Source organism: Pseudomonas sp. 22072 (assembly GCF_052046095.1).
GTDB classification, from domain to species: domain Bacteria; phylum Pseudomonadota; class Gammaproteobacteria; order Pseudomonadales; family Pseudomonadaceae; genus Aquipseudomonas; species Aquipseudomonas paracarnis.
The window spans coordinates 1-91,793 of the sequence record NZ_JBQEQE010000023.1; the positions used below are offsets into that span (position 1 = coordinate 1).

Genomic DNA, 91,793 nt, shown 5'->3' on the forward strand with positions numbered 1-91,793 from the left:
CGGGAGCAAGCTCCCTCGCCACAGGTTACAGCCCGTACAAAAAAACCGCTTCGGCGGTTTTTTTGTGCCTGCTTCATTGAACGCACGCGCCTGCATTGTCTAAGGTGCAAGCATTGCCGATGGAGCGTGCTGGATGACTGCTGTTGATTTACCCGCTGTACCCCGAGTGTTAATCGCCGAAGCAGACCCTTGGTCGCGGGACCTGCTCAAGCAAGTGCTGTTGAATGTGCGCTGTGACGCACGGCTGGATGTGTGCGCCGATGGGCAGCACGCCGCCACGCTGTTGGGCGAAAAAACCTATGACCTGATCCTGGCGGATTGGGAGTTGCCGGGCGTGGATGGCCTGAGCCTGCTGCGCAGCGTGCGCCAGAAGCGCCGTTCGCTGCCGTTTATCTTGCTGAGCAGTCGCAACGACAGCGCCAGCGTGCGCGAAGCCTTGCCCCTGGCGCCCACCGCCTACCTGACCCGCCCGCTGAACATGGAAAGCCTGACCCAGCGCTTGCAAGACCTGCTGCTCAACGAAGGCGAAAGCGTGTACTGCGAAATCCCACCCCTGGCGCCGGGCATGACCTTGCCCGCTTTCCTCGAGCGGCGCCGGGAGGTCTGCGATGGGGCGCCGTTGCGTGTGGATGTGAAAACCGCCGTGCAACGCAGCCTGGGGCCCGAAGGCCTGGACCTCAAGCAGTTGGAAGACCAGGTGCACAGCGACCCGCAAATCACCGCCGTACTGATCGCCGCCGCCAACAGCGCCGGCTACCACGGCACGCCAGTGCAGACCCTGTCAGAGGCCCTGCATAAGTTGGTGCCCGGCCAGAGCATGAACCTCATCCTGGGCCTGGCGCTCAAGCACAACGTGGTGTTGGGCGACCCTGGGCTGGTGGCCTACGCCGAGCGGCACTGGCAATTGTCCCAGGACAGCGCCGACTACGCCCGGCGCCTGGCGCGCATGCTGGAGCTCGACCACCAGCGCTGCTACAGCGCCTGCATCCTGCATCGCTTGGGCGACCTGGCCTTGTTGCGCTGCCTGGAAGACTGGCGCCAGGGCGGCGGCGCCCTGGATGATGAAGCCATCGGCGAATCCCTCGACGCCTTTGGCGCCGCCTACGGTTCGGCGTTGCGCACGCGTTGGCGCTTGCCGCTGGAGTTGCGGCAGTTGATCGCAGGGATCTATTCACTGGAAGGCGGGGTGTATTCGCGCGAAGCCCTGGTGGTGAACCTGGCGGTGCAAATGGCGCGGCTGACCGAGCACGAAGGGCTTGAAGAACTAGCCGCCAGCAAGACCGCGCGGCTGCTCAAGGTCGGCTTGTCGGAACTGACCCGAGTGCGCAAAACCTGAAACACACACCGAACGTATGTAGGAGCGAGCTTGCTCGCGAAAAACGTCAACGATGACGCGGGCTTCCTGNTAAACGCGGCGCCTGTGAGTTTTTCGCGAGCAAGCTCGCTCCTACAAAAAGGCATAAATGCCAAGCGGTGTTAACCGGCTATAACGCGGTTCTTGCCTTGGCGCTTGGCCTCGTACATCGCCGCATCTGCTCGCGCAAACAGGCTGTCGAGGGTGGAGTCATCTTCGCGCAGGCCGGCCAGGCCCTGGCTGACGGTCACATTGAATTCATGCCCTTCGTAGCTGAACACCAACGCCTGGATTTCCTTGCCCAACCGCTCGGCCACCTGCAGGGCCATCTCCGGTGGGCAACCCGGCAGGACGGCGGCGAATTCTTCGCCGCCAATGCGCCCGAACAGGTCGCCACGGCGCAGTACCCCGCGACCGCTTTCCGCGATGCGCCGCAGCACCTGGTCGCCCTCCAAGTGGCCGTAGGTATCGTTGATGTCTTTGAAATCATCAATGTCCAGCAACAGGAACGCCAGCGGGGTGCCCTGCACGCAGGCGTTGTCGAAGGCCTGGTTGGCGAGTTCGAAGAAGTGTCGGCGGTTGCTGCTTTGGGTCAGTACGTCGGTGGTGGCGAGGCGATGGAGTTCCAGCTCAAGTTGCTTCTTTTCGGTGATGTCTTCGGCGATGCCCACCACGATCAGCGCTTCACCGGGCACCACCTGCTGGTTGATGTAGCACTTGTCACTCAACCAGCGGATCTGCCCGTCAGCGGTGATGATGCGGTACTCGCGGTCCTCCACGGCGCCCTGTTCCAGCACACGGGCCAGGCTGTGTTCGGCGTAGTCGAGGTCTTCGGGGTGGACGCTGTTGCGCCATTCACGGTGGTCGGCCAGCAGCAGGCCGGCGGAGCGGCCAAACAGGCGCTCGTACGCCGGGCTTACATACAGCACGCGGCGTGTTTCCCAATCGATGGCCCACAGCACGGCGTTCACGCTGACCAGCAGGGAACTGAGCAGTTGCTCACGCTCACTCAGCCGCTCGACTTCACCTTGAGCATGCATAAGCGCCAACAGGGTCGCCGCCNGCTCTGCGGTGGGCACATCGGGCAGGCTGGGCTTTTCGTGAACCATCGGTACAACTCTCTCTGGGCGCGCCGCAGGGTGCAAAAGCGGTCACTACAAGGGGTCACCATGATGGCGAAGTGTTCTTTGAGAGAGGGGAATTGCGGTGAAGTTCCGTGATCAGCATGCATTGTCGGTGCCCGGAAAATGGCGCCAAAAAGCCAGTGCGTGGGAGGGCGAACCCTCCCACGGCGCCCTCACACCGCTGTAGGACGCAACGAGTAAGTCTTCAACTGGTGGGCAAAATCGCGCAGGGATTGGATGCCACTGGCCTCGGCTTCATGCACCCATTCCTTGATCGCTGCCAGCATGTCGTGGCCGTTGGAACTGGTCTTGAGCCAGATCTGCTGCAGCGCCAGGCGCTTCTCGTAGATCACCGTGAGGGCATGGCTGTGTTCCAGCATGCTCTGGATGCGCAAGTGGTGGCGGTCTTCCAGCAAGCTGGTTTCCCGCGACAGCAGGCGCTTGGCGCGGTGGAACTGGTGGCGCACCGAATGATCGACCTTCTCCAGCTCCTGCTTGACCAGCGGGCCAATCACCAACTTGCGGTATTGGGCCATGATCTGGAAGCGGTTGTTGAGGATCGCCATGGCGGTGTCCATGTCCAGGCTGCCCTTGCCTTCGACGCGGTGGGCGATGGGGGCCACGCGCTGCACCTTGGCCAGGCGCAGGAAGCTGAACACTTTTATCCAGGCCCAACCCAGGTCGAACTCCCACTTCTTCACCGACAGCTTGGCGGAGTTGGGGTAAGTGTGGTGGTTGTTGTGCAGCTCTTCGCCGCCGACGATGATGCCCCACGGCACCAGGTTGGTGGCGGCGTCACGGCATTCGAAGTTGCGATAGCCCACGGCATGCCCCAGGCCATTGATCACGCCTGCGGCCCAGAACGGAATCCACATCATCTGGATCGCCCAGATGGTGATACCGATGGTGCCGAACAGCAGCAGGTCGATTACGCCCATGAGCGCCACGCCCAGCAGCGGGTAGCGCGTGTAAAGCTTGCGTTCGATCCAGTCGTCCGGGCAGTTTTTGCCGTAGATACGCAGGGTCTCGGGGTTTTCCGCCTCGGCGCGGTACAGCTCGGCACCTTTGCGCAGCACGGTGGACAAGCCCTTGATCACCGGGCTGTGCGGGTCATCGACGGTTTCGCACTTGGCGTGGTGCTTGCGGTGGATGGCGGTCCATTCGCGGGTGTTCTGCGCCGTGGTCAGCCACAGCCAGAAGCGGAAGAAGTGTTTAAGGCCGGCATTGAGCTCGAGCGAGCGATGGGCCGAATAACGGTGCAGATAGACAGTGACCCCAATAATGGTCACGTGGGTCATCAACAGCGTGACTGCCACCAGTTGCCAGGCGGACAGATCAAGAAAACCGTTGTACCACATAGGCTGTATGGCCCTCAGATAAAGAAAAAAACAGCACCCGCATTATCACTTCCTTTGCAGATAAAACCAGTCACCGTTTCAGATAAGACTTACAAAGTGTTTCCTACTCTATAATCCTGATCCTTTGTAGGGCGATTCTGGTTATTTAGTAAGGATTACTAAGCATATGCTGTTTTCATACCGAGGTGCCCTACGTGCGGGGTTGGTGTACCTGCTGGTTTCTATCGTTTGGCTCCAGCTCAGCAATTACCTATTAATCAACTTTATCGATGAACCTTGGGCGCTGGGGCGCTGGCTGCAGGCGCGCGGTTATGTGTGGGTCAGCCTCAGCGCCTTGGTCATCTACTGGATAGGCCGGCGTTTTGCCCGTGCCCATGCGTTGCAACAACCCCTGAAAGAGAACCGCGAGCGCCTGCGCCAGGCCGCTGCGGTGTTCGATTGCACCCGCGAAGGGGTGCTGGTCACCGATACCCAAGGGCTGATCGTGCACGTTAACCGCGCTTTCATGGAGATCACCGGCTACCAGTGCGAGGACGTCATGGGCCAACGGCCAAGCCTGTTCAAGTCCGGGCGCCACTCGGCGCATTTCTACCAGCAAATGTTCCAGGCCCTGGAAAGCACCGGCGAATGGAGCGGCGAAATCTGGAACCGCCGTAAAAGCGGCGAGGTTTACCCCCAGTGGCAAACCATACGGGTGATTCACGACGACCAGGGCCAGGTCAGCCACTACGTGGCGGTGTTTTCGGACATCAGCGCCATGAAGAACTCCGAGCACGAATTGGCGCACCTGGCCCATCACGACCCGCTCACCGACCTGCCCAACCGCCTGCTGTTCACCGATCGCGCCGAGCAGGCCCTGGCTTCCGCGCAGGTGCATAAGCGTGGCTGCGCTCTGCTGTTGATGGACCTGGACCACTTCAAGATCATCAACGACAGCCTCGGCCATAACGTTGGCGATCAGTTGCTCAAACTGGTGGCCGAACGCCTCAGCGGCCTGTTTGGGCCGGGGGTTACCCTGGCGCGCCTGGGGGGCGACGAATTTGCCGTGCTGGCAGAAAGCTGCCCGCAGGTGGTGCAAGCGGCGGCCTTGGCGCAGCGCATGCTCAACGCCATGAAGGATCCGTTCATTTTTGACGGCAACCAGCTGTTTATCAGCGCCAGTATCGGTATCAGCCTGTTCCCCAGTGACGCCCTGAGCGCCGAGCAACTGCTGCGCAACGCCGATTCCGCGTTGTTCAAGGCCAAGAGCGCCGGGCGCGAAGGCTACGCGTTGTACACCGAAGAACTGACCGCCCACGCCCAGCATCGGGTGGAAATCGCTGGCGAGCTGCGTCGCGCCCTCGACCAACATGAGCTGCGCGTCTATTACCAGCCGGTGCACGACCTGCATGATAGCCGTTTGGTCGGCGTTGAAGCACTGGTGCGCTGGCAGCACCCGGAGCGCGGCCTGGTACCCCCGGGCGAGTTCATCCCCATCGCCGAGCGCACCGGGTTGATTGCCGAGATCGATGCGTGGGTGATGGACCAGGCCTGCCGCCAAATGTGCCAGTGGCTGGCCGACGGCGCGCCGCTGAGCTTTATCGCAATCAATGTCTCCAGCCGCCTGTTTGCCCGGCGCGAGCTGTATGAGCAAGTGGCCCAAGTGCTGCACGCCACTGGGCTGGACCCAGCCTTCCTGGAGCTGGAGGTCACCGAGAGCGCAGTGATGGACGACCCGGAAGTCGCACTGGAGCAACTGCACCGCCTGCGCGAACTGGGCCTGCGTCTGGCGATCGACGACTTTGGCACCGGCTATTCCTCGTTGTTGCGCCTCAAACGCCTGCCGGTGCAGAAGCTCAAGATCGACCAGGGCTTTGTGGCGGGCTTGCCGTGGGACGAAGACGACGCCGCGATTGTGCGCGTGGTGATCGCCCTGGCCAAAAGCATGGGCATGCAGGTGCACGCCGAAGGGATCGAGCAGGTGGAACAGGCGCGGTTCCTGCTGGATCAGGAATGCGACATGGGCCAGGGGTACTGGTTTGGACGGCCGATGCCGGCGCATGAAATCGACTGGACCCGAGCCCCTCTGATTCGTCAGGACTGACGCGGTCAATGTGGGAGCCGGGCTTGCCCGCGAAGGCGGTGTGTCAGTCGCTGCATGTGTTACTGCACCACCGCTTTCGCAGGCAAGCCAGCTCCCACAGGGGTTCTGCGGCGCCTGTGTGTGAGCGTTTTTTCTGCCGAAACCCTTGCAACCCCATGCCCTATCAGAAAATTCTTTCTGGTTATATAAACATTCTTAAATAGTATTTTTAAGAATATCCGCGCTTATCTACTATCGCCCTCACGCCGCAAGCAGTGCCGCCACTGCCAGGCACTACTCATTTTCAGGAGCGAGACCATGAGCGCATCTCTACGTAGCGTTGACGGCCAGGACGAAGCAGCCATTTTGCGTGAAATCCAGAGCGCCCTGCGCGATCTGCGGTTTGGCGCGGTGGAAATCACCGTACACAACGCCCAAGTGGTACAGATCGAACGCAAGGAAAAATTCCGTCTGCAGAACCCCGGTAACAAACCGAGCTGAGCAAGAACGGCGATAGACCCGCAATTACAAGAAAAGCCAACACTCAAGAATTTCAGGAGCTTCTATGTCGTCGATTCGCCGTTATGCCTTGGCCGCATTGGCCAGTGCCGTGTTTGCCGGTTCCGCCGTTGCCAAGGACTACGAGTTGCTCAACGTCTCGTACGACCCCACCCGTGAGCTGTACCAGGATTACAACGCTGAGTTCACCAGCTTCTGGAAACAGTCCCACCCCGGCGACAACGTGAAGATCCAGCAGTCCCACGGTGGCTCGGGCAAGCAAGCACGCGCAGTTATTGACGGCCTGCGCGCCGACGTAGTGACCCTGGCCCTGGCCGGTGACATTGATGAAGTCGCCAAGCTGGGCAAGACCCTGCCGGAGAACTGGCAGACCCGCCTGCCGGACGCCAGCACGCCCTACACCTCCACCATTGTGTTCCTGGTGCGCAAGGGCAATCCCAAGGGCATCAAGGACTGGGGCGACCTGATCAAGAAAGACGTTTCAGTGATCACGCCCAACCCGAAAACCTCCGGCGGTGCACGCTGGAACTTCCTCGCCGCCTGGGCCTACGGCCTCAAGGCAGGCGGCAGCGAAGCCAAGGCCCAGGAATACGTCAAAGAGCTGTTCAAGCACGTCCCGATACTGGACACCGGCGCACGCGGTTCTACCATTACCTTCGTCAACAACGGCCAGGGTGACGTGCTGCTGGCGTGGGAAAACGAGGCGTTCCTGGCGTTGAAAGAAGACGGCGGCGCCGACAAGTTCGACATCGTCGTGCCGTCCCTGTCGATCCTGGCGGAACCGCCGGTGGCTGTGGTCGACAAGAACGCCGAGAAAAAGGGCAACACCGAGATCGCCACGGCGTACCTCAACCACCTGTACAGCCCGGCGGGCCAGGAGATTGCGGCGAAGAACTTCTACCGTCCACGGGATGAAAAAGTCGCCGCCAAATACGCCCAGCAGTTCCCGAAACTGGACCTGGTGACTATCGACAAAGACTTCGGCGGCTGGAAAACTGCCCAGCCGAAATTCTTCAATGATGGTGGTGTGTTCGACCAGATCTACACGGCGCAATAATCAACACCGACTATTGCGCGGGGCTTGTTGTGGCGAGGGAGCTTGCTCCCGCTGGAGTGCGAAGCACTCCCAAAACCGGTACTCACGGTACATCGTGGTTGCCTGGTTCTGGGGCCGCTTCGCAGCCCAGCGGGAGCAAGCTCCCTCGCCACAGTGGGCCGCACGCATATCCGTTCCGCTAACCAAGGACTCTTATGTCGCGTCGTATCTCCCCCGTCATACCCGGCTTCGGGCTGACGCTGGGCTACACCGTCGTGTACCTCAGCCTGATCGTGCTCATCCCGCTGGCGGCGATGTTTGTACACGCCGCTCAACTCACCTGGGATCAGTTCTGGAACATCATTTCCGCACCTCGGGTACTGGCGGCCTTGAAGCTGAGCTTCAGCACCGCGCTGTACGCCGCACTCATCAACGGTGTGATTGGCACTTTGCTGGCCTGGGTGCTGGTGCGCTACACCTTCCCCGGGCGCAAGGTCATCGACGCGATGATCGACCTGCCGTTCGCCCTGCCCACCGCCGTCGCCGGTATCGCGCTGACGGCGCTGTACGCGCCCAACGGCCTGGTCGGCCAGTTCGCCACGGACCTGGGCTTCAAGATCGCCTACACCCCCCTGGGTATCACCCTGGCGCTGACCTTCGTCACGTTGCCCTTCGTGGTGCGCACGGTGCAGCCGGTACTGGCCGATATCCCCCGGGAAATCGAAGAGGCCGCCGCCTGCCTCGGCGCCAAGCCGTTGCAAGTGTTCCGCTACATCCTAGTGCCGGCATTGCTGCCCGCCTGGCTGACCGGCTTCGCCCTGGCCTTTGCCCGAGGCGTGGGTGAGTACGGTTCGGTGATCTTCATCGCCGGCAATATGCCGATGAAAACCGAAATCCTGCCATTGCTGATCATGGTCAAGCTCGACCAATACGACTACCGCGGCGCCACCTCCATTGGTGTGCTGATGCTGGTGGTGTCCTTCGTCTTGCTGCTGCTGATCAACCTGTTGCAGCGGCGCATCGAACGTCCATAAGGAGGCGCGGAACATGTCCCAATCGTCTATTTCTGCCGCGTCCTCGGCCAACGCCGCCCGCCGTGGCAGCGCGACCTCGCGACGTATCCTGATCGGCCTTGGCTGGCTGGTATTCGCGCTGTTCCTGCTGCTGCCGTTGCTGGTGGTGGTGTCCCAGGGCTTGAAAAACGGCCTCGGCACGTTCTTCAGCGCAATCCTTGAACCCGACGCGCTGTCGGCGCTGAAACTCACGGTGATCGCCGTGGTGATTTCGGTGCCGCTCAACCTGGTGTTCGGCGTCAGCGCCGCCTGGTGCGTGAGCAAGTACTCGTTCCGTGGCAAGAGCATCCTGGTCACGCTGATCGACCTGCCGTTCTCGGTGTCGCCGGTGATCGCAGGCCTGGTGTACGTGTTGATGTTCGGCGCCCAGGGCTTCTTCGGGCCGTGGCTGCAAGACCACGACATCCAGATCGTGTTCGCCCTGCCGGGCATCGTGCTGGCGACCATCTTCGTCACCGTGCCGTTCGTGGCCCGTGAGCTGATCCCGCTGATGCAGGAGCAGGGCACCCAGGAAGAAGAAGCCGCACGCCTGCTGGGCGCCAATGGCTGGCAGATGTTCTGGCATGTCACCGTGCCGAACATCAAGTGGGGTCTGATCTACGGCGTGGTGCTGTGTACGGCGCGAGCCATGGGTGAGTTCGGCGCAGTGTCGGTGGTGTCCGGCCACATTCGCGGCGTCACCAACACGCTGCCGCTGCATGTCGAGATTCTCTACAACGAATACAACCACGTTGCCGCGTTTGCGGTGGCCAGCCTGTTGCTGATCCTGGCGCTCTTCATCCTGCTGCTCAAGCAGTGGAGCGAGAACCGAATCAACCGCCTGCGCAACAGCGCGGGTGAGGAATAAGTCATGTCGATCGAAGTCCGTAATGTCAGCAAGAACTTCAACGCCTTCAAGGCCCTGGACAGCATCAACCTGGATATCCAGAGTGGCGAGCTGGTGGCGTTGCTGGGCCCGTCCGGCTGCGGCAAGACCACGCTGCTGCGCATCATTGCCGGCCTGGAAACCCCGGATACCGGCAGTATTGTGTTCCATGGCGAAGACGTCTCCGGGCACGATGTGCGTGATCGCAACGTGGGCTTTGTGTTCCAGCACTACGCGCTGTTCCGCCACATGACCGTGTTCGACAACGTCGCTTTCGGCCTGCGCATGAAGCCGAAAAACCAACGCCCCACCGAAAGCCAGATCGCCAGCAAGGTTCACGAGCTGCTGAACATGGTGCAGCTTGATTGGTTGTCGGACCGTTACCCGGAACAACTCTCCGGTGGCCAGCGCCAGCGTATCGCCCTGGCCCGCGCCTTGGCGGTGGAGCCCAAGGTGTTGCTGCTCGACGAACCCTTCGGCGCCCTCGACGCCAAGGTGCGTAAAGAACTGCGCCGCTGGCTGGCGCGCCTGCACGAAGACATCAACCTGACCTCGGTCTTCGTGACCCACGACCAGGAGGAGGCCATGGAAGTCGCCGACCGTATCGTGGTGATGAACAAGGGCGTGATCGAGCAGATCGGTTCACCGGGCGACGTCTACGAAAACCCGGCCAGCGATTTTGTGTACCACTTCCTGGGTGACTCCAACCGCCTGCATTTGGGCGAAGACAAGCACCTGCTGTTCCGCCCCCACGAAGTGTCGTTGTCACGCCATGAACTGGAAGATCACCATGCGGCGCAAGTGCGGGATATTCGGCCGTTGGGCGCGACCACTCGCGTGACCTTGAAGGTTGAAGGCCAGAGTGAATTGATCGAGGCCGAAGTGGTGAAAGACCATGACAGCCTCACCGGCCTGGCGCGGGGCGAGACCCTGTTCTTCAAACCCAAAACCTGAGCCTCACGTGATCGTTCCCACGCTCTGCGTGGGAACGCCTCTGGTGACGCTCTGCGTCACGCTTTTGGACGCGGAGCGTCCTGGCCTGCATTCCCACGCAGAGCATGGGAACGATCAAGACCGCGGCGCGCCACCGGCCCAGAGCGCTCTTCAATCTGGCGCTTGAGGTCCTGCCGCAACCCCAGCAAAAACGCCAACTCCGCCACCACAAACAACGGCCCCACGATCAGCCCCGACACATCATCCACAAACGCAGGCTTCCTGCCTTCGTAGTAATGCCCGACGAACTGAATCACCCAGCCCACCACAAACATGCCCACGCCGCTGCTCAGCCACACCGCCGTGCTTTGCGCCGCCAGCACATGCCCGGCCCACACCGACAAGCCCATCAGCACCGTCATCAACACGCCCAAGGCCAGTTCCAGGCGCAGATAAAACCACGCCGAAAACAGCGCCAACAGCACCGCAGGTGATAGCCACAGCCCGCCCACCGACCATTCGGGGCGCGACAGCAGCACGGCCACCGCCACCACAATCAACGGGATACCGATGAAGTGGCTGGCGATGTTGCGTGGGTCGCGGTGGTACGCGGCGTATTGACTGAGGTGGTCGACGAGGCTTTTCATTGTTGTTCCTCCTGTAGGATGTTTGATCATGCCCTGTCAGTCGGTGCCTAACTGTCAACTGGGCGACAATCTTCGGAGTTCGCATGGACACAGGGACATGGCACGCGCAATTGGCTCGCGGTCATTGGTTCAGCCATTTGCCGCCAGACTTGCAGCGTAGCCTGCTGGGGGCGGCGCGGTTGCGTGTGCTGACGGCGGGGCAGTACCTGTTCAAGCGCGGTGACCCGCCGTGCGGCGTGTATGCGGTGCTGGAAGGCACGGTGCGCATCAGTGCGGTCAGTGCTCAGGGCAAGGAAGCGGTGTTGAGCCTGGTGGAAACGCCCTACTGGTTCGGCGAGATCTGCCTGTTCGACAACTTGCCGCGCACCCACGATGCCCTGGCCACCGGCGCATGCAGGCTGTTGCAGGTGCCGCAGGCGGCGATGCTCGGCATTCTCGAACAGCATCCGCTGTTCTGGCGGGAGATGGCGCTGTTGATGAGCCATAAACTGCGGCTGTCGTTGATCAATATCGAACAGATAAGCCTGATGCCCGCCTCAGAGCGGCTGGCCCATCGGTTGTTGATGATTGCCCAAGGCTACGGCGAAGTGGATCAGGCGCGCCGCGTGCTGCAACTGCCCCAGGAGGATCTGGCGGCGATGCTGGGCCTGTCGCGCCAGACCATCAACAGTCTGCTCAAGGCGCTGGAGCAACAGGGCATTATCGGCTTGAGTTACGGTGCCATCGAGATACGCGACCTCAATGGGCTGCGGCTGGCCGCGGGCCTATGAACCGCGATAGGTAGAGAAACCGTAAGGGCTGAGCAACAGCGGGATGTGGTAGTGCTGGTCGGCCTGCTTGACCTGGAATATCACCGGTACCTCAGGGAAGAACGTCTCGCGATTAGCCTTCTTGTAGTAATCGCCGGTCTTGAACACCACGCGGTACTCGCCCGGCTGCATGCTGCGGTTGGCCGGGAACAGCTCGGCGATGCGGCCTTGCTGGTTGGTCACACCTTCAGACAGCGACTGCCATTTATCGCCCACATGCTGTTCAAGGGTGACATTGACCCCGGCGCTTGGCAGGCCGTTTTCCAGGTTGAGTACGTGCACGCTCAGGGGGTTGCCGTCGGCCAGGGCCAGGTTGCACAGGCCGCTCAGGCTCAGTACGGCGAGGGTCATGCTCAAGGTTTTCATCGCGAAGTCCTTTTGAGGGAAGTGGAATCAAGGGGTGATTTTCAGGCCCAGTTGCTCGGCGGCCTGTACGGCGCAGGCTTCATCCTGCGCGGCGCCACCGGCACCGGCGATGCCTAGGGCACCGACCAGTTCGGCGTCGGCAAACAGCGGCACGCCACCGCCGAGCAACAGCAGCTCGGGCAAGCTGTTGAGGTTGGCGGCTTCGGGGTTATTACGCGCCCGTTCGGCAAACAGCCGGGTCGGGGTTTTTGTCGACAGCGCCGTGTACGCCTTGCGTTGGCTGGCGAGGCTGTTGTGCGGGCCGACACCGTCAGCGCGCAGGCCCAGCAACAGGTTGCCACCGCGGTCGAGTACGGTCAGCGCAGCGGTGCAGTGGGCCAGGCTGGCGTCGGCCAGTTGGCGAGCGGTGTGCAGATCCAGCTCGGCATGGCGTGGTAATTGTGGCGCCGCCTGGGCGACGGTGGCCACGGCGAGGCTCAGGAACAAGGCAGTGCGGTACATAGTGAGGGCTCCAGAAAGCAGGCCGTCACGGTAACCAGCGGACGCGGACAAAAGCCGCACAATTGGATGACAGGTTTGTAATCAAACTCAGGGATTTGTGGTGGTTGTACTGGCCTCATCGCAGGCAAGCCAGCTCCCACATGATGTGAACCCCATGCCCCAGTGGGAGCTGGTTTGCCCGCGATGAGGCCCTTCCTACTGCAACCCGTCGCGAAACTGCCCCGGCGTCATCCCTGTCCAGCGCTTGAACGCACGATTGAAACTGCTGGTATCGGCAAACCCCAGCAAATGGCTGATCTCGGCCAATGAGCACTGCGGGTCGCGCAGGTGCAGTAACGCCAGGTTTTGCCGACACTCATTGAGCAGGGCGTCAAACCGACACCCTTCATCGGCCAGATGCCGCTGCAAGCTGCGCAGGCTCAAATGCAGCGCTTGAGCAATGTGTTCGGCGCTTGGCTCGCCGTCTGGCAATTGCGCCTCGATGGCGGCGCGCACCTTGCGTTCCCAGGTCAGCGGTTGCAGTTGGGCGAGGGTGCGCTTGAGCACGGTTTCGTTGTGTTCGGCCAGCTCCGGGTTGGCGTCGTCCAGATGGCTGTCGAAGTCGCTGGCGGCGAATTCCAGGCGGTCTTCGTCGGCGGCAAACCATACCGGTGCGCGAAATACCCTGTGCCACGGCTCGGGGTCGGCGGGTTCCGGGCGCCGCAGGTAAACGGCCAACGGCGCATAGTCGCGACCCAGGCGGTTGCGACACGTGCGCACGTAGATCGCCGCAAAGGCATCAATCGCTTCTGGCGCGGGCGCAGGGCTGCCTGGGGGTTGGAGCAGGCGAAAACGGTAGACGTCGCCGTGGCGGCTCAGCTCCAGGTCCAGGGCATCACTGACCACCTGGTGATAGCGCACGATGCGCTCAAACACCTCGCGCAAGCTGCCGCTGGCCACCAATGCGTAACCCAGCGCATGAAAGGTGGTGGGGCTGACAAACCGCGACACCCGCAGCCCAATCGCCGGGTCGCCACTGGCCTGTACCGCCAGCGCCCATAGGCGCGTGGTGGCCGACAACCGGTAGCGGGCGTTGGGGTCGTCCATCTGCTGCGGGTCGAGCCCGGCCTCGGCGCACAGCGCGGCGCTGTCGAGGCCCAGGGCGTCGAGCTGCTTGCGCAGGGCACGGGTCCAGCTGGCGAGGGAAGTGGGTTCGGTCATGGCAATTGGCGCTTGTGGTCAACAGATTGGCGTGCGCGGCTAGCGCCCTGCGCTAGGGTTAAGTGCAGGATGCAGGCATCACTTCACAAGAGAATGGAAGCATGGACGGTACTTCTGCAAGCCCCCAGCCGTTGAACGCACAACAGCGTTCGGCGCATATCCGCGAGGTGGTGATGGCCGAAGGCGTGCGCTTGCGCCAGCGGCACCCCTGGTTGTTGCATCAGGACGCGCTGGGCGCAGGCATCCTGGCCTTTGCCCTGCTGGGCATGTTCGGCTCGGCAGCGCTCTATATCAGCGGTCATATGGCCTGGTGGGTGTGTCTGCTGCTCAATGCCTTCCTCGCCTCGCTCACCCACGAGCTGGAACACGACCTGATCCACAGCATGTACTTTCGCAAGCAACGCGTGCCCCACAACCTGATGATGGGCCTGGTATGGCTGGCGCGGCCAAGCACCATCAACCCATGGATACGCCGGCACCTGCACCTCAACCATCACAAGGTCTCGGGCACCGAAGCCGACATGGAAGAGCGCGCGATCACCAATGGCGAACCCTGGGGCATCGCACGGTTGCTGATGGTGGGGGACAACATGATGTCGGCCTTGATCCGCCTGTTGCGCGCCAAGACCTGGCCGCACAGGTTCAGCATCCTCAAGCGCGTGCTGCTGGTGTACGCACCGCTGGCCTTGCTGCATTGGGGCGCGTGGTACGTCTTCCTGGGCTTTCATGCCGCCAATGGGATTGCCAGTTTGATGGGCGCGCCCATTCAGTGGTCAGCCGGTACCTTGCAGGTGATGCAGGTGATCGATATCGCTGCGGTGGTGATCATCGGCCCGAACGTGTTGCGCACCTTCTGCCTGCACTTTGTCAGCTCCAACATGCATTACTACGGCGATGTGGAACTGGGCAATGTGATGCAGCAAACCCAAGTGCTGAACCCTTGGTGGCTGTGGCCGTTGCAGGCGTTCTGCTTCAACTTCGGCAGCACCCACGGCATCCATCACTTTGTGGTGAAAGAACCGTTCTACATCCGCCAGATGACCGCCAAGGTGGCGCACAAGGTCATGGCCGAGATGGGGGTGCGCTTCAATGATTTGGGCACGTTTGCGCGAGCCAATCGCCTGGAGCCCCAGGAACACCCGCGCACTGAGCTCTCTCTCAGCAAGCAATGAACGCCAATGGCAGGTCGCGGATCTGTTCGCGCACCGGCGGTTGGTAATGGCCGTCGCTGGTTAATTCGTGCAACAGCTCTTCGCGTAGCTGGTGGAATTCAAAACTGCTGCGCTGGCGCGGATGAGGCAGGGCGATCTCGACTACCTGCTTGATTCGCCCCGGACGCGGCTCCATCACCACCACGCGATCGGCGAGGAAAATCGCCTCTTCCACATCGTGGGTCACCAGTACCGTGGTGATCCTGGCGCGGGCACGAATCGCCAGCAGTTCGTCCTGCATCTGCTGACGCGTCAGTGCATCCAGGGCGCCGAAGGGTTCGTCCAGCAACAGGATGCGCGGGCTGGCCACCAGGCCGCGGGCAATCGCCACCCGTTGCGCCATGCCGCCGGAGAGTTGGTGGGGGTAGGCGCGAGTGAAGTCGGTGAGGCCCACCAGTTCGATAAAGTCGCTGATGCGACGGTTGCGCTCGGCCTCGTTCAGGGGCTCGTTGACCAGGCCCAGGCCGATGTTTTGCGCCACAGTCAGCCACGGGAACAGGCGGTGCTCCTGGAACACAATGCCGCGTTCGCCGCCGATCCCGCTGACGGCTTTGCCATCGACCTGGATCTCGCCGCGAAACTGCGTATCCAAGCCCACCAGCAAGCGCAGCAGTGTGGATTTCCCGCATCCACTGGAGCCGACAATCGCAACAAATTCCCCTTCGGCCACCTCCAGGTTGAATTCACGGATGGCTTCCAGTTCGAAGCCATCGACGTCGAAGGACTTACCCACGTGGTTGAAGCTGACAATCGGTGCGTTCATGCGTGTCTCCAGCGGGTGGCACGGGTTTCGATGCGTTGGCCGATCAGGTTCAGAGCGGCGCCGGTAAGGCCGACCAGCAGCATGCCGCTCATGATCAAATCCATGCGCAGCAACTGTTGGGCGCCGATCATCAGGCTGCCGATGCCGCCATCTGAGGGCATGAAATATTCGGCGCCGAGGGTGCCCATCCAGGCGTAGATCAGGCTCAGGCGCAGGCCGGCGAAAATCCCCGACGCGGCGCCCGGCAGTACCAGGCGGCGCAAGCGTTGCCAGAGGTTCAGGCGCAGCACCTGCGCGGCTTCGCGCAGCTGGGGCGACAAGTTGAGCACGCTGCGCTGGGTGGCAATAAACAACGGGAAGAAGGCGGCGAGGGCGATAAACACCCACTTGGCCAGTTCACCCAGGCCGAACCAGGCGGTGAGCAGCGGCACCCAGGCGAAAATCGCGATCTGGCGCAGCGCGGACAAAGTGGGGCCAAGTAGCCGCTCACTGCGCCGCGACAGCCCCAGCCACAGGCCCATGGCAAAGCCCAGGCTACCGCCCAGCAGCAACCCGGCCAGGGCCCGGCCAAGGCTTTTGCCCAGCGCCGTAGTCAGGCTGCCATCCAGCACGCCCGCCACGCTGGTTTGCAGCACCGCCCAGGGGCTGATCAGAATGTTTGGATCGACCCAATCCTGCTGAGTCGCTACTTGCCATAACGCCAATAGCAGCAGCGGCAACAGCCAGGGTTGCAAGCGCTGCCAGCCTTCGTAGCGTGGCCCGCGTCGAATCTGCGCAGTGGCCGGATGGGGCCAGTGCACCCACTTGCGGTCCAGCCAGCCGATGCCGCGGTCCATCACCACACCCAGCACGCCAATGACCACGATGCACACGAAGACGATATCGAGCATGAACAACTGGCGCGCCCACACCATCAGGTAACCGATGCCTTCGCTGGAGGCCAGCAGCTCCACGGCCAGCAGGGAGGTCCAGCCCGCCGCCAGGGCCAGGCGTACACCGGCCATGAACGCAGGCAGTGCGGCGGGCAGGACCAGACGGCGGATCAGCAAGTGGCCAGGCAGGCGCAGTACACGGGCGGCTTCGCGCAGGTTGGGCTGGGCGTCGCGAACGCCTACCAGGGTATGCAGGGTCACGGGCACCACGATGGCCTTGACCAGCACCACCAGCTTGAGGGTTTCGCCAATCCCGAAAAACACCATGAACAGCGGGATCCAGGCGAGGGTCGGCACTTGCGCCAGCGCGCTGAACGTCGGGAACACCAAGCGCTCGGCGCGCGCACTGAAACCCAGGAACGCGCCCAGTATCGCGCCGCCACTGACACCGGCCAGCAGGCCCCAGAACAAGCGCTGCAAGCTGATGGCCAGATGGCTCCATAACTCGCCGCCGGCCAATTCCACCGCGCTGCTCCACACCAGGGCGGGAGTGGGCAGAATCTGCTCGCTCATCCAATGATTGCGGCTGGCCAGCCACCATAAAGCAAACAGCGTGAGCGGCAGCAGCCACGGCAATAAACGCTGGCCCAACTGCGGCCAGCGCGGCGTGATGCCTTTGGGCGGGGCCGCCAGCGGCAGGCTCAGAAGTGAAATCCGGGCCATGGAAGACCTCCGAATGCGTTATGTGATTTCGATCTTACAAAAGCGCGATCAAGATGATTGTGAGATAAGAAAAGTCATTTAAAGCCTCACGCCGCCACGCATCCAATGCATTCGAAGAATATTTTCGATGCTGTTTATGCATATGCCTCTGGAGGCTGCGGGTTAGCTTGCATATTTCTAAAAGCTATTAAATTGTGAATTTATAGTATTTAAAGTTTTGTTCAGTCTGTGCCTACTTTTTGCTCCCCAGGCGACCGTCGCCCACCAGGAGCTGCGCTATGAAACTGCCCTTTAAACGTCTGATCAGCCTGTTCGCCGGCACCGCCCTGGCCGGGTTGGTGCATGCCGCCGACCTCAAGGAAATCCGCATCGCAGTGCCCGACCTCAGTGCCGGCAGCCAGCACAGCGGCGGTGGCATCACCGACGTGTTGCGTGAACAGCAGATCTTTGAAAAAGCCTTTGCCGACCAAGGCATCAAGATCCAATGGAATTACTTCAAGGGCGCCGGCCCGGTGATCAATGAAGCGTTCGCCAACGGCCAGGTGGACCTGGCCTATCTGGGCGACCTGGCAGCGATCATCGGCCGCTCCAATGGCCTTGACACGCGGCTGCTCAGCGCCTCTGCACGGGGAGTGAAACACTACCTCGGCGTGGTGCCGGGCTCCGGCATCAAGACCCTGCAAGACCTCAAGGGCAAGCGCGTGGCGGTGTTCCGTGGCACGGCCAGCCAGTTGTCGTTCGACAGCGCTTTGGCCAGCCAGGGCTTGAGCGAGAAGGACCTTAAGGTGATCAACCTGGACTTCAACGCGGCCGCTGCCGCCCTGGCGGCCAAGCAGATTGACGCCACCTGGGGCGGGTCCACCCTGACGGCGTTGCAGGCCAAAGGTTTGGCAGAAATACCGCTGACCACCAAAGACCTGGGCGATGCCGGCAGCATCCAGGCCGTGCTGGTGGGCAGCGCCAAGTTTGTCGATGAACATCCCGATGCGGTGGCCAAGCTGCTCAAGGCCCAGCAGCAAGCGGTGCAGTGGTTGACCGATGACAACAACAAACAGGCGTACATAGCGCTGGTATCAGGGCTGGCCAGTTACCCCCCGGTGATCCTCACCAATGATTTGAAAGACCAGAAACTCAGCGAAGTTTTCCCCTCGACCCTAGACCCGGTGTTCCTGGGCAAATTGCAGGATGCGGTGGACCTGGCGTCCAGGGAGAAGTTGATTCGCAAGTCGTTTCAGGTGAGTGATTGGGTGGCGCCTGGGTTGGTGGCGGCGGGGCTCTGAGCTTGTCGGTGCCTGGGCTATCGCTATCGCAGGCAAGCCAGCTCCCACACTTGAACGTGTTCACCGCTCAATGTGGGAGCTGGCTTGCCTGCGATGAGGCCCTTCAAACCGCCACACTGACCTGCTGGCTATCCACCTCCACCAACATCTCGATCATCGCCTTCGCCGCCGGCGACAACCGCGACCCCGTGCGGCTGACGATCCCGCAGCGTGCGCTCAGGGTATCCATGTGCTGCGGCAAGTTGCGCCAGTGCAGCAGCACCAGCGCCCCCCTGGCAATGTCCTCGGCAAAGGCTTCTTCAGTGCCGACGCCGATGGCATTGGTTTGCAGCACGATGCTCACCAGTGCCGGGAAGTGCTCGGTCTGGATACTCGGGGAGAAATCCATACGCCCACTCAGGTTCGCCAGCAGTTTGCGAATGCCTTGGGAGATCAGCGGCGCCGCCAGCGGGTAGTCGAACATATCGTTGGTGGACAGGCTGTCCTTGGCCAGCAAGGGATGCCCAGGGCGGCAGAAAAACACTCCGCGTTTGGGGGTGAGTGCGCGGGTCTGGAAATTCGGGTCGGCTTCGAACTGGCGGATGTCGGCGATAAAGAATTCGATCTCTTCACGGCTCAGGCGGCGGCTGAGGGTTTCCCAGTTATCCACCTGAAACGTGGTGCGGATTTTCGGGTGGGCGTTGATAAACCGCGCCACCGCATCCGGCACCAGTTTCACGGCTGGCGCCGGGCCGCAGCCGAAGCGCAGGTCACCGGCGTCGAGCTTGGTCATGCGCGTCACTTCACTGCTCAGCAGCGCTGCGCCATGCACCAGGCTCAGGGCGTGCTGCAACACCACCTGGCCTTCCGGCGTGGGGCGCAAGTCCTTGTGGCCACGGTCTACCAACACGCAACCGAACTCCTGTTCCAGCCCCTGGATGCTGCGGCTGAACGCTGGTTGGGTGATGCCCATGGCGTCCGCGGCACGCACGAAACTGCGGTGTTCGTTGAGGGCGATGAAGTAGCGCAGTTGGCGAAGATCCATATGCTTTCCCGGCATTTTAAAAATAGGTCGAAGGCATTTGCGACCGAGCAAGCTGAGGTTTTAAATGCAAGCTCTTATTCCGTCAACGAAGTATTCATTCATTTGCTAGACCTAAATTGCATATGGATAGAGCGTTGCTGGAAGCGTCCCCCCACCGTTTCGCAGGCACATGAGGGTCATCACAATGAGCAACGCCGCATTAGCCGTTCAACCCATCGCCCAACCACTTGATATTCACCCGGTAGCCGGGCGGATCGGCGCCGAAATCCGTGGCATCAAACTGTCCGGTGAGCTGGATGCCGCCACCGTCGAGGCCATCCAGCAGGCGCTGGTGCTGTACAAGGTGATCTTCTTCCGCGAACAAACCCATCTCGATGACCAGAGCCAGGAAGCCTTTGCTCACCTGCTCGGCGAGCCGATCGCCCACCCCACCGTACCGGTACGAGACGGCACGCGGTTCCTGATGGAGTTGGATGGCACCCGTGGTCAGCGCGCCAATTCCTGGCACACCGACGTGACGTTCGTCGATGCCTACCCTAAGGCCTCGATCCTGCGTTCGGTGCTGGCGCCTGTGTCCGGCGGCGACACCGTATGGGCCAACACAGCCGCTGCCTACAATGACCTCAGCGTGGAACTGCGCGCACTGGCTGATCACCTGTGGGCGGTGCACAGCAACGAATACGACTACGCCGCACGCAAGCCGGATGTGGCGGTGGAGAAGCTGGAGGAATACCGCAAAGTATTCACTTCCACGGTGTATGAAACCGAACACCCGGTGGTGCGCGTGCACCCGGTCAGCGGTGAGAAAACCCTGCTGTTGGGGCACTTCGTCAAACGCCTGAAAGGCTACTCCCAGGCAGAGTCGGCGCAGTTGTTCAACCTGCTGCAAGGCCACGTCACCCGCCTGGAAAACACCGTGCGCTGGCGCTGGAACACCGGTGACGTGGCGATCTGGGATAACCGCGCCACCCAGCATTACGCGGTGGACGACTACGGCACCCAGGAGCGCATCGTACGCCGGGTTACGCTCAAGGGGGATGTGCCGGTGGGGGGGCAGGGGCAATCAAGCAAAACCACTAAAGGTCTTTAAGCCGGGTGAGGATTAAAAGTGTGGGAGCGGGCTTGCTCCCACATTTGGATTTGTGGTGTTTACCAGACTCCGATCTTCACCACTTTCTCTGCCTCTGGCTCACCATAACGAAACCATTGCCCGCGCACCTCAACCTCCGTGTGGCTGATGGTGGTGCGCCGCTTCAACCCGCGCAGCCAGTCGAACAGATAACCCAGGTGCGTCTCGCGTACCTCGGCATAGCCGGGATCGCTGCCCAGGTCGTGCAGTTCTTGCGGGTCGTTTTCCAGGTCGAACAGTTGCGGGCGAAAGCCGTCGTAGGCCAGGTACTTCCAGCGCTCGCTGCGCACCATGGTCATGCGGCAACGGTCGATGGGTTGCTCCAGACGCTCGCGAGCCGGGGCCTGGAAGGCGTAGTCGTATTCGGCAATGGCATAGCGGCGCCAAGTGGGTTGCTCGCCCTGCAGCAATGGAATCAATGAGCGGCCTTCCAGGCGATGGTCGGCGGCGGGCAAGCCCAAGGCGTCGAGGAAGGTGGGCAGGGCGTCGATGGTTTCCACCAGGCGCTCGTCTACGGTGCCGCGGCTGACATCGGCGCTGGCACGTGGGTCGCGCACGATCAACGGAATGCCCACCGCAGGCTCCAGCAAAAACTCTTTTTCGCCAAGGAAGTGATCGCCGAGGAAGTCGCCGTGGTCGCTGGTGAACACGATCAGCGTGTCATCCCAACGGCCAGTGCTTTGCAGAAAATCAAACAGCCGCCCGAGTTGATCGTCAATCTGTTTGATCAGGCCCATGTAGGTCGGAATCACCGTGAGGCGCACCTCGTCACGGGAGAAATTCTGGCTCTCCTGGTGTTGGCGAAATGCCTGGTACACCGGGTGATCGCTGGTGTGCTCAGGTTGAATCGGCGCCTGCACATGCTCGGTACCGTACAGCGCGTGATAAGGCGCCGACGCGATGTAGGGCCAGTGCGGCTTGATATACGACAGGTGCAGGCACCAGGGCTGTTCACCTTGTTCGTCGATAAAGTCGATGGCGCGGTCGGTGGTGTAGACGGTCTCCGAATGTTCTTCGGCCACCCGTGCGGGTTTGCCGGCGTTGCGCATATGCCAGCCGCTGAGCACTTCGCCGTTCTCACCTTCGGCGGCGTTGGCCCATTCGTGCCAAGGGTTGCTGCCGTGGTAGCCGTGATCACGCAAGTATTGGGTGTAGGGCGCGGACTCGCGCTTATCCTCGAACAGCGGGCTGTCGGGGTAGATGCCGTCGTGACGCAGATACGCATCGAAACCGACCTCATTGAGTGGCTCGGCCTGGGCACTGTCGGGGTCGATCTGCAGGCGCTGCAAGGCCTCAAGGTTCGGCGTGGCGTGGGTCTTGCCCACCAGTGCGGTGCGGATGCCGTGGGGGCGCAGGTAGTCGCCGATCGTTAGCTCTTCGAGCGGCAGCGGCACTGCATTCCACGCCACCTGATGGCTGCTGACATAGCGCCCGGTGTAGGCCGACATGCGCGACGGGCCGCAGATGGTGCCTTGTGTATAGGCCCGACTGAAGCGCACGCCAGCGTCGGCCAGGCGGTCGATATTCGGGGTGTGCAAATGGGCATGGCCGTAGCAGGACAGGTAGTCGCGGCGCAGTTGGTCGCACATGATGTAGAGCACGTTGCGCACGGGTTTTGGTTCAGACATAGGAATTTACCGAACGGAGGACAGGTGGGTTTTTTCGCCGTTCGAGGGGCGCTCTGGCAAGTGCATTTGGGGACTGGGTTCTATGCATTGAGTGCATGGGTGTGGCTGCTGACGTCATCGCAGGCAGCAGGACACATATCTACCTGGTACCCCGCGATCAGATTGTGGGAGCAGGCTTACCCGGCGAAGGACCTGATGTGAGCGGCCAGTTCTGCCAGCGCTTTATCATCTGCCCTCGCCGCGTCATGGGAGGAGACATAGCCTTCATAACGCTCAAAATATTTGTCCTGGGTCGAGCTGATTTTTTTGAAGGCGCTATCTTCCCCGGTCCCGTGCATCGGGAATAATTTGGCGTGCAGATGATCGACGCCATAACCCTCCAGAATCATGCCCGTTCTAGCCACACCTTTTAGCGCTTTGTCCAAAAGCTTTGCCGTCTTCTTGGCTGCGATGACCAAGTCACACAGCACGGTGTCCGGTTCGGCAAACGCATAGCTGCCGTGATGGGCTTTGGGGATAACGACACTGAACCCCGGGGTGTTGGGAAATATGGAGAGAAAGGCCATGTGGGTCTGGTCTTCCCATAGGAGGTGGCAGGGTGCAGTACCGCGGGCAATGCTGCAAAAAATACAGTCCATCAAACGCGCTTCCTCGTGCGAGTCAAAAGGTAGACCCTCTTGTATGTGATCTTTGTTATCTAACGATGACTTCACTGACGTTGCGGGCCGCTGTTCACTGCTTAGTCAGACCGCAATATTTTCCAACGCATAAGCATCCTCGTCCCTCTCGTCAATCTCCTTGATCTGCTCAATCATCGCCTGCGCCAGCGGCGACAACCGATACCCTGCACGGCTGACGATCCCGTAGCGGGTGTAGCGCTCCTCCAGGTTTTCATCCAATCCCTCAATCTGCAAACACACCAGTTCGCCGCGGGCCATGTGCAGCACGTCACTGTTGGCGCTGACGATGCCAATGGCGTCCGAGCGCAGTACCACGCCCATCAGGCTGTAGCCGTTTTCGCACTCCACATTGGGCTGGTAATCGGGCCGGCCGCTAAGGTCGACGATGACTTTGCGCAGGTTCGGCGGGCGGATGGTCACTGCCAGGGGGTAGCTCATCAGTTCGGCGGCGCTGACGCTGTTACGCGCGGCTAGGGGGTGCCCGGCGCGGCAGCAGAAGTGCCAACGGCGCGGGCGCAGGCGGTGGGTGTGGTAGTCGGGGTTGGCTTCGAAGTGGCGGGTGTCGGCGACGAAGAATTCGAACTCTTCGCTGAGCAGGCGCTTGCCCAGGCTTTGCCAGTCATCCACCTGGAACTGCACGCGGGCCTTGGGGTAGCGCCCGATAAAACTGCCGATGGCACGTGGTACTAACCCAGCTGCCGGCGCGGGGCCGCAACCGAAGCGCAGTTCACCGGCTTCCAGGCCATTGAACTGGCTGATTTCGTTGGCCAGTTGTTGTGCGCCACTGACCAGGCGCCGTGCATGTTCGAGCAGCACCAGGCCTTGTTTGGTGGGGGCCAGGTCTTTGCGGCCACGGTCCACCAGTTGGCAGCCGGCGCTGTGTTCCAGGGCCTGGATGCTACGGCTGAACGCCGACTGCGACAGGTTCACCGCTGCGGCTGCCGCGACGAAACTGCGCTGTTCGGCGAGGGCGATGAAGTGGCGAAGCTGGCGCAAGTCGATATGCATTTTTCACATCAAAAATATCCGGGAAATGCATTGGCTATGCATTACGTCGACTCCTTATAAAGGCTATCTCTTATGCAGTAAATGTTGTTAAAAACATAAATAAATAACCTTTGGGAATATGAGGCGACGAGTATTCCGGGGTTCTGGAGCCGCTTATGAGTTTGTTCAAGTCCTTGCCCCTGGCTGTTCTAGTGGCCGGTAGCAGCAGTTGGTCGCCGGCCCAGGCCGCTGAAACACCCGCGCCTGCCGGCAAGGGCGAAAGCGCCAGTGGCCAACTGGAAACTGTCACGGTCACTGCCCGGCGGCGTACCGAAAGTGCCCAGGCCGTGCCGACGCCCATGAGCGTGGTCGGCGGCCAGGCCCTGGAAACCCAGCGGGTGTACCGCATCCAGGATTTGCAGCAACTGGTGCCCAGCGTCAACGTCGCCTATATGCATGCGCGCCAGTCCAGCGTGTCGATCCGCGGCCTGGGCAACAACCCGGCCAGCGATGGCCTGGAAGGCAGCGTGGGGCTGTATATCGACAATGTCTACCTCGGGCGCCCGGGCATGGCGGTGTTCGACCTGATGGACATTGAGCAGCTTGAAGTTTTGCGCGGCCCCCAGGGCACGTTGTTCGGCAAGAACACCACTGCCGGGGTCATCAACATCAGCACCCGCGCACCGAGCTTTACCCCGGAGCGCAGCATCGAAACCTCCTTGGGCGAGGACGGTTATTTCCAGACCAAGGGCACGATTTCCGGCCCCCTGACCGATGACCTGGCAGGGCGTTTCTCGGCCTATCGCACCCGCAGCGACGGCGACATCAAGAATGAACACGATGGCCATGATCTGAACGGCGGTTCACGCCAGGGCTTTCGCGGGCAACTGCTGTACAAGCCCAACGAAGCGTTCAACCTGCGCTGGATCGGCGACTACAACGAAGAAGACTCCAGCGCCGGCACCCGCGTGCTGTACAGCACCGGGCCGACCATCAATGGCACCAACCTGTATCAATCCCGGGCCAACGCGGCAGGCGCCACCCTGGTGGACGGCACCCATCGCAAGGTCAACCTGGACAACGACCAGCACGTCACGGTGTTCCAGGGCGGTACCTCGCTGGAAGCCAATTGGACGCTGCCCAGCGACTTCACCCTGACCTCGGTGAGTGCTTACCGCTGGTGGAATTTCACCCCGCGCAACGATGATGGCCTCAACGTACCGGCGTCGTATAACGCTGGGGTTTCGGTGGAAGATAAGCAGTGGTCCCAGGAATTCCGCTTGGCGTCGCCCAGCGGTGGTTTCTTCGATTACGTGCTCGGCGCCTACTACTTCGGCTCCGACCTGGATAACAAATCCTTTGCCTACTACGGGCCCAAGGCCGATATCTGGAACGGCACGCCCGCCGGTGCGTTGAGCAATGTGAGCAGTGTGGGCAACGGGCATATCCGCACCGACAGTTTCGCGCTGTTCGCCCAAGGCACCTGGCACCTGACCGAGCGCCTGGATTTCACCGCCGGTGTACGCGGCACCTACGAAGAAAAAAGCGCCTGGGTCACGCGCAATGCGCCCTTCGGTGGCGCGGCGGTCAGCGGGGCCGCCGCCATGGCGCGGCGTGGGCGTACCGGGGCCTATGACTCGGGCGACCTGTCGCAATACAGCGCCACGCCGTCGGGGCTGCTCAATCTCAGTTATCACTTCAATGAAAACCTGCTGGGCTACGCGACACTGTCCCATGGCGAGAAGTCCGGCGGTGTGAACCTGGCGGTGGGGTCTGCGCCGACGGCCGGTGCCGACTCGTTGCTGATCGGCACCGAGCGCGCCAACAACGCCGAGCTAGGCTTCAAGAGCACGTTGTGGGACCGCCGCCTGCAGCTCAATGCCAACCTGTTCTGGACCCAGGTCAACGGCTACCAGACCAACGCCTACGACCAGGACAACCGCGTTCAGTACCTGACCAACGCCGGCTCGGTACGCTCGCGGGGCGTGGAAGTGGAAAGCACCCTGGTGCCGATCAAGGGCCTGACCCTGAACATCAACGGTTCCTTCAATGACGTGACGTACCTGTCTTACAAGGATGCGCCATGCCCGCCGGAAACCAGCCTGCGTCCCGGTGCGCCGGCGTCCTGCGACTTGAGCGGCCACCAAGTGGTGGGCGCGTCCAAGTGGATTGCCAACGCCAACGGCGAGTACAAGTGGAACCTGGCGAACGGCTTCGAACCCTACGTCACCGCCAGCTACGCGTTCCGTTCCAAGGCGGTGGGCACCGTGGAAGATTCCGACTACGGGCAGATCCCGGCGTATGCGGTGGTCAACCTGTCTACCGGTTTGCGCGGCGACTATGACCAGGGGCAGTGGGATGTGTCGCTGTGGCTGAAAAACGCCTTCGACAAAACCTACTACACCACCCTGTGGACCGGTGGTAACGGCGGTTACGAGGGCCTGCTGGGCACGCCGCGCACTCTAGGCGTGACTGGGCGCTACGACTTCTAGGTCGGTGCGATAGGTGGCCGGGCTGAACACCCGCGTCACCAGCAGCATCGCCACCACGGTCACCGTCAGCACCACCCAGGCGCTGACGAAATTGCCGGTAAGCTCACGCAGCCAGCCGGTCAGCCACGGCGAAATCGCATTGATCAAAAAGCCTACGCCTTGCACGAACGCCGCCAGTTGCCCCGCTTGGCGTGGGTCGCGATGGTGGTCGAGGGTCAGCAGCAGGCTCAGGGCAAAGCACGCCCCTAACCCGAAGCCGCACAAGGCCACCCACAGGTGGGGATATTCCTGCGGCGCAATGATCAGGCCGAGGTAGCCGATGGTTTGGGCCAGCAGGCTGATGCTGAGCAATGGGCGGCGGTCGATACCGCGTTGCGCCAGCACCGGCATCAGCAGGGCGGCCGCCACCTGAAAAATCGTCATGAATGCCAGCAACGACCCGCTGGGCAGCACGCCCCAGCCCAGTTGCTGATAGTAGGCCGGCAGCCACGCGACCATGCTCATGTAGCCGCAATTGACCAGGCCGAAATACAGCGCCAGCAGCCAGGCGCGGCGGTTGCGCAACCCTTTGAACGCAGGCGCCTGCAGTGGATTGCGCGCGGCGCCCAGCGGTAGCCAGGCCCACAGCAGCAATGCCCCCAGCGCCGGCAATAACCACACACCCAGGCCTGCCTGCCATTGCTGGAAATGCGTGGCTATCACCGGGCTGAGCAGCGCCGCCAGCCCACCGCCGGCCATCAGCGACGCCGAGTACACCCCCATCGCTACGGGCACACGGTGATGGAATTCACGCTTGATCATTGCCGGCACCAGCGCCTGGATCAGCGCAACACCCGCACCGCCAAGCAGCGCGGTAACCAGCAGTGCCGAGGCTTCGCCTATCAACCAGCGCGCCAGGCACGCCAGCAGAATCATCAACAAGCCCAGGGCGATGCCGCGACGCTCGCCCAAGCGAGCCTCCACGCGCACGCCCACCAGTGCCACCAACCCCATGCAGATCACCGGCAGGCTGGTGAGCAGGGCACTGCTCTGAAAGCTCAGGCCGGTGGCCTGGCGAATCTCGCCGAGCAGTGGGCTGATGGAACTGAGGATCGGGCGCAGGTTCAGGCCGAGCACCACCAGCAGGCCCCAGCCGGCGAGGGATTTATTCAGGGTCATGCAGGGTTTTCCACTGGTGATACAGCGCAGTCATTGCGGCATCGGGCAGGTGCTGAATGGGCAGGCGTTGCGCGTCGATGGGCAAGCCAACCTGTTGGCTGATGGCTGCGGTCGACAGGCCGAACGGCTCGGCCATTTCGTTGCTGGCGGCAAACACTACGCGCTCGACGCCGCACAGGTACATGGCGCTCAGGCACATCGGGCAAGGCTGGCCGCTGGCGTAGATCACGCACCCCTCCAGGCGTGCACCCAACTGCCGGCTCGCTGCGCGAATTGCCAGCAGCTCGGCGTGGGCGGTGGGGTCCTGGGTCAGGTGGATCTCATTCACGGCTTCCACCAACATCTCATCGTTGCGCGTCAGCACCGCGCCGAAGGGGCGGCCACCTTGGGCGACGTTGGCGCGGGCCAAGGCAATAGCGCGTTGCAGGTGTGGTTGATCGTTGGTCATACAAGGCCCCGGGGTGCGATGAAAGGTGAAGTATGGTCAGCCAGCAAGGTATGCTGAAATTAAATATAAACATGCCAATCAGTGGCAAACGAAATGGTGATGACGTTGTTCGATCCCGTGTTGTTGCGCAGCTTTGTCGCCGTGGTGGACTGCGGTAATTTCACCCGGGCGGCCGAGCGCCTGCATTTGACTCAATCCACCGTCAGCCAGCAGATCCGCCGTCTGGAAGACGCAGTGGCCTGTCAGTTATTGGACCGCGATCAGCGCCGGGTAGTGGCCACCGCCGAGGGTGAGCGTCTGCTCGCGTATGCGCGCCGTATTCTCGCGTTGCACGAAGAAGCCGCCGACGTGCTGATCAACCAGCAAAGCGACGGTGTGTTGCGCCTCGGCGTGCCGGAGGATTTCGCCGCCGAGCGCCTGATGCCGCTGCTTTCGGCGTTTGTGGTGGCGTACCCACGGGTGCGGCTGGAAGTCACCAGCGGTCTGGGCCCCGAATTGCAGCGCCAGTACCGGGGCGGTGAGTTCGATGTGTTGCTGGTCAAGCAGATGGGCGACAGCGACGACTGTGTGGCGTCGTGGCCGGAGCCCTTGTATTGGGTCGACAGCCTGAGCACCCCGGCCCTGGGCCGCGACCCGCTGCCGCTGGTGGCTTTCCCCGTAGGTGGCCTGTATCGCAACGACATGCTGCACCATCTGGAACGGGCCGGCTGGCGTTGGCGCATCGGCTATTCCAGCGCCAGCCTGGCCAGTGTGTGCTCGGCGGTGGCGGCAGGCTTGGGCATCAGTTTATTGCCAGAACGGGTGTTGCAACCGGGCCATCGCATACTCGGCCCAGAGAGTGGCTTGCCACCTGTTCATGGCGTGCGGTTGGCCCTGTATGGCCGCAGTGGTTTGGGCGCAGCGGGCCAGAGTTTGCTGGGTGAATTGCTGGCCTTGTGCAGTGGAAACCCGCACTGAGCTCATACCTTTGCCGAATATTTTGTATGCCTTTAAGGCATTGAAAAACAACGGCTTGAAGCCAGGCCACGGACCCCGTGGCTTTGGTGTGATCGGCTGTTTTGTTTATGCGTTTTTGTTCTATCTATAACTTTAAAGATTACTTTAAGAGATAAGTGTCTGGCACCGATGATTCAGCCCTCGACGGGCCTTCACGCTGGCCCGTCGGTTTTTCAAAACCGCAGGGAGTGAATCAATGGGCAATGTCCAGACCGCCGCCAGTGCACCTGAGGCGCAGTGGCGTCAGGCACCGAGTGGTGAGTTGGTCGACCTTGGCCGGCCGCATCGCGCGCCGTTGGGTCAATTGCGCCTGCAGAAAACCCCGAAGCGTTTTTCCAGCCGCCGCGAAGGGGTTTTGCTCGGGTTGCTGGTGTTGGCGCTGCACGGTGCAGTGATCTATTGGGTGAGCCAGAAACCCACGCCGGTGCTGCCGATTGTGCCGCCGGAAATTCCACCGATGACCATCGAATTTTCCCAGCCGGCGCCGCCGGTGGTTGAGCCGCCACCGCCTGTACCGCCACCACCGCCTCCGCCTGTGGTCGAGCCCCCGCCGCCGCTGGTGGATGAGTTGGCGGCCAAGCCGGCGCCGCCCAAACCCATTGCGAAACCCAAGCCCAAGCCCGTGCCTAAACCTGAGCCCAAGCCGGCCCCCAAGGCCGTCGAGCAGCCACCTGCACCACCGACGCCAGCGCCACCTGCACCGCCCGCACCTGCGGCGCCAGCGCCGGTGACGCCTGCTTCGGCCAACGCCGCGTACCTGAAAAACCCGGCGCCGGAATACCCGTCACTGGCTCAGCGTCGCGGTTGGGAAGGCACGGTGTTGCTGCGGGTGCAGGTGCTGGCCAGCGGTAAACCGGGTGAGATCCAGGTGCAAAAAAGCAGTGGTCGCCAGCAGTTGGATGACGCGGCATTGGCGGCGGTGAAGCGCTGGAGTTTCGTGCCTGCCAAGCAGGGCGATGTGGCCCAGAACGGCTGGGTGAGCGTGCCCATCGATTTCAAGATTCATTAATTATTCAGCGGCGCAGAGGGAAAACATCATGGCATTGGCATCTCCACTTGAATCCATCGAAAGCACGGTGATCTGGCTGCTGGTGGCCTTTTCGGTCGCCACTTGGGGCCTGGCCTTGCTCAAGGGCGTGCAGTTCGGTCGCCTCAAGGCCCAGGATCGCAAGTTTCACAAAGAGTTCTGGGCGGCATCGAGCCTCGACTCGGCCGCCGAACTCGCCGAAACCCAGCCTGGCGCCGCCGCCCGTGTAGCCCAGGCCGGCTATGCCGCGATCCAGGTGGGCGATACCACCCACGCTGCAGATTTGAGCCAGGCGATCAATCACCAGGACCGCCTCGAACGCGCTCTGCGCCAGCAAATTGTGCGTGAGCGCCGCTCCCTGGAAACCGGTCTGGCTGTAGTCGCCAGTATCGGCAGCACCTCGCCGTTTATCGGCCTGTTTGGCACCGTGTGGGGGATCATGGAAGCGCTGAAGGGGATCAGTGCTGCCGGGTCCGCCAGCCTGGAAACCGTGGCCGGGCCCATCGGCGCGGCACTGGTGGCGACCGGCGTGGGGATCGCCGTCGCGGTGCCTGCGGTGCTGGTCTACAACTACTTTTTGCGCCGCCTGAAGCTGACGGCGGCAGACCTGGATGACTTTGCCCACGACTTCTACAGCCTGGCGCAGAAAAACGCGTTTCGCGTGCTGCTGCACCCGGCGCTGACCAAGGCCGGCGCCGGTAGCCCGCAGAAAGTGAAGGAGGCGTCCTGACATGGCCTTCTCCACGCAAGACAGTGATGAGGTGCTGAGCGAGATCAACGTCACGCCGCTGGTGGACGTGATGCTGGTGCTGCTGGTGGTGTTTATCGTCACCGCGCCGCTGTTGACCAACTCGATCCCGATCAACCTGCCCAAGACCCAGGCCGTGGCGCCGGTTGAGCAAAAGGACCCGCTGGTGGTGAGCATCGACGGCGCCGGCAAATTGTTTATCAACAAGGACGAAATCCAGCCGGATCTGCTGGAGTTCAACCTGCAGGCGGCGAAGGCCAAGGACCCCGATGTGCGGGTGCAACTGCAGGCTGACGATGGAGTGAACTACGGCGAAGTGGCACGAGCCATGGCGTCGATTGAGCGTGCGGGCATCACCAAGTTGTCGGTGATCACTGCACGTTAGTTTCAAAAAGTCTCGACAGTTTTTGGGCCGCTTTCCTTGGCAGGGTGCGGCCCTTTTTTTATCTAAGCATTGCATGTTTACAGATGTTGCACAGGAAAAGAATTTACATGTATCCGAGCGTGCAATTCTCGGCTGCATGCTTATTCTGGTCGGCGCATAGAGTGATTTAATTAATGGAGTAATTGCATGTCTATACGCGTTCCTGTCCAAGTCGTGAATACCTTCGTTAATCCCCATTTAACGGTTGAAAAGCCTGAAGAAAAGCCTGCGGTAATGGCATCTTCGAACGATCGTATGGCCGGCCTGAGACATCCATCAGCCTGTATTTTGCCCACGCTGGCTGACTATAAGAGAAAACAGAGTTTACTGCAGGGCGCTGAAGCAAGCCCTACGCCAGGAGGTGGGAGCAACTCGGCATTCAAAAAAAATACTCGTTTAGAATCTTATATCAGCAAGCAAACCGCCGACTTTGTAACGCCCGAAAAAGAAATTTCCACTATTTTATCTGCAAAGATAAAGCAGCAATGGGGTGTGGATATTGATCCAGATAAAACCTATCTGGTGACATTTAAAGATGACAGTGAGGATGAAAAAGAGGTGGTAGAAAAAATCACCCTGACACAAGCGGCATTGAAAAACAGGCAAGATGTAACAATTAAGAAAGATGAAAGCTGGTTCGTAAAGATTGGCAAGTACTTTTCGCCAGCGATATATATTTACAACCAGATTGACGGTTGGGTGCAGGAAGCAAACACTCGACAAGGTATTTATCGGGAGCCCAGTGCGCCGGGCGATGCCCCCTATAACGACGACACCCGCGTTTCCATACCGGTGGATGACTTCAAGGCATTAGTCTGGGATACAGACCGGACCCAACTGTATAAGAAGACCCTTGATGGGTTTTGGGACAAGCACAGCGAATCTTATACGGCATTGAGTAAAATCTCGTTTGTCAAAGCCATCAATCTGCAGCGCCTGGAAGGGAGCCTTGGCCCTGCCGAGACGGCACTCGCTCAGCGAGCGTTGGGGCCTGTTGCGCAAAAGGATTGGTCCAAGCTGACGGTCCAGGATTTTGAAGGGCCTGCCGTGAAGGACCCGGATCTGGACATCGGGCTGCTGAGCATCAATGGGTTTGAGTCGACCGACTTGATGTGTGTGACCGATCGGAAAACCCAGTTGACGTTGCTTTACATCCCTGGCAATTCCTCGCCAATACATCGCTTCGATAATCCGCAGCAAATGACAACGTGGCTGGCCGGGCAAGCCTCGGACCCCGTAAAGCGCGCGTCCTTGTTGACGCACTTTTCCCTCAAGGATCAAGCTGACAGAACGTTTTCAGACGGCGTACGTCAGACCCTGCAGGGGATGGGAAACTGGTCCGATGCGCAGGCATCAGGCAATGCTTTCCTTGCGAGCCTCAACGGTTGGGTGCCGGATCGTTTCATCGCTGTTGAGCAGTTGCACGGTGATCCTTTCGAAGCGGTCAAGGTTCGGCAAAAAGCACGGTCCTATTCGGACGCCGACAATGCGATTGTCAGTGACGGGGACTACACCAAGAACCAGGTGCTGCATGTCGTGGAAGAGGCTACCAAGGTCGCCATGTTCATGACGCCGCTGGCGCTGGTGATGCCCGAAGTCGCTATAGGGCTGGATGTTTTCTTCCTGGCCGCCGGGGCTGCCCAGACAGGTATCGGTATTGATGATGCCGTCCAGGGAAAAGCAACGGCTTCCGACCGCATTGTGTTTGGCGTGTTGAACGCCGTACCGCCGTTGGCCACTCACGCGGGGGCACCACTGGCGAAAGCGCTGACAGAGAGGATGTCTGGCGGTGGCGTTGCAGCAGGGGTTGATGCTGCAACCCGCACACCCACCCAAGTGACTGAACAAGCGCGCCCATTCTTCAGGCCACCACAACGTGTCAATGGGCATATCGGATACCCGATGGGGCCCGTCTCACCTCCAGTGATCCTTGAGGAGGTCAGGGTTCCCATGGATGACGTGAGGCGCATGATCGGGAAAGACTATATGGTTTATGTCGGTCAATACGGTACCAAAGTTACGTATGACGTCGAAGCGGGTCTTTGGCGCGGGCTCCAGGCCAATGGTCAGGTGAACGACATCTTTTATTGGCGTAAAGGTCAAGGACGGTGGCTGGGTGGCACTCAAGCCGAAGCGATTGAGGCCAGTAAAAATGCGCCTGCTTCGATGACAACCAAAGTACTGAAACTACCGAGAATGCCGGTACTGCCGTCCGGTGCTACAGACGTGCCGAAAGTGATCCACTATTTTTGGGCCGGCAATGAAATGCCGGAAAATCTACTCAATAATATTATGGAAAATTCCCGGAAAAGCCCCGGGTATAAATCGATTGTTCACGTTGATGCCAATGACGCGGATACTTTTCAGAAAATACATTCAGCGTTGGATCATAAAGTGGGCGGGCTTGAAGTTCATGATTTAAAGGCCGATGAAAGTTTTCAGGCTCTGAATGCAGGTCAATACGGCGATATGTATCAGTTTTTCCGTTCAGGGCGCGGGCAGAATTTAGCGGCCTCATCGGACGTCATGCGCGCGGTGCTAATGAAAAAGTACGGTGGCATCTATCTGGATACGGATGATGCACTGACCTTTAATGTGGGCGAGGTCACATTGAAAGCCACGCCCAATGACATCTTGATGAACGTGCCGGTTACTTACGAACCTGCGGACTTCAATGGGTTCAACACCAGTAATTTTGCCAGCCACCCAGACAACCCTGTATTTGACGAGATTCTGGAGACGGCGTATGAGCGATACAAGGCAAACGAAGAATGGTTGAACGCTAATCGTCCCTTTCTGAAGGAAAACTCGACAGCCGCAGAGCGGCAAATTTATAACGAGTATGTAAAGAAAATTTTCGAGATCACTGGGCCGAGAATGTTTGGTGATGTATTGGCGCAAAAAGAATATGGGTTTTTTTCAGAAGTTGAGGAACTGACGGAACTGTTGGAAGCGCGTATTTTACTTCCGCAAGCGTATGCGGAAAAACTTACACAAGTGCGTGATTATTATATGGCGATGAACCATAAGTTCGGAGTTGCTATCGGCTCGGAACACTCTATGCATCATTCTCGCTGAGGTTGGCCCGGTCATTGCGCCGCGGTGGCAGGGACGCAATGGCCGGTTTTAATGAAGGGCTTGGTAAAAGCAAGTTCTGAAAAGGGCGTAAATTCCTTTTGGTTATTAATAAATTCTTTTTTATTCCTTATTGGTGCGTGAGCCTCACCCTATACTGACCAGCAACGTTAAACGCTGCAGGAGGGCACACCCATGCACAGCGAGTCGATTCGTTATCTGATCGTGCCGGGCTGGCAAGGATCGCCAGAAGATCATTGGCAAACCCATTGGCAAAACAGCTTGCCCAACAGCGCACGGGTGGAACAGGCCGATTGGCTGACGCCGCGTCGCGAGGATTGGGTCGCCGCACTGGCCGAGGCCATCGCTGCCGACAGCACGCCGGTCATCCTGATCGCTCATAGCCTGGGTTGCATCACCGTGGCCCACTGGGCCGCCACTGCCCCCGTGCAGTTCTTGCGGCAGGTACGCGGCGCATTGCTGGTGGCACCGGCGGATGTCGAGCGTCCTGCGTGTGCCCCTGCACTGCGCAATTTCGCCCCTATTCCAACTGACCTGCTGCCATTTCCCAGCCAGGTGGTCAGCTCCGACAACGACAGTGCCGTAAGCGCCCCCAGGGCTCTGGAACTGGCGCGTCAGTGGGGCGCCGAAGCCGGCATCTTGTCGGGCGCCGGGCATATCAATGTGAAGTCCGGCCACCGGCGCTGGGAGCAAGGGTTTGCTTACCTCTATCGCCTGCAACATCGCCTCGAGCACCACGCTCGGCGCAGCGCCTAATATTTTTTCAACGCCCCGTCCCTGAGTGGATTGGGGCGGGAGCCTGCCATGAGTCTGCATGAAACCTTCGGCCAGCCGCTGCTGACCTTTCCCGATGCTGAAAAAAGCCCGTTGAGCATCCGCGCCAAGGCGCTGGTGTTCGTCGACCCACGCTCACGCCAACTGCGTGAAGAGTTGGAAAGCCTTGCGCCGCGCGCCTTACCCGTATTGATTCGAGGAGAAACCGGCAGCGGTAAAGAGTTGCTGGCGCGGCACATCCACCGTGGTAGTGACCGTACTGGCCTGTTTGTCTCGGTCAACTGTGGCGCCATCAGCCCCACCTATGCGGATGCCGAGTTGTTCGGCTATGCCGCCGGCAGTCACAGTGGCGCGGCGAGCAGCCGGGCGGGTTGGTTCGGCTCGGCCAATGGCGGCACCTTGTACCTGGATGAGATCGGCGACTTGCCGCTGCCGATCCAGGTGAAATTGCTCGCGGCTTTGGAAAACCACGAAGTCACCCGTGTGGGTGCCCACCAGCCCAGCCCGGTGGATGTGCGCCTGGTGGCCGCCACCAGTATCGACCTGGCCCAGGCCGTGGCCGTGGGCAAGTTTCACGAGCGTCTGTTCCATTATTTGAGTGAGGGCCGGTTGGACCTGCCGGCGTTGCGCGAGCGGGTGGGGGATATCTTGTCCCTGGCCGAATATTTCCTCGGCATCTACAGCCAGCGCCTGGACCTGCCGGTGCCACTGATCAGCGACGCCGCCCAGCAGGTGCTGGAACACCACACTTGGCCGGGTAATACCCGCGAACTGGAAAACGTCATTCACTTTGCCTTGCTGGTGAGCAGCGGCGATGAAATCTTGCCCGAGCATTTGAACTTGCCAGCGGCGGGTTCGCCGCTGGAGCAAGTGCGACGAATTTTGGCCAGCGCCAGCCCGGCCGAGCAGGAATCGGTGCGTAAATTCCTGTATGAGCAAAATGGAATATCAACGTGAATAAAAGATATTGTTCGGGAATAAAAAATCTAGGTATTGTCCTTTCCACGCCGCGATAGCACTTCGCTGGCACCTCACATAAAAACGGTCGTTAGAAGGACATTGCATGAAAAAGGTTCTGTTGTTTACCGCTCTGGCGGCTGCCCTGACTGCTGGCTTTGCCCAGGCCAACGAGAAACTGGTGGTGGCTGCTACGCCGATTCCCCACGCCGAAATCCTCGAGCTGATCAAGCCGACCCTGGCCAAGGAAGGTGTGGACCTGCAGATCAAAGTCTTTACCGACTACGTACAGCCGAACGTGCAAGTCGCTGAGAAACGCCTGGACGCCAACTATTTCCAGACCCTGCCGTACCTGGAAAACTTCAACAAGGGTAAAGGCACCAATCTGATTACCGTGGTGGGCGTGCACGTTGAACCCTTCGGCGGCTACTCGAAAAAGATCAAGAAAATCGAAGATCTGAAAGACGGCGCCACCGTGGCGATTCCGAACGAAGGCTCCAACAGCGGCCGCGCCCTGTTGCTGCTGCAAAAGGCCGGTGTTATCACCCTCAAAGACCCGACCAACGCCCTGGCCACGCCGAAAGACATCGCCAGCAACCCGAAGAACCTGAAGTTCAAAGAGCTGGAATCGGCCCTGCTGCCACGGGTGCTGGACCAGGTTGACCTCGACCTGATCAACACCAACTACGCCCTGGAAGCTGGCCTGAACCCGGCCAAGGACGCGTTGATCATCGAAGACGCCAAATCACCTTACGTAAACTTCCTGGTGGCCCGCCCGGACAACAAGGACAGCGATGCTATCCAGAAGTTGGCCAAGGCCCTGACCAGCCCGGAAGTCAAAGCTTTCATCGCGAAGAAGTACAACGGCGCGGTGGTGCCAGCGTTCTGATGTAAGCCAAAACCCCCTTCAAGGTTTCAACGCCGACGGCTACTACAGCGTCGGCGTTTTTTTATCTGAAATACAGTCAAAACTGTGCGATTGCTCGTTCCCACGCTCCGCGTGGGAACGTCTCCTGTGACGCTCTGCGTCACGACTTTAGAGCGGACGCAGAGCGTCCTGGGCTGCATTCCCACGCAGAGCGTGGGAATGATCGACAGCTCCCGCAGGGGTTAGGTTTTTGGGTGATATCAATATGCTATTTTGGTATTTAAATTTTGATTTTTATACCTTTAAAGTTCGCGCTAGCTGAAGTTATCCACGTCAGCACGGACTGCGCTCGCGGCATTACCCATGCGGCGATATGGACTGCACATGACCTTCGATTTCGCTTTTATCCTCAGCACGCTGCCGGCGTTTCTCAAGGCCGTGGGTGTGACGCTGCAAGTCGGCCTGATCGCCATTGCCACGTCCTTGCTGGTGGCGCTGATCAACGCTGCGCTGCTGGTGTTTCGCACGCCTTACCTGTCGCGCCTGGTGGCGCTCTATGTGGAGCTGGCGCGTAACACGCCGCTGTTGATCCAACTGTTCTTCGTCTACTTCGCGCTGCCTGCCCTGGGTTTCAATATTTCCGGGTTCTGGGCGGCGATCATCACCATGACCTTTCTGGGCGGCGCCTATCTCACCGAGGTGCTGCGCGCTGGTGTGGAAGCGGTGCCGCTGGCGCAAATCGAGTCGGGCAAGTCCATTGGCCTGTCCGATTGGCAGCTGTTGCGCCATGTGATCCTGCCCCAGGCCGGCATCCTCAGCCTGCCGGCGCTGTTCGCCAATTTCATCTTTCTGCTCAAGGAAACCACGGTGGTTTCCGCCGTGGCGGTGCCGGAAATTCTCTACACCACCAAGAGCTACATCGCCCTCTACTACAAAACCTACGAAATGCTCGCTGTGCTGACGCTGATTTGCGTGCTGTTGTTCTTGCCGTTGTCGCTGTTGCTCAGCCGCCTGGAAAGGAGGCTCCAACATGGCCAGTTCGGGTCTTGAGTTGCTCTGGGTGTCGTTGCCGCAACTGGGCAAGGGCGCTGCGCAAACCCTGTCGATTTCGTTTTTGAGCATCGCCTTCAGTACGGTTGGCGGCGTGCTCTACGGCGTGCTGCGCACTTTGAATAACAAAGCGATCAACGGCGTGCTGCGGGTCTACCTGGAACTGTTCCGCGCCATTCCGGTACTGGTGTGGTTGTACCTGCTGTTTTTTGGCGTGCCGATCTTCTTCGGCCTGAGCATCCCCAGTTTCTGGTGCGCGGTGCTGGTGCTGTCGTTGTGGGGCGCCAGCGAGGTGGGCGAAGTGGTGCGTGGCGCGTTGCATTCGCTGCCCCGTGGCCAGCGCGAAGCGGGCTTGTCGATTGGCCTGTCCGGCCCACAGTTGTACGGCTATGTACTGCTGCCCCAGGCCCTCAAGCGCATGACGCCGCCGACCATCAATGTGTACACGCGCATCATCAAGACCAGCTCCCTGGCGGTGCTGATCGGCGTGGTGGATGTGATCAAGGTCGGCCAGCAAATCATCGAGCGCACCTATGAGTCGGTATTGATCTACGGTGCGCTGTTCCTGTTTTTCTTCTTTATCTGCTACCCGTTGTCAGCCGCCTCCAAGGTGCTGGAACGGCGCTGGGCCCAAGCATGAGCGCATTGATCGAGTTCCAGGGTTTCAACAAATTCTTCGGCGAGGCGCAGGTGCTCAAGGGTATCGACCTGAGCGTGCAACGCGGCGAAGTGGTGGTGATCCTCGGCCCCAGCGGCTGTGGCAAAAGCACCTTGCTGCGTTGTTTGAACGGGTTGGAAGTGGCACACAGCGGCAGTCTGCGGTTCGCCGGCAAAGAGCTGCTGGATAAAACCACCGACTGGCGCCAGGTACGCCAGGACATCGGCATGGTGTTCCAGAGCTACCACCTGTTCCCGCACATGAGCGTGCTCGACAACATCCTGCTCGGCCCGCTCAAAGTGCAAAAGCGCGACCCCCGGGAGGCCCGTGAGCAGGCGGAAAAATTGCTGGAGCGCGTGGGCCTTGCCGACAAGCGCGACGCCTTCCCACGCCAGCTTTCCGGCGGCCAGCAGCAACGCATCGCCATCGTCCGCTCGTTGTGCATGAACCCCCAGGTCATGCTGTTTGACGAAGTCACCGCGGCCCTCGACCCGGAGATGGTCAAGGAAGTGCTGGAAGTGATCCAGGACCTGGCCCGCGATGGCATGACCCTGCTGATCGTTACCCACGAAATGGCCTTCGCCCGCGCCGTCGCCGACCGCGTGGTGTTCATGGAGGCCGGTCGCATCCTCGAACACAACACCCCCGAGGCATTCTTTACGAACCCGCAGACCGCGCGCGCGCAGCAGTTCCTGGAGAAGTTCTCCTTTGTTTCAACACTGCCCAAAAAGATCAAGGAACTGGAGCTAATATGAAAAAGTTACTGCTGCCACTGTTTGCCGTCGCCTTGCTGGCCGGCTGCGATAAAAAGGCCGAAGAGCCGGTAAAACCCGCGGCTGTGAGCTACATCGACAAAATCAAAGCGCGGGACAAGCTGATTGTCGGCGTGTTTACCGACAAGCCGCCATTCGGTTTTGTGGACGAAGCGGGTCGTTATGTCGGCTTCGATACCGACATCGGCCGTCAATTCGCCAAGGACCTGTTGGGCGACGAAAACAAGGTGGAATTTGTCGCCGTGGAACCGGCCAGCCGCATTCCCTTCCTGCAAAGCGACAAGGTCGACCTGATTCTCGCCAACATGACCGTGACGCCTGAACGCAAGGACGCGGTGGACTTCACCAACCCCAACCTGAAAGTCGCGGTGCAGGCTCTGGTGCCGAATGACAGCACCGTCAAAAGCCTGGCTGACCTGGCAACCCGCACGACCATCGTCACCACCGGCACCACGGCGGATATCTGGCTGACCAAGAACCATCCGGACTGGAAGCTGCTCAAGTTCGAGAAGAACTCCGAGTCGCTGCAGGCGCTGTCGGCCGGCCGTGGGGATGCCTATGCGCAAGACAACCTGGTGCTGTTCAGTTGGGCCAAGCAGAACCCTGGCTACCGCGTGCTGGAAGAGAAGCTGGGTGATGAAGCGCCGATTGCCCCGGCGGTGAAGAAGGGCAATATCGAGTTGCGCGACTGGGTGAATGCCGAGCTGGCGAAGTTGGGGGAGGAGAAGTTTCTGCTCAAGCTTTATGACCAATATGTGCGAAAAGAACTGAGCGATGACACCAAGCCTGAGAGTGTGATTGTCGAAGGCGGTAAGTGGCAGGGCTGATTGATCACCCCGTCCTTGTAGGAGCGAGCTTGCTCGCGAAGAACGCACAGGCAACGCGGGCTAGCAGATAGCGCTGCGTTATCGTTGACGTTTTTCGCGAGCAAGCTCGCTCCTACTCCGGCCAATGCCACGCCGGCGCATCCAAAATGCCCTGCCCTACAATTCGCGTTTCCCCCATCACCTTCTCCAACACAATCGAGTTACACCCCTCATCCTGCTGCAACGCTGCAATCAAGCGGCTGGCATGGCTCACCACCCACACCTGGCACTGCTTCGACGCCTGGATAATCAAGCGCGCCAGTGCCGGCAACAGGTCGGGATGCAGGCTGGTCTCCGGCTCGTTCAGCACCATCATGGTCGGCGGGCGTGGGGTCAGCAGTGCTGCGATCAGCAGCAGGTAACGCAGGGTGCCGTCCGACAGCTCCGCCGCCGACAACGGGCGCAGTAAGCCTTCCTGATAGAACTCAATGGCAAAGCGTCCGCCCTGCAACGGTTCGATATGCAACCGTGCGCCGGGGAAGGCATCACTGACCGCGTGCTGCAACGCCTCGACATCGCCCACTTCGCGAATCGTCTGTAACGCGGCCGCCAAATCCCGACCGTCGTGATGCAGCACCGGCGTGCGCGTGCCTAATTGCGGCTGGCGTATCGGCGCATCCACATCGCTGCGAAAGTGATCATAAAAGCGCCAGCCACGGATGCTTTCGCGCAGCAGCAACACTTCCGGCGAACCGCGCAGGCTGCCGACCTGATCGAACAGGCTGTGATAGTTGGGCGTGTGTTGGGCCAACACGTCCCAGGCGCGGCCATCACGGGCGCGTACCATCGGCCCCGAGCGCTGAACCAGCAGGCTGGCCGGACGATAGAGGGGGCCGGCCCAGATACATTCCTTTTTAATCTCCGGGTCCAGTTTGAACTCGCTGCCGGGAACCGGGATGGGCATGCCCAGGGAGATGGCGTAGCTGAAGTCCTCCCCGGCAAAGCCCAGGCGCAAGCGTTTGACGCCTTGGGCGACCACGGCCTCCACCGGTACTTCGCCATTGCGCATGCGCCGGCTGATGTTTTCCGGCCCGGCCCAGAATGTGGAATCCAGCCCGCCTTCGCGGGCCAGCGCATTGATCACCCCGCCCTGGGCAGTTTCGGCCAGCAGGCGCAGGGCGCGATACAGGTTGGACTTGCCGCTGCCATTGGGCCCTGTCACCAGGTTCAGCCGGTCCAGGGGCACCACCAATTTGTTGATCGAGCGGTAATTGGCCACCGCGAGGGTTTTAAGCATGTGTATTTAGTCAGCATGGGAACCATTGGAGTATGGGATCCTCCATGCAGATAAGGAACCCTGATCTAAGCTCACAGTCGCATACACACTTGAACGTCGGCATCACGCAAAAGGAGCCTGCATGGGCGGTCGCACCTCGACATTTATTTTCAGCCTTGGCCTCCTGGCGCTGCTCAGCGGCTGTGGCCAGGACAAAGCCGAGCCCAAGCAGCATTCGCGGGTGTTCGTGCAAACCGTGCAGTCGGCGGATTTTGCCGCGGCGGTGACGCTGACCGGTGATATCCAGGCGCGGGTGCAAACCGATCTGTCCTTTCGCGTGGGCGGCAAGATCATCCAGCGCATGGTCGACGTGGGCGACCGCGTCACGGCCAGGCAAGTACTGGCCAAGCTCGACCCCAAGGACCTGCAAACCAACGTCGATTCGGCCCAGGCCCAGGTCGTGGCCGAACAGGCGCGGGTCAAGCAGACCGCCGCCGCCTTTGTGCGCCAGGAAAAACTCCTGCCCAAAGGCTATACCAGCCGCAGCGAATATGACGCCGCCCAGGCCGCGCTGCGCAGCAGCCAAAGTGCCCTGGCCGCCGCCCAGGCGCAGTTGGCCAATGCCCGCGAACAATTGGGCTACACCGCGTTGATCGCCGATGCCCCGGGGATCATCACGGCGCGCCAGGCCGAAGTCGGCCAAGTGGTACAGGCCACCGTGCCGATCTTCAGCCTCGCCCGCGATGGCGAACGTGACGCCGTGTTCAACGTGTATGAGTCCTTGCTGGTGGAGCCGCCGCCCGACGCGCCGATTACGGTGAGCCTGCTGGACAATCCGAGCATCAAGGCCGTGGGCAAAGTCCGCGAAGTCACGCCCGCCGTGGCCGCCAATACCGGCACCGTCCAAGTGAAGATCGCCCTGCAAAGCCTGCCCAAGGGCATGGAACTGGGGTCGGTGGTCAGCGCCACCGCCAATGGCCCGGCCAAGGCGAGCATCGAGCTGCCTTGGTCAGCCCTGACCAAAGACCTCAACGAGCCAGCCGTGTGGCTGGTGGACGGCGAAGGCAAGGCGCAGTTGCACAAGGTCACCGTGGCGCGCTACCTCACCGGCAAAGTGATCATCGGCGAGGGCCTCAAAGGCGGTGAAAAAGTCGTGATAGCCGGTGGGCAATTGCTGCACCCCGGCATGGTCGTCGAGATCGCCCAACCCGGAGCGCAGCCATGAAGCAATTGACGCTCATTGTCGCCGCCAGCCTGTTGCTGATGGCCTGCTCCAAGGAAGAGGCGCCGCCCGAACCCATACGCCCGGTGCTGTCCATGGAAGTGAAGGCTGAAGACCAGGAAAACCTGGGCCGTTTCGCCGGCACCATTCAGGCCCGCTATGAAAGCAACCTGGGGTTCCGTGTGCCGGGCCGCATCGCTCGTCGCGCCGTGGATGTCGGCGCCGAAGTGGAGAAGGGCGCTCTGCTCGCCGTGCTTGACCCCACCGACCAGCAGAACCAATTGCGCGCTGCCCAGGGCGACCTGGCGCGCGTACAGGCGCAGTTCATCAACGCCCAGGCCAACGCTCGGCGGCAACAGGAGCTGTTCAACCGTGGCGTCGGCGCCCAGGCCCAGCTGGATGTGGCCCAGACCGACCTGAAAACCACCCAGGCGACCCTCGACCAGGCCCGTGCTTCGGTCAACCAGGCCAAGGATCAGCTCAACTACGCCGAACTGCGTACCGACCATGCCGGCATCGTCACCGCCTGGAATGCCGAGGCCGGCCAGGTGGTCAGCGCCGGCCAGCAGGTAGTGACCCTGGCCCGTCCGGACATCAAGGAAGCGGTGATCGACCTGCCCGCCGGCCTGGCTGAACGCTTGCCTGCCGATGTGGTGTTCCTGGTCGCCGGGCAACTGGACCCCAGCGTGCACACCACTGCTGTGGTGCGTGAAATCGAGCCTCAGGCCCAAAGCGCCACGCGCACCCGTCGCGCACGCCTGAGCCTGGCCGAAACCCCGCCGGCGTTCCGCCTGGGCACGGCAATCAGCGTGACTTTGAGCACCGCCATCGCCCCGCGTATCGAACTGCCCCTGAGCGCCTTGCAGGAAGTCGACGGCAAGACCCGTATCTGGCTGCTCGACACCCAGAGCCAGACCGTGCAACCCCGCGAGGTCACGGTTATCAGCCGTGATGCTCACAGCGCCTTGCTCAATGGCAGCGTCAAACCCGGCGAGCGCATTGTCACCGCCGGCGTGAACAGCCTGAAATCCGGGCAAAAAGTCAAAATCGACGAGGACAGCCCGCGATGAAAGGGAGCTTCAACTTATCCGACTGGGCCCTCAAGCATCAGTCCTTCGTCTGGTACCTGATGTTCGTCGCGCTGCTGATGGGCGTGTTCTCGTACATGAACCTGGGCCGTGAAGAAGACCCGTCGTTCACCATCAAGACCATGGTGATCCAGACCCGCTGGCCGGGCGCGACCCAGGAAGAAACCCTCAAGCAGGTCACCGACCGCATCGAGAAAAAACTCGAGGAACTCGACTCCCTCGACTACGTGAAAAGCTACACCCGGCCGGGCGAGTCCACGGTGTTCGTGTTCCTCAAGGACACCACCAGCGCCAAGGCCATCCCGGAGATCTGGTACCAGGTTCGCAAGAAGATCGATGATATCCGCGGCACCTTCCCCCAGGGTTTGCAGGGGCCGTCGTTCAACGATGAATTCGGTGACGTGTTCGGCTCGGTGTACGCCTTTACCGGCGATGGCCTGTCGATGCGTCAGCTGCGTGATTACGTGGAGCAGGTGCGCGCCGAAATCCGTTCGGTACCGGGGCTGGGCAAGGTCGAAATGATCGGCCAGCAGGACGAAGTGATCTACCTGAATTTCTCCACGCGCAAACTCGCGGCCCTGGGGATTGATCAGCGCCAGGTCGTGCAAAGCCTGCAATCGCAGAATGCGGTAACGCCGGCCGGGGTAATCGAGGCTGGGCCGGAGCGGATTTCGGTGCGCACCTCCGGGCAGTTCGCCTCGGAGAAAGACCTGGCCAACGTCAACCTGCGCCTCAATGACCGTTTCTACCGGCTGGCGGATATTGCCGACATCAGCCGTGGCTATGTGGACCCGGCGCGGCCGATGTTCCGCTTCAACGGCAAACCGGCGATTGGCTTGGCCATCGCCATGCAGAAGGGCGGCAATATCCAGTCGTTCGGCAAGGCCCTGCACGGGCGCATGGACGAGCTGACCGCCGACCTGCCGGTGGGCGTCGGCGTGCACAAGGTGTCCGACCAGGCCGAAGTGGTGGAAGAAGCCGTCGGCGGGTTTACCAGCGCGTTGTTCGAGGCGGTGATCATCGTGCTGGTGGTGAGCTTTATCAGCCTCGGCATGCGCGCCGGGTTGGTGGTGGCGTGCTCGATTCCGTTGGTGCTGGCGCTGGTGTTCGTGTTCATGGAATACAGCGGCATCACCATGCAGCGCGTGTCGCTGGGCGCATTGATCATCGCCCTCGGCCTGCTGGTGGATGACGCGATGATCACCGTGGAGATGATGATCACGCGCCTGGAAAAAGGCGAAACCAAGGAACAGGCGGCGACATACGCCTATACCTCCACGGCCTTCCCGATGCTCACCGGCACGCTGGTGACCGTGGCCGGCTTCGTGCCGATTGGCCTCAACGCCAGTTCGGCGGGCGAGTACACCTTTACCTTGTTCGCGGTGATTGCCGTGGCGATGCTGGTGTCGTGGGTGGTGGCGGTGCTGTTTGCGCCGGTGATCGGCGTGCATATCCTCAGCGCCAATGTGAAACCGCACAACGCCGAGCCAGGGCGCATTGGCCGGGCCTTCAATGGCGGCATGCTGTGGGCCATGCGCAACCGTTGGTGGGCGATTGGTATCACCGTGGCGCTGTTCGTGGCCTCGGTGTTTTCCATGCAATTTGTGCAGAACCAGTTCTTCCCGTCGTCGGACCGTCCGGAAATCCTCGTCGACCTGAACCTGCCGCAAAACGCCTCGATCAACGAGACGCGCAAGGCGGTAGACCGCCTCGAAGCGATCATCAAGGACGACCCCGATATCGCCCGTTGGAGCACCTACATCGGCCAGGGCGCGATCCGTTTCTACCTGCCGCTGGACCAGCAGTTGGAAAACCCCTACTACGCGCAACTGGTGATTGTGAGCAAGGGCCTGGAAGAGCGTGGCGCCCTGATCGCCCGCCTGCAACAACGCTTGCGCGATGATTTTGTCGGTATCGGCAGCTACGTGCAGCCGCTGGAAATGGGCCCGCCGGTAGGGCGGCCGATCCAGTACCGCGTGTCCGGCAAAGACATCGACCAGGTGCGCAAACACGCCATTGAACTGGCGACCTTGCTGGATCAGAACACCCACCTGGGCGAGATCATCTACGACTGGAACGAGCCGGGCAAAGTGCTGCGCGTCGACATCGCCCAAGACAAGGCGCGGCAACTGGGGCTTTCGTCGGAAGACGTGGCGCAGTTGATGAACAGCGTGGTCAGCGGCGCGGCGGTGACTCAGGTGCACGACGATATCTACCTGATCAACGTGGTCGGCCGCGCCGAAGATGCCGAGCGGGGCACTCCGGAAACCTTGCAGAACCTGCAGATCGTCACGCCCAACGGCACCTCGATTCCACTGCTGGCGTTCGCGACCGTGCGTTACGAGCTGGAGCAGCCGCTGGTCTGGCGTCGTGACCGCAAGCCGACGATTACCATCAAGGCCGCGGTGCGCGATGAGATGCAGCCGACCGACCTGGTCAAGCAATTGGCGCCGACCATCGAGAAATTCAGCGAAGGCTTGCCGGTGGGCTATAAAGTCGCCACCGGTGGCACTGTGGAAGAAAGTGGCAAGGCTCAGGGACCTATCGCCAAGGTGGTGCCGTTGATGCTGTTCCTGATGGCCACCTTCCTGATGATCCAGTTGCACAGCGTGCAGAAGATGTTCCTGGTAGCCAGCGTCGCGCCACTGGGGCTGATCGGCGTGGTGCTGGCGTTGATTCCCACGGGCACGCCCATGGGCTTTGTGGCGATCCTGGGGATCCTGGCGCTGATCGGCATCATCATCCGCAACTCGGTGATTCTGGTCACACAGATCCACGAGTACGAAGAGGCCGGCTACACGCCGTGGGATGCGGTGGTGGAAGCCACCGAACACCGGCGTCGACCGATTCTGCTGACGGCTGCGGCGGCGAGCCTGGGCATGATCCCGATTGCGCGGGAGGTGTTCTGGGGGCCGATGGCCTACGCGATGATCGGCGGGATCATCATTGCGACGTTGCTGACGTTGCTGTTTCTGCCGGCGCTGTATGTGGCCTGGTACAAGATTCGCGAGCCGAAACAGGAACATCAGCCACAACAGGATTAATTCTGTAGGAGCGAGCTTGCTCGCGAANCGCGGCGCCTGTGAGTTTTTCGCGAGCAAGCTCGCTCCTACAAAAGAGCCTTAACTGACTGAGGCTGTGTGAAGCTTCTGAAAAATCCCGACGTCGTCCTGGCTGACCCTTGCATGTTGTACCCTCTGGTCCTCATTCCAAACCCAGGTCGGTCCTCATGCAGTGCCTGCGTTTCACCTTGCTGTTTTGCGCGTTGCTCCTTGCACCGCCTGCCTTCGCCGCCACCGTACTGGAAAACGCCTTGTGGCGCGTCGAACTCGACCCCGCCACCCTGGCGCTGCGCGTGACACCCGCAGGCCAGGCTTCGGTGCAGGCATCCAGCGGTGTGGCCGCGCATGCCGTCAGCCAATTGCAGAACACGCCTGATCAAGCCACTTGGCAATGGGACAACGGCGCCTATCGCCTGACCGCCCGCCTGCAACAGCGCGACCTGGCCTTGACCATCAACGCCCGCGAGCCCGGTGAGCTGGCCCTGCTGCGCCAGCCTGCCGAGGCCATGGGGCGAGGGTTGATCTGGCCCTTGGCCGAGGGGCATTACGTGCCTGCCGGCAATGCCATCTGGAAGACGTTTCTGCTGGAGCGGGGTGAGTTCAATACCACCCAGGACCTGAGCCTGCCGCTGTGGGGCGTGGATCACGGTGGCTTCACGTTGAACTGGCTGTTGACCAACCCCTACAACAACCGCCTGCAATGGCAAGCCGACGGCAACGGCCTGGCCCTCTCCGCGGCCCATGAATTCACCTCGCTGGCGCCTGATGCGCCGATGACGCTGCGCCTGTACCTGGGCGATGCCGACCCATTGGCTGGCGCCAAGCGCTACCGCCAGTGGCTGGTGGAGCAGGGCCGCTATGAACCGTTGGCGGACAAGCTGCGGCAAACACCTGAAGCCCAGAAGCTGCTGGGCGCCAGCCATGTGTACCTCTGGGACAACGGCCTGCTGGCTATGGGCGATGTGCGTGATTGGCCCAAACTGATCAAACGGCTGCGCAGCCATGAACTCAAGACGCTGATGGACAAGGAGAGCGCACAGCTGCTGGCGCAGCCCACTTCATTGAATCGCTATGAGCAAACCGTGCTGCTGCGCGGCGTCAACGCGGCGATCAACACCAAGGCCCGGCAGGCCTGGCAAGTCGAAGACCCAGACATGACCCGCCTTGCCGCCCGCTACGGTGAGCTGCGCAGTGAACTGGCCGTGGACTTTGCGGGAGCCTTGAGTGACAGCCCGCAAACCTGGGGCAGTAGCACGATTCAAACCCTGCGCGACGCCGGGCTGCAGCGTCTGTTGCTGACCTTGGGCGAAGGTTGGGAGGGTGGCCTCTGGCATCCCGAAGCGATTCGCGCGGGGGTGGAAGCCGGTTTTCTGATGGCGCCTTACGACTCCTATGAAACGGCCCTGTCCGCCACGGAAAACCCCGATTGGACCACTGCCCACTTGGGCGCCAAGGCCTATCGCGACTGCGCGATCGTGTTGAAAGACGGCAAGCTGAAAACCGGTTTCCAGAAGTCCGGCCATTACACCGACCCGCGGTGTGTCCGGCCGCTGCTGGAGGCGCGGGTGAAGGCGGTCCACGCCAAGGCTGGCTTCAATGCCTGGTTTCTCGATGCTTACGCCACCAGCATGCTGTTCGACAGCTATCGCAGCAACGCCAGCATGACCCAGGCACAAAACGCCGAAGGCAATATCGACGCCTCCCGCTGGATCAACGCCGTGCCGAAGCTGGTCACAGGCTCCGAAGACGGCAACGCGATCACCGCCCAGGGCATCCTGTTTGCCCACGGCATGCAGACCCCGGTGATCGGCTGGGGTGACCGCGAGATGACCCATGACCCGCAGTCGCCGTACTTCGTAGGCAACTGGTACCCCACGGAGCAACCGGCGGTGTTCTTCAAATCGGTGCCGTTGAAGGAGCCGTTTCGCACGCTGTATTTCGAACCGACGATGCGCCTGCCGTTGTATCAGGCGGTGTTCCACGGCTCGGTGATCACCACCCATCATTGGCTGTTCGACAGCCTCAAACTGAGCAATGTGCAGGGCGACAATGAACTGACCCAACTGCTCTACAACGTGCCGCCGCTGTACCACCTCAGTGCTGCGACGCTCAAGGCGCGGCTGCCGATTATTCAGCGCCAGGACCGCTTCTTCCGGCCGTTGCACCAGCGCTTGGCGACCCAGGAAATGACTGGTTTCCGTTGGCTGACGGTGGACAAACAGCTGCAGCAAACCACCTTCGCCGATGGGACGCGGCTGGTGGCGAATTTCTCGGCGGTGGAAAAACAGGGGTATGCCGGGCGCAGTGTGACGGTGCTTGTGGAGGGGGAGGAGCCGGTGGTGTATCAGGTGAAATAACGCTGCCCGTTACGGCGCCATCGCGGGCAAGCCCGCTCCCACAGGGGAATGCATTCCAAAGGTGGGAGCTGGCTTGCCTGCGATGAGGCAGGTACAGGCGATGCAGTACTAAAGTTTACGCCACACACTCGCCAACCAAGGCTGCTGTTCCCGCGGCAACCCGGCCGGCCGGTAGTAATGCTCCAACTCTTCAAACCCTGCCGCGGTCAGCAAGGCCTGCCACGCCTGCAGGTCGTGATAAGAGCCATACCGCGGCCCATTCCAGCCCTCTTGGTTCTCACCCCGAGGGTTGGAGCTGAACAGCACGCCCCCAGGCTTCAACGCGCCGTGCAGCTCTTTGAGCACTCGGGGCAACTCCTGCTTGGGAATATGAAACAGCACAGCATTGGCAAACACCCCATCGAAGCGTTCGGCGGGCAGGTCCAGCTTGAGAAAGTCCTGCTGCAGCACCTCACAGCCGCTGTCTTCGCGGGCCATCTGCGCAAAACGCTCGGAGCCATCCAGGCCAACGGCGATATGCCCCATGCGCGTAAACGTCTGCAAATCCCGCCCTGGCCCACAGCCGAAATCCAGCACAGTGAATGGCGGCGTGCCCTGGATATGCCGCAGCAGCGCGTCGATGTTCTGGCTCACATCGTGATCGCGGGTGCCTTCACGGAAGTCTTCGGCCACCTTGTTGTAGTGGCCCAGGGTGGTGGAGGTGATCTGGTTGAGGTCGTCGGGAGCAAGTTTCATGGCATGGCGCACGGCTGCGGCTGAGGTAGGGGGACTATACCCCGGCCCATTCATCAGTTGAAAACCGTGTATCCGCTGTAGGGCACTTCACGGCGGTCGCAGTGCGCGCATCCGACAGACCGCCACGGGAAATTGTGGGTAAGATTCGGCCCTCATTTGCAGAGGGCTACACATCCATGGAAGAGGAAAAACGTTCACCCGTTGGCAGCGACACCGCAGCGAACAAGGTCGACCAATACGCCACAAGATTGAGCAATGGGCTGTTCTGGCTCAATGAGCGTGCCTGGCCGCTGACGGTGGGGATTCTCTCGGTGGCTGGCTTGTACCTGTACCAGTACATCCAGGTCGAACAGGTACCGCTGAGTATCTTGTCGGCGTCGGCGTTCACTGCCTTGCCGGCGATGTTCGCCATGTTGGTATTTGTGATCGGCATGATGGGCGCGTCGATCCTGATCCCTACCTTCATCTTGTTCACGCGCCTGAACTGCGCGGGTGTGCGCCTGAGTGATCAACTCAATCTCCGCCCGCAGTCGCCCCAAGAGACGGCCCAGCATAGGCGCTTATTGGGGCATTGGACTGTCAGTCTGGTCGTAATGGGTGTTTTCTGGATGTCCGCTGTATACCTGTCTGTGAACGCCGAAAGTGGGTTTTGGCTGACCTTCAGCTGGATCGTCGCATTCATGGCGGCGATAGTGGCCTATGTCGGCATCATCATTCGTGCCCGGCCCGCCGATGTTGCCCTGCGTGAGCTGACCGGCGAGTTCTGGCTGGCCAGTGCTGGCGCCGGGGTCGTTCAAATGATGGTCATTTTGATGGTGACGGTGCCGGTCTCCCGCGCCTTCAGCGAGTACTCCGATAGCGCCGTGTTCTTTGCGCCGTTCATGGCCGCCGAACTGGGCGTGCTGGTCTTGATCCAGGGGAGCGCCGCCTGTCTGGTGGCGCGCATGCGCGATCAAAAAAACCCGGTTGCGTTCGCCTCGATGGCGGCCTTTGCGCTCATCGTTTTACTCGGGCTGATCCCGGCGAGTGGGGCCAAGTTGGGCGGCCTGCCGCTGCAAGGCTCCGCCTCGGGAGGGCGCGTTTGTACGTTGATGGCCTGGGCAGCAGAGGCGAAGGTCCCCGGCGCACTGGTAGACGCCGACAACCCCAAGCGCAGCGTAAAACTGCGGGTGATGGCCGACTCGGATGGCAGCTATATCGTGCGTCCCTGGCAGGCCAAGGAGAAAACCATCACCTTCGTGCCCCGTGCCAGCGTTGCCCAACTGGATGAGTGCCCGTGACGTCAGCGCTTGTTCAATACCCGCGCCAACCGGTCCCCACTCAGTTGGATCACCGCCACCAGCACCACCAGCAGCACAATCACCGTGAGCATGATCTGCGTATCGAAGCGCTGGTAGCCATAGCGGTAGGCAATATCGCCCAGGCCACCGGCGCCTATTGCTCCGGCCATGGCCGATGAGTTGATCATGGTCACCAGGGTGATGGTGAAGCCGCCGACGATGCCGGGTAACGCCTCTGGCAACAGCACATGCCAGATGATGTGCCAGCGGCGGCAACCCATGGCCTGCGCGGCTTCGATCAGGCCATGGTCGACCTCGCGCAGGCTCACTTCAGCAATGCGTGCAAAGAACGGCGTGGCGGCGATGGTCAGCGGTACCACTGCCGCCCAAACGCCATAGGTGGTGCCGACGATCAGGCGCGTGAACGGGATGAGCGCCACCATCAGGATCAGAAACGGAATGGAGCGGAACAGATTCACGAACGCTCCCAGCACGCGGTTAAGGGCCGGTGCCTGGTAGATGCCGCCCTTGTCGCTGGTGACCAGGAAGACCGCCAGCGGAATGCCCACCAGCAGCGCGATCAGCGACGACACCCCCACCATCAACAAGGTGTCGATGGCGCCCTGCACTAAACGATCAAACCACATAGCCCAGCACCTCCACCTGTTGTGCCCAATTGGCCGCGCGTTTGCGCAGTTCTTCGGCGTTGTGCGGCGATCCATTCACCGCCAGCAGCAGTTGCCCCAAGGCATGCCCCTGGATGCGTTCCACGCCGCCTTGCAGTAAACGCACACGGCCGCCGAGGGCACTGAACAGTGCCGCGAGGTCTGGCTCCAGGGTGTCGCTGCCGGTGAACTGCAGGCGCAGTACCAGTGCGGCGTCGGCCGAGGCTGGCGTGGGTTGCAGGCGGCTTTGCAACTCTGGCGGCAAGCCGTGTTGCAGCGGTGCGAGCAGGGTCTTGCTGACCTCATGTTGCGGATCGCCAAACACCTGCCACACCGGGCCTTGCTCGACGATACGCCCGTGCTCCAGCACCACCACGCGGTCGCAGATGTCGCGGATCACCGCCATCTCATGGGTGATCAGCACGATGGTCAGGCCCAGGCGCTGGTTGATCTCGCGCAGCAGGCCGAGGATCGACTGGGTGGTTTCCGGGTCGAGGGCCGAGGTGGCTTCGTCGCACAGCAGAATCTCGGGGTCGTGCACCAGCGCGCGGGCGATGCCGACACGCTGCTTCTGCCCGCCGGACAGCTGCGCCGGGTACGCCTTGTGTTTGTCTTGCAGGCCTACCAGCTCCAGCAGTTCATGCACCTTTCGCGCGCGTTGTGCCTGGGGTACACCGGCGACCTTGAGCGGCAACTCGACGTTCTGCCACACAGTCTTGGCCGACATCAGGTTGAAGTGCTGGAAGATCATGCCGATGCGTCGCCGCAGCGCCACCAGGTGGTCTTCATCGAAGCTGCCGATGTCCACCTGGTCGATCAGCACCCGTCCGCTGCTGGGTTGTTCCAGGCGGTTGATGGTGCGGATCAGCGATGACTTGCCGGCGCCGCTGCGGCCGATGATGCCGAACACTTCGCCACGCTGGATCGCCAGGTCAATGCCTTGCAGCGCATGCACCGTGCCGTCATAGGTTTTTCCCAGGTTGATGAACCGCACATGGGCGCGGTTCAAGTCCGGGTGCAGTTCAGTCTGTTCGGCGTGGCTGGGCGCAGGGGCCAGATCGTGCAATCGGGCGTTGGCGGCACTCATGGTTTAGCTTCCCAACCGACCTGGTAGAGCTTGCCGAGGGACTTGTCCAAGGCCGCACGCACCACCGGCGAGTGTTGGTAGATATCGACGAACTTGATCACCCGTGGGTCGGTTTTGCTCTTGGGCTGGATGACGAACTGAATCACGTATTCCGGGTGGTCGAGGCCGTCGAACAGCAGTGCCGACTCGGCATCGAAGGTCTTGGACAGGCGGATGTACGCCGGGTAGCCCTGCACCAGATCGGCGTCGTCATAGGCGCGCACCAGTTGCACCGCTTCCACTTGCAGGATCTTGATATTTTTCGGGTTGGCGATGATGTCTTCTTCGGTGGCCTTGTAGCCCACACCCGGCTTGAGGGTGATCAGCCCGGCCTTGGCCAGCAGTTGCAGGCCGCGACCACTGTTGATCGGGTCGTTGGCAATCGCCACGCTGGCGCCTGCGGGCAGCTCGTTGAAGTTTTTGTACTTTTTCGAATACAGCCCGACGTTATTGATGATGCCTGGCGCATACGGCACCAGGTCAAAGCCGGCGGCGGCCTTGGCGTTTTCCAGGAAGGGAATGTGCTGGAAGTAGTTCACGTCGATATCGCCGGCGGCGAGGCTGACGTTGGGCGCGATCCAGTCGGTGAACTCCACCAGTTCGACCTTCAGGCCCTGCTTGCCGGCCTCTTCTACGGCGGCTTCCAGCGGAATGGCGAAGGCAGCGGTGGTGCCGATTTTCAGCGGGGCGTCGGCGGCAAATACCGCCGAGCTGAATAAGCCGAAGGCCAGGGCCAGTGCTTTGACTGGGTGGTTTAGGAATGTCTTTTTCATAGTGGTTTTCCAGTCATAAGGTCTTAGGTAGCGAGATCGTTCCCACGCTCCGCGTGGTAATGCAGCCAGGGACGCTCCGCGTCCCACAAGCGAACGCAGAGCGTCCAAGAGGCATTCCCACGCGGAGCGTGGGAACGATCAAACAATGTGGCGGTAGGTAGAGCCGGTGTGTTGGCTGGGTAAGCGAGCCGTGTCGTGGAAGACTTTTTCCCGCAGCGTTCCCTGCGCATATTCCGTCTTGTACGAGCCCCGTCGTTGTAGCTCCGGTATCACCAGCTCAATGAAATCCACATAGCTCTCCGGCGTCACAATGCGCGTCAGGTTGAAACCATCCAGCCCGGTTTCGCTGATCCAGGATTCCAGCTCATCGGCCACCTGTTCAGGCGAGCCCACCAGGGTGATATAGCGCCCGCCCAAGGCGTGCTGTTCAAGCAATTTGCGCCGGGTCCAGTCGTTGTTCTGCAGGTTCTGGGTGGCCGACTGGATCGCGTTGCTTTTGACGTACTGGATCGGTTCGTCCAACGCGTACTGGGCAAAATCAATCCCGGTCGAGGCCGAGAAGTGCGCCACGCCGGCTTCCGCGCTGGCGTAGCTGAGGTACTCGGCGTGCTTGTTCCAGGCCAACGCTTCAGTGGCGCCAACGATGACGTTCAGGCCCATGAACACCTTGATGTCGTCCGGGTTGCGCCCAGCCTCCACTGCGCTGGCGCGCACCTTGTCCACCTGGCGTTTGGTCGCTGCTTTGTTTTGCCCGCTGATAAACACGCACTCGGCATGCCGCCCGGCGAACAGCAAGCCGCGCTCGGAACTGCCGGCCTGGAACAGCACCGGCGTGCGCTGCGGCGAGGGCTCGCACAGGTGGTAACCCTCCACCTGGTAGAACTCGCCGTGGTGCTCTACCTTGTGCACCTTGCCCGGTTGCGCATACACCCGCGCTTGGCGATCGTTGCGCACCGCGTCGTCTTCCCAGCTGCCTTCCCAGAGCTTGTACAACACCTGCAGGTATTCATCGGCCTGGTCGTAGCGCTGGTCATGCTCGACCTGTTCGGTAAGGCCCATGGCCTTGGCGGCGCTGTCGAGGTAGCCGGTGACAATGTTCCAACCCACCCGGCCACGGCTCAGGTGATCCAGCGTCGACATGCGCCGTGCGAACAGGTACGGCGGCTCATAGGTGAGGTTGGCGGTAAGGCCGAAGCCAAGGTGCTGGGTGACGGCGGCCATGGCCGACACCAGCAGCAGCGGGTCGTTGACCGGTAGCTGGATCGACTCCTTGAGGGGCACGTCAATGGAGTCCTGATAGACGTCATACACGCCGACGATATCAGCGATGAACAAACCGTCGAACAACCCGCGTTCAAGGATCTTCGCCAGTTCAGTCCAGTATTCGAGGGTCTTGTACTCGGTCGAGTTGTCTCGTGGATGAGCCCACAAACCGTGATTGATGTGCCCGATGCAGTTCATGTTGAAAGCATTGAGCAGGATCTTTTTTTTGCTCATCAGATGGTCCCCCGCAGCGGCGGGTTTTCATCGTTGAGGTAGTAGTTGCCAACCGCATGGTATTTCCAGCGCACCGGGTCGTGCAGGGTGTGCACCCGGGCGTTGCGCCAGTGGCGGTCCAGGCCGTGTTCGGCCAGGGTCGCCTGGCTGCCAGCCAGTTCGAACAGGGTGCTGCCGGCCGCCAGGGAGATTTCGGTGCTCAGGGCGCGTACTTCGGCAACGGCGATGGAGGCTGCGGCGACGGTCTGGGCATTGCTGTCGGCCTGGGCGCGGTCGAGGAATTCACCCGAGCGTTCCAGCAAGGCTTCGGCGGCGTGCAGCCGGCTGCTCAGGTGGCCGAAGCTCTTGAGTGTCAGCGGGTCTTCGGTGGCCTTGTCGTTGTCGGCGTCGATCCATGGGCGGGTCTTGGTGCGCACAAAATGCAAGGCGTCCTCAAAGGCCGCGCGGGCGATGCCGGTGTCGATGGCTGCGTGGAGGATCTGCGCCAGCGGGCCGACGGTGGTCGGGCGTTCGAAAGCGCTCTGGAACGGCACCACGTCTTGCGCCGCGACCCACACGTTGTCGAACACTACCGAGCCGCTGCCGGTAGTGCGCTGGCCGAAGCCGCTCCAGTCGTCGATCACCGTCAGTCCCTCGCTGTCACGCGGTACGAAGGCCAGTTGCTGCACGCCATTTGCATCCACCACCGAAGTGGGGATGCGCTGGGCGTAGATCGCGCCGGTGGCGTAGAACTTGCGCCCGTTGATGCGAAAACCGTCGCCGTCGCGGGTGAGGCTGGTAATGCGGTCGTGGGCGGTCTTGGTGCCCAGCTCCGCCAAGGCGTTGCCAAAGCGTTGGCCGGCCAACACCTCGGCGTACAGGCGTTGCTGCTGTTCGGGGCTGCCGTTCACGCGCAGTACTTCGAGGGCATAGAAATGGTTTTGCGGAATCTGGCCCAACGAGCCATCGGCCTGGGCGATCAGTGCGATGACCTTGGCCAGGGTGACGTTGGACACGCCCGCGCCACCGTAGGCCTTGGGCACGCTGATGCCCCACAGGCCAGAGCGGGAAAACACGTCCAGTTCGGGCAATGGCAGGCGGCGTTCGCGGTCGCGTTGGGCGCTGTCGCGGCGCAAGTCTTCAGCAAGATCGCTGGCGACAATAAGCGCTTGTTCGTCGCTGGTGATGACCGCGACGGGGTGAGAAAGGGTCATGAGTTTCTCCAGAAGCTCGTGGAAAAGTGTTCTGGTTGGTTAAATCCAGGAATGACGAGCCGGCAAGGTGCCGTTGAGCCGATAGGCGCCGATGGCGTGGTACTTCCAGCGCACCGGGTCGTGCAGGGTGTGCACCCGGGCGTTGCGCCAGTGACGGTCAAGGTTGAATTCGGCCAGGGTGGCGCGGCTGCCGGCCAGTTCAAAGAGCTTCTCGGTGACTTGTAACGCCACTTCGGTGGTCAGCACCTTGGCCTCGGCCACGGCAATCGAGGCGTGGGCGGCGGACTGCGCGGTGATCGGCGCGGCGCTGACCTGGTCAAGCACCTGGCCGGCCTTGCGCAGCAGGGCTTCGGCGGCGTGCAGTTCGATCTTCAACTTGCCGATATCAGCGATCACATACAGGTCGTCGCTGGCCCGTTCGACCTTGGCGTCGATCCACGGGCGTGAGCGTTCACGCACGAAGGCAATGGCATCGTCGAGGGCGCCTCGGGCGATGCCAGCGTCGATGGCGGCCTGGATCAGTTGCGACACGGCCCCCTGGATATTCGGGCTTTCGCCCAGGCGCCAGTTGTCGATGACCAGTTCCGGCTCCACGGCCACGCGATCAAGCAAGACGGTACCGCTGGCGGTGGTGCGTTGGCCAAAGCCCGACCAGTCATCGACGATGCGCAGCCCCTCGCTGCCGCGCCGCACGAAGGCCATGACTTGCTTGCCGTCATCGTTCAACGCTTTTATGGCGACCCAGTGAGCAAACAGTGCGCCGGTGGAGTAGAACTTCTGGCCGCTGACCACGTACCCATCACCTTCGGCCGTAATGCGTGCCTTGAGCTTCAGGGTATTTTTGGTGCCGCGTTCCGGGCCGCCGTTGCCGATGCGCCAGCCGTCGAGCACGCTCTGGAACAGCTGCTTTTTCTGACGCTCGGTCGCGGTGCCCTGCAATACGTACAAGATGCCGAAATGGTTCTGCGGGATCTGCCCGAGTGCCGGGTCGGCTGCGCTGATGATCGCGAAGACTTCGGCCAGGGTCACAAACGACACCTGTGGGCCGCCGTATTCCCGGGGAATGGAAATACTGCCCAAGCCGCTGCGGGTGAACTGTTCTATCTGCGCCCAGGGCAGTTTGCGTTGCTGGTCGCGCTGGGCGGCGTGCAGGCGTGCAGCCTGGGCCAGTTCGTGGGCTGCACTCAGTGCCTGGGCGTCGTTGCGCAACACCGTGGCTGGCAACAGCAGGGGGGCTACGTCCAGATCACTCTGGGGGGGTGTTAGAGCCAAGTTAGACATCAGCGCCGCTCCTTGGCTGCACGCAATGCCCTGGCGTTGCGCACCGGGGTAATTCTGACCATACCGACCTCGCATTCAATGAAATAAACAGAAAAATCAGGAATGTCCGGTGGTCCGGTGCATATACCCTAAGCGTGTTAATTATTTAAATAAACTAACTTTTAGGAATATGCATAGAAGGGCTGTCACCCCGGTTCACAGGGTGAACCGAAGCGACGCGGTTGATAGCCCGGTGCGGGCGAGGCAGTGCGGGGCGGTGTGCAGGCGGCGATGCGCAGCGTGCGGGCGGGCGCCCAGCGGGAGTTGTTACCCACGCGGTCGAGAATGCAGTAGGTGACTTCCAACCGGCAGTCGTCGCCGGCTTCGACAATCACGTGGGGCGGCACCCACACCTGCACCGCCAGGCCGACGCTGTTGGCTTGGATGCGGGGCAGGTCCAAGCGTACATCGCCCCAGCGCAACGTAATGGCATCGCCCGTGCTCATGTTCAGGTAAGGCTCGATGGTCAGCGGAATGCCGCGCCTTACCTGGCTGCTGTTGACGCCGTGGCGGCGAATCGTCTCGGGCAAGTTCACGGGCGCCAGATTCTGGTTTTCAGTGTCGCCTTCAGGGTTCAGGCGCGGCGAAGGCTGACCGCCCGGATAGCTGGTCTTGACCCGCACCAGCGTCACCGCCGAGCGCATCGGGCCATGGCCGATCTGCAAGACCTGGTAATGGACGCGTGCCGGTCCGTCCTGCACAAAGCTCTGCGGTACGCATAAGTGGGTACACGTGCCGATCCTGCAGGCCGTCACCTTGCGCGAGGCGGCGAAGCAGTTGTTCCAGAACAGTTCGATCAGGTCGCCTTCTTCCATGCTCGGGTAGGGTAAAATGTCGACCTGCAAGTGGGCGGAGGCCAGGGCGCTGATGCCGTTTCCAATAGCCTGGGGAAGCCTTGGGGCACTGAGCGTGGCCGGGGTTTGAGTGTGTGTCATAAGTAATCTCCTTGATGCAGCCAGCAGCAATCGTTCCGAAACCTGGACGCACAGGCGCAAGGGGGTTCGAAAGGCACGATTCAGTCAGTAGCCGGGATAGGATCCAATCCTCAAGGCGCTAGATAAGAGGGTTGGCCAAGGAGCGTCAATGGAGGCAAAGGGCTAAACGGCGGGTTTGGCGAGATTCAGACGGGTCTGACGGGGAGGGGGATTTTAAGGCGCTTGCGACGGGGGCTTTTACACGCTCAACCTGCAACCCGTTGTAGGAGCGAGCTTGCTCGCGAAGAACGCCCAGGCAACTCGGTCAATCTGATTCNTTCACCGCGTTATCGTTAACGTTCTTCGCGAGCAAGCTCGCTCCTACACTGGGAGGCGTCAGTGGGCGAGGAATTTGCTCAGGAACTGCTTGGTACGTTCTTCCCTGGGGTTGGCAAACAGCGCCTTGGCTTCGCCCTGTTCGACGATCACGCCCTTGTCGAAAAAGATCACCCGGTTGGCCACATCACGGGCAAAGCTCATCTCGTGGGTGACGATGACCATGGTGCGGTTTTCTTCGGCCAGGCTGCGAATGGTCGCCAGGACTTCGCCCACCAGTTCCGGGTCGAGGGCCGAGGTGGGTTCGTCGAACAGGATCACCTCCGGCTCCATGGCCAATGCGCGAGCAATCGCCACACGCTGTTGCTGGCCGCCGGACAGCCGCCGTGGGTACGACGCTTCCTTGCCCGCCAGGCCGACCCTGGCCAACAGCTTGCGCCCCAGTTCGGCCGCCGCTTCCCGTGGCATCTTCTTGACCACAATCGGGCCTTCGATGACGTTTTCCAGCGCGGTGCGGTGGGGAAACAGGTTGAAGTTCTGGAACACAAAGCCCACATGCTGGCGCAGGCGCCGCACCAGGCCCTGTTGCTGGTTGAGCGGCCTGCTGCTGTCGATCTCGATGTCACCCACCTTGATACGGCCGCTGGTGGGTTCTTCGAGGAAGTTCAGGCAGCGCAGGAAGGTGGTCTTGCCCGAACCGCTGGGGCCGATGATGGCGACCACTTCGCCTTCCTTGACCTCCAGGTCGATGCCGTTGAGCACCACCTGGCCGTTGAATTGCTTGGTCAATTTTTCAACCACGATCATGCTTCAAGACTCCAGGTCATGCCGGTTGACCCGGTCTTCCAGACGATTTTGCAGATGCGCCAGGATGCTCGCCAGGATCCAGTAGATCAGGGCCGCGGACAGATACATGGTGAAAATTTCGAAGGTACGTGCCGACACCAGTTGGGCCTGGCGGAACAGCTCGGGCACCTGGATGGTGGCGGCCAGCGCCGTGTCCTTGACCAGCGAAATAAAGCTGTTACCCAAAGGCGGCAACGCCGTGCGCATCGCCTGGGGCAGGATGGCCCTGCGCAACGTCTGCGCACGGGTCATACCGATACTGGCAGCAGCTTCCCACTGGCCACGCTCGATGGAGGCGATGGCGGCCCGCAGGATTTCACACGCATAGGCAGCCATGTTCAGCGAAAAGCCGATCATGGCGGCCGGGATCGGGTCCAGCTCGATGCCCACTTGTGGCAAGCCGTAGTAGATCAGGAACAGCTGCACCAGTAACGGCGTGCCGCGAAAGAACGACACGTAGACCCGGGCGGTCCAGCTCAAGAGCTTGAAGCGCGAGAGGCGCATCAAGGCCAGGCCGAAGCCCAGCAGCAGGCCGAAAAACATCCCGCCCAGGCTGAGGATTACCGTGTAGTACGCGCCCTTGAGCAGAAAGGGCGCGGAGTCCAGCGCGAGTTGGAAACCTGCTTCCATTATTGCGTGACGTCAGCGTTGAAGTACTTCTCGGACAGCGTCTTCAACGTGCCGTCGGCGCGCAGTTTGTCCAGAGCCTTGTTCACCGCATCGAGCAGCTCGGGCTCACCTTTGCGCAGGGCGATACCGGCTTCCTGACGGGAGAAGGCGTCGCCGGCAGCGGCGGTGTCGGGGGCTTTCTTGGCGTATTCCAGGGCGGCCAGGCGGTCGATCAGGATGGCGTCGATACGACCGATGCGCAGGTCCTGGAACTTGGTCGGGTCGTCGTTGTAGGTCTTGATAATGGCTTTTGGTTGGTTGTCCTTGAGCCATTGTTCGTAGTTGGTGCCCAGGCCCACACCGACTTTCTTGCCGGCCAGGTCGTCGGCTTTCTTGATCGAGTCGACGTTCTTTTTCAGCACCAGCGCCTGGATGCCGGACACGGTGTAAGGCTTGGAGAAATCGTACTTTTTCTTGCGCTCTTCGGAGATGGTCACCTGGTTGACCACGGCGTCCAGGCGCTTGGATTCCAGCGCGGCGAGGATGCCGTCCCAAGGGGTGGCTTGCAGCTTGACCTTGACGCCCAGCTCCTTGGCCAGCGCCTCGGACAGTTCCACTTCGAAACCGCTGAGCTTGCCGCTTTCATCGACAAAGCTGAACGGCGGGTAGGTGCCTTCCAGGCCGATCTTGATCTCGCCGGCCTTCTTGATGGTGTTCAATTGCTCGCCGGCAACCGCCTGGCCCAACCAGCCAGCGCCAAGCGCGAGGCCCAAAGTGCCAACCAACAGCGTGCGACGAAATGCAGAAATAGTCATGGAGAGCCCCTGTGTTTTTTATGGTGAGCGAAGCAGGTGACGCGGTAGTCGTATCCTGCCCTAAAGCGCGAAGCGCGTCTTCGCCTTCGGCGCGATGATAAGGTGGGTTTTTAAGTCTTGAAAATAATAAAAATACAATTTAATATTCTTTTCGGAAATATGTACAGCTCCCACATCGACAGTATTCAATCAGTTGAATACTGAGTCATAGGCAAACAATGCCGGCGCGCCACCGGTATGCAGGAAAATGATCGGCCCCTCTTCAAAGCGCTGGCGCCCGATGCCGTCCAGCAAACCGGCCATGGCCTTGCCGGTATACACCGGGTCCAGCAACAGACCTTCCTGGCTGGCCAAAAGTTTGATCGCCGAGAGGGTGCCAGCGTTTGGCTCGCCATACCGCGGCCCGAAATACTCGTCCCACAGGGTAACCTTGAAGGCGTCGGGCATAGCCACACCGAGCAACTCGGCGGTGCGTTCGGCCAGGCCCTGCACTTTCGGGAATTGCGCTTGCTCGGTGCGCGACACCGTGATGCCGATCACCGGCAACTGCGGCAGTGCTTCGCTCAAGGCCAGGGCCAGGCCGCTGTGGGTACCCGCACTGCCAGAGGCGAGCACCACGGCGGCGAATTGAATGCCGCTGTCTTCAATCTGCGCGGCCAACTCCAGCCCGGCGCGCACGTAGCCCAGCGCGCCGAGTGCATTGGAACCGCCGATAGGCACCAGGTACGGCTTCTTGCCGTTACTGCGCAGGCGGTCGGCGAGGGCGTTGAGTTGGTCGTCGGCGTTGTCGAGGTTTTCCACCAACTCCACTTTGGCGTCGAACAGCTCCAGCAGCAGGCGATTGCCGTTGCCCAGGTAGTTGGGGTCGTCGGTGCCGGTAGGGTTTTCCAGCAGGGCAACACAGCCCAGGCCAAGCCTGGCGGCGAGCGCGGCGGTCTGGCGAACATGGTTGGACTGGATCGCGCCGGCGGTGACCAGGGTGTCGGCGCCCTGGGCGATGGCGTCGGCGGCCAGGTATTCGAGTTTGCGCAGCTTGTTGCCGCCCATGGCCAGCGGCGTGGTGTCATCACGTTTGACGTAGATGTCCCTGCCCAGCCAAGCCGACAGCCGCTCGAGCTTTTCCAGGGCCGTGGCACTGCCCAGTAGTTCCAGACGGTTAAAACGGTCGAGCTGTTGTTTGATCATGGTTACGCACGGTGGCTGAGTGATTGGGGGACTATAGGCAGGCACTTTTCATCGGGCAACCGCCAATCGCTTATGACGAAAGGTTCTTAGCTCCATACCATTGGTTCTTAAGAGCTGCCTGGGTGCATACCGTAAAGTGATGGCCATTTCGTCAGGAGTGAATACCGTGAGTGAGCGTTCCAGTCATTGGCAATTGCAGACCATCGTCAGCCAGCTGCGCGGCGCCCGCGACCAGTGGCGAACGCGCAATGGGCGCTTGAGTGGCGAGCATGGTGGCCGCGAGTTGCCGTCCCGCGAGGCGGTGGCACAAATTCTTGAGGCCTTGTGCGGCGCTCTGTTTCCGATGCGCCTGGGCCCTGCGGACTTGCGCGAAGAAAGCGAAGACTTCTACGTGGGCCATACCCTCGACGTCGCGCTCAACGCCTTGCTCGCCCAGGCGCGCCTGGAGTTGCGCTATGCCGCGCGCCAGAGCGGTGAGGACGACAGCGAAGTCAACGCCCACGCCATTCGCCTGATCCAGGATTTCGCGCTGGCGTTGCCATCCTTGCGCAGCCTGCTGGACACCGACGTACTGGCCGCCTACCACGGCGACCCGGCCGCACGCAGTGTGGATGAGGTGCTGTTGTGCTACCCGGGCATCCTGGCGGTGATCCATCATCGCCTGGCCCACCACCTGTACCGCGCCGGCCTGCCGCTGCTGGCGCGGATCAGTGCGGAAATCGCCCACTCGGCCACCGGTATTGATATCCACCCCGGCGCACAGATCGGCCCGAGTTTCTTTATCGACCACGGCACAGGCGTGGTGATTGGCGAGACCGCGATCATCGGCGAGCGCGTGCGCATCTACCAGGCCGTGACATTGGGCGCCAAACGCTTTCCGGCGGATGAAGATGGGCAATTGCAGAAAGGCCACCCGCGTCACCCTATTGTTGAAGATGATGTGGTGATTTACGCCGGGGCGACGATCCTGGGGCGGATCACCATTGGCCAGGGTTCGACCATCGGCGGCAATGTGTGGCTGACCCGCAGCGTGCCGGCCGGGGCGAATATCACCCAGGCGAACTTGCAGCATGATGATGGGGCGCAGAAGTAATACCTGAGTCAAACGCCGGTCAGTGTGGGAGCTGGCTTGCNGGGTGGCTGACCCAGCGCTATCGCAGGCAAGCCAGCTCCCACATTTCGTATGTATTTCACCGTCGGGTTGCTGAACGATTCGTCTCCTTCACGCGTCATACCAATCCCTGAGCTAGTGTAGGAAACACCTACCACTCAGCCCTGCGATTAGTCCCAGACCGCCTATTCATGTTTAACTTGAACGTTCGTTCAAGTTAAACCGGTGGTTCGCTGCCCGCTCACAACAGGAGGCTTACCTTTGCTGAGTCCGTTTTTTACAGCCATATCCCGCAACCTTGAGGTGCATCGTTCATGAGTGCATCGTCCACCCCTTCCAGCGGCATGGTGCGCATGAATGCGCCCGTTTTCTATTTTGCCGCGACCGTCATCCTGCTGTTCGGCATCACGGTCATCGCTATCCCGCAACAGGCCGGTGCCTGGCTGCTGGCGGCGCAAAACTGGGCGGCCAATACGGTCGGCTGGTACTACATGCTGGCGATGACGCTGTATCTGGTCTTCGTGGTGGTCACCGCGCTATCGGGCTACGGCAAGATAAAACTCGGTGCCGACCACGACGAGCCCGAATTCAGTTACCTGTCCTGGGCTGGCATGTTGTTCGCCGCCGGGATCAGCATCACGCTGTTTTTCTTTTGCGTCTCGGAGCCGCTGACGCACCTGGTGCAGCCGCCCCAGGGCGAAGCAATGAACGCCGATGCGGCGCGCCAGGCCATGCAGGTGTTGTTCCTGCACTGGGGCCTGCATGGCTGGGGCGTGTTCGCGTTTGTCGGCATGGCCCTGGCGTATTTCGCCTACCGGCATAACCTGCCGCTGGCGTTGCGCTCGGCGCTGTACCCGCTGATCGGCAAGCGCATCAATGGCCCTATCGGTTACGCCGTGGATGGCTTTGGCATCATTGCCACGGTGTTCGGCCTGGGCGCCGACATGGGCTTTGGCGTACTGCACCTCAACTCTGGCCTGGACTACCTGTTTGGCATTGCCCATACCCAGTGGATCCAGGTGGGCCTGATCACTCTGATGATGGGCGCGGCGATCATCGTGGCCGTGGCCGGCGTCGACAAGGGCGTGCGGGTGATGTCCGACATCAACATGCTGCTGGCCTGTGCGCTGCTGCTGTTCGTGTTGTTCGCAGGGCCTACCCAGCACCTGCTCAACACCTTGATCCAGAACATCGGTGACTATCTGGGGGCGCTGCCCACCAAGAGTTTTGATGTATACGCCTACAACAAGCCGAGCGACTGGCTGGGCGGCTGGACGGTGTTCTATTGGGCCTGGTGGATCGCATGGTCGCCGTTCGTGGGCCTGTTTATCGCGCGTATTTCCCGTGGTCGTACCATCCGCGAGTTCGTGTTTGGCGTGCTGCTGATTCCACTGGGCTTCACCCTGGCGTGGATGTCGATCTTCGGTAACAGCGCCATCGACCAGGTGCTCAACCATGGCATGGCTGCACTGGGCCAGTCGGCGATCGATGACCCATCGATGAGCCTCTACCTGCTGCTGGAAACCTACCCGTGGAGCAAGACGGTGATCGGGGTCACGGTGTTCATCAGCTTTGTGTTCTTCGTGACCTCGGCGGACTCCGGCACTGTGGTGCTGTCCACCCTCTCGTCCAAAGGCGGCAACGCGGATGAAGATGGGCCGAAGTGGCTGCGTGTGTTCTGGGGCGCGATGACCGCCCTGGTCACCAGTGCGTTGCTGTTCGCCGGCAGTATCGACTCGCTCAAGTCTGCGGTGGTACTGACCTCGCTGCCGTTCTCGCTGATCCTGCTGCTGATGATGTGGGGGCTGCACAAGGCGTTCTACCTGGAGTCGCAAAAGCAGATCGCGCAGTTGCATTCCCTGGCACCGATCTCCGCTTCGCGCAAAGGCCGAGGCGGCTGGCGCCAGCGTTTGAGCCAGGCGGTGCATTTCCCATCCCGCGATGAGGTATACCGTTTCCTCGACACCACGGTGCGCCCGGCGATTGAAGAAGTGACCGCAGTGTTTGTCGAGAAGGGCCTTACGGTGGTGACCCAGCCCGACCCGTCCAACGACAGCGTCAGCCTCGAAATCGGCCATGGTGAAGAACGTCCGTTCATCTACCAGGTGCAGATGCGTGGCTATTTCACACCGTCGTTCGCCTTGGGCGGCATTGGCAAGAAAGAGATCAACAACCGCCGCTACTATCGGGCCGAAGTGCACTTGAGTGAGGGCAGCCAGGACTATGACCTGGTGGGCTACACCAAGGAGCAGATCATCAATGACATCCTCGACCAGTACGAGCGCCATCTGCAGTTCTTGCACATGGTGCGCTGATAGCGTTCCTCTCAAGTAGGTCTTTGCTGTAAAAGGAAGAGGCAGACTTAAGCGATTCAGCTGCTTAAAAGGCCCGGGAATATGCCTATTCCCGGGCCTTATTTGCCCTAGATCAAGAGAGGATTCGATGACGTACATTGCTGCCGAAAACCGCTATGAATCTATTCCTTATCGCCGCGTAGGCCGCAGTGGATTGGTGTTGCCGGCACTGTCCCTGGGGTTGTGGCACAACTTTGGTGACAGCACCCCGATCGACACCCAGCGCGCATTGCTGCGCACGGCGTTCGACCTGGGTATCAACCACTTCGACCTGGCCAACAACTACGGCCCGCCTTACGGCAGCGCCGAGATCAACTTCGGCCGGTTGCTGCGTGAAGACTTCAAGCACTACCGCGACGAATTGATCATTTCCAGCAAAGCCGGTTGGGACATGTGGCCCGGTCCTTACGGCCAGGGTGGCGGTTCGCGTAAATACGTATTGGCGAGCCTGGACCAGAGCCTGCAACGCCTTGGCGTCGATTATGTGGATATCTTCTACTCGCACCGCTTCGACCCCGACACGCCTCTGGAAGAGACCGCCAGCGCCCTGGCCACCGCCGTGCAACAAGGCAAGGCGTTGTACATCGGTATCTCGTCTTACTCCGGGGTAAAAACCCGCGAAATCGCAGCGTTGCTCAATGAGTGGAAAGTGCCGTTGTTGATCCACCAGCCGGCCTACAACCTGCTCAACCGTTGGGTGGAAAAAGACCTGCTGGACACCACTGAAGAACTCGGCGCCGGGGTGATCGCCTTCACGCCGCTGGCCCAGGGTTTGTTGACCGATAAATACCTCAATGGCGTACCGGCCGATGCGCGGGTGAACCGTCCGGGTGGTGGCTCGTTGCAGGCCCAGCACCTGTCCGAAGCCAACATCGCCCATGTACGCGGCCTGAATGAAATCGCCAAACGCCGTGGCCAGAGCCTGGCCCAGTTGGCGTTGGCGTGGACATTACGTGATCCGCGCGTAACCAGTGCGCTGATCGGCGCAAGCCGGCCGGAGCAGATTATCGAGAACGTCGGGGCGTTGAAGAACTTGAGCTTCAGTGCTGAAGAACTGGCGGAGATTGATCGGTTTGCGCAGGAAGGTGGGATCAACCTGTGGGAAAAACCGTCCACTGCTGAATAACCTTACACCACTGGGTGACCGTTCCCACGCTCTGCGTGGGAATGCAGCCCCGGACGCTCGGCGTCCGCTTTAAAGTCGTGACGCAGAGCGTCACAGGAGGCGTTCCCACGCAGAGCGTGGGAACGATCTGTCGCCAAGCGTTAGAACGGCACATCCCCAAGAATCGTCGCCCGGTGCATCACCCGCCGCTGCGGCCGGTAGTCATCCACGGCGTAATGCTGGGTGACGCGGTTATCCCAGAACGCCACATCATTCTCGTGCCAGCGCCAGCGAATGGTGAATTCCGGGCGGGTGGCGTGGGCGAACAGCAGCTTGAGAATGGCCTCGCTTTCGGCCGGTTCCAGTTCATTTATTCGGGTGGTGAAGCCGTCGCTGACGAATAGTGATTTACGTCCACTCACCGGATGCGTGCGCACGACTGGGTGCGATAGCGGCGGGTTTTTCTTGCGAGTTGCCTCCCAGCGCACAAGGTCCTCGGCGGTGTTGCCAAAGCGCTCCAGCGGGAACGACTTGGTGAAGTCGTGTGTGGCGGTGAGGCCATCGAGCAAGCGCTTTAGCGGTTCAGACAGTGCTTCATACGCCGCAATCCCACTGGCCCACAAGGTATCGCCGCCGAACGCGGGCAACAGCTTGGCGCTGAGCACTGCGCCCAGAGCAGGCGTGGGCAGGAACGTCACGTCGGTATGCCACACCGCGTTATCACGCACATCCGTGACGGCGGTGTCGAGGATCAGCACTTCGGGCTGTTCCGGCACGTTGGGGTAGATCGGGTGGATGTGCAGGTCGCCAAAGTTTGCCGCGAACCGTGCCTGTTGCGCAGGGGTGATCGGCTGGTCACGGAAGAACAGCACCGAATAGTCGAGCAACGCCTGTTCAATGGCGTCGCGCTGTTCGGGATTCAGCGGCTGGGTGATATCGACGCCGCCGATCTGGGCGCCCAGGGCGGTGCTTAATGGGGTAACGGTCAGGCTGCTCATTGTGGGTTCTTCACTCAGTGTGCCTGGCCATGCCAGGGCACTAATTTACGCTGCAGGGCGCGCAGGCCCATTTCCATGGCGAAGGCGATCAGGGCGATGACCAGGATGCCCAGCACCACCACATCAGTGACCAGAAACTGCGCCGCCGACTGCACCATAAAGCCCAGGCCGCTGGTGGCGGCAATCAACTCGGCCGCCACCAAGGTCGACCAGCCCACGCCCAGGCCGATGCGCACACCGGTGAGGATATCGGGCAGGGCGCTGGGCAGGATCACATGGCGAATCAGTTGCGCGCGGCTGGCGCCCAACGACTGCGCCGCGCGTAATTTGGCCGGGTCGACGGTGCGCACCCCAGTGGCGGTGGCGATGGCAATCGGGGCGAAGATAGCGAGGTAGATCAGCAGCACCTTGGACAGCTCGCCAATGCCGCACCAGATCACGATCAACGGCAGGTAGGCCAGGGGCGGAATCGGCCGGTAGAACTCGATCAGCGGATCGAGAATGCCACGGGCGATACGGTTGGCACCGATGGCGATCCCCACCGGCACGGCGGTCAGTACTGCAAAGCCCAGGCCCAGGCCGATGCGACTGAGGCTCGCGCCCAGGTGCTGCCACAAAGTGGAATCCATGTAGCCGGTGGTTGCCAGCAGCCAGCCTTTTTGCAACACGGCGGACGGTGGCGGCAGGAACAAAGGTTCGATCAAACCTGTGGCGGTCACCGCCCACCACAGGGCAAGCAAGGCCGCCAGGGTCAGCAGGCTGATCCAGCGCGTGCTCAGGCGACGGCGCAGCGGGATCACGGGATGTGTCGCAGGCTCGGTGGCCGTGGCGGGAAGTTCGTAGCTGCTCATGCGTACACCTGCCGTTGGGAGAACACTTTGCCCAGCACATGTTCACGGGTTTCGATAAAGCGCGGGTCGGACTTGATTGCGCGGGCTGATTCACCGGCGGCGTAACGTTGGCCGAAATCCAGCTGCAGGCGTTCGACGATCTGGCCGGGGTTGGGCGCCAGCAAGATCAAGTCGGTGGCGAGAAACACCGCTTCTTCAATGTCGTGGGTAATCAGGAATACCGGCTTGGCCGTGCGCCGCCACACTTGCAGCAGCAACTCCTGCATCTGTTCACGGGTGAAGGCATCCAGGGCGCCGAAGGGTTCGTCCATCAGCAGTACACGCGGGTCGGCCGCCAGCGCACGCGCCAGGCCGACGCGTTGCTTCTGGCCACCGGAGAGTTGCCAGATGCGGCGGTTGTCGAAACCGGCCAGGTCCACCAGCGCGAGCATTTCACGCGCCCGCACGTCGCGCTGCGCCTTGGGCACGCCGGCCAGTTCCAGGCCGAAAGCCACATTGGCCAGCACGTCCTGCCAGGGCAGCAGGGCATCGTCCTGGAACACCACGCCGCGCTCGGCGCTGGGGCCTTTGACCGGCACGCCATCGAGGGTGATACGCCCGGCAGACGGTTCGACGAAGCCGGCAATCAGGTTCAACAACGAGGTCTTGCCGCTGCCGGACGGGCCCAGGGCGACCAGCAATTGCTGGGGTCCAAGCTCCAGTGAAATATCGGACAGTACCGGTTCCGGGGCGCCTGGGTACTGTGCGCTGATGCGCTCCAGTTGTAGCAAGGCCATCGCAGTGAACTCCTGAGTCAGTTGGTAATGAACTTGGCGCTGACATAAGGGGCGTAGTCGGGCAGCACGGCCTCGACCTTGCCTTGCTCCTTGAGGAACGCAGCGGTGTCGGTGACGGCCTTGGTGGTCGGTGCGCCCAGCAGCGTTACCTGGTCGGCGGCCAACGGGTAGACGTTGCCTTGCAGCAGCAACGGGATATCGCTGGCCTTGGCGCCGGAGAGTTTCACCAGTTTGTCGACGTTGCCGGAATCGGCGAGCCAGGCTTGTGGGTCTTTGCGGTAGGCGGCGTAGGCATCCAGAGTGACCTTGGCGAAGGCGGTGACGATCTCTGGGTGCTTCTCGGCGAAGTCCTTGCGCACGATCCAGGCATCGAACGTCGGCGCGCCGAACTTGGCCAGCTCCCCGGAGGTGATCAGCACCTTGCCGGTTTCCTTGGCCACGCCCAGGGCTGGGTCCCAGACATAGGTGGCGTCGATATCACCGCGCTTCCAGGCGGCAATGATGGCCGGTGGGGCGATGTTGAGAATGGTGACTTTGGCCGGGTCGATGTTCCAGTGTTTAAGGGCGGCGAGCAGGCTGTAGTGGCCGGTGGAAACGAAGGGCACGGCGATTTTTTTGCCGACCAGGTCCTGAGGGCTGTTGATCCCCGAACCGTTATGCGCCACCAGGGCTTCGGCGCCGCCGATCTGGGTGGCGACGAGGAAGGTTTGCACCGGGACTTTACGGGTTATCGCGGCGGTGAGCGGGCTGGAACCGAGGTAGCCGATCTGCACGTCGCCGGACGCGATGGCGGCGATGATGTCGGCGCCATTGTCGAATTTGCGCCAGTCGATCTTGGCGTTGGTGGCTTTTTCATAGGCGCCGTCGGCTTGGGCGACTTTGGCCGGGTCCACGGTGGTCTGGTACGCAATGGTCACATCCGCCGCCTGGGCAAACAGGCTGGCACCGGCCAGGGACAATGCGGCCAACAGGCGCAGAGGGGTCAACAGTTTCAAGGGGAAGCTCCTAAATCAGGCGGCCGAGGGTCGGCGTGAGAGGAGACTAAATGATCTAAGAATCCGAAAATAAATAACTTTTTCGAATTAGCTTATGAGGGGAAATGGCGAAGCCTGTTTTCAGGCTGGCAAAAATAATATGGGCGCTGGCTTGCCTGCGATAGCGGTGTATCTGTCAACAGGTGGGTTGCTGACCTACCGATATCGCAGGCAAGCCAGCTCCCACAGGGGGAGCGAGCCTGAGGTTAGTTGCTGATGGCGAGGATGCTTGCCTGGTACGAACCGACAAACACATCGAAATCGCCTACTTCGTTCTGCTCCAGCTCTGCCTGTTGCGCCAGCGACGCACGGGCCAGTTCTTCAAAGTGCGCTTGTTCCTCAGGCGCCAAAGGTTCTTTGCGGAAGTATTCGGCATGGACTTCGCTTTGATGCAGGGAGAACTGCGCAAAGCTTTCCTTGCGCTCAGCCATGGCTGCCAACACCTGCGCCGACGGCGTCAGGGATGGGTCCTTGACCTTGGCCAACTGGGCGTCCAATGCCTCGCTGTGCTCGGTGATGCCATGGCTCTGATCGAGCAGGGCGGCCAGCGGGGCAATCTTCTCCAGCAACTCGGCCGCCCACTCCTTCATATCCACCGGCTGGCCGTCACGCTGCAATTGCAGGCCCGGACGGCGGCCTTCCTTGACCACGCTGAGGAAGTTGGAGGTGGCGTTGCCGCACTCGTTGTTGGCAAACAGTGGGCTGTCGTTCAGCGCGCAGTACAGCAGGAATGCGTCGAGGAACCGCGACTCTGGCAGGTCGATACCCATCGGCAGGAACGGGTTGATGTCCAGGCAGCGTACTTCGATGTACTGGATGCCGCGCGCCATCAACGCCTGGATCGGCCGCTCGCCGGTGTAGGTCACGCGCTTGGGACGGATGTTGGAGTAGTACTCGTTTTCGATCTGCAGGATGTTGGTATTGAGCTGCACCCACTCGCCATCCTTGTGCGTGCCGACTTCGACATAGGGCGCGTAGGGTGTTGCCACCGCTTCGCGCAGGCTGTCGGTGTAGCTGGCCAAATCGTTGTAGCACGGCGTCAGGCCGGCCTGGGCGTTGCTCTGGTACCCCAGGTCGCTCATGCGCAGGCTGGTGGCGTAGGGCAGGTACAGCGTGTCGGCGTCGAGGACTTCAAGCTGATGCGAGCGTCCGCGCAGGAAGCCGGCATCCAGGGCTGGCGAGGCACCGAACAGGTACATCAACAGCCAGCTGTAACGACGGAAATTACGGATCAGCGCGATGTAGGCCGTGGATTGATAGTCACGGTCGGTGCCGACAAACCCTTCTGTTTCCTTGAGCAACGGCCACAACGCTTCCGGCAGGGAAAAATTGTAGTGGATGCCGGCGATGCACTGCATGGTCTTGCCGTAACGCAGGGCCAGGCCCTTGCGGTACACGTACTTGAGCTGGCCGATGTTGGAGGTGCCGTAGTAGGCAATCGGAATATCTTCCTCGGCCGGCAACGGGCACGGCATCGAGGGGCTCCACAGGTATTCGCTGCCCAGCTTGGTGTAGGCAAAGCGATGGATCTTGTCCAGGCTGCTCAGAGTATCGGCCGGGTTCGGCAGGGCAGGGGTGATGAACTCCAGCAGCGATTCCGAGTAGTCGGTGGTGATCTGTTCATTGGTCAGCGCGGCGCCCAGGGCTTCGGGGTGCGGCGTTTGCGCCAGTCGACCTTCGTTGGTGACGCGCAGGCATTCGCGCTCGATGCCGTGCAAGCATTGCTCTAGCAGGGAGAGGTGTTCGCGCTTGCCGAGCAGGGCCAGGCGGCGGTTGAGAAGTTCGCTCAAGTTGGATTCCTTCACGCGTCAGTCGCCCCAATATGGGGGTGGGCAGGACGGTCTACAAGGGTGAAGTTGAAACTGGCGTGATCGCCTGGTTTTGAGTCGATTTGACCCGCTCTGAATCTGCCGACTTCACTCCATGAATTGGGCTACAGCGCAGCGAGAAAATTCCGACGCTGTTATCGCAGCGCCGAAATTAACTCAAATCGGGGGTGGGGAGCTATAGGACAGCGAACGTGCCCTGTGCTTTTGCGACAAGTCTTTCGCTCTGATACACGTCGGCCTCGACCACCAGGGTGCGGCGACCGGCGTGGATCACCCGGCTGGTGCACAGCACCTCACCGTCTTCCACAGCGCGAATATAGTTGATCTTGCATTCGATGGTGGCGCTCTGCTGGTCGAAACCATGGGCGCTGGAACAGGCCAGGCCCATGGTTATATCCACCAGGCTGAAAATCGCCCCGCCATGGAGCTTGCCCGCGCGGTTGCGCAGGTGCGGCTCCAGGGTCAGGGCCACCTCGGCAACGCCCTCTTCCAGGCGTTGCAGGCGGCAGCCGATCAGTTCGCTGAATGCGCTCTGGGTCAAACCGGCCGGAATTTCCATCAGCGCTTCTTCAACTGTTTAGCGTTGGCAAACAGCGACGCCATGGCGTTGTTGCTTGGCGCGGCGGTGGTGGTTTCCTTGCGCGGGGCGTTGCTCTGCGACTGGCGCGGCGCCGAACCGGGGCGAGCGCCACGGGCACCGTCGATTTTCTCGCCGGGGGTATCGCTCATGCGCATCGACAGGCCGACGCGTTTGCGTGGGATGTCGACTTCCATGACCTTGACCTTGACCACGTCACCGGCTTTCACCGCTTCACGTGGGTCCTTGATGAACTTCTCCGAAAGCGCGGAGATATGCACCAAACCGTCCTGATGCACGCCGATGTCCACGAACGCGCCGAAGTTGGTCACGTTGGTCACCACGCCTTCGAGGATCATGCCCGGTTGCAGGTCCTTGAGGTCTTCGACACCGTCCTGGAACTCGGCGGTCTTGAACTCCGGGCGCGGGTCGCGACCCGGTTTCTCCAGTTCTTGCAGGATATCGGTGATGGTCGGCACACCGAAGGTTTCGTCGGTGTACTTCTTCGGGTCCAGGCGCTTGAGGAACGCGGCATCACCAATCAACGAACGAATATCGCGGTCGGTTTCGGCGGCAATGCGTTGCACCAGCGGGTAGGCTTCCGGGTGAACCGCAGAGGCGTCCAGCGGGTTGTCGCCGTTCATTACGCGTAGGAAACCAGCAGCCTGTTCAAAGGTTTTTTCACCCAGGCGTGCGACCTTCTTCAGTGCGGCGCGGGTTTTGAACGCGCCGTTTTCGTCGCGATGGCTGACGATGTTCTGCGCCAGGGTGGCGTTGAGGCCGGAGATTCGCGCCAGCAGGGCCACGGATGCGGTGTTCACATCCACGCCCACGGCGTTTACGCAGTCTTCCACCACCGCATCCAGGCCGCGTGCCAGCTTCAGTTGCGACACGTCGTGCTGGTACTGGCCGACGCCGATGGATTTAGGGTCGATCTTCACCAGTTCGGCCAGCGGGTCTTGCAGGCGACGAGCGATGGACACTGCGCCACGGATCGACACGTCGAGGTCCGGGAATTCCTTGGAGGCCAGCTCCGAAGCCGAGTACACCGAAGCGCCTGCTTCGGAGACCATGACCTTGGTCATCTTCATGGCTGGGTATTTTTTGATCAGCTCGGCGGCCAGCTTGTCGGTTTCGCGGCTGGCGGTGCCGTTGCCGATGGCGATCAGGTCCACCGCGTGCTTGGCGCACAGGGCGGCCAGGATCGCGAGGGTCTGGTCCCACTTATTGTGCGGTACGTGTGGGTACACGGTGGCGTGGTCCAGCAGCTTGCCGGTGGCGTCGACCACCGCGACCTTGCAACCAGTGCGCAGGCCCGGGTCGAGGCCCAGGGTGGCACGCGGGCCGGCCGGTGCGGCCAACAGCAGATCGTGCAGGTTGTGGGCGAACACGTTGATCGCCTCGGTTTCGGCGCCGTCGCGCAGCTCGCCCAGCAGGTCGGTTTCCAGATGGGTGTAAAGCTTGACCTTCCAGGTCCAGCGCACCACTTCGCCGAGCCACTTGTCCGCCGGGCGGTTCTGGTTCTGGATGCCGAATTGTTGACCGATCATGCCTTCGCAGGGGTGCATGGTGCCCGGCAGCTCGTCACCGACTTTCAGCGCGGAGCTGAGAATGCCTTCGTTACGGCCGCGGAAAATCGCCAGGGCGCGGTGGGACGGCATGCTTTTGAGCGGCTCGTCGTGTTCGAAGTAGTCGCGGAACTTGGCGCCTTCTTCCTCTTTGCCGGCGATGACGCGGGCGCTGAGGATGGCTTCCTGCTTGAGGTAGGTACGCAGTTTTTCCAGGAGGCTGGCGTTTTCGGCGAAGCGCTCCATCAGGATGTACTTGGCGCCTTCGAGGGCGGCCTTGACGTCGGCGACGCCTTTTTCCGCGTCGATAAAACGGGCGGCTTCGGTTTCCGGGGTCAACGATGGGTCGTTGAACAAGCCATCGGCCAAATCACCCAGGCCGGCTTCCAGGGCGATCTGGCCCTTTGTACGACGTTTCTGTTTGTACGGCAGGTAAAGGTCTTCGAGGCGGGTCTTGGTGTCCGCGAGTTTGATGTCGCGTTCCAGTTGAGGGGTCAACTTGCCCTGTTCCTCGATGCTGGCGAGGATGCTGATACGCCGTTCGTCGAGTTCTCGCAGGTAGCGCAGGCGCTCTTCCAGGTGACGCAGTTGGGTGTCGTCGAGGCTGCCGGTCACTTCTTTTCGGTAACGGGCGATGAAGGGCACGGTGGAGCCTTCATCCAGTAGAGCGACGGCCGCTTCGACCTGTTGTGGGCGTACGCCGAGTTCCTCGGCGATGCGGCTGTTGATGCTGTCCATAAAACCACCTGAAATTCTTAAAATCAGCGCGCCGGCCCGTAAAAACAAGGCTCGGCGAGGCTGGTTGAGCGGCCCGACTGGCGCCGCTGCCTGGGTCAAGAGGCTGGCTATTGACCCTCGAAATCGAAAAAGTCACGACAAGCGGGTAAAAAAAGCCCGGCAGCAAACGGTAACGATCTGACGTTGCCCTGCACGGAGGCGCCGCATTATAACCAGCGTTCTGCCCTTGGGGGCTACTGCGCCGCAGCTTGTAGGGCGCGGGTTCGCTGGCAGTAGATGAAAAATCTGCTAACAATGCACACGGTGCGTATAACGGCAGCTACGCCATAATGCGCGCCGAGATAAGAGGAGCATCCAATGAGCAGCACCGCACAAACTGCTGAAGGCGAAAAAATTCTCATCGTTGATGACGATCCGGGGCTGAGCAGCCTGCTGGAGCGTTTTTTCAACTCCAAGGGCTATCGTGCCCGCGCGGTGCCGAACACCGAACAGATGGATCGTCTGTTAGGGCGTGAAGTTTTCAACCTGGTCGTACTCGACCTGATGTTGCCCGGTGAAGACGGCCTCACTGCCTGCAAGCGCCTGCGCGGTGCGAACAATCAGATCCCGATCATCATGCTCACCGCCAAGGGCGATGAACTGAGCCGCATCAAGGGCCTGGAGCTGGGCGCTGATGACTACCTGGCCAAGCCGTTCAACCCCGATGAGCTGATGGCGCGGGTCAAGGCCGTGTTGCGTCGCCAGGCACCGGCGGTACCGGGTGCACCGGGCAGCGAAGACGAAAGCGTCACCTTTGGCGATTACGAATTGTCGCTGGCCACCCGTGAGCTCAAGCGCGGTGAAGAAGTGCACATGCTCACCACCGGCGAATTCGCAGTGCTCAAGGCCCTGGTGATGAACGCTCGCCAGCCGCTGACCCGTGACAAGCTGATGAACCTGGCCCGTGGCCGGGAATGGGACGCCCTCGAGCGCTCCATCGACGTGCAGATTTCCCGATTGCGCCGGATGATCGAGCCAGACCCGTCCAAGCCGCGGTATATCCAGACGGTGTGGGGTGTGGGTTATGTGTTTGTGCCGGATGGCACCGCAACCAAGTGACCGATGATTTGCAGGGGCGGGTATCCTGGCGTTTGACTCCATGAGGGGCGACGGGATGCCCGGCGTCTGCAATTCTGCGAGCGCCGCTCGTTCCTGCAAGGTGTGCAGCTTTCATCTATGAAAACCCCGCTGTGGTTCCCACAAAGTTTCTTCTCCCGCACCCTCTGGCTGGTGCTTATTGTCGTTCTGTTTTCCAAGGCGCTCACGCTGGTTTATCTATTGATGAACGAAGACGTGCTGGTGGACCGGCAGTACAGCCATGGTGTCGCCCTGACGTTGCGTGGTTATTGGGCGGTAGACCCTGAGAACCGCGAAAAAGTAGCCAAGGCGTCGACGCTGACGCGGGTTGACGGCGCTGGTGTGCCTGAAGGCGAGCAGCATTGGCCTTACAGCGAGATCTACCAGCGCCAGATGCAGGCCGAGTTGGGCGCGGACACCGAGGTGCGGCTGCGTATGCATGTTTCGCCTGCGCTGTGGGTGCGAGCGCCAAGCCTGGGGGATGCCTGGATCAAGGTTCCGCTTTATCCGCACCCGCTGCGGGGGCAAAAAATCTGGAACGTGTTGGGCTGGTTCCTGGCCATTGGCTTGCTCTCAACGGCGTCCGCGTGGATTTTCGTCCGCCAGCTCAACCAACCCCTCAAGCGCCTGGTGTTCGCCGCTCGCCAACTGGGCCAGGGGCGCAGTGTGCGCTTGCCGGTCAGCGACACGCCCAGTGAGATGACCGAGGTGTACGGCGCCTTCAACCAGATGGCAGAAGATGTCGAACAGGCCGGGCGCGAACGCGAGTTGATGCTGGCGGGGGTGTCCCATGACTTGCGCACGCCGCTGACGCGATTACGGTTGTCCCTGGAGTTGATGGGGGACCATACCGACCTCACCGATGACATGGTGCGCGACATCGAGGACATGGACGCTATTCTGGACCAGTTCCTGGCGTTCATCCGTGACGGGCGGGATGAAGTGGTCGAGGAGGTCGACCTCACCGACCTCGTGCGTGAGGTGGTTGCGCCCTATAACCAGAATGGTGAGCAGGTGCGCACGCGCCTGGAGCCGATCCAGCCGTTCGCATTACGCCGGGTGTCGATGAAGCGCCTGCTGAACAACTTGATTGGCAACGCCTTGCACCATGCCGGTTCCGATGTGGAAGTGGCGGCGTACGTTTCTGGCGACAGTGCCGCGCCTTACGTGGTGCTGAGCGTGATGGACCGTGGCACAGGAATCGACCCGGCTGAGCTGGAGGGTATCTTCAACCCCTTCACCCGTGGCGACCGCGCCCGAGGAGGCAAGGGCACCGGGTTGGGGTTGGCGATTGTGCGGCGGATTGCGTCGATGCATGGCGGCAATGTCGAGTTGCGCAACCGTGAAGGCGGCGGGTTGGAAGCGCGGGTGCGGCTGCCGCTGGGGTTGATGCTGCCTCGAGACGCTGTCTAACAAGCAATATGAATGCAAATGTGGGAGCTGGCTTGCCTGCGATAGCGGTAGTTCATTCAACGACGATGTTGAATGTACCGGCGTTATCGTAGGCAAGCCAGCTCCCACAGTGGTTTGCGGCGTGTGGCAGATGTGGGTATTCAGCCCTTTCCCTTGGTCCGAGTCATATTCGGCCCGCCATTCTTTTCCAGATGCTGAATGATGATCCCCGCCACATCCTTACCGGTGGTGGTTTCGATCCCTTCCAGGCCCGGCGATGAGTTTACTTCCATCACCAGGGGGCCATGGTTGGAGCGCAGGATGTCCACACCCGCCACACTCAGCCCCATCACCTTGGCCGCCCGCAGCGCGGTCATGCGCTCTTCCGGGGTGATCTTGATCAGGCTGGCGCTGCCGCCACGGTGCAGGTTGGAGCGGAACTCACCGGGCTTGGCCTGGCGCTTCATGGCTGCGATCACCTTGTCGCCCACCACGAAGCAGCGAATGTCCGCGCCGCCCGCTTCCTTGATGTATTCCTGCACCATGATGTTCTGCTTGAGGCCCATGAACGCCTCAATCACCGACTCCGCCGCCGTTGCTGTTTCACACAGCACCACTCCGATGCCCTGGGTGCCTTCCAGTACCTTGATCACCAGCGGTGCGCCATTGACCATCTCGATCAGGTCGGGAATGTCGTCCGGAGAGTGGGCAAAACCGGTGACCGGCAGACCGATGCCCCGGCGCGACAGCAGTTGCAGGGAGCGCAGCTTGTCCCGCGAGCGCGCAATGGCCACGGATTCATTCAGCGGAAACACCCCCATCATTTCAAACTGGCGCAATACCGCGCAGCCATAGAAGGTCACCGAAGCGCCGATACGCGGGATTACCGCGTCAAAGCCTTCCAGGGGTTTGCCCCGGTAGTGGATCTGCGGCTTGTGGCTGGCAATGTTCATGTAGGCACGCAACGTGTCGATCACCACCATTTCATGGCCACGTTCAGTGCCGGCCTCGACCAGGCGGCGGGTGGAATACAGACGCGGGTTTCGCGACAGCACAGCAATCTTCATGCAGCACCTGGGGCAGAAATAGTGGAGACCGGGAACACCGGCTTGTCTTGAACGTACTTGAGGCCTGGATTGACCACCAACTGGCCGTCAATCAGCGCCTTGGAGCCCAGCAGCAGGCGGTAACGCATGGCTTTGCGACAGGCGAGGGTGAACTCCACCCGCCATACCCGATCACCCAGGGCCAGGGTGGTGCTGATCACGTAGCGCACCTGTGCATGGCCGTTGGAGCTCTTGATGGTTTTCATCGTCACCAGGGGCGCTTCACAGCGGCGGTGACGCAGTTGCACCACGCTGCCCAGGTGCGCGGTAAAACGCACCCACTTTTCACCGTCGCGCTCAAAGGGCTCGATATCGGTGGCGTGCAGGCTTGAGGTACTGGCACCGGTGTCGATCTTCGCCCGCAGGCCCGCCACTCCCAAGTCGGGAAGTGCCACCCACTCACGCAGACCCACAACGGTCAAATGGTCAAATGTCTTCAATATGGTTAACCGGTCAATTCGCCCAGGCTTGAGGAGATACCTCAGCCAACGCTTTGAATGCGGGCTTGGCGAACCAGAAGCCCTGCATCAGAAATATTCCGCAGTCGGACAGGAAGTCGCGCTCGCCGGCACTTTCGATGCCCTCGGCGATGACAGTAACCCCCAACTGCTCACAGATTGTGACAATCCCCCGGACGATCACCTGACGGACACGATCCTGGTCGACATCGCGAATCAGCGCCATGTCGAGCTTGATCAAGTCAGGTTGGAAATCGGCCAGCAGGTTCAGCCCCGAATAGCCCGCGCCGAAATCGTCGATGGCGGTCTTGAAGCCGAATTCGCGGTATTCACGCAGAATATTCGTCAAATGGCGATAGTTATCTACGTGCTCGCTTTCCAGGGTCTCGAAAATCAGCCGGTCCAGCGGGAAATTGTGCGCCTGGGCGGCCTCCAGAGTGCTGCGGATACACAGTTCCGGACGATATACAGCATTGGGCATGAAGTTGATGGAAAGGTGAGTCTGCATGCCCAGGGCTGCGGCACCGGCGATGGCCTTGGTCCGGCAGCGCTGGTCGAAGCGGTAGCGATTGGTTTCGTTGACCTGAGCCAGCACCGACAGCGCGCCTTCTCCCTGGGGACCGCGTACCAAGGCTTCGTTGGCGAAGATCGAATGGTCACGCAGATCTACGATAGGCTGGTAGGCGAACGCAAAATCGAACCCCAGAGGCTCACTTTGCTGGCAACCCACGCACCGCTGGTTGGGCGAGGTGAGTGAAAGGGGAAAGTCGGTCACGGCGTATCCTCGCGAAAACAGGGTGCTACCTGGCGTATCTTAGGTGAGCCTTGGGGTTTATGCGTCGAAGGGTTTCAACGGTAAAGTTGCGACATTTTTCAGAGCGAGGAATTCAAGTGGCTCAAAAGCAGGAAGATGAAGAGAAGGTCCGGCTGGACAAGTGGTTGTGGGCAGCGCGGTTCTATAAGACCCGCGCTCTGGCCAAGGCCGCTATCGAGAGCGGCAAGGTGCATCATCGCGGCGAGCGCTGCAAGCCGGGAAAGGAGCCGCGCGTCGGCGACGAGTTTCAGATTCGTACAGGGTTTGATGAAAAAACCATCGTGGTACAGGCGCTTTCCATCATCCGCCGGGGCGCGCCTGAAGCGCAGGCACTGTATGCCGAGACCGAAGCCAGCATCGCGAAGCGCGAAAACGCTGCGGCCATGCGCAAGGCAGGGGCTTCAGGCCTGACCACTGACGGCAAGCCGAGCAAGAAGCAGCGCCGCGATCTGTTCAAGTTTCGCGGCAGCGGCAATGACGATTGATTGCACGAGTCGCCCATGCAAACTCGATCAAATGTGGAAGCGGGCTTGCCCGCTCCCACTTTTAGCCCTGGGGGGTTACGGAGTGGTGCGCATGACACTCAACCGCCCAATAACGGGCAACTTGCTCAGTAGCCCGAAAAGCGGCGCCGTCATCCGCAACAAAGCGCCCGACACCTTCGCCGCAAACGGCGTGTAATACCCCCACCCCAGCGCCAACAGCGCCAGCAGTACGCCACCGATATAATCGTCCTGGCCCCAGTGCGCGCCGGCTACCAGCCGCGGCATCATGAACAGCAGCGCCAGGCCCCAGATCACCAGCACCTGGCCGATGCGCCGGGCGAACACGCTCATGAACATCGCCCAGATCAATAGCACCGAAGCATGGTCGCCGGGGAAGCTCTGGCTCGAGCGGTCCTTCAATTCCCAGGTTTTCTCCAACCCTGGGAAAAAGTCGCTCATTTGAATCGCGCCGCTGATGACCATCGACGGGCTACTGTGCTGCCAGCCCATGTGCGCCGCGAGTTTTGAGAACAGCATGCGGATAAACAGCAATAGCAGCAGAATGCCGAGGAAGCCAAAAAACGCCTGGCGCACGTGTACGGCCTTGAACACCCAATCGCCGCGAATCAGCAGTGCCAGCAAAATCACGCCGACCACTGCATCAAACGGCCGCAGGCTGGCCACGGCCCACACATGTAGCCAGGTCGAGTTCGTGGCCAATGGGCCATTGAGCAGATGAAACAGCCACTCGTCGAAAATCACACAGAGCATCTGGCCCGTGGGCCACAGCCAAAAACACAGCAGTCCGATAGCGAGTAGATTGCAAAGAGCCCATCGCCGGAGGTTCCAGTTGGCTTGGAACAAACCCGGATTGTTCATAAACTGTCCCTCATCGCTCTATTCAGCTCCTTGAATTCAGGAGAAGTCGCACCAAGATGGTGCTAAAGCGTTTAATTTTATAAACCTTGTAATCATTTTGTCATCACTTCAGATACCCAGACCTATGACTGATCTACCGGATACCGACTTCACCCAACGCTTCATCTTCGATGAGAGCGATGCCCGCGGCGAGATGGTTTCGTTGGAGCTCAGCTATGCCGAAGTCCTTGCCAAACACGCCTATCCGGAGCCGGTCGCGCAATTGCTCGGCGAGTTGATGGCCGCCGCGGCGCTGCTGGTGGGCACCATGAAGTTCGACGGTTTGCTGATCTTGCAGGCTCGTTCCGAAGGGCCAGTGCCCATGTTGATGATCGAGTGCTCGAGCGAGCGCGAGATCCGTGGCCTGGCCCGTTACGAGGCTGACCAGATTGCCGCAGATGCCACCTTGGCCGACCTGATGCCCAACGGCGTCCTGGCACTGACTGTCGACCCGACTGAAGGCCAGCGGTACCAGGGTATTGTCGACCTCGACGGCCAGACCCTGTCGGAATGCTTCACCAACTACTTCGTTATGTCCCAGCAAGTGGGCACCAAGTTCTGGCTTAACGCCGACGGCAAGCGCGCCCGTGGTTTGCTGGTGCAACAACTGCCGGCCGATCGCATCAAGGATGAGGATGATCGTGCCGAAAGCTGGCGGCATATCATCGCCTTGGCCGACACCTTGAAGGCCGAAGAACTGCTGGGCCTGGACAACGAAACCATCCTGCACCGCCTCTACCACGAAGAGGCCGTGCGCCTGTTCGACGCACAGGGCCTGCATTTTCACTGCAGTTGCTCGCGCGAGCGTTCCGGTAACGCGCTGGTCAGCCTGGGCCTGGAAGATGCGCAAAATCTGGTGGTGGAACATGGCGGCCATATCGAGATCGACTGCCAGTTCTGCAACCAGCGCTACCTGTTCGACGCGGCTGATGTAGCGCAATTGTTCGCCGGCGCAGGCAGCGACACCCCTTCCGACACCCGCCACTAAAACGTTTAAGCACAGGTAAATCACCTGACAAACGCCGGATTAGAGGTGTTCTGACGGGAGGGCCCTACTCTTTTTGGGCTTTTCTGGCATAATCCGGCCCACTTTTTTCGCGGTAGTAGTGCGCAACTTTCTACTACAAAACGTTTGGAGCACTCGGCCATAGGCCGACGGGGAACCTCATGACGCAAGCCAATAACGCCGTATACACCGATCTGAGTGTTGACGATCTGGTCAAAGAAGCCCTGCAGCGCGGTGAAGGCGTGCTTGCCGATACTGGCGCGCTGGTCGTAGAAACCGGTCACCGCACCGGTCGTTCGCCGGTTGACCGTTTCATCGTTGAAGAGCCTTCCACCCAGGACGCCATCGCCTGGGGCCCGATCAACCGCAAGTTCCCGGCCGACAAGTTCGATGCCCTGTGGGCTCGCGTCGAGGCGTTCAATAACGCGCAAGAGCATTTCGTTTCCCATGTTCACGTAGGGGCTGCAGAAGACCACTACCTGGCCGTGAAAATGACCACCCAGACTGCCTGGCAGAACCTGTTCGGTCGTTGCCTGTTCATCAACCCGGCCCAGTACAACCCGGCCGGTCGTGAAGAGTGGCAAGTGCTCAACGTGGCCAACTTCGAGTGCGTACCAGAGCGTGACGGTACCAACTCCGACGGTTGCGTGATCCTCAACTTCGCTCAGAAAAAAGTACTGATTGCCGGCATGCGTTACGCCGGTGAAATGAAAAAAGCCATGTTCTCGGTGCAGAACTTCCTGCTGCCGGCTGCCGACGTGCTGCCGATGCACTGCGCCGCCAACATTGGCGAAGCAGGCGATGTGACCCTGTTCTTCGGCCTGTCCGGCACTGGCAAGACCACCCTGTCCGCCGACGAAAGCCGTTACCTGATCGGTGACGACGAGCACGGCTGGGGCGAAGGCGTGGTGTTCAATATCGAAGGCGGTTGCTATGCCAAGTGCATCGACCTGTCCGAGAAGAACGAGCCGGTTATCTGGAAAGCTATCAAGCACGGCGCTGTGCTGGAAAACGTCGTGATCGACGAGGCCAAGCACGCCGACTACGCCGACGTCAGCCTGACCCAGAACAGCCGTGCCGCCTACCCGCTGGAGCACGTTGCCAAGCGTTCCGAGAAGAACCTGGGCGGCGAGCCAAACGCGGTGATCTTCCTGACCTGCGACCTGACCGGCGTACTGCCGCCTGTGTCGATCCTCAGCGAAGAACAAGCGGCCTACCACTTCCTGTCCGGCTACACCGCTCTGGTGGGCTCGACCGAAATGGGTTCGGGCAGCGGCATCAAGTCGACCTTCTCCACCTGCTTCGGCGCGCCGTTCTTCCCACGCCCGGCTGGCGAATACGCAGAGCTTCTGATCAAGCGTATCCGTGGTTTCGGCTCAAAGGTCTACCTGGTCAACACCGGCTGGACCGGCGGCGGCTACGGCGTCGGCAAACGCTTCAACATCCCGACCACTCGCGGCGTGATTGCAGCGATCCAGAGCGGTGCGTTGATCGGTGCGCAAACCGAACACCTGGACACCATCAACCTCGACGTGCCATTGGCCGTACCGGGCGTTGAAACCGGCCTGTTGAACCCACGCAACACCTGGGCTGACAAGGCTGCCTACGACGAAGCAGCGAAAGCTCTGGCTGGCCTGTTCATCGAAAACTTCAAGAAGTTTGAAGTCAGCGATGCGATCAAGGCGGCGGGTCCTAAGTTGTAAGATTCGCCGTTGTAAAAAAGCCGCCTCTTAGGCGGCTTTTTTATGGGCGAACGATTAGTCGGCGATGTGCAGTACCACTGCACCGACCAGCACCAGTACAACGCCTGCGACCTGCACCGCTGACAAACGCTCCTTGAAAAATACAAACCCCAGGATCGCCGCGATCCCTCCAGAGAGCGTACTGATCACCGTCACCACCGACACCGAGCCGGCCATCGCGCCCCACGAAAATGCCGAGAACCCGCCGAGGTTCATCAAGCTCGCACCGGTCAACGTCGCGCAATTTTTCAGCGGCGGGATCTTCAAGCCATCCTTGATCTTCAGCACCATCACCACCAGCACGCACAAGCCCACCAGGTAACCCAGCCACAACATGGTGATTGGCCCCAGCGCTGGCAGTGTGTAGCGACCTTGCAGCCAGAAACTGGTGCCGTACAGGGTTGCGGCGGACATGGCGTAGGCAATGGACAGGCGCGGGTTGTTGTGAGGCGTACCGTTGTCCTTGTGAATGCTGGACAGCACAACGCCGATCACGCACAGGGCGATGCAGCCCAGTTGTATCAGGCTGATGTGTTCACCGCTGGCCCAGGACAGCAAGGTGGTCACGACCCCATAGGACGTCACCAATGGCGCGACGATGGCCGCTTTGCCCAAGGCAAAGGCTTTGGACAGCGCAAGGGCGCCGGACACCGTCAGCAGAGCGGCGGCGACGCCCAGGAGCCAAACGCTTAACGGTGCATCAAGGGATTTGAAAAGGAAGGCTGGGAAAATGACCAGCAGGAGGGTCATGATCAAAAAACCGAGGGCTTGGCCGAAATACACCGCGCGTTTTACGCCAACGGCTCGGGCGTTGAGGCCCACCAGAAAGTCCGTGCCGCCCCAGAGCAGGGCGGCCAGCAGGCCCATTGTTACGTCCATGTAAGGTCCTTGTTATTTATACGGCTCGCCAGATTAGCGCAGATCCAGTGTGGGAGCGGGCTTGCCCTAATACTGTAGGAGCGAGCTTGCTCGCGAAAAACGTCAACGATAACGCGTGCTTGCTGAATGAACGCGGCGCCTGTGAGTTTTTCGCGAGCAAGCTCGCCCCTACAAAAAATCCTTCATTGGATTCAGCTCAGGTTTTCCAGCGTCTGCGTGTCCCAGCGGTGGGTCTTGATCGCCAGGTAGAGCATGCCGATGGTCAGCGGAATCTTGTCACCACGGCCTTTGGCGCGACGCTTCAGGAACACGTCGAACACCGGCGGCTGGAAGTAACGATAAGCGTCGTAGTCGCTCAGGTCGACACCAAAATCCTGCTCCAGCGCCTCCATGAATTGCTTGGCCTCAGCACCATCGCACCCGAGGTCGAAGTTCAGTGAGGTGTGCAAGCCAATGGTCTTGTGTGTTGGCAAGCCGATTTCTTCATGCAGCAATTGCAGAAGTTGCTGCATGGCAGGGTCTTCTGGGAAGTTGGGGGCCAGGTTCATGGTGGGGGCACGCAGGCGTGGGTGAGGGGGCCTGTCACGTTGCAGGCGGTATTTGTTTCGCGTGATGAAGAGAGCCAAGCCTATCAAGAACAAGGCTAGGGGAAGAAGTTGAATGTTCAGGACAATGGCGATGTAGGGTAGCCAGAACAACAGAAGCAGTCCCGTTACGATGAAGGTAACGGCGAAACGCGTTCTTAACGTGCCGTCAGTGATTTTGTAATACAGCAGCAGATGGAGAGCGAACAATAGCGCTGTTTGTAGGTAAAGCCATTGACTAAAGTTCATCTGGAGTGCACATGCATTGAGACACTTGAGCGCTGCGGGCCTATGCCACCGCTGACCTGAGCATCAAGGCCGATGACGATGTCTGCGCTGTGAAAGTTGCGGATCCTGCGAGAAATCAAATCGCTGATAGCGTTCTCGACTATCGATTCTGCTTTGCTGGATATGATCCCGACAGGGGCTGCAACTGCGCCAGAAATGATTTCTTTTATGAGGTTGTTCCGATTGTTCAAGCTATCTGCGTGCTTCCTGGTCAGTGGCTTTGAGACGGCCACTGTCATGACGCAGGGTAGATCTCGGGCGAGCATCCTTTCGTACAACTTCTGAAGCCGCAAGCGGACCTCTATCGCTGAAGCTTTTGCTTCCAGCAAGCAAAGTGTGGCTAGCTCTTGTCGATTGCTTGGCATCACGGTGAGTCGAATTACCGTGAAAGTGATGCCATAGTGGCCGATATATTGAGTCCTTTCGATGTTCACGGTTTTTTCCGAGACAGTTGATAGGAGGTTATGTTCAGTCGGCTACGCGTAACTGGTATAGAGGGTTGAACGGGTATTTGAAGCAGTTTGGGAAACGGATGGCGTGACGTTTGGCAGTATCTTACAAAAGCCTCCGGCATTTATGGCTTGCAACGATGTGATGGGTAAAGCTGATCAGTTGTAGGAGCGAGCTTGCTCGCGAAAAACTCAAGGGCGCCGCGTTTTTTCTGATTTACCGCGTCATCGTTGGCGATTTTCACGAGCAAGCTCGCTCCTACACAGGTGTTGCTTAGACTTGCGCTTGTTCAGGTTGCAGCTGAACGTGTTGCGCGGCTTCCAACAAATCACAGCCGTCCTGAACGAGCAGGTACAGCGCATTAATGATGTGGGAAATGTCTTTGAGGTCAGCGTGTTCGAAGGTCAGGCAAGAGAAAGTTTCCAATCAGTCGCTGGCGGCGCGGATACGCTGGTGGGCGGCGGATTGGATGTCTTTGGCTGATGCTTGAGTGTCGATGAGAAGCGGGTGACAGGCGATCAAGGTCGTAGGGCGGCGGAAAGAGTGGAAGGTTGCCTACGGCGATTTCGGATAATTCCCGCTCGGCCTGGTGCAGGCGTGCCTCATCGAGCAAATGGAGGCGGTTGCGCAGAGTGCTGCTACCGGGGTAGCAGTATGGGGCCTGGCCCACCCCGTATTTGTCGAGCATCAGCTAGAGGTGTTGCGGTACTTGGCAAGGACGGCTTCGCGTGTCGGCAGGGGTTTGTCGACGTCGGTCGGTTGGGTATCGAACCCTTCCAGGCGCAGGCTGGCCAAGTAATTGGAACGCCGGATCTTGTGATAGTGATCCTGTTTTTGCTCAAACGTCAGTTCGCTCATCGCTGCGTCCTCTTGGAAAGCAAGGCTTGAATGTAGCGCAATGCGTAGCTCGGTAGGCGGGATAAAACGCCCGTCACAACTTGTATAAAAAATCTGCCAGCGAGCTCATTTCAGCGTATGTTTCACCGCAAAATCTTGTAGGGCGATTCCGCCCACTACTTAAAGGGAGTTAAGCATGGGTTTGCTTCGTGTCGCCTCGGCGATGTCTTTGTGTGCGGTGGCGTTTTCTGCCCAGGCCGAGCAGTTGCCGATTGAAGTGCTGAGCGCAGTGGTCAAGGACCAGAAAATCGCCGATGCCGAAGTGCTGCTGCAACGTAATGGCGCGCAGAACGTGGTGGGCCGTACCAACGCGCAAGGCCAGGTAACGCTGACCAGTGAAGCGGCTGACGATGCCAGCAACCTGCTGATCATCAAGAAGCCTGGCTATTCCAACCTGGTGGTGAAGTGCCCGTGCAAAGGCATGACCTATGCCATCAGCCCGGTGATGGAAAATCTCGACGGCCTGCGTGTGGTGTTGACCTGGGGCAAGGCTCCGCGCGACCTCGACTCCCATATGATCTTCCCCGGCAATAACATCTTCTTCAACAATAAAAAGGGCACCGACGCCGAACTGGACGTGGATGACACCGACAGCTATGGCCCGGAGACCATCACACTGCAGAAAAAGCATTACGGCGAAAGCTACGTCTATGCCGTGCACGACTATTCCAACAGCGGCTCTCCCACCTCCAGCGAGTTGTCCAACAGTGAGGCCAAGGTGTTCGTGTACATGGGACAATCCCTGGTACGCACTTACTATGTGCCGCAGAACCGCACGGGCAACCTGTGGACTGTGTTCCGCATGACCGGCAGTGGCGACTTCCAGGACATCAACACCTTCACCGGCGTGAGAGTTGGCGCCGAAGATGTACTCAACGAGGTCAAGCCGTTGCTGGACGACAGTGTGGCCGTCACTGCCGTGACGGCGAGCACGTCGGCACAGGCCGATGCGAAGAAGCTGAACCTCAAGGGCGAAGCGGCCTACCAGGCCGGTAACCTGGACCAGGCCATCGACTTCTTCCGTCAAGCCATCGAGCTGGATAACAGCTTCGGCAAGGCTTACGGCAACCTTGGCCTGGCGTATCAGAAAGCCGGCAATACCGCGGAGTCGATCTGGGCCAACCGCAAGGCTATCGCCCTGGCCACCGGTACCAATGCCGCGACTGTGCGCGCCGGTGCTTACTACAACATTGCACGCATCTACGAAGCGGCCGGGCAGTTCCCGGATGCGCTGCGTCATTACCAGTTGGCCAAGGAGCAAAAGGCCAACCCGGTGTATGACACGGCGATCGAGCGGGTGCAAAACCGCTGATTCAGCAGTAGCACGGTTTTGAAATGTGGGAGAGGGCTAGCCAGCTCCCACATTTGTATCTGCTGCGTCTTGTTACTTTCTAGGAAAAGTCCCACTTCGGCCCTGAGCCATCCTTCCCTCTGTGTATCATCCTGTCTCTTTTTTCCTCGCGACCTTTCTCGATTCGCTGAGAATCCCGGGCTATGTTTTTGAGCCAACTCAGCGGTCAATGGAGTGACAGCCTTATGCACGACACCCTCCAGCAGGTCTTTGGTTACCCACACTTTCGCTTGGGCCAGGAAGAGACGGTCAGCGCCGTGCTGGCTGGGCGATCTGCCGCCGCCATTTTCCCTACGGGGTCGGGCAAATCCTTGTGTTACCAGTTGTCGGCCGTGTTGCTGCCGCACCTGACGCTGGTGGTGTCGCCGTTGCTGGCGTTGATGCAGGACCAGTTGGGTTTCCTGCAGCGCCATGGCATTTCGGCGGGCAGTATCGACTCGGCCCAGAGCCGTGATGAGGCCAATGATGTAATGGCCCGTGCGCGATCGGGCGAGCTCAAGATTCTGATGATTTCCGTGGAGCGTTTGAAGAACGAGCGTTTCCGTAATTTCCTGAACAGCGTGCAGATCTCGTTGCTGGTGGTAGACGAGGCGCACTGTATCTCCGAATGGGGCCACAACTTCCGCCCGGATTATTTGAAGCTGCCGGACTACCAGCGCCAGTTCAACATCCCTCAGGCGCTGTTGCTGACGGCCACGGCCACGCCCCAGGTGATCGCCGACATGCAGGCCAAGTTCGCCATTGCTGCCGAAGATGTAGTGACCACGGGCTTCTATCGCCCCAACCTCAACCTGCTGGTGGAACCGGTCAGCGGCCACGACAAACGCCGCAGGCTGCTGGAATGGATGAAAGCGCGGGCCAACCAGCCGAGTATTGTCTACGTCACCTTGCAGAAAACCGCCGAACAGATTTCCGAGCATCTGAACCGCCACGGTATTCAGGCCGAGGCTTATCACGCGGGGCTGCCCCATGAAAAACGCGAAGGTATCCAGCAGCGTTTCATGGGCGGGCGTTCCAATTGCATTGTCGCAACTATCGCGTTTGGCATGGGCATCGACAAGAGTGACATCCGCAATGTCGTGCACTTCGACCTGCCCAAGTCAATCGAGAACTACAGCCAGGAAATCGGCCGCGCAGGGCGTGACGGGCAGCCGTCGGATTGCCTGGTGTTGGCCAACCGCGACAGCCTCAATGTGCTGGAAAACTTCGTGTACGGTGATACGCCGGAGCAGGACGGCATTTTGCGCGTACTGGAGGAATTGCAGGCCGCGCGTAGTGAAGGGCAGTGGGAGTTCCTGCTCAGGTCGCTGTCGGACCACAGCAATATTCGCGAGTTGCCGCTCAAGACGCTCCTGGTGCAGTTGGAGCTCAAGGGCGTGATCGCGCCGCGCTATGCGTTTTATGCGGAATACCGTTTCAAATACCTGATCGAACCCGAAGCCTTGCTGGCGCGTTTTTCCGGCGAGCGGCAGCAGTTTGTCGCGGCGATCATCCAGGTGTGCAAGCGCGCTAAAACCTGGGCGACGGTCGATTTCGATGCGCTTTATCAACAGCACAATGCCGAGCGTAGTCGGGTGGTGAAGGCACTGGATTATTTTCAGGAGCAGGGCCTGATCGAGCTCGAAAGCAAGCAGATGACTGAGGTCTACAGTTTGCTCGACACCCATTTCGACCCCCACGCGTTAAGCGCCGAGTTATACACAGGCTTCAAGCAGCATGAGGTGACGGAGGTCGCGCGGATTCACGCCATGCTCGACCTGTTCGCCACCGACCACTGCCTGGGGCAACGTCTGGCGCACTACTTTGGTGATGATAATGCGCCCCGGCGTTGCGGGCATTGTTCGGTATGCCACGGCCAGGTCGCCCATCTGCCGGCGCTGCCGAACCTGCCGCCGCTTGTGGATAAAAACTTCATGGGGCTGTGCGGTGATTTTATCCACAGGCATCATGAGCACACGGGGCACTTGCCGAATGCGGAGCGTTTGACGCGTTTCCTTGGCGGTATCAGTGTACCGTTGTTTACCAAGTTGAAGGCGCGGGGCATTCCCGGTTTTGCTGCGCTGGAAGACTACCCCTACGCCGAGGTGCGCGACTGGGCCCATGCTCAATTGGATCAACTTTGATGAGACTTGCCGATGCCTGACTCAACGCCTGTGCGCGAAGATTACCGCCACTTCCAACCGATCACCACGCGTTGGCACGACAACGATGCCTACGGCCATGTGAATAACGTCACCTACTACAGCTTCTTCGACACAGCCGTTAATACCTACCTGATCGAACAGGGCGGGTTGGATATTCATGACGGTGAGGTGGTGGGGTTTGTGGTGAGTTCGGCCTGCGATTACTTCGCCTCGATCGCTTTTCCCGAGTGCATTGAGGTCGGCCTGCGGGTGGGCAAGCTGGGCAATAGCTCGGTGCAGTATGAGCTGGCGGTATTCAAGGCGGGCGAGCAGGAGGCGTGTGCGGCGGGGCGCTTTGTCCATGTGTTTGTGGACCGAGCCTCGAACCAGCCAGTGCCGATTCCGGGAATGTTGCGCGAAGCGATGCAGTGCTTGGTGGTTTGACGCACCTACGAGCAATACAGACCAAATGTGGGAGCCGGGCTTGCCCGCGATGGCGCAGTATCAGGCAGTACGTCTAAACCT

At 60.6% G+C, this 91,793-nt stretch carries 82 protein-coding genes and 2 pseudogenes; 40 read left to right on the forward strand and 44 right to left on the reverse strand.

The features are described 5' to 3' along the window. The first annotated feature begins 133 nt into the window (after positions 1-133). Positions 134-1,336: an HDOD domain-containing protein gene (locus ACTJLA_RS20865; protein ID WP_072445738.1), complete on the forward strand. Its 1,203-nt coding sequence runs from the start codon at positions 134-136 to the stop codon at positions 1,334-1,336. A gap of 140 nt (positions 1,337-1,476) precedes the next feature. Here the strand turns inward: ACTJLA_RS20865 and ACTJLA_RS20870 are convergent, their stop codons facing one another. Then, a complete protein-coding gene (locus tag ACTJLA_RS20870; RefSeq protein ID WP_440842044.1) occupies positions 1,477-2,463 on the reverse strand; it encodes a GGDEF domain-containing protein in 987 nt (328 codons plus the stop codon). Positions 2,464-2,651: 188 nt separating this feature from the next. After that, on the reverse strand, positions 2,652-3,836 hold the full coding sequence (desA, locus tag ACTJLA_RS20875; protein WP_181124497.1) for a delta-9 fatty acid desaturase DesA: 1,185 nt from the start codon (positions 3,834-3,836) through the stop codon (positions 2,652-2,654). Between the two features lie 166 nt (positions 3,837-4,002). Between desA and dibA the strand changes: the two genes are divergently transcribed. The 6 genes from dibA to ACTJLA_RS20905 all read left to right on the forward strand — a co-directional run bounded on the left by dibA (position 4,003) and on the right by ACTJLA_RS20905 (position 10,345). Then, positions 4,003-5,919, forward strand: coding sequence for a phosphodiesterase DibA (gene dibA / locus ACTJLA_RS20880; RefSeq protein WP_440842047.1), 1,917 nt, complete (start codon positions 4,003-4,005; stop codon positions 5,917-5,919). 297 nt (positions 5,920-6,216) lie between these two features. Continuing rightward, complete coding sequence (gene oscA, locus ACTJLA_RS20885) at positions 6,217-6,399, forward strand: sulfur starvation response protein OscA (protein WP_003170956.1); 183 nt, start codon at positions 6,217-6,219, stop codon at positions 6,397-6,399. A 64-nt stretch (positions 6,400-6,463) separates the two neighbouring features. Further along, complete coding sequence (locus ACTJLA_RS20890) at positions 6,464-7,474, forward strand: sulfate ABC transporter substrate-binding protein (protein WP_014716420.1); 1,011 nt, start codon at positions 6,464-6,466, stop codon at positions 7,472-7,474. 194 nt (positions 7,475-7,668) lie between these two features. Further along, positions 7,669-8,487 carry a sulfate ABC transporter permease subunit CysT gene (gene cysT, locus ACTJLA_RS20895; protein WP_032894195.1) on the forward strand — a complete coding sequence of 273 codons (819 nt, stop codon included), beginning with the start codon at positions 7,669-7,671 and terminating at the stop codon, positions 8,485-8,487. A 13-nt stretch (positions 8,488-8,500) separates the two neighbouring features. Then, entirely contained in the window at positions 8,501-9,373 is an 873-nt protein-coding gene (cysW, locus tag ACTJLA_RS20900; RefSeq protein ID WP_054896816.1) for a sulfate ABC transporter permease subunit CysW, read from the forward strand. A gap of 3 nt (positions 9,374-9,376) precedes the next feature. After that, positions 9,377-10,345, forward strand: coding sequence for a sulfate/molybdate ABC transporter ATP-binding protein (locus ACTJLA_RS20905; protein ID WP_034125451.1), 969 nt, complete (start codon positions 9,377-9,379; stop codon positions 10,343-10,345). Between the two features lie 56 nt (positions 10,346-10,401). Here ACTJLA_RS20905 and ACTJLA_RS20910 read toward each other — a convergent pair whose 3' ends face one another. Next, the gene (locus ACTJLA_RS20910) at positions 10,402-10,971 is read right to left on the reverse strand and encodes an Mpo1 family 2-hydroxy fatty acid dioxygenase (RefSeq protein ID WP_232241606.1); all 570 of its coding nucleotides are present in this window, start codon (positions 10,969-10,971) and stop codon (positions 10,402-10,404) included. Between the two features lie 83 nt (positions 10,972-11,054). Between ACTJLA_RS20910 and ACTJLA_RS20915 the strand changes: the two genes are divergently transcribed. After that, positions 11,055-11,741: a Crp/Fnr family transcriptional regulator gene (locus ACTJLA_RS20915; protein WP_314550962.1), complete on the forward strand. Its 687-nt coding sequence runs from the start codon at positions 11,055-11,057 to the stop codon at positions 11,739-11,741. On the opposite strand, the gene uraH is transcribed toward ACTJLA_RS20915, so the two are convergent. From uraH to ACTJLA_RS20930, 3 genes are all read right to left on the reverse strand, one after another. Then, the gene (uraH, locus tag ACTJLA_RS20920) at positions 11,736-12,146 is read right to left on the reverse strand and encodes a hydroxyisourate hydrolase (protein ID WP_057978448.1); all 411 of its coding nucleotides are present in this window, start codon (positions 12,144-12,146) and stop codon (positions 11,736-11,738) included. The two genes, ACTJLA_RS20915 and uraH, sit on opposite strands and share 6 nt — an antisense overlap. A 27-nt stretch (positions 12,147-12,173) precedes the next feature. After that, entirely contained in the window at positions 12,174-12,647 is a 474-nt protein-coding gene (locus ACTJLA_RS20925) for a GlcG/HbpS family heme-binding protein (protein ID WP_034125453.1), read from the reverse strand. A gap of 195 nt (positions 12,648-12,842) precedes the next feature. Then, complete coding sequence (locus tag ACTJLA_RS20930; protein ID WP_054896687.1) at positions 12,843-13,847, reverse strand: AraC family transcriptional regulator; 1,005 nt, start codon at positions 13,845-13,847, stop codon at positions 12,843-12,845. 101 nt (positions 13,848-13,948) lie between these two features. On the opposite strand from ACTJLA_RS20930, the gene ACTJLA_RS20935 reads away from it, so the two are divergent. Beyond that, a complete protein-coding gene (locus ACTJLA_RS20935) occupies positions 13,949-15,019 on the forward strand; it encodes a fatty acid desaturase (RefSeq protein WP_200584465.1) in 1,071 nt (356 codons plus the stop codon). On the opposite strand, the gene ACTJLA_RS20940 is transcribed toward ACTJLA_RS20935, so the two are convergent. Together ACTJLA_RS20940 and ACTJLA_RS20945 are read right to left on the reverse strand one after the other, a co-directional pair. Further along, positions 15,006-15,821, reverse strand: a complete 816-nt coding sequence (locus ACTJLA_RS20940; protein WP_054896685.1) for an ABC transporter ATP-binding protein — start codon at positions 15,819-15,821, stop codon at positions 15,006-15,008. The genes ACTJLA_RS20935 and ACTJLA_RS20940 overlap by 14 nt on opposite strands. Next, on the reverse strand, positions 15,818-17,416 hold the full coding sequence (locus tag ACTJLA_RS20945) for an ABC transporter permease (RefSeq protein ID WP_089042045.1): 1,599 nt from the start codon (positions 17,414-17,416) through the stop codon (positions 15,818-15,820). The genes ACTJLA_RS20940 and ACTJLA_RS20945 overlap by 4 nt, the downstream gene beginning before the upstream one ends. Positions 17,417-17,694: 278 nt before the next feature. On the opposite strand from ACTJLA_RS20945, the gene ACTJLA_RS20950 reads away from it, so the two are divergent. Then, on the forward strand, positions 17,695-18,696 hold the full coding sequence (locus ACTJLA_RS20950; RefSeq protein WP_072445744.1) for an ABC transporter substrate-binding protein: 1,002 nt from the start codon (positions 17,695-17,697) through the stop codon (positions 18,694-18,696). A 103-nt stretch (positions 18,697-18,799) separates the two neighbouring features. Here ACTJLA_RS20950 and ACTJLA_RS20955 read toward each other — a convergent pair whose 3' ends face one another. Further along, positions 18,800-19,720 carry a LysR family transcriptional regulator gene (locus ACTJLA_RS20955; RefSeq protein WP_054896683.1) on the reverse strand — a complete coding sequence of 307 codons (921 nt, stop codon included), beginning with the start codon at positions 19,718-19,720 and terminating at the stop codon, positions 18,800-18,802. A 184-nt stretch (positions 19,721-19,904) separates the two neighbouring features. Between ACTJLA_RS20955 and ACTJLA_RS20960 the strand changes: the two genes are divergently transcribed. Then, the gene (locus ACTJLA_RS20960) at positions 19,905-20,810 is read left to right on the forward strand and encodes a TauD/TfdA family dioxygenase (protein WP_314550980.1); all 906 of its coding nucleotides are present in this window, start codon (positions 19,905-19,907) and stop codon (positions 20,808-20,810) included. 59 nt (positions 20,811-20,869) lie between these two features. On the opposite strand, the gene ACTJLA_RS20965 is transcribed toward ACTJLA_RS20960, so the two are convergent. The 3 genes from ACTJLA_RS20965 to ACTJLA_RS20975 all read right to left on the reverse strand — a co-directional run bounded on the left by ACTJLA_RS20965 (position 20,870) and on the right by ACTJLA_RS20975 (position 24,165). Continuing rightward, positions 20,870-22,477 carry an alkaline phosphatase family protein gene (locus ACTJLA_RS20965; RefSeq protein WP_314550982.1) on the reverse strand — a complete coding sequence of 536 codons (1,608 nt, stop codon included), beginning with the start codon at positions 22,475-22,477 and terminating at the stop codon, positions 20,870-20,872. Positions 22,478-22,653: 176 nt separating this feature from the next. Then, a complete protein-coding gene (locus ACTJLA_RS20970) occupies positions 22,654-23,115 on the reverse strand; it encodes an HIT family protein (RefSeq protein ID WP_314551084.1) in 462 nt (153 codons plus the stop codon). A gap of 105 nt (positions 23,116-23,220) precedes the next feature. Then, complete coding sequence (locus ACTJLA_RS20975; protein ID WP_186526707.1) at positions 23,221-24,165, reverse strand: LysR family transcriptional regulator; 945 nt, start codon at positions 24,163-24,165, stop codon at positions 23,221-23,223. Between the two features lie 155 nt (positions 24,166-24,320). Between ACTJLA_RS20975 and ACTJLA_RS20980 the strand changes: the two genes are divergently transcribed. After that, on the forward strand, positions 24,321-26,636 hold the full coding sequence (locus tag ACTJLA_RS20980) for a TonB-dependent receptor (protein WP_054920328.1): 2,316 nt from the start codon (positions 24,321-24,323) through the stop codon (positions 26,634-26,636). Here ACTJLA_RS20980 and ACTJLA_RS20985 read toward each other — a convergent pair. Continuing rightward, complete coding sequence (locus tag ACTJLA_RS20985) at positions 26,607-27,794, reverse strand: CynX/NimT family MFS transporter (RefSeq protein ID WP_054920326.1); 1,188 nt, start codon at positions 27,792-27,794, stop codon at positions 26,607-26,609. The genes ACTJLA_RS20980 and ACTJLA_RS20985 overlap by 30 nt on opposite strands. Continuing rightward, complete coding sequence (locus ACTJLA_RS20990) at positions 27,781-28,242, reverse strand: nucleoside deaminase (RefSeq protein WP_057975344.1); 462 nt, start codon at positions 28,240-28,242, stop codon at positions 27,781-27,783. Before ACTJLA_RS20990 ends, ACTJLA_RS20985 begins: the two co-directional genes overlap by 14 nt. Before the next feature lie 105 nt (positions 28,243-28,347). On the opposite strand from ACTJLA_RS20990, the gene ACTJLA_RS20995 reads away from it, so the two are divergent. From ACTJLA_RS20995 to ACTJLA_RS21050, 12 genes are all read left to right on the forward strand, one after another. Further along, the gene (locus ACTJLA_RS20995; RefSeq protein ID WP_005783745.1) at positions 28,348-29,199 is read left to right on the forward strand and encodes a LysR family transcriptional regulator; all 852 of its coding nucleotides are present in this window, start codon (positions 28,348-28,350) and stop codon (positions 29,197-29,199) included. A gap of 235 nt (positions 29,200-29,434) precedes the next feature. Beyond that, positions 29,435-30,247, forward strand: coding sequence for an energy transducer TonB (locus ACTJLA_RS21000; protein ID WP_314550991.1), 813 nt, complete (start codon positions 29,435-29,437; stop codon positions 30,245-30,247). A gap of 25 nt (positions 30,248-30,272) precedes the next feature. After that, positions 30,273-30,995 (forward strand): MotA/TolQ/ExbB proton channel family protein, encoded by a 723-nt coding sequence (locus tag ACTJLA_RS21005; protein WP_314551089.1) that lies wholly within the window; start codon positions 30,273-30,275, stop codon positions 30,993-30,995. A gap of 1 nt (position 30,996) precedes the next feature. Beyond that, a complete protein-coding gene (locus tag ACTJLA_RS21010) occupies positions 30,997-31,398 on the forward strand; it encodes an ExbD/TolR family protein (protein ID WP_034125467.1) in 402 nt (133 codons plus the stop codon). A gap of 186 nt (positions 31,399-31,584) precedes the next feature. Next, on the forward strand, positions 31,585-34,515 hold the full coding sequence (locus ACTJLA_RS21015; protein WP_314550995.1) for a glycosyltransferase family 32 protein: 2,931 nt from the start codon (positions 31,585-31,587) through the stop codon (positions 34,513-34,515). A 192-nt stretch (positions 34,516-34,707) separates the two neighbouring features. Beyond that, positions 34,708-35,289: an alpha/beta hydrolase gene (locus ACTJLA_RS21020; RefSeq protein ID WP_034134614.1), complete on the forward strand. Its 582-nt coding sequence runs from the start codon at positions 34,708-34,710 to the stop codon at positions 35,287-35,289. Positions 35,290-35,337: 48 nt separating this feature from the next. Further along, entirely contained in the window at positions 35,338-36,264 is a 927-nt protein-coding gene (locus ACTJLA_RS21025) for a sigma 54-interacting transcriptional regulator (RefSeq protein WP_054920316.1), read from the forward strand. 106 nt (positions 36,265-36,370) lie between these two features. Beyond that, a complete protein-coding gene (locus tag ACTJLA_RS21030; protein ID WP_314551001.1) occupies positions 36,371-37,153 on the forward strand; it encodes a MetQ/NlpA family ABC transporter substrate-binding protein in 783 nt (260 codons plus the stop codon). A 363-nt stretch (positions 37,154-37,516) separates the two neighbouring features. After that, a complete protein-coding gene (locus ACTJLA_RS21035; RefSeq protein WP_003187615.1) occupies positions 37,517-38,182 on the forward strand; it encodes an amino acid ABC transporter permease in 666 nt (221 codons plus the stop codon). Next, positions 38,163-38,822, forward strand: a complete 660-nt coding sequence (locus ACTJLA_RS21040; RefSeq protein WP_034125471.1) for an amino acid ABC transporter permease — start codon at positions 38,163-38,165, stop codon at positions 38,820-38,822. Before ACTJLA_RS21035 ends, ACTJLA_RS21040 begins: the two co-directional genes overlap by 20 nt. Beyond that, positions 38,819-39,595: an amino acid ABC transporter ATP-binding protein gene (locus ACTJLA_RS21045; RefSeq protein ID WP_034125472.1), complete on the forward strand. Its 777-nt coding sequence runs from the start codon at positions 38,819-38,821 to the stop codon at positions 39,593-39,595. The genes ACTJLA_RS21040 and ACTJLA_RS21045 overlap by 4 nt, the downstream gene beginning before the upstream one ends. After that, complete coding sequence (locus ACTJLA_RS21050; RefSeq protein ID WP_314551008.1) at positions 39,592-40,440, forward strand: transporter substrate-binding domain-containing protein; 849 nt, start codon at positions 39,592-39,594, stop codon at positions 40,438-40,440. Before ACTJLA_RS21045 ends, ACTJLA_RS21050 begins: the two co-directional genes overlap by 4 nt. Positions 40,441-40,552: 112 nt before the next feature. Here the strand turns inward: ACTJLA_RS21050 and ACTJLA_RS21055 are convergent, their stop codons facing one another. Beyond that, positions 40,553-41,716 (reverse strand): AAA family ATPase, encoded by a 1,164-nt coding sequence (locus ACTJLA_RS21055; RefSeq protein ID WP_314551011.1) that lies wholly within the window; start codon positions 41,714-41,716, stop codon positions 40,553-40,555. 121 nt (positions 41,717-41,837) lie between these two features. On the opposite strand from ACTJLA_RS21055, the gene ACTJLA_RS21060 reads away from it, so the two are divergent. From ACTJLA_RS21060 to ACTJLA_RS21075, 4 genes are all read left to right on the forward strand, one after another. Continuing rightward, positions 41,838-42,920: an efflux RND transporter periplasmic adaptor subunit gene (locus ACTJLA_RS21060; RefSeq protein ID WP_020302227.1), complete on the forward strand. Its 1,083-nt coding sequence runs from the start codon at positions 41,838-41,840 to the stop codon at positions 42,918-42,920. Further along, entirely contained in the window at positions 42,917-43,987 is a 1,071-nt protein-coding gene (locus ACTJLA_RS21065; RefSeq protein ID WP_060765832.1) for an efflux RND transporter periplasmic adaptor subunit, read from the forward strand. Before ACTJLA_RS21060 ends, ACTJLA_RS21065 begins: the two co-directional genes overlap by 4 nt. After that, positions 43,984-47,049, forward strand: a complete 3,066-nt coding sequence (locus ACTJLA_RS21070) for an efflux RND transporter permease subunit (protein ID WP_032894148.1) — start codon at positions 43,984-43,986, stop codon at positions 47,047-47,049. Before ACTJLA_RS21065 ends, ACTJLA_RS21070 begins: the two co-directional genes overlap by 4 nt. A 185-nt stretch (positions 47,050-47,234) precedes the next feature. Then, positions 47,235-49,424 (forward strand): glycoside hydrolase, encoded by a 2,190-nt coding sequence (locus ACTJLA_RS21075; protein WP_440842056.1) that lies wholly within the window; start codon positions 47,235-47,237, stop codon positions 49,422-49,424. Between the two features lie 108 nt (positions 49,425-49,532). Here the strand turns inward: ACTJLA_RS21075 and ACTJLA_RS21080 are convergent, their stop codons facing one another. Next, positions 49,533-50,159 (reverse strand): class I SAM-dependent methyltransferase, encoded by a 627-nt coding sequence (locus tag ACTJLA_RS21080; RefSeq protein WP_060772801.1) that lies wholly within the window; start codon positions 50,157-50,159, stop codon positions 49,533-49,535. Between the two features lie 176 nt (positions 50,160-50,335). Between ACTJLA_RS21080 and ACTJLA_RS21085 the strand changes: the two genes are divergently transcribed. Then, positions 50,336-51,439 carry a hypothetical protein gene (locus tag ACTJLA_RS21085; protein WP_440842058.1) on the forward strand — a complete coding sequence of 368 codons (1,104 nt, stop codon included), beginning with the start codon at positions 50,336-50,338 and terminating at the stop codon, positions 51,437-51,439. Positions 51,440-51,441: 2 nt separating this feature from the next. Here ACTJLA_RS21085 and ACTJLA_RS21090 read toward each other — a convergent pair whose 3' ends face one another. From ACTJLA_RS21090 to ACTJLA_RS21140, 11 genes are all read right to left on the reverse strand, one after another. Continuing rightward, the gene (locus ACTJLA_RS21090) at positions 51,442-52,086 is read right to left on the reverse strand and encodes a methionine ABC transporter permease (protein WP_003187635.1); all 645 of its coding nucleotides are present in this window, start codon (positions 52,084-52,086) and stop codon (positions 51,442-51,444) included. Continuing rightward, positions 52,076-53,191: a methionine ABC transporter ATP-binding protein gene (locus ACTJLA_RS21095; protein WP_060772800.1), complete on the reverse strand. Its 1,116-nt coding sequence runs from the start codon at positions 53,189-53,191 to the stop codon at positions 52,076-52,078. The genes ACTJLA_RS21090 and ACTJLA_RS21095 overlap by 11 nt, the downstream gene beginning before the upstream one ends. After that, complete coding sequence (locus ACTJLA_RS21100) at positions 53,188-54,003, reverse strand: MetQ/NlpA family ABC transporter substrate-binding protein (RefSeq protein WP_127880527.1); 816 nt, start codon at positions 54,001-54,003, stop codon at positions 53,188-53,190. The genes ACTJLA_RS21095 and ACTJLA_RS21100 overlap by 4 nt, the downstream gene beginning before the upstream one ends. Before the next feature lie 138 nt (positions 54,004-54,141). Beyond that, on the reverse strand, positions 54,142-55,500 hold the full coding sequence (locus tag ACTJLA_RS21105) for an LLM class flavin-dependent oxidoreductase (RefSeq protein ID WP_057975351.1): 1,359 nt from the start codon (positions 55,498-55,500) through the stop codon (positions 54,142-54,144). Beyond that, positions 55,500-56,693 carry an SfnB family sulfur acquisition oxidoreductase gene (locus tag ACTJLA_RS21110; RefSeq protein ID WP_252949536.1) on the reverse strand — a complete coding sequence of 398 codons (1,194 nt, stop codon included), beginning with the start codon at positions 56,691-56,693 and terminating at the stop codon, positions 55,500-55,502. Before ACTJLA_RS21110 ends, ACTJLA_RS21105 begins: the two co-directional genes overlap by 1 nt. A 39-nt stretch (positions 56,694-56,732) precedes the next feature. Continuing rightward, a complete protein-coding gene (locus ACTJLA_RS21115) occupies positions 56,733-57,974 on the reverse strand; it encodes an SfnB family sulfur acquisition oxidoreductase (protein WP_440842063.1) in 1,242 nt (413 codons plus the stop codon). Between the two features lie 185 nt (positions 57,975-58,159). Beyond that, positions 58,160-58,948: a hypothetical protein gene (locus ACTJLA_RS21120; protein ID WP_313043411.1), complete on the reverse strand. Its 789-nt coding sequence runs from the start codon at positions 58,946-58,948 to the stop codon at positions 58,160-58,162. A gap of 375 nt (positions 58,949-59,323) precedes the next feature. Beyond that, the gene (gene tcyN / locus ACTJLA_RS21125; RefSeq protein WP_014716461.1) at positions 59,324-60,070 is read right to left on the reverse strand and encodes an L-cystine ABC transporter ATP-binding protein TcyN; all 747 of its coding nucleotides are present in this window, start codon (positions 60,068-60,070) and stop codon (positions 59,324-59,326) included. Between the two features lie 3 nt (positions 60,071-60,073). After that, on the reverse strand, positions 60,074-60,739 hold the full coding sequence (gene tcyL / locus ACTJLA_RS21130) for a cystine ABC transporter permease (RefSeq protein WP_003187646.1): 666 nt from the start codon (positions 60,737-60,739) through the stop codon (positions 60,074-60,076). Next, on the reverse strand, positions 60,739-61,533 hold the full coding sequence (tcyJ, locus tag ACTJLA_RS21135; protein WP_440842064.1) for a cystine ABC transporter substrate-binding protein: 795 nt from the start codon (positions 61,531-61,533) through the stop codon (positions 60,739-60,741). Before tcyJ ends, tcyL begins: the two co-directional genes overlap by 1 nt. Positions 61,534-61,722: 189 nt before the next feature. Continuing rightward, positions 61,723-62,718: a D-cysteine desulfhydrase gene (locus ACTJLA_RS21140; RefSeq protein WP_197881541.1), complete on the reverse strand. Its 996-nt coding sequence runs from the start codon at positions 62,716-62,718 to the stop codon at positions 61,723-61,725. Between the two features lie 166 nt (positions 62,719-62,884). Between ACTJLA_RS21140 and epsC the strand changes: the two genes are divergently transcribed. The 3 genes from epsC to mgrA all read left to right on the forward strand — a co-directional run bounded on the left by epsC (position 62,885) and on the right by mgrA (position 67,309). Beyond that, positions 62,885-63,811, forward strand: coding sequence for a serine O-acetyltransferase EpsC (gene epsC, locus ACTJLA_RS21145; RefSeq protein ID WP_014716464.1), 927 nt, complete (start codon positions 62,885-62,887; stop codon positions 63,809-63,811). 371 nt (positions 63,812-64,182) lie between these two features. Then, a complete protein-coding gene (gene betT / locus ACTJLA_RS21150; protein ID WP_175550958.1) occupies positions 64,183-66,144 on the forward strand; it encodes a choline transporter BetT in 1,962 nt (653 codons plus the stop codon). Positions 66,145-66,271: 127 nt separating this feature from the next. Next, positions 66,272-67,309, forward strand: coding sequence for an L-glyceraldehyde 3-phosphate reductase (mgrA, locus tag ACTJLA_RS21155; protein WP_034125489.1), 1,038 nt, complete (start codon positions 66,272-66,274; stop codon positions 67,307-67,309). A 140-nt stretch (positions 67,310-67,449) separates the two neighbouring features. Here mgrA and tauD read toward each other — a convergent pair whose 3' ends face one another. The 7 genes from tauD to ACTJLA_RS21190 form a co-directional block, all read right to left on the reverse strand. Beyond that, on the reverse strand, positions 67,450-68,286 hold the full coding sequence (gene tauD, locus ACTJLA_RS21160) for a taurine dioxygenase (protein ID WP_197900309.1): 837 nt from the start codon (positions 68,284-68,286) through the stop codon (positions 67,450-67,452). A gap of 14 nt (positions 68,287-68,300) precedes the next feature. After that, positions 68,301-69,137 (reverse strand): taurine ABC transporter permease TauC, encoded by an 837-nt coding sequence (tauC, locus tag ACTJLA_RS21165; RefSeq protein WP_057975356.1) that lies wholly within the window; start codon positions 69,135-69,137, stop codon positions 68,301-68,303. Next, positions 69,134-69,913 carry a taurine ABC transporter ATP-binding subunit gene (tauB, locus tag ACTJLA_RS21170; protein ID WP_054896655.1) on the reverse strand — a complete coding sequence of 260 codons (780 nt, stop codon included), beginning with the start codon at positions 69,911-69,913 and terminating at the stop codon, positions 69,134-69,136. The genes tauC and tauB overlap by 4 nt, the downstream gene beginning before the upstream one ends. Before the next feature lie 17 nt (positions 69,914-69,930). After that, positions 69,931-70,908 (reverse strand): taurine ABC transporter substrate-binding protein, encoded by a 978-nt coding sequence (gene tauA, locus ACTJLA_RS21175; RefSeq protein WP_440842066.1) that lies wholly within the window; start codon positions 70,906-70,908, stop codon positions 69,931-69,933. Between the two features lie 245 nt (positions 70,909-71,153). Then, the gene (gene gshA, locus ACTJLA_RS21180; protein ID WP_054920278.1) at positions 71,154-72,737 is read right to left on the reverse strand and encodes a glutamate--cysteine ligase; all 1,584 of its coding nucleotides are present in this window, start codon (positions 72,735-72,737) and stop codon (positions 71,154-71,156) included. A 214-nt stretch (positions 72,738-72,951) separates the two neighbouring features. Beyond that, a complete protein-coding gene (locus ACTJLA_RS21185) occupies positions 72,952-73,335 on the reverse strand; it encodes a PaaI family thioesterase (RefSeq protein ID WP_052199927.1) in 384 nt (127 codons plus the stop codon). Further along, positions 73,335-75,659 (reverse strand): Tex family protein, encoded by a 2,325-nt coding sequence (locus ACTJLA_RS21190; RefSeq protein WP_440842067.1) that lies wholly within the window; start codon positions 75,657-75,659, stop codon positions 73,335-73,337. Before ACTJLA_RS21190 ends, ACTJLA_RS21185 begins: the two co-directional genes overlap by 1 nt. 357 nt (positions 75,660-76,016) lie before the next feature. Here ACTJLA_RS21190 and ompR point away from each other — a divergent pair, with 357 nt between their 5' ends. Together ompR and ACTJLA_RS21200 are read left to right on the forward strand one after the other, a co-directional pair. Then, on the forward strand, positions 76,017-76,757 hold the full coding sequence (gene ompR, locus ACTJLA_RS21195) for an osmolarity response regulator transcription factor OmpR (RefSeq protein WP_003187669.1): 741 nt from the start codon (positions 76,017-76,019) through the stop codon (positions 76,755-76,757). A 117-nt stretch (positions 76,758-76,874) separates the two neighbouring features. Further along, positions 76,875-78,188 (forward strand): ATP-binding protein, encoded by a 1,314-nt coding sequence (locus ACTJLA_RS21200; protein ID WP_003187671.1) that lies wholly within the window; start codon positions 76,875-76,877, stop codon positions 78,186-78,188. A gap of 140 nt (positions 78,189-78,328) precedes the next feature. On the opposite strand, the gene rimK is transcribed toward ACTJLA_RS21200, so the two are convergent. Genes rimK through rimA form a run of 3 tightly spaced genes read right to left on the reverse strand, consistent with a single transcriptional unit; the run spans position 78,329 to position 80,506 of the window. After that, positions 78,329-79,234, reverse strand: coding sequence for a 30S ribosomal protein S6--L-glutamate ligase (gene rimK / locus ACTJLA_RS21205; RefSeq protein WP_003187674.1), 906 nt, complete (start codon positions 79,232-79,234; stop codon positions 78,329-78,331). Next, positions 79,231-79,713 carry a retropepsin-like aspartic endopeptidase RimB gene (rimB, locus tag ACTJLA_RS21210; RefSeq protein ID WP_003187676.1) on the reverse strand — a complete coding sequence of 161 codons (483 nt, stop codon included), beginning with the start codon at positions 79,711-79,713 and terminating at the stop codon, positions 79,231-79,233. The genes rimK and rimB overlap by 4 nt, the downstream gene beginning before the upstream one ends. A 13-nt stretch (positions 79,714-79,726) precedes the next feature. Then, on the reverse strand, positions 79,727-80,506 hold the full coding sequence (rimA, locus tag ACTJLA_RS21215; RefSeq protein ID WP_440842069.1) for a S6 modification regulatory phosphodiesterase RimA: 780 nt from the start codon (positions 80,504-80,506) through the stop codon (positions 79,727-79,729). 116 nt (positions 80,507-80,622) lie between these two features. Here rimA and ACTJLA_RS21220 point away from each other — a divergent pair, with 116 nt between their 5' ends. Beyond that, positions 80,623-81,030, forward strand: a complete 408-nt coding sequence (locus ACTJLA_RS21220; protein ID WP_440842070.1) for an RNA-binding S4 domain-containing protein — start codon at positions 80,623-80,625, stop codon at positions 81,028-81,030. A gap of 75 nt (positions 81,031-81,105) precedes the next feature. On the opposite strand, the gene ACTJLA_RS21225 is transcribed toward ACTJLA_RS21220, so the two are convergent. Continuing rightward, positions 81,106-81,909: a phosphatase PAP2 family protein gene (locus tag ACTJLA_RS21225; RefSeq protein ID WP_200583226.1), complete on the reverse strand. Its 804-nt coding sequence runs from the start codon at positions 81,907-81,909 to the stop codon at positions 81,106-81,108. Between the two features lie 124 nt (positions 81,910-82,033). Here ACTJLA_RS21225 and hslO point away from each other — a divergent pair, with 124 nt between their 5' ends. Together hslO and ACTJLA_RS21235 are read left to right on the forward strand one after the other, a co-directional pair. Further along, positions 82,034-82,936 carry an Hsp33 family molecular chaperone HslO gene (gene hslO, locus ACTJLA_RS21230; protein ID WP_054920269.1) on the forward strand — a complete coding sequence of 301 codons (903 nt, stop codon included), beginning with the start codon at positions 82,034-82,036 and terminating at the stop codon, positions 82,934-82,936. A 179-nt stretch (positions 82,937-83,115) separates the two neighbouring features. Continuing rightward, complete coding sequence (locus tag ACTJLA_RS21235; protein ID WP_005783824.1) at positions 83,116-84,657, forward strand: phosphoenolpyruvate carboxykinase; 1,542 nt, start codon at positions 83,116-83,118, stop codon at positions 84,655-84,657. A 54-nt stretch (positions 84,658-84,711) separates the two neighbouring features. On the opposite strand, the gene ACTJLA_RS21240 is transcribed toward ACTJLA_RS21235, so the two are convergent. The 6 genes and pseudogenes from ACTJLA_RS21240 to ACTJLA_RS21265 all read right to left on the reverse strand — a co-directional run bounded on the left by ACTJLA_RS21240 (position 84,712) and on the right by ACTJLA_RS21265 (position 87,755). Beyond that, positions 84,712-85,575, reverse strand: a complete 864-nt coding sequence (locus tag ACTJLA_RS21240; protein ID WP_229999887.1) for a DMT family transporter — start codon at positions 85,573-85,575, stop codon at positions 84,712-84,714. 191 nt (positions 85,576-85,766) lie between these two features. Continuing rightward, the gene (locus tag ACTJLA_RS21245; protein ID WP_440842072.1) at positions 85,767-86,123 is read right to left on the reverse strand and encodes a DUF1493 family protein; all 357 of its coding nucleotides are present in this window, start codon (positions 86,121-86,123) and stop codon (positions 85,767-85,769) included. A 281-nt stretch (positions 86,124-86,404) separates the two neighbouring features. Next, on the reverse strand, positions 86,405-86,881 hold the full coding sequence (locus ACTJLA_RS21250; protein ID WP_054896649.1) for a hypothetical protein: 477 nt from the start codon (positions 86,879-86,881) through the stop codon (positions 86,405-86,407). Between the two features lie 289 nt (positions 86,882-87,170). Next, positions 87,171-87,419 (reverse strand): annotated as a pseudogene (locus ACTJLA_RS21255) (hypothetical protein). Beyond that, positions 87,394-87,585: pseudogene (locus ACTJLA_RS21260) on the reverse strand (cell filamentation protein Fic); the annotation flags it as partial. The pseudogenes ACTJLA_RS21260 and ACTJLA_RS21255, both read right to left, overlap by 26 nt. Next, entirely contained in the window at positions 87,585-87,755 is a 171-nt protein-coding gene (locus tag ACTJLA_RS21265; RefSeq protein ID WP_087149535.1) for a YhfG family protein, read from the reverse strand. The pseudogene ACTJLA_RS21260 and the gene ACTJLA_RS21265, both read right to left, overlap by 1 nt. 175 nt (positions 87,756-87,930) lie before the next feature. On the opposite strand from ACTJLA_RS21265, the gene ACTJLA_RS21270 reads away from it, so the two are divergent. The 3 genes from ACTJLA_RS21270 to ACTJLA_RS21280 all read left to right on the forward strand — a co-directional run bounded on the left by ACTJLA_RS21270 (position 87,931) and on the right by ACTJLA_RS21280 (position 91,712). After that, positions 87,931-89,106 carry a tetratricopeptide repeat protein gene (locus ACTJLA_RS21270; RefSeq protein WP_198861758.1) on the forward strand — a complete coding sequence of 392 codons (1,176 nt, stop codon included), beginning with the start codon at positions 87,931-87,933 and terminating at the stop codon, positions 89,104-89,106. Positions 89,107-89,330: 224 nt separating this feature from the next. Next, complete coding sequence (locus ACTJLA_RS21275; protein ID WP_440842073.1) at positions 89,331-91,268, forward strand: RecQ family ATP-dependent DNA helicase; 1,938 nt, start codon at positions 89,331-89,333, stop codon at positions 91,266-91,268. Positions 91,269-91,280: 12 nt separating this feature from the next. Next, positions 91,281-91,712, forward strand: coding sequence for an acyl-CoA thioesterase (locus tag ACTJLA_RS21280; protein WP_440842075.1), 432 nt, complete (start codon positions 91,281-91,283; stop codon positions 91,710-91,712). Positions 91,713-91,793: the final 81 nt, after the last annotated feature.

Excerpts from the sequence above, each read along its gene's own strand:
- ACTJLA_RS20865 (WP_072445738.1), top strand. The coding sequence starts at position 134 with ATGACTGCTGTTGATTTACCCGCTGTACCCCGAGTGTTAATCGCCGAA.
- desA (WP_181124497.1), bottom strand. The coding sequence starts at position 3,836 with ATGTGGTACAACGGTTTTCTTGATCTGTCCGCCTGGCAACTGGTGGCA.
- dibA (WP_440842047.1), top strand. The coding sequence starts at position 4,003 with ATGCTGTTTTCATACCGAGGTGCCCTACGTGCGGGGTTGGTGTACCTG.
- oscA (WP_003170956.1), top strand. The coding sequence starts at position 6,217 with ATGAGCGCATCTCTACGTAGCGTTGACGGCCAGGACGAAGCAGCCATT.
- ACTJLA_RS20890 (WP_014716420.1), top strand. The coding sequence starts at position 6,464 with ATGTCGTCGATTCGCCGTTATGCCTTGGCCGCATTGGCCAGTGCCGTG.
- cysT (WP_032894195.1), top strand. The coding sequence starts at position 7,669 with ATGTCGCGTCGTATCTCCCCCGTCATACCCGGCTTCGGGCTGACGCTG.
- cysW (WP_054896816.1), top strand. The coding sequence starts at position 8,501 with ATGTCCCAATCGTCTATTTCTGCCGCGTCCTCGGCCAACGCCGCCCGC.
- ACTJLA_RS20905 (WP_034125451.1), top strand. The coding sequence starts at position 9,377 with ATGTCGATCGAAGTCCGTAATGTCAGCAAGAACTTCAACGCCTTCAAG.
- ACTJLA_RS20910 (WP_232241606.1), bottom strand. The coding sequence starts at position 10,971 with ATGAAAAGCCTCGTCGACCACCTCAGTCAATACGCCGCGTACCACCGC.
- ACTJLA_RS20915 (WP_314550962.1), top strand. The coding sequence starts at position 11,055 with ATGGACACAGGGACATGGCACGCGCAATTGGCTCGCGGTCATTGGTTC.
- uraH (WP_057978448.1), bottom strand. The coding sequence starts at position 12,146 with ATGAAAACCTTGAGCATGACCCTCGCCGTACTGAGCCTGAGCGGCCTG.
- ACTJLA_RS20925 (WP_034125453.1), bottom strand. The coding sequence starts at position 12,647 with ATGTACCGCACTGCCTTGTTCCTGAGCCTCGCCGTGGCCACCGTCGCC.
- ACTJLA_RS20930 (WP_054896687.1), bottom strand. The coding sequence starts at position 13,847 with ATGACCGAACCCACTTCCCTCGCCAGCTGGACCCGTGCCCTGCGCAAG.
- ACTJLA_RS20935 (WP_200584465.1), top strand. The coding sequence starts at position 13,949 with ATGGACGGTACTTCTGCAAGCCCCCAGCCGTTGAACGCACAACAGCGT.
- ACTJLA_RS20940 (WP_054896685.1), bottom strand. The coding sequence starts at position 15,821 with ATGAACGCACCGATTGTCAGCTTCAACCACGTGGGTAAGTCCTTCGAC.
- ACTJLA_RS20945 (WP_089042045.1), bottom strand. The coding sequence starts at position 17,416 with ATGGCCCGGATTTCACTTCTGAGCCTGCCGCTGGCGGCCCCGCCCAAA.
- ACTJLA_RS20950 (WP_072445744.1), top strand. The coding sequence starts at position 17,695 with ATGAAACTGCCCTTTAAACGTCTGATCAGCCTGTTCGCCGGCACCGCC.
- ACTJLA_RS20955 (WP_054896683.1), bottom strand. The coding sequence starts at position 19,720 with ATGGATCTTCGCCAACTGCGCTACTTCATCGCCCTCAACGAACACCGC.
- ACTJLA_RS20960 (WP_314550980.1), top strand. The coding sequence starts at position 19,905 with ATGAGCAACGCCGCATTAGCCGTTCAACCCATCGCCCAACCACTTGAT.
- ACTJLA_RS20965 (WP_314550982.1), bottom strand. The coding sequence starts at position 22,477 with ATGTCTGAACCAAAACCCGTGCGCAACGTGCTCTACATCATGTGCGAC.
- ACTJLA_RS20970 (WP_314551084.1), bottom strand. The coding sequence starts at position 23,115 with ATGGACTGTATTTTTTGCAGCATTGCCCGCGGTACTGCACCCTGCCAC.
- ACTJLA_RS20975 (WP_186526707.1), bottom strand. The coding sequence starts at position 24,165 with ATGCATATCGACTTGCGCCAGCTTCGCCACTTCATCGCCCTCGCCGAA.
- ACTJLA_RS20980 (WP_054920328.1), top strand. The coding sequence starts at position 24,321 with ATGAGTTTGTTCAAGTCCTTGCCCCTGGCTGTTCTAGTGGCCGGTAGC.
- ACTJLA_RS20985 (WP_054920326.1), bottom strand. The coding sequence starts at position 27,794 with ATGACCCTGAATAAATCCCTCGCCGGCTGGGGCCTGCTGGTGGTGCTC.
- ACTJLA_RS20990 (WP_057975344.1), bottom strand. The coding sequence starts at position 28,242 with ATGACCAACGATCAACCACACCTGCAACGCGCTATTGCCTTGGCCCGC.
- ACTJLA_RS21000 (WP_314550991.1), top strand. The coding sequence starts at position 29,435 with ATGGGCAATGTCCAGACCGCCGCCAGTGCACCTGAGGCGCAGTGGCGT.
- ACTJLA_RS21010 (WP_034125467.1), top strand. The coding sequence starts at position 30,997 with ATGGCCTTCTCCACGCAAGACAGTGATGAGGTGCTGAGCGAGATCAAC.
- ACTJLA_RS21015 (WP_314550995.1), top strand. The coding sequence starts at position 31,585 with ATGTCTATACGCGTTCCTGTCCAAGTCGTGAATACCTTCGTTAATCCC.
- ACTJLA_RS21020 (WP_034134614.1), top strand. The coding sequence starts at position 34,708 with ATGCACAGCGAGTCGATTCGTTATCTGATCGTGCCGGGCTGGCAAGGA.
- ACTJLA_RS21025 (WP_054920316.1), top strand. The coding sequence starts at position 35,338 with ATGAGTCTGCATGAAACCTTCGGCCAGCCGCTGCTGACCTTTCCCGAT.
- ACTJLA_RS21030 (WP_314551001.1), top strand. The coding sequence starts at position 36,371 with ATGAAAAAGGTTCTGTTGTTTACCGCTCTGGCGGCTGCCCTGACTGCT.
- ACTJLA_RS21035 (WP_003187615.1), top strand. The coding sequence starts at position 37,517 with ATGACCTTCGATTTCGCTTTTATCCTCAGCACGCTGCCGGCGTTTCTC.
- ACTJLA_RS21040 (WP_034125471.1), top strand. The coding sequence starts at position 38,163 with ATGGCCAGTTCGGGTCTTGAGTTGCTCTGGGTGTCGTTGCCGCAACTG.
- ACTJLA_RS21045 (WP_034125472.1), top strand. The coding sequence starts at position 38,819 with ATGAGCGCATTGATCGAGTTCCAGGGTTTCAACAAATTCTTCGGCGAG.
- ACTJLA_RS21050 (WP_314551008.1), top strand. The coding sequence starts at position 39,592 with ATGAAAAAGTTACTGCTGCCACTGTTTGCCGTCGCCTTGCTGGCCGGC.
- ACTJLA_RS21055 (WP_314551011.1), bottom strand. The coding sequence starts at position 41,716 with ATGCTTAAAACCCTCGCGGTGGCCAATTACCGCTCGATCAACAAATTG.
- ACTJLA_RS21060 (WP_020302227.1), top strand. The coding sequence starts at position 41,838 with ATGGGCGGTCGCACCTCGACATTTATTTTCAGCCTTGGCCTCCTGGCG.
- ACTJLA_RS21065 (WP_060765832.1), top strand. The coding sequence starts at position 42,917 with ATGAAGCAATTGACGCTCATTGTCGCCGCCAGCCTGTTGCTGATGGCC.
- ACTJLA_RS21070 (WP_032894148.1), top strand. The coding sequence starts at position 43,984 with ATGAAAGGGAGCTTCAACTTATCCGACTGGGCCCTCAAGCATCAGTCC.
- ACTJLA_RS21075 (WP_440842056.1), top strand. The coding sequence starts at position 47,235 with ATGCAGTGCCTGCGTTTCACCTTGCTGTTTTGCGCGTTGCTCCTTGCA.
- ACTJLA_RS21080 (WP_060772801.1), bottom strand. The coding sequence starts at position 50,159 with ATGAAACTTGCTCCCGACGACCTCAACCAGATCACCTCCACCACCCTG.
- ACTJLA_RS21085 (WP_440842058.1), top strand. The coding sequence starts at position 50,336 with ATGGAAGAGGAAAAACGTTCACCCGTTGGCAGCGACACCGCAGCGAAC.
- ACTJLA_RS21090 (WP_003187635.1), bottom strand. The coding sequence starts at position 52,086 with ATGTGGTTTGATCGTTTAGTGCAGGGCGCCATCGACACCTTGTTGATG.
- ACTJLA_RS21095 (WP_060772800.1), bottom strand. The coding sequence starts at position 53,191 with ATGAGTGCCGCCAACGCCCGATTGCACGATCTGGCCCCTGCGCCCAGC.
- ACTJLA_RS21100 (WP_127880527.1), bottom strand. The coding sequence starts at position 54,003 with ATGAAAAAGACATTCCTAAACCACCCAGTCAAAGCACTGGCCCTGGCC.
- ACTJLA_RS21105 (WP_057975351.1), bottom strand. The coding sequence starts at position 55,500 with ATGAGCAAAAAAAAGATCCTGCTCAATGCTTTCAACATGAACTGCATC.
- ACTJLA_RS21110 (WP_252949536.1), bottom strand. The coding sequence starts at position 56,693 with ATGACCCTTTCTCACCCCGTCGCGGTCATCACCAGCGACGAACAAGCG.
- ACTJLA_RS21115 (WP_440842063.1), bottom strand. The coding sequence starts at position 57,974 with ATGTCTAACTTGGCTCTAACACCCCCCCAGAGTGATCTGGACGTAGCC.
- ACTJLA_RS21120 (WP_313043411.1), bottom strand. The coding sequence starts at position 58,948 with ATGACACACACTCAAACCCCGGCCACGCTCAGTGCCCCAAGGCTTCCC.
- tcyN (WP_014716461.1), bottom strand. The coding sequence starts at position 60,070 with ATGATCGTGGTTGAAAAATTGACCAAGCAATTCAACGGCCAGGTGGTG.
- tcyL (WP_003187646.1), bottom strand. The coding sequence starts at position 60,739 with ATGGAAGCAGGTTTCCAACTCGCGCTGGACTCCGCGCCCTTTCTGCTC.
- tcyJ (WP_440842064.1), bottom strand. The coding sequence starts at position 61,533 with ATGACTATTTCTGCATTTCGTCGCACGCTGTTGGTTGGCACTTTGGGC.
- ACTJLA_RS21140 (WP_197881541.1), bottom strand. The coding sequence starts at position 62,718 with ATGATCAAACAACAGCTCGACCGTTTTAACCGTCTGGAACTACTGGGC.
- betT (WP_175550958.1), top strand. The coding sequence starts at position 64,183 with ATGAATGCGCCCGTTTTCTATTTTGCCGCGACCGTCATCCTGCTGTTC.
- mgrA (WP_034125489.1), top strand. The coding sequence starts at position 66,272 with ATGACGTACATTGCTGCCGAAAACCGCTATGAATCTATTCCTTATCGC.
- tauD (WP_197900309.1), bottom strand. The coding sequence starts at position 68,286 with ATGAGCAGCCTGACCGTTACCCCATTAAGCACCGCCCTGGGCGCCCAG.
- tauC (WP_057975356.1), bottom strand. The coding sequence starts at position 69,137 with ATGAGCAGCTACGAACTTCCCGCCACGGCCACCGAGCCTGCGACACAT.
- tauB (WP_054896655.1), bottom strand. The coding sequence starts at position 69,913 with ATGGCCTTGCTACAACTGGAGCGCATCAGCGCACAGTACCCAGGCGCC.
- ACTJLA_RS21185 (WP_052199927.1), bottom strand. The coding sequence starts at position 73,335 with ATGGAAATTCCGGCCGGTTTGACCCAGAGCGCATTCAGCGAACTGATC.
- ACTJLA_RS21190 (WP_440842067.1), bottom strand. The coding sequence starts at position 75,659 with ATGGACAGCATCAACAGCCGCATCGCCGAGGAACTCGGCGTACGCCCA.
- ompR (WP_003187669.1), top strand. The coding sequence starts at position 76,017 with ATGAGCAGCACCGCACAAACTGCTGAAGGCGAAAAAATTCTCATCGTT.
- ACTJLA_RS21200 (WP_003187671.1), top strand. The coding sequence starts at position 76,875 with ATGAAAACCCCGCTGTGGTTCCCACAAAGTTTCTTCTCCCGCACCCTC.
- rimK (WP_003187674.1), bottom strand. The coding sequence starts at position 79,234 with ATGAAGATTGCTGTGCTGTCGCGAAACCCGCGTCTGTATTCCACCCGC.
- ACTJLA_RS21225 (WP_200583226.1), bottom strand. The coding sequence starts at position 81,909 with ATGAACAATCCGGGTTTGTTCCAAGCCAACTGGAACCTCCGGCGATGG.
- hslO (WP_054920269.1), top strand. The coding sequence starts at position 82,034 with ATGACTGATCTACCGGATACCGACTTCACCCAACGCTTCATCTTCGAT.
- ACTJLA_RS21235 (WP_005783824.1), top strand. The coding sequence starts at position 83,116 with ATGACGCAAGCCAATAACGCCGTATACACCGATCTGAGTGTTGACGAT.
- ACTJLA_RS21240 (WP_229999887.1), bottom strand. The coding sequence starts at position 85,575 with ATGGACGTAACAATGGGCCTGCTGGCCGCCCTGCTCTGGGGCGGCACG.
- ACTJLA_RS21245 (WP_440842072.1), bottom strand. The coding sequence starts at position 86,123 with ATGAACCTGGCCCCCAACTTCCCAGAAGACCCTGCCATGCAGCAACTT.
- ACTJLA_RS21265 (WP_087149535.1), bottom strand. The coding sequence starts at position 87,755 with ATGAGCGAACTGACGTTTGAGCAAAAACAGGATCACTATCACAAGATC.
- ACTJLA_RS21270 (WP_198861758.1), top strand. The coding sequence starts at position 87,931 with ATGGGTTTGCTTCGTGTCGCCTCGGCGATGTCTTTGTGTGCGGTGGCG.
- ACTJLA_RS21275 (WP_440842073.1), top strand. The coding sequence starts at position 89,331 with ATGCACGACACCCTCCAGCAGGTCTTTGGTTACCCACACTTTCGCTTG.
- ACTJLA_RS21280 (WP_440842075.1), top strand. The coding sequence starts at position 91,281 with ATGCCTGACTCAACGCCTGTGCGCGAAGATTACCGCCACTTCCAACCG.